This is a genomic window from Mesorhizobium sp. B4-1-1, assembly GCF_006439375.1.
Taxonomy (GTDB): Bacteria; Pseudomonadota; Alphaproteobacteria; order Rhizobiales; family Rhizobiaceae; genus Mesorhizobium.
On sequence record NZ_VFTH01000003.1, the window covers coordinates 283,157 to 398,499 of the forward strand.

General features: G+C 63.0%; 95 protein-coding genes, 1 tRNA gene and 3 pseudogenes (2 of these 99 running past the window's edge). 52 read left to right on the plus strand and 47 right to left on the minus strand.

All coding sequences use genetic code 11. The features are described 5' to 3' along the window. Positions 1-1,201, plus strand: the 3' portion of a protein-coding gene (locus tag FJW10_RS06085) for an acyl-[ACP]--phospholipid O-acyltransferase (RefSeq protein WP_140899132.1). Its footprint begins 2,204 nt before the window's first position; only the last 1,201 of its 3,405 coding nucleotides appear in the window; its start codon lies off the left edge, out of view; its stop codon occupies positions 1,199-1,201. 75 nt (positions 1,202-1,276) lie between these two features. Here the strand turns inward: FJW10_RS06085 and FJW10_RS06090 are convergent, their stop codons facing one another. The 4 genes from FJW10_RS06090 to FJW10_RS06105 form a co-directional block, all read right to left on the minus strand. Further along, positions 1,277-2,236, minus strand: coding sequence for a dihydrodipicolinate synthase family protein (locus tag FJW10_RS06090; protein ID WP_140899134.1), 960 nt, complete (start codon positions 2,234-2,236; stop codon positions 1,277-1,279). A 121-nt stretch (positions 2,237-2,357) separates the two neighbouring features. Continuing rightward, entirely contained in the window at positions 2,358-3,845 is a 1,488-nt protein-coding gene (locus FJW10_RS06095) for an aldehyde dehydrogenase (RefSeq protein WP_140899136.1), read from the minus strand. A 2-nt stretch (positions 3,846-3,847) separates the two neighbouring features. Next, a complete protein-coding gene (locus FJW10_RS06100) occupies positions 3,848-5,035 on the minus strand; it encodes a cytochrome P450 (RefSeq protein ID WP_140899138.1) in 1,188 nt (395 codons plus the stop codon). 70 nt (positions 5,036-5,105) lie between these two features. Continuing rightward, on the minus strand, positions 5,106-6,563 hold the full coding sequence (locus FJW10_RS06105) for an APC family permease (RefSeq protein ID WP_181177426.1): 1,458 nt from the start codon (positions 6,561-6,563) through the stop codon (positions 5,106-5,108). A 166-nt stretch (positions 6,564-6,729) separates the two neighbouring features. Here FJW10_RS06105 and FJW10_RS06110 point away from each other — a divergent pair, with 166 nt between their 5' ends. The 4 genes from FJW10_RS06110 to FJW10_RS06125 are packed head-to-tail and all read left to right on the plus strand — an operon-like array spanning position 6,730 to position 10,824. Then, complete coding sequence (locus FJW10_RS06110) at positions 6,730-7,494, plus strand: IclR family transcriptional regulator (protein WP_140899141.1); 765 nt, start codon at positions 6,730-6,732, stop codon at positions 7,492-7,494. Positions 7,495-7,523: 29 nt separating this feature from the next. After that, the gene (locus FJW10_RS06115; RefSeq protein WP_140899143.1) at positions 7,524-8,783 is read left to right on the plus strand and encodes a Tm-1-like ATP-binding domain-containing protein; all 1,260 of its coding nucleotides are present in this window, start codon (positions 7,524-7,526) and stop codon (positions 8,781-8,783) included. Next, a complete protein-coding gene (locus tag FJW10_RS06120; RefSeq protein WP_140899145.1) occupies positions 8,780-9,445 on the plus strand; it encodes an HAD-IA family hydrolase in 666 nt (221 codons plus the stop codon). Before FJW10_RS06115 ends, FJW10_RS06120 begins: the two co-directional genes overlap by 4 nt. Before the next feature lie 23 nt (positions 9,446-9,468). Further along, entirely contained in the window at positions 9,469-10,824 is a 1,356-nt protein-coding gene (locus FJW10_RS06125; protein ID WP_140899147.1) for an aminotransferase class III-fold pyridoxal phosphate-dependent enzyme, read from the plus strand. A 58-nt stretch (positions 10,825-10,882) separates the two neighbouring features. Here FJW10_RS06125 and FJW10_RS06130 read toward each other — a convergent pair whose 3' ends face one another. Beyond that, on the minus strand, positions 10,883-11,761 hold the full coding sequence (locus FJW10_RS06130; protein WP_140899149.1) for a helix-turn-helix domain-containing protein: 879 nt from the start codon (positions 11,759-11,761) through the stop codon (positions 10,883-10,885). A 95-nt stretch (positions 11,762-11,856) separates the two neighbouring features. Here FJW10_RS06130 and FJW10_RS06135 point away from each other — a divergent pair, with 95 nt between their 5' ends. Beyond that, a complete protein-coding gene (locus FJW10_RS06135; protein WP_140899332.1) occupies positions 11,857-13,401 on the plus strand; it encodes a 4-hydroxyphenylacetate 3-hydroxylase N-terminal domain-containing protein in 1,545 nt (514 codons plus the stop codon). A 24-nt stretch (positions 13,402-13,425) separates the two neighbouring features. Continuing rightward, positions 13,426-13,935, plus strand: a complete 510-nt coding sequence (locus FJW10_RS06140; RefSeq protein WP_140899151.1) for a flavin reductase — start codon at positions 13,426-13,428, stop codon at positions 13,933-13,935. A gap of 5 nt (positions 13,936-13,940) precedes the next feature. Here FJW10_RS06140 and hpaR read toward each other — a convergent pair whose 3' ends face one another. Next, positions 13,941-14,345, minus strand: a complete 405-nt coding sequence (hpaR, locus tag FJW10_RS06145) for a homoprotocatechuate degradation operon regulator HpaR (RefSeq protein ID WP_246672492.1) — start codon at positions 14,343-14,345, stop codon at positions 13,941-13,943. 221 nt (positions 14,346-14,566) lie between these two features. Between hpaR and FJW10_RS06150 the strand changes: the two genes are divergently transcribed. The 5 genes from FJW10_RS06150 to hpaH are packed head-to-tail and all read left to right on the plus strand — an operon-like array spanning position 14,567 to position 19,172. After that, positions 14,567-14,953, plus strand: a complete 387-nt coding sequence (locus FJW10_RS06150) for a 5-carboxymethyl-2-hydroxymuconate Delta-isomerase (protein WP_140899153.1) — start codon at positions 14,567-14,569, stop codon at positions 14,951-14,953. 20 nt (positions 14,954-14,973) lie between these two features. Further along, positions 14,974-16,491 (plus strand): 5-carboxymethyl-2-hydroxymuconate semialdehyde dehydrogenase, encoded by a 1,518-nt coding sequence (gene hpaE, locus FJW10_RS06155; RefSeq protein WP_140899155.1) that lies wholly within the window; start codon positions 14,974-14,976, stop codon positions 16,489-16,491. A gap of 12 nt (positions 16,492-16,503) precedes the next feature. Beyond that, a complete protein-coding gene (hpaD, locus tag FJW10_RS06160; protein ID WP_140834993.1) occupies positions 16,504-17,484 on the plus strand; it encodes a 3,4-dihydroxyphenylacetate 2,3-dioxygenase in 981 nt (326 codons plus the stop codon). A 12-nt stretch (positions 17,485-17,496) separates the two neighbouring features. Then, a complete protein-coding gene (locus FJW10_RS06165; protein ID WP_140899156.1) occupies positions 17,497-18,372 on the plus strand; it encodes a fumarylacetoacetate hydrolase family protein in 876 nt (291 codons plus the stop codon). Further along, positions 18,369-19,172 (plus strand): 2-oxo-hept-4-ene-1,7-dioate hydratase, encoded by an 804-nt coding sequence (hpaH, locus tag FJW10_RS06170; RefSeq protein WP_181177427.1) that lies wholly within the window; start codon positions 18,369-18,371, stop codon positions 19,170-19,172. The genes FJW10_RS06165 and hpaH overlap by 4 nt, the downstream gene beginning before the upstream one ends. A gap of 220 nt (positions 19,173-19,392) precedes the next feature. Here the strand turns inward: hpaH and FJW10_RS06175 are convergent, their stop codons facing one another. The 5 genes from FJW10_RS06175 to FJW10_RS06195 all read right to left on the minus strand — a co-directional run bounded on the left by FJW10_RS06175 (position 19,393) and on the right by FJW10_RS06195 (position 24,547). Continuing rightward, positions 19,393-20,412: an isopenicillin N synthase family oxygenase gene (locus FJW10_RS06175; RefSeq protein ID WP_140899158.1), complete on the minus strand. Its 1,020-nt coding sequence runs from the start codon at positions 20,410-20,412 to the stop codon at positions 19,393-19,395. A gap of 253 nt (positions 20,413-20,665) precedes the next feature. Continuing rightward, positions 20,666-21,460: an amino acid racemase gene (locus FJW10_RS06180; RefSeq protein ID WP_140899160.1), complete on the minus strand. Its 795-nt coding sequence runs from the start codon at positions 21,458-21,460 to the stop codon at positions 20,666-20,668. Continuing rightward, positions 21,457-22,818: a cation:dicarboxylase symporter family transporter gene (locus FJW10_RS06185; protein WP_140899162.1), complete on the minus strand. Its 1,362-nt coding sequence runs from the start codon at positions 22,816-22,818 to the stop codon at positions 21,457-21,459. Before FJW10_RS06185 ends, FJW10_RS06180 begins: the two co-directional genes overlap by 4 nt. Positions 22,819-22,820: 2 nt before the next feature. After that, positions 22,821-23,657, minus strand: coding sequence for a transporter substrate-binding domain-containing protein (locus tag FJW10_RS06190; protein WP_181177428.1), 837 nt, complete (start codon positions 23,655-23,657; stop codon positions 22,821-22,823). A gap of 200 nt (positions 23,658-23,857) precedes the next feature. After that, positions 23,858-24,547, minus strand: coding sequence for an SDR family NAD(P)-dependent oxidoreductase (locus FJW10_RS06195; RefSeq protein WP_140899164.1), 690 nt, complete (start codon positions 24,545-24,547; stop codon positions 23,858-23,860). Positions 24,548-24,738: 191 nt separating this feature from the next. On the opposite strand from FJW10_RS06195, the gene FJW10_RS06200 reads away from it, so the two are divergent. Next, positions 24,739-25,854, plus strand: a complete 1,116-nt coding sequence (locus FJW10_RS06200) for an anhydro-N-acetylmuramic acid kinase (protein WP_140899166.1) — start codon at positions 24,739-24,741, stop codon at positions 25,852-25,854. Here FJW10_RS06200 and FJW10_RS06205 read toward each other — a convergent pair whose 3' ends face one another. Continuing rightward, a complete protein-coding gene (locus FJW10_RS06205; RefSeq protein WP_140899168.1) occupies positions 25,855-26,280 on the minus strand; it encodes a GNAT family N-acetyltransferase in 426 nt (141 codons plus the stop codon). It lies immediately after the preceding gene. Positions 26,281-26,375: 95 nt separating this feature from the next. Beyond that, positions 26,376-27,560 (minus strand): MFS transporter, encoded by a 1,185-nt coding sequence (locus FJW10_RS06210; RefSeq protein WP_140899170.1) that lies wholly within the window; start codon positions 27,558-27,560, stop codon positions 26,376-26,378. Positions 27,561-27,608: 48 nt separating this feature from the next. On the opposite strand from FJW10_RS06210, the gene FJW10_RS06215 reads away from it, so the two are divergent. Continuing rightward, complete coding sequence (locus FJW10_RS06215) at positions 27,609-28,148, plus strand: Lrp/AsnC family transcriptional regulator (RefSeq protein WP_140834984.1); 540 nt, start codon at positions 27,609-27,611, stop codon at positions 28,146-28,148. On the opposite strand, the gene FJW10_RS06220 is transcribed toward FJW10_RS06215, so the two are convergent. Together FJW10_RS06220 and FJW10_RS06225 are read right to left on the minus strand one after the other, a co-directional pair. Continuing rightward, positions 28,145-28,648: a hypothetical protein gene (locus FJW10_RS06220; protein WP_140899171.1), complete on the minus strand. Its 504-nt coding sequence runs from the start codon at positions 28,646-28,648 to the stop codon at positions 28,145-28,147. The two genes, FJW10_RS06215 and FJW10_RS06220, sit on opposite strands and share 4 nt — an antisense overlap. 94 nt (positions 28,649-28,742) lie before the next feature. After that, positions 28,743-29,570 carry a class I SAM-dependent methyltransferase gene (locus FJW10_RS06225; RefSeq protein ID WP_140899173.1) on the minus strand — a complete coding sequence of 276 codons (828 nt, stop codon included), beginning with the start codon at positions 29,568-29,570 and terminating at the stop codon, positions 28,743-28,745. Positions 29,571-29,654: 84 nt separating this feature from the next. Here FJW10_RS06225 and FJW10_RS06230 point away from each other — a divergent pair, with 84 nt between their 5' ends. Continuing rightward, the gene (locus FJW10_RS06230) at positions 29,655-30,635 is read left to right on the plus strand and encodes a LysR family transcriptional regulator (protein WP_140899175.1); all 981 of its coding nucleotides are present in this window, start codon (positions 29,655-29,657) and stop codon (positions 30,633-30,635) included. Positions 30,636-30,683: 48 nt separating this feature from the next. Here the strand turns inward: FJW10_RS06230 and FJW10_RS06235 are convergent, their stop codons facing one another. Further along, entirely contained in the window at positions 30,684-31,520 is an 837-nt protein-coding gene (locus tag FJW10_RS06235; RefSeq protein ID WP_140899177.1) for a helix-turn-helix transcriptional regulator, read from the minus strand. A 98-nt stretch (positions 31,521-31,618) separates the two neighbouring features. On the opposite strand from FJW10_RS06235, the gene FJW10_RS06240 reads away from it, so the two are divergent. Next, the gene (locus FJW10_RS06240; protein ID WP_140899178.1) at positions 31,619-32,521 is read left to right on the plus strand and encodes an SDR family oxidoreductase; all 903 of its coding nucleotides are present in this window, start codon (positions 31,619-31,621) and stop codon (positions 32,519-32,521) included. Positions 32,522-32,671: 150 nt separating this feature from the next. Here FJW10_RS06240 and FJW10_RS06245 read toward each other — a convergent pair whose 3' ends face one another. After that, the gene (locus FJW10_RS06245) at positions 32,672-32,941 is read right to left on the minus strand and encodes a hypothetical protein (protein ID WP_246674127.1); all 270 of its coding nucleotides are present in this window, start codon (positions 32,939-32,941) and stop codon (positions 32,672-32,674) included. Between the two features lie 262 nt (positions 32,942-33,203). On the opposite strand from FJW10_RS06245, the gene hutH reads away from it, so the two are divergent. Next, entirely contained in the window at positions 33,204-34,700 is a 1,497-nt protein-coding gene (gene hutH, locus FJW10_RS06250) for a histidine ammonia-lyase (RefSeq protein WP_140899180.1), read from the plus strand. 133 nt (positions 34,701-34,833) lie between these two features. Here hutH and FJW10_RS06255 read toward each other — a convergent pair whose 3' ends face one another. Then, positions 34,834-35,730, minus strand: a complete 897-nt coding sequence (locus FJW10_RS06255) for a LysR family transcriptional regulator (RefSeq protein WP_140899182.1) — start codon at positions 35,728-35,730, stop codon at positions 34,834-34,836. 259 nt (positions 35,731-35,989) lie between these two features. Between FJW10_RS06255 and FJW10_RS06260 the strand changes: the two genes are divergently transcribed. After that, positions 35,990-36,724 (plus strand): SDR family oxidoreductase, encoded by a 735-nt coding sequence (locus FJW10_RS06260; RefSeq protein WP_140899184.1) that lies wholly within the window; start codon positions 35,990-35,992, stop codon positions 36,722-36,724. A 171-nt stretch (positions 36,725-36,895) separates the two neighbouring features. After that, the gene (locus FJW10_RS06265) at positions 36,896-37,498 is read left to right on the plus strand and encodes an NADPH-dependent F420 reductase (RefSeq protein WP_281405114.1); all 603 of its coding nucleotides are present in this window, start codon (positions 36,896-36,898) and stop codon (positions 37,496-37,498) included. A gap of 312 nt (positions 37,499-37,810) precedes the next feature. Here the strand turns inward: FJW10_RS06265 and FJW10_RS06270 are convergent, their stop codons facing one another. The 6 genes from FJW10_RS06270 to FJW10_RS06295 form a co-directional block, all read right to left on the minus strand. After that, positions 37,811-39,352 carry a proline/glycine betaine ABC transporter permease gene (locus FJW10_RS06270; protein WP_210239783.1) on the minus strand — a complete coding sequence of 514 codons (1,542 nt, stop codon included), beginning with the start codon at positions 39,350-39,352 and terminating at the stop codon, positions 37,811-37,813. Further along, a complete protein-coding gene (locus tag FJW10_RS06275; RefSeq protein WP_348639750.1) occupies positions 39,349-40,437 on the minus strand; it encodes a betaine/proline/choline family ABC transporter ATP-binding protein in 1,089 nt (362 codons plus the stop codon). The genes FJW10_RS06270 and FJW10_RS06275 overlap by 4 nt, the downstream gene beginning before the upstream one ends. Positions 40,438-40,516: 79 nt before the next feature. Further along, on the minus strand, positions 40,517-41,479 hold the full coding sequence (locus tag FJW10_RS06280) for a glycine betaine ABC transporter substrate-binding protein (protein ID WP_140834975.1): 963 nt from the start codon (positions 41,477-41,479) through the stop codon (positions 40,517-40,519). A gap of 140 nt (positions 41,480-41,619) precedes the next feature. Beyond that, complete coding sequence (locus FJW10_RS06285; protein WP_140899187.1) at positions 41,620-43,179, minus strand: trimethylamine methyltransferase family protein; 1,560 nt, start codon at positions 43,177-43,179, stop codon at positions 41,620-41,622. A gap of 17 nt (positions 43,180-43,196) precedes the next feature. Continuing rightward, positions 43,197-45,656, minus strand: a complete 2,460-nt coding sequence (locus FJW10_RS06290) for an FAD-dependent oxidoreductase (RefSeq protein WP_140899189.1) — start codon at positions 45,654-45,656, stop codon at positions 43,197-43,199. After that, positions 45,653-48,106 carry an FAD-dependent oxidoreductase gene (locus FJW10_RS06295; RefSeq protein ID WP_140899191.1) on the minus strand — a complete coding sequence of 818 codons (2,454 nt, stop codon included), beginning with the start codon at positions 48,104-48,106 and terminating at the stop codon, positions 45,653-45,655. Before FJW10_RS06295 ends, FJW10_RS06290 begins: the two co-directional genes overlap by 4 nt. A 116-nt stretch (positions 48,107-48,222) precedes the next feature. On the opposite strand from FJW10_RS06295, the gene FJW10_RS06300 reads away from it, so the two are divergent. Together FJW10_RS06300 and FJW10_RS06305 are read left to right on the plus strand one after the other, a co-directional pair. Then, entirely contained in the window at positions 48,223-49,200 is a 978-nt protein-coding gene (locus FJW10_RS06300; RefSeq protein WP_181177429.1) for a LysR family transcriptional regulator, read from the plus strand. A 137-nt stretch (positions 49,201-49,337) separates the two neighbouring features. Next, positions 49,338-50,666 carry an aspartate aminotransferase family protein gene (locus FJW10_RS06305; protein WP_140899194.1) on the plus strand — a complete coding sequence of 443 codons (1,329 nt, stop codon included), beginning with the start codon at positions 49,338-49,340 and terminating at the stop codon, positions 50,664-50,666. 60 nt (positions 50,667-50,726) lie between these two features. On the opposite strand, the pseudogene FJW10_RS30720 reads toward FJW10_RS06305, so the two are convergent. Then, positions 50,727-50,988: pseudogene (locus tag FJW10_RS30720) on the minus strand (ATP-binding protein); the annotation flags it as partial. Positions 50,989-51,552: 564 nt separating this feature from the next. Between FJW10_RS30720 and FJW10_RS06320 the strand changes: the two are divergent. From FJW10_RS06320 to FJW10_RS06330, 3 genes are all read left to right on the plus strand, one after another. After that, entirely contained in the window at positions 51,553-51,777 is a 225-nt protein-coding gene (locus tag FJW10_RS06320) for a hypothetical protein (protein WP_140834968.1), read from the plus strand. A 489-nt stretch (positions 51,778-52,266) separates the two neighbouring features. After that, positions 52,267-52,971 (plus strand): Crp/Fnr family transcriptional regulator, encoded by a 705-nt coding sequence (locus FJW10_RS06325; RefSeq protein ID WP_140899198.1) that lies wholly within the window; start codon positions 52,267-52,269, stop codon positions 52,969-52,971. 331 nt (positions 52,972-53,302) lie between these two features. Then, a complete protein-coding gene (locus tag FJW10_RS06330; RefSeq protein ID WP_246674129.1) occupies positions 53,303-54,043 on the plus strand; it encodes a response regulator transcription factor in 741 nt (246 codons plus the stop codon). Positions 54,044-54,391: 348 nt separating this feature from the next. Here FJW10_RS06330 and FJW10_RS06335 read toward each other — a convergent pair whose 3' ends face one another. Both FJW10_RS06335 and FJW10_RS06340 read right to left on the minus strand, forming a co-directional pair. Then, positions 54,392-54,661 (minus strand): hypothetical protein, encoded by a 270-nt coding sequence (locus FJW10_RS06335; RefSeq protein ID WP_181177430.1) that lies wholly within the window; start codon positions 54,659-54,661, stop codon positions 54,392-54,394. A gap of 354 nt (positions 54,662-55,015) precedes the next feature. Next, on the minus strand, positions 55,016-55,843 hold the full coding sequence (locus tag FJW10_RS06340; RefSeq protein ID WP_140899200.1) for a response regulator transcription factor: 828 nt from the start codon (positions 55,841-55,843) through the stop codon (positions 55,016-55,018). A gap of 653 nt (positions 55,844-56,496) precedes the next feature. Between FJW10_RS06340 and FJW10_RS06345 the strand changes: the two genes are divergently transcribed. The 3 genes from FJW10_RS06345 (at position 56,497) to FJW10_RS06355 (ending at position 60,107) form a co-directional block, all read left to right on the plus strand. Further along, a complete protein-coding gene (locus FJW10_RS06345; protein ID WP_181177431.1) occupies positions 56,497-58,452 on the plus strand; it encodes a polysaccharide biosynthesis/export family protein in 1,956 nt (651 codons plus the stop codon). 243 nt (positions 58,453-58,695) lie between these two features. Further along, complete coding sequence (locus tag FJW10_RS06350) at positions 58,696-59,907, plus strand: GNAT family N-acetyltransferase (RefSeq protein ID WP_140899204.1); 1,212 nt, start codon at positions 58,696-58,698, stop codon at positions 59,905-59,907. Positions 59,908-60,021: 114 nt separating this feature from the next. Beyond that, positions 60,022-60,107 (plus strand) — tRNA-Asn (locus tag FJW10_RS06355). Between the two features lie 160 nt (positions 60,108-60,267). Here FJW10_RS06355 and FJW10_RS30350 read toward each other — a convergent pair. After that, positions 60,268-60,489 (minus strand): hypothetical protein, encoded by a 222-nt coding sequence (locus FJW10_RS30350; RefSeq protein WP_181177442.1) that lies wholly within the window; start codon positions 60,487-60,489, stop codon positions 60,268-60,270. Between the two features lie 145 nt (positions 60,490-60,634). Here FJW10_RS30350 and FJW10_RS06360 point away from each other — a divergent pair, with 145 nt between their 5' ends. The 4 genes from FJW10_RS06360 to FJW10_RS06375 all read left to right on the plus strand — a co-directional run bounded on the left by FJW10_RS06360 (position 60,635) and on the right by FJW10_RS06375 (position 65,669). After that, positions 60,635-61,246, plus strand: a complete 612-nt coding sequence (locus tag FJW10_RS06360; protein ID WP_246674130.1) for a 4'-phosphopantetheinyl transferase superfamily protein — start codon at positions 60,635-60,637, stop codon at positions 61,244-61,246. Positions 61,247-61,353: 107 nt separating this feature from the next. Continuing rightward, positions 61,354-62,361 (plus strand): thioesterase domain-containing protein, encoded by a 1,008-nt coding sequence (locus tag FJW10_RS06365; protein WP_246674131.1) that lies wholly within the window; start codon positions 61,354-61,356, stop codon positions 62,359-62,361. 40 nt (positions 62,362-62,401) lie between these two features. Then, entirely contained in the window at positions 62,402-64,420 is a 2,019-nt protein-coding gene (locus FJW10_RS06370; RefSeq protein WP_140899209.1) for a non-ribosomal peptide synthetase, read from the plus strand. Positions 64,421-64,490: 70 nt separating this feature from the next. Next, positions 64,491-65,669 (plus strand): acyl-CoA dehydrogenase family protein, encoded by a 1,179-nt coding sequence (locus FJW10_RS06375; protein ID WP_140899210.1) that lies wholly within the window; start codon positions 64,491-64,493, stop codon positions 65,667-65,669. A gap of 414 nt (positions 65,670-66,083) precedes the next feature. Here the strand turns inward: FJW10_RS06375 and FJW10_RS06380 are convergent, their stop codons facing one another. Both FJW10_RS06380 and FJW10_RS31030 read right to left on the minus strand, forming a co-directional pair. Next, a complete protein-coding gene (locus tag FJW10_RS06380; protein ID WP_140899212.1) occupies positions 66,084-66,929 on the minus strand; it encodes a glycoside hydrolase family 16 protein in 846 nt (281 codons plus the stop codon). Between the two features lie 491 nt (positions 66,930-67,420). After that, entirely contained in the window at positions 67,421-67,744 is a 324-nt protein-coding gene (locus FJW10_RS31030) for a hypothetical protein (RefSeq protein ID WP_140899214.1), read from the minus strand. Between the two features lie 14 nt (positions 67,745-67,758). Between FJW10_RS31030 and FJW10_RS06390 the strand changes: the two genes are divergently transcribed. Beyond that, complete coding sequence (locus FJW10_RS06390) at positions 67,759-68,583, plus strand: FkbM family methyltransferase (RefSeq protein ID WP_140899216.1); 825 nt, start codon at positions 67,759-67,761, stop codon at positions 68,581-68,583. Between the two features lie 422 nt (positions 68,584-69,005). On the opposite strand, the gene FJW10_RS06395 is transcribed toward FJW10_RS06390, so the two are convergent. The 7 genes from FJW10_RS06395 to FJW10_RS06425 all read right to left on the minus strand — a co-directional run bounded on the left by FJW10_RS06395 (position 69,006) and on the right by FJW10_RS06425 (position 78,578). Next, a complete protein-coding gene (locus tag FJW10_RS06395) occupies positions 69,006-70,343 on the minus strand; it encodes an oligosaccharide flippase family protein (protein ID WP_140899218.1) in 1,338 nt (445 codons plus the stop codon). A gap of 2 nt (positions 70,344-70,345) precedes the next feature. Further along, positions 70,346-71,608 (minus strand): glycosyltransferase family 4 protein, encoded by a 1,263-nt coding sequence (locus FJW10_RS06400; RefSeq protein ID WP_140899220.1) that lies wholly within the window; start codon positions 71,606-71,608, stop codon positions 70,346-70,348. A gap of 15 nt (positions 71,609-71,623) precedes the next feature. Continuing rightward, on the minus strand, positions 71,624-72,382 hold the full coding sequence (locus FJW10_RS06405) for a DUF1616 domain-containing protein (RefSeq protein ID WP_140899222.1): 759 nt from the start codon (positions 72,380-72,382) through the stop codon (positions 71,624-71,626). Continuing rightward, the gene (locus FJW10_RS06410) at positions 72,369-74,345 is read right to left on the minus strand and encodes a hypothetical protein (protein ID WP_140834952.1); all 1,977 of its coding nucleotides are present in this window, start codon (positions 74,343-74,345) and stop codon (positions 72,369-72,371) included. The genes FJW10_RS06405 and FJW10_RS06410 overlap by 14 nt, the downstream gene beginning before the upstream one ends. Continuing rightward, a complete protein-coding gene (locus FJW10_RS06415) occupies positions 74,345-75,490 on the minus strand; it encodes a glycosyltransferase family 4 protein (RefSeq protein WP_140899224.1) in 1,146 nt (381 codons plus the stop codon). The genes FJW10_RS06410 and FJW10_RS06415 overlap by 1 nt, the downstream gene beginning before the upstream one ends. Before the next feature lie 5 nt (positions 75,491-75,495). After that, on the minus strand, positions 75,496-76,302 hold the full coding sequence (locus tag FJW10_RS06420; RefSeq protein ID WP_140899226.1) for a glycosyltransferase family 2 protein: 807 nt from the start codon (positions 76,300-76,302) through the stop codon (positions 75,496-75,498). Positions 76,303-76,958: 656 nt separating this feature from the next. Beyond that, on the minus strand, positions 76,959-78,578 hold the full coding sequence (locus FJW10_RS06425; RefSeq protein WP_140899228.1) for a hypothetical protein: 1,620 nt from the start codon (positions 78,576-78,578) through the stop codon (positions 76,959-76,961). Between the two features lie 132 nt (positions 78,579-78,710). Between FJW10_RS06425 and FJW10_RS31035 the strand changes: the two genes are divergently transcribed. The 13 genes and pseudogenes from FJW10_RS31035 to FJW10_RS06490 all read left to right on the plus strand — a co-directional run bounded on the left by FJW10_RS31035 (position 78,711) and on the right by FJW10_RS06490 (position 98,488). Continuing rightward, the gene (locus FJW10_RS31035) at positions 78,711-79,196 is read left to right on the plus strand and encodes a hypothetical protein (protein ID WP_348639751.1); all 486 of its coding nucleotides are present in this window, start codon (positions 78,711-78,713) and stop codon (positions 79,194-79,196) included. Beyond that, complete coding sequence (locus tag FJW10_RS06435; RefSeq protein ID WP_140899230.1) at positions 79,197-80,354, plus strand: glycosyltransferase family 2 protein; 1,158 nt, start codon at positions 79,197-79,199, stop codon at positions 80,352-80,354. Further along, entirely contained in the window at positions 80,355-81,974 is a 1,620-nt protein-coding gene (locus FJW10_RS06440; protein ID WP_140834947.1) for a GMC family oxidoreductase, read from the plus strand. 7 nt (positions 81,975-81,981) lie between these two features. Then, positions 81,982-82,881 carry an NAD(P)-dependent oxidoreductase gene (locus FJW10_RS06445; protein ID WP_140899232.1) on the plus strand — a complete coding sequence of 300 codons (900 nt, stop codon included), beginning with the start codon at positions 81,982-81,984 and terminating at the stop codon, positions 82,879-82,881. A 332-nt stretch (positions 82,882-83,213) separates the two neighbouring features. Further along, complete coding sequence (locus tag FJW10_RS06450; protein ID WP_181177432.1) at positions 83,214-84,191, plus strand: NAD-dependent epimerase/dehydratase family protein; 978 nt, start codon at positions 83,214-83,216, stop codon at positions 84,189-84,191. Continuing rightward, positions 84,191-86,113, plus strand: coding sequence for an HAD-IIIA family hydrolase (locus FJW10_RS06455; protein WP_246674137.1), 1,923 nt, complete (start codon positions 84,191-84,193; stop codon positions 86,111-86,113). Before FJW10_RS06450 ends, FJW10_RS06455 begins: the two co-directional genes overlap by 1 nt. Beyond that, positions 86,110-87,111 carry a GHMP kinase gene (locus FJW10_RS06460; RefSeq protein WP_140899238.1) on the plus strand — a complete coding sequence of 334 codons (1,002 nt, stop codon included), beginning with the start codon at positions 86,110-86,112 and terminating at the stop codon, positions 87,109-87,111. Before FJW10_RS06455 ends, FJW10_RS06460 begins: the two co-directional genes overlap by 4 nt. Next, on the plus strand, positions 87,108-87,815 hold the full coding sequence (locus tag FJW10_RS06465) for an SIS domain-containing protein (RefSeq protein ID WP_140899240.1): 708 nt from the start codon (positions 87,108-87,110) through the stop codon (positions 87,813-87,815). The genes FJW10_RS06460 and FJW10_RS06465 overlap by 4 nt, the downstream gene beginning before the upstream one ends. Before the next feature lie 1,379 nt (positions 87,816-89,194). Beyond that, a complete protein-coding gene (locus FJW10_RS06470; RefSeq protein ID WP_140899242.1) occupies positions 89,195-91,552 on the plus strand; it encodes a glycoside hydrolase family 16 protein in 2,358 nt (785 codons plus the stop codon). 105 nt (positions 91,553-91,657) lie between these two features. Beyond that, the gene (locus FJW10_RS06475; RefSeq protein WP_181177433.1) at positions 91,658-94,300 is read left to right on the plus strand and encodes a type I secretion system permease/ATPase; all 2,643 of its coding nucleotides are present in this window, start codon (positions 91,658-91,660) and stop codon (positions 94,298-94,300) included. After that, positions 94,287-95,711 (plus strand): HlyD family type I secretion periplasmic adaptor subunit, encoded by a 1,425-nt coding sequence (locus FJW10_RS06480; protein WP_140899244.1) that lies wholly within the window; start codon positions 94,287-94,289, stop codon positions 95,709-95,711. The genes FJW10_RS06475 and FJW10_RS06480 overlap by 14 nt, the downstream gene beginning before the upstream one ends. Positions 95,712-95,865: 154 nt before the next feature. After that, positions 95,866-96,084, plus strand: a pseudogene (locus FJW10_RS06485) (phosphomannomutase/phosphoglucomutase); the annotation flags it as partial. Positions 96,085-96,187: 103 nt separating this feature from the next. Beyond that, a complete protein-coding gene (locus FJW10_RS06490) occupies positions 96,188-98,488 on the plus strand; it encodes a mannose-1-phosphate guanylyltransferase/mannose-6-phosphate isomerase (RefSeq protein ID WP_140899245.1) in 2,301 nt (766 codons plus the stop codon). Between the two features lie 607 nt (positions 98,489-99,095). Here the strand turns inward: FJW10_RS06490 and FJW10_RS06495 are convergent. Further along, positions 99,096-99,487: pseudogene (locus FJW10_RS06495) on the minus strand (amidohydrolase family protein); the annotation flags it as partial. Then, positions 99,484-100,458, minus strand: coding sequence for a LysR family transcriptional regulator (locus tag FJW10_RS06500; protein WP_140899247.1), 975 nt, complete (start codon positions 100,456-100,458; stop codon positions 99,484-99,486). The gene FJW10_RS06500 and the pseudogene FJW10_RS06495, both read right to left, overlap by 4 nt. Positions 100,459-100,619: 161 nt before the next feature. Between FJW10_RS06500 and FJW10_RS06505 the strand changes: the two genes are divergently transcribed. The 5 genes from FJW10_RS06505 to FJW10_RS06525 are packed head-to-tail and all read left to right on the plus strand — an operon-like array spanning position 100,620 to position 106,993. Further along, positions 100,620-102,389, plus strand: a complete 1,770-nt coding sequence (locus FJW10_RS06505) for an adenine deaminase (protein WP_140899248.1) — start codon at positions 100,620-100,622, stop codon at positions 102,387-102,389. 29 nt (positions 102,390-102,418) lie between these two features. Beyond that, on the plus strand, positions 102,419-103,432 hold the full coding sequence (locus tag FJW10_RS06510; RefSeq protein WP_140899250.1) for a BMP family ABC transporter substrate-binding protein: 1,014 nt from the start codon (positions 102,419-102,421) through the stop codon (positions 103,430-103,432). A gap of 33 nt (positions 103,433-103,465) precedes the next feature. After that, the gene (locus FJW10_RS06515) at positions 103,466-104,983 is read left to right on the plus strand and encodes an ABC transporter ATP-binding protein (RefSeq protein ID WP_140899252.1); all 1,518 of its coding nucleotides are present in this window, start codon (positions 103,466-103,468) and stop codon (positions 104,981-104,983) included. Then, the gene (locus FJW10_RS06520) at positions 104,980-106,062 is read left to right on the plus strand and encodes an ABC transporter permease (protein WP_140899254.1); all 1,083 of its coding nucleotides are present in this window, start codon (positions 104,980-104,982) and stop codon (positions 106,060-106,062) included. The genes FJW10_RS06515 and FJW10_RS06520 overlap by 4 nt, the downstream gene beginning before the upstream one ends. Continuing rightward, positions 106,055-106,993 (plus strand): ABC transporter permease, encoded by a 939-nt coding sequence (locus tag FJW10_RS06525; protein WP_246674133.1) that lies wholly within the window; start codon positions 106,055-106,057, stop codon positions 106,991-106,993. Before FJW10_RS06520 ends, FJW10_RS06525 begins: the two co-directional genes overlap by 8 nt. Before the next feature lie 120 nt (positions 106,994-107,113). Here FJW10_RS06525 and FJW10_RS06530 read toward each other — a convergent pair whose 3' ends face one another. Genes FJW10_RS06530 through FJW10_RS06565 form a run of 8 tightly spaced genes read right to left on the minus strand, consistent with a single transcriptional unit; the run spans position 107,114 to position 113,848 of the window. Beyond that, the gene (locus tag FJW10_RS06530; RefSeq protein WP_140899258.1) at positions 107,114-108,283 is read right to left on the minus strand and encodes a pyridoxal phosphate-dependent aminotransferase; all 1,170 of its coding nucleotides are present in this window, start codon (positions 108,281-108,283) and stop codon (positions 107,114-107,116) included. A gap of 50 nt (positions 108,284-108,333) precedes the next feature. Then, positions 108,334-109,446 carry a proline racemase family protein gene (locus FJW10_RS06535; RefSeq protein ID WP_140899260.1) on the minus strand — a complete coding sequence of 371 codons (1,113 nt, stop codon included), beginning with the start codon at positions 109,444-109,446 and terminating at the stop codon, positions 108,334-108,336. A 55-nt stretch (positions 109,447-109,501) separates the two neighbouring features. Then, positions 109,502-110,764, minus strand: coding sequence for an ABC transporter substrate-binding protein (locus tag FJW10_RS06540; RefSeq protein ID WP_140834929.1), 1,263 nt, complete (start codon positions 110,762-110,764; stop codon positions 109,502-109,504). Between the two features lie 45 nt (positions 110,765-110,809). Next, positions 110,810-111,229 carry a DUF4440 domain-containing protein gene (locus tag FJW10_RS06545; RefSeq protein WP_140899262.1) on the minus strand — a complete coding sequence of 140 codons (420 nt, stop codon included), beginning with the start codon at positions 111,227-111,229 and terminating at the stop codon, positions 110,810-110,812. Continuing rightward, positions 111,226-112,278 (minus strand): aldo/keto reductase, encoded by a 1,053-nt coding sequence (locus FJW10_RS06550; protein ID WP_140899263.1) that lies wholly within the window; start codon positions 112,276-112,278, stop codon positions 111,226-111,228. Before FJW10_RS06550 ends, FJW10_RS06545 begins: the two co-directional genes overlap by 4 nt. A 1-nt stretch (position 112,279) precedes the next feature. After that, the gene (locus FJW10_RS06555; RefSeq protein ID WP_140834926.1) at positions 112,280-112,627 is read right to left on the minus strand and encodes a TIGR04076 family protein; all 348 of its coding nucleotides are present in this window, start codon (positions 112,625-112,627) and stop codon (positions 112,280-112,282) included. Between the two features lies 1 nt (position 112,628). Continuing rightward, entirely contained in the window at positions 112,629-113,117 is a 489-nt protein-coding gene (locus tag FJW10_RS06560; RefSeq protein ID WP_181177435.1) for a DUF3830 family protein, read from the minus strand. Next, on the minus strand, positions 113,114-113,848 hold the full coding sequence (locus FJW10_RS06565) for a GntR family transcriptional regulator (RefSeq protein ID WP_140834925.1): 735 nt from the start codon (positions 113,846-113,848) through the stop codon (positions 113,114-113,116). The genes FJW10_RS06560 and FJW10_RS06565 overlap by 4 nt, the downstream gene beginning before the upstream one ends. Positions 113,849-113,968: 120 nt before the next feature. On the opposite strand from FJW10_RS06565, the gene FJW10_RS06570 reads away from it, so the two are divergent. Together FJW10_RS06570 and FJW10_RS06575 are read left to right on the plus strand one after the other, a co-directional pair. Further along, positions 113,969-114,778, plus strand: a complete 810-nt coding sequence (locus FJW10_RS06570; RefSeq protein ID WP_140899265.1) for an ABC transporter ATP-binding protein — start codon at positions 113,969-113,971, stop codon at positions 114,776-114,778. Beyond that, positions 114,775-115,343 carry the 5' portion of an ABC transporter ATP-binding protein gene (locus FJW10_RS06575; RefSeq protein ID WP_140834923.1) on the plus strand. It continues 178 nt past the right edge of the window, so 569 of the gene's 747 nt are visible here — the first part of the coding sequence; the start codon lies at positions 114,775-114,777; its stop codon lies off the right edge, out of view. The genes FJW10_RS06570 and FJW10_RS06575 overlap by 4 nt, the downstream gene beginning before the upstream one ends.

Genomic DNA, 115,343 nt, shown 5'->3' on the forward strand with positions numbered 1-115,343 from the left:
CGTCGAACAGGCAAAGCTCGGGCCGATGGTCGAGGAGATCGGCCGCTCGGTCGACATCGTCTGGCTCGACGATCTGCGGGCCACGATCGGTCTCAAGGACAAACTGCTCGGCCTGTTGCGCAAGGCGACGCCGCGGGTGGCGCGCAAGGCGGACGATCCGGCGGCGATCCTGTTCACCTCGGGCTCCGAAGGCACCCCCAAGGGCGTGGTGCTCACCCATCGCAACATCCTTGCCAACGCCGCCCAGGCCGCCGCGCGCATCGACTTCCATTCGGGCGACAAGGTGTTCAACGTGCTGCCGATCTTCCACTCCTTCGGCATGACGGCGGGCACGGTGCTGCCGCTGATCTCCGGCGTGCCGGTCTATTTCTACCCCTCGCCGCTGCACTACCGCATCGTGCCGGAGCTGATCTATGCCTCGAACGCGACGATCATCTTCGGCACCGATACGTTCCTCGCCGGTTATGCCCGCACGGCGCATCCTTACGACTTCCGTTCGGTGCGCTACTGCTTCGCCGGCGCCGAGCCGGTCAAGGCCGCCACGCGCACGACCTATATGGAGAAGTTCGGCCTGCGCATCCTGGAAGGCTACGGCGTGACAGAAACCGCGCCGGTGATCGCCATCAACACGCCGATGTACAACAAGTCGGGCAGCGTCGGCAAAATCATGCCCGGCATGGAACATCGCCTCGAGCCGGTGCCCGGCGTCGATGAGGGCGGCCGGCTGTTCGTGCGCGGTCCGAACGTCATGGCCGGCTATCTGCGCGCCGAGAACCCAGGCGTGATCGAACCGCTGGCCGACGGCTGGCATGACACCGGCGACGTCGTCACCGTCGACGATGCGGGCTTCATCTCGATCCGCGGCCGCGCCAAGCGCTTCGCCAAGATCGCCGGCGAAATGGTGTCTCTTGCCGCGATCGAAGCGCTGGCCGGCGATCTGTGGAAAGGCTCGCTGTCGGCCGTCGCCACGGTGCCGGACGCGCGCAAGGGCGAGAAGCTGATCCTGATCACGGAAGCTGCGGGTGCCACCCGCGCGGACTTCCTTGCCTTCGCCAAGGCAAACGGCGCCATGGACCTGATGGTGCCGGCCGAAGTGCGCGTCGTGCCGAAAGTGCCGGTGCTCGGCTCCGGCAAGCTCGACTTCGCCGGGGTGACCAGGATGGTGCGCGGTGCGGAAGAGCTGAAGGTCAAGGCGGCCTGAGCTGAATGGACGAACAGGCCGGCGACAAGCGCGGGCCTGTTCATCCCGGCCGGCAGGTCCGGCCGAGATGTCTGCTCAGGCCGCGTATCTTGCCATGACGGGCTGCCTCGACCACTGCGCGTACCAGGTGTCGAACAGCTTGAGCTGCTGTTCGGCATAGCCGCGCTGGCTGTCGCTCAGCGCATCCGTCTCGTTGAAGTGCAGGCTGTATTCGGGGCCACCCTTCAGCACCATCATGTGCTTGAAATAGAGCACGAGGTCCGGTCCCTCGTCGAAAGAGGACAGCACGGCCAACGCCGCGTCCAGTTCCTGCGCCAGCCGGCGCGCTTCGGCATCGCCCTTGGCTGCCGCCTGGCTGAGGCCGACGAGATGCAGCACTTCCTTGGGCAGGACATTGCCGATGCCGGTGATGGCGCCGGACGCGCCGCAATTGACGAAACCGTGGAAGACGGCGGTGTCGACGCCGATCATCAGCGCAACCTCATCGTCCCGGCTGGTGATGTTTTCCGCCGCGTAGCGCAGATCCGACGGCCCGCCGAACTCCTTGAAGCCGACAAGGTTCGAATGCTCGGCGCGCAACGCGAAGAAGAGATCGGCGCGCGTGGCAAAGCCGTAATAGGGGCTGTTGTAGATGACGGCCGGCAGGTCGGGGGCGGCGGCAAGGATCGCCTTGAAGTGGTGACGCTGCGCCGTCACCGACGGCCCGCGCGACAGAACGCGCGGGATCACCATCAGGCCCCGCGCGCCGACCTTTTGCGCATGGGCGGCATGCGCCACGGCGCTGGCGGTGTTGACCGCGCCTGTGCCGACGATCACCGGAACGCCCGCCTTGACCAGGCGCTCGACGCCTTCCATGCGCTGCGCGTCGGTCAAGAGCGGCCAGTCGCCCATGGAGCCGCAATAGACGACCGCCGACATGCCGGCGGCGATCAGCTCGCGCCCCTTGCGCACCAGCGCGTCGAAGTCTGGAAGGCGGTCATCGGTGCAGGGCGTCATCAACGCCGGCATGCAGCCGGAAAAAACATTGGCGGTCATTTCGAAGTCTCCTTGAGGCAGGCATGCAGATTGACCAGTTTGGCCCGACGCGGCACCGCTTGCCAAGTGGATAGTCGAGGTTCATGCGCGCTCAGCATGGGTACGTTCTCAGGCACTCCGCTCAGAGCGCTACCCACGCCGTCTTGAGGTCGGTGTATTTCTCAATGGCGTGGAGCGACTTGTCGCGACCGAAGCCGGACTGCTTGAAGCCGCCGAGCGGCACGGTGATGTCGGCGCCGCCATAGGTGTTGACATGGACGACGCCGGCATTGATGGCGCGCACCATGCGGTGCGCGGTCGACAGGTTCGAGGTCCACACCGCCGACGCAAGACCATAGACGGTCGCGTTGGCGAGGCGTACCGCTTCTTCCTCGGTCTCGAAGCGCGTGACGGCGAGCACCGGCCCGAACACTTCCTCGCGGGCGAGCTGCATCTTCTCGGTCACGTTCTCGAAGATCGTCGGCGCCATATAGCTGCCGCCGGTTTCCGCCAGGATGCGTTCGCCGCCGGTGACGAGACGGGCGCCCTCCTCCGAAGCCTTCGCGACGAAGCCGAGATTCTTGGTCAGTTGCTCGGCGCTCGACACCGCGCCGACATCGGAGCCGAGATCGAGCGGATCGCCGACCTTCAGCTTCGTGGTCGCCTTGAGAAGCTCGTCCATGAAGCGGTCGTAGACCGAGGCCTGGACCAGCAGGCGCGAACCGGCGACGCAGACCTGTCCGGAATTGCGGAAGATGCCGTTGGCCGAGACGATCGCCGCCTGCTTCAGGTCCGGCGCATCGGCAAAGACGATGTTGGGCGACTTGCCGCCAAGCTCGAGGAAAACGCGCTTGAGGTTCGAGCGCGCGGAATATTCGAGCAGGCGGCGGCCGACAGGTCCGGAGCCGGTGAAGGCGATGGCGTCGACATCCATATGCAGGCCGAGCGCCTCGCCGGCGACCGAGCCGCGGCCGGTGACGACGTTGAAGACGCCCTCGGGCAAGCCGGCCTCGGCGGCAAGCTCTGCCAGGCGCAGCAAGGTCAGCGAGGCGATCTCCGGCGGCTTGACGACGATGGCGTTGCCGGCGGCCAAGGCCGGCGCGATCTTCCAGGCGCCGATCATCAGCGGGAAGTTCCACGGCACGATGACGCCGACGACGCCGAGCGGCTCCTTGTGGATCAGACCCAGCACATTGTCGGCGGTCGGCGCGATCTCGCCATAGACCTTGTCGATCGCTTCGGCATAGTAGCGGATGGTTCCGGCGGCCGACAGCGGCTCGGCCTTGTAGGCCATGCCGATCTCGGTGCCATTGTCACGCACGCCGAGCACGGCCAGCTCCAGCGCGTGCTTTTCGACCAGCTCGGCGAATTTCGTCAGCACCTTCTTGCGAAACGCCGGCGCCGCGCGTGACCAGGAGCCCTTGGCAAACGCCTTGCGCGCCGAAGCGACGGCGCGGTCGACATCGGCGGCGGCACCGTCGGCAATGCTTGCGAAGGGGCGGCCGTCGATCGGCGAAATCACCTGCAGGCTTGCGCCGCTCTCTGCATCCGCATGGGCGCCATCGATGAACAGACGCCGCGCGCCGACCTCCGTCTTGCGCAGCGTGTCGATAGTGTCCTGGCTGATCATTCTCAATTTGCTCCAAATTCTACATGAAGTGTCGCCGGCGCGCGGAACTCCCAGCCGCGGAACATCGGCTCTTTGCCCGGCACCAGCCTGAGATCCGGAAAACGCTCCAGCAGCAACCTTAGCGCAAGGCACATCTGCTCGCGCGCGAAGAAGCGGCCCGAGCAGAAATGATGGCCGAAGCCGAAGGCAGCGTGGTTGCCCTCGTTGCGATGGATATCGAAGCTGTCGGGATCGGTGAAGCGACTTTCGTCGCGGCTGGCCGAGGAGACGAGCGCCGCAACGGGAGCTCCGGCGGGAATCGTCGCCCCGCCGATCTCCACGGCACGGGTCGTTTCACGCGTCTGCGTGCCGATCGGCGCCACCCAGCGCAGGCCCTCGTCCACTGCTCTGGGCACGAAGGTTTCAGGATCGTCGAGCACCTGCCGCAACTGCTCAGGGTTCGTCAGCAGACCGACGAGGATAGAGCCGGCGCCGTGGCCAGGCTCCTGCATGCCTCCGAGCAAGATGACCTTGATGGTCGGCATCAGGAAATCGATCGAGCGGGTCGAGCCGTCAGGCATGCCGTCATGCAGCATATGCGAGAGCGCCGAGTCGTCCGGCTCGCCGGCCAGGCGTTCCAACGTCGGCCGGACGGCGGCGCCGACCTCGGCGCTGATCGCGTCGGCGGTTTCCTGCCGCTTCGGATCGTTCTCGAAATTGATGGCGCCCTGGGCAAGGCCATAGAACCAGCGCCGCAAGGTCGGCATATCGACGTCGGCAAGCCCGAGCGAGCGCGCCAGGCTCAGCGTCGACACCGGCTCGAAATAGTCGGCCATCAGCTCGGCCGAGCCGTGCGCGGCAATTCTGTCGAGATAGGGTTCGGCGATCGCGCGCACGAGATCGCCGGCATAGGAGGCGACGGTGCGGGGCCGGTATTTCGGATCGACGCCCTGGCGCAGTTGCTTATGCGTCTCACCTTCGGTGGTCAGGATGGTCGGCTTGCCGAAAGAGCGCTCGACCGGCGAGGTGCCGACAACCGCCGAGAAGATGTCGGGCGACTTGGCGACGGTCTCGACGTCCTTCCAGCGGGTGACGAACCAGAGATTGACCGCCGGCACGAAAGCGACCGGCGCGTTGCGCCTGAGCTCGGCGTAGATCGGATAGGGGTCGGCTTCCAGCGCCTCGACCGTGATACCATCGGTAAAGCTCATTGCCGCTGCTCCCGCTCCGTTAAGACGGGGCGGCGCGGACGCCGCCCCTTGTCCATCAGTCACCTGCCCATCAATCGCCGAGCGGCTGGCCGAGCCGTTCGAAGGCAGCCGGGTCCCGGCCCCGCAAAGCGCCTGCCAGCAACAGGCCGACCACGGCCGCGATCAGCACCAGCGCCGGCAGGAACACGCCGAGGAAGCCGCCGGCGCCCGACAGGCTACCGAAATTGATGACAATCAGGTAGATGATGATGGCAAAGGCGATGAAGGTCAGCGCCGGCAGGATCGTGGTCTTCAGCCCGTTCTCCTGATTGGACGGGTTGGCGCGAAAGTACATCACGACGGCGAGCGAGGCCACCGCCATCATGACGATGACGCCGAGCGTGGCGACGTTGGTGAGCCACGAAAACAGCGCCAGCACCGGGTCGAGGCCGAGCACCGCGAACAGCCCGATAACGACGGCCGCGAGCACGGTCTGGATCACCGAGGCGACATGCGGGCTCTGATGCGCCGAATGCGTCACGCCGATCGACTGCGGCAGGAGCTTTTCGCGGCCGGCGACGTAGATGTAGCGGGCGACCGCGTTGTGGAAGGCCAGCACGCCGGCGAACAGGCTGGAGACAAAGAGGATGCTCATGGCGTGGGTGAGCAGCGTTCCGGCGTAGCGGTCGGAGAGGCCGAACAGGAAGGTGGTCGGATCCTGCAAAGCCTGCAGCGACGGCAACAGCTTGTCGACGCCGGCGCCGACCGCCATCAGCCAGGCGGTGATCATGTAGAACAGGCCGATCAGGATGACGGAGAAATAGGTCGCGCGCGGAATGGTGACCTTCGGGTCGCGCGCCTCCTCAGCATAGATCGTGGTCGCCTCGAAGCCGATGAAGGCGGCAAAGCAGAACAGGACGGCGATGGCCGGCGCACCGCTGGCGATCTGGCTCCAGCTGAAAGGCGCCGCCGACAGGCCGCTGTCGCCGCCGGTCTTGAGGATGGTGAGGTCGAGGATCAGCACGACGACGTATTCGGCAAGCACCAGCACCGTCAGGATCTTGGCCGACAGGTCGACCTGCCGGTAGCCGAGCACGGCGACGATGGCGATGGCAATGAAGCTCCACACCCACCAGGGCAGATTGATGCCCCAGCCGGCGAACAGGCCGGCGGTGGCCGCGCCCAGCAGGCCCATGACGCCGATCTGCATGGCGTTGTAGGAGAGGATCGCGATGAGCGCGACGGCGCCGCCGGCCAGGCCGCCCAGCCCACGCGCGGCATAGGCGTAGAAAGCGCCGGCATTGCCGATGTGGCGCGACATGGCGACATAGCCAACCGCAAACAGGAGCAGCAACAGCGTCACGATCAGATAGGTGCCGGCAAAGCCCGCGCCGTTGCCCATCAGCATGCCGAGCGGCGTGCCGCCGGCAACAGCCGTGAGCGGTGCGGCGGCCGAAATCACCATGAAGGTGATGGCGCCGACGCCAAGGCTGTTCTTCCTCAGCCGGTTCACTTCTCCGGCTTCAACTGTGGTCATTTTTCCCTCCATTCCGCGCCGCGGAAACCAAGTGTCCCTGAGATGCCGAGGGCCTTCTGAAAGGGCCAATGTGCATTTCATTATTTGCAACGGCATTTCGATATTAGACTTGCAAAGGAATCGACTTGCTGTCAAGTTAATTCGCACGTTAAGTATCTGACGGAGGATCGGACACGCGATGAGCACGGTGGCCAAAGCCATTTCGCTGCTGGAGGTGCTGGGCGGCGGCGCGCCCGAGGCGGCGCTTGCCGACCTTGCCAGGGGGGCTGGCTTCGACAAGGCGACGACGCGCCGGCTGCTGGTTTCGCTCATTGCGCAAGGGCTGGTCGAGCAGGACGAGGCGACGCGCCTCTACCGGCTCGGAGCCGGCCTGACGCGGCTGGCGCTGATGCGCGAGGCGCAGTTTCCGTTCCTGCGCATGGCCGTGCCGGTGGTCGAGATGCTGGCCGCCGAGACCGGCGAGACGGTGCATCTCTCGGAATATTCGAAGCGCGGCCTGATCACCGTCCAGGTCATCGAATCGGCCAAGGCCAATCGTGTCAGCGTGCAACGCGGCGACGTGCTGCCGATGCATGCGACGGCGTCCGGCATCGCATTCCTGGCTTTCACCGAGCAGCGCATCCGCGAGGCCATCCTTGCCGGACCGATGCCGGCTTTCACGCCCTTCACCATCGGCGATGCAAACACTTTGGCCGAACAAGTCGCCGCCGCTCGCGCGCGCGGCCATTCCATCGGCGCGCAGGGTTTCGAGGAGGGCGTGATGAGCGTCGCCGCCCCGGTTCTCGGCATCGACGGCTACGCCATCGGCGCCATCGCGGTGGCAGCGCCGAGAGTGCGCACCCAAAAGGCCGACATCGAGCGGCTTGGCGTCAGCGTGACCGCCGCGGGTCGCGAGATCGGCGAGCGGCTGTTCGGCCGGCTGGCCGGCCAGAAGCGGGCCTAACAACCAACGAGACTGGCAGGGAGAATGACGTGGAGGAGAAACGCCGAATCCTGGTTATCGGCACCGGCGACACCAAGGCCGACGAGCTTCTGTTCATGCGCGAGCGCATCGAGGCCGTCGGCGGCGTTGCCGTGATGATGGACGTCAGCGTGCTTGGCGACCCGCCCTACAAGCCAGAGCATGACAAGCATGCGGTGGCGCGCGCGGCGGACACCACCGTCGAGGCAATCATCGCCAGCGGCGACGAGAATACCGCGATGACGCTGATGGCGCTTGGCGCCTCGCGGCTTGCGCGCTCGCTGCACGAGAGGGGCGAGATAGACGGCTTCATCGCGCTGGGCGGCTCGATGGGCACCGACCTTGCGCTCGACGTGGCACTGGCGCTGCCGCTCGGCGTGCCGAAATTCGTCGTCTCGACGATCGCCTATTCGCACCTCGTGCCGCCGGAGCGCATCGCCACCGACCTGATGATGATCCTATGGGCCGGCGGCCTCTACGGGCTCAACAGCGCCTGCAAGGCGGTGCTGTCGCAGGCCAGTGGCGCCGTGGTCGGCGCCGCGCGGGCCGTGGTCAAACCCGATATGTCGCGGCCGAAGGTCGGCATGAGCTCGCTGGGCAAAAGCTGCCTGCAATATATGGTGACGCTGAAGCCTGAGCTGGAAAAGCGCGGCTATGAGGTCATCGTCTTCCACACCACCGGCATGGGCGGGCGGGCGCTGGAGTCGATCGCCGCGCAGAAGGGCTTCGTCGCGGTGCTCGATTTCAGCCTGCAGGAGCTTGCCAACCAGCTTACCGGCTCGGTCGTGAATTCGGGCACCGACCGGCTGGAGAATGCCGGACGGCAAGGCATCCCGCAGATCGTCGCGCCCGGCGCCATCGACATGGTCGATTTCCCGACCTGGCAGGCGGTGCCGTCGCGCTTCACGGAGCGGCCGTACCACGCGCATAACCGCCTGCTTGCCTCGGTCACCTCCGACGGCGCGACACGCCGGGAGATCGCGCGCGCCATCGGCGACAAGCTCGCCGCGGCGACCGGTCCGACCGCCTTCATCCTGCCCGCCGGCGGCATCCAGCAATGGGACCAGGAAGGCGAGCCGCTCTACGAGCCGGAAGCGCTGTCGGCCTTTGTCGAAGAGATGAGGGCGCGCGTGCCGGACAATGCCGAGCTGCATGAGATCGTCGGGCATATCAACGACGCCGCCTTCAGCGCCAAGGCGCTGGAAATCTTCGACCGGTGGGTGGCGGAAGGCATCGTTCCGCCCGGCGTGACCGGCAGGCGCGCGGCATGAGCCAGGTGAAGCCGCAAGCGCTGGTGTTAGACTTCGGCGGCGTGGTCACCCGCACTTTGTTCGAGACGCATGCGCTGACCGAGCAGGCGCTCGGGCTCAAGCCCGGCACGCTCGGTTGGCGCGGACCGTTCGACCCGGTTTCCGATGCGCTGTGGCGCTCGATGCAGGCTGACGAGATCAGCGAACGCGACTACTGGAAAACGCGTACGCGCGAAGTCGGCCAATTGGTCGGAGAAGACTGGCAGGACATGCAGACCTTCGTGCAGCGGGCGCGCGGAGCGGAGCCGGAAAAAGTGGTGCGGCCGGAGGCCGACCAAGCCATCCGCATGGCGCATGCCGCCGGTATCCGCCTCGCCATCCTGTCGAACGAGCTCGACCTGTTCTATGGCGCTGATTTTCGCCAGCGCCTGCCGCTGCTTTCGCTTTTCGCGACGATCGTCGATGCGACCTATACGAAAATCCTCAAGCCCGATGCCCGCGCCTATGCGATGGTCGGCGAGGCACTGCGGTTGCCGCTTGCGGCCTGCGTCTTCGTCGACGACCAGAAGCGCAATGTCGACGGTGCGATTGCCGCCGGCATGCCGACCGTTCATTTCGACGTCGCCCGACCGGCGCAAAGCTATGCCGAGGCGCTCAGCCATTTCGGCCTGACGCTCTCCTGATTGCAAAACCGGAGTTCCTCCCGATGCGTGACATCAACTTCCTCACCGAAAACAACGCCAAGCCGATCTGGCATCCGATGGCGCATCCGGCCGAAATGCGGGCGAGCCCGCCGAAGATCATCATGAAGGGCGAAGGCGTTTTGGTGACCGATGCCGAAGGCCGCACGGTGCTCGACGCCGTCGGCGGCCTCTGGAACGTCAACCTCGGCTACAGCTGCGATCCGATCAAGAAAGCGATGACGGGACAGCTCGACGCGCTCCCCTATTACTCAGGCTTTCGCGGCACCTCGACCGGGCCATCGATCGAACTCGCTTACGAGCTGACCCAGTGGTTCGCGCCGGAGGGCATGGCGCGCGCCTTCTTCACCTCGGGCGGTTCGGACTCGGTCGAGACGGCGCTAAGGCTCGCCAGGCAGTATTGGAAGATCCGCGGCCAGGGCGACCGCACGAAATTCCTGGCGCTGAAGAAGGGCTATCACGGCACGCATTTCGGCGGCGCCTCGGTCAACGGCAATGCCAATTTCCGCCGCAACTACGAGCCGCTGCTGCCCGGCGTCTTCCACACGCCGGCGCCGTGGACATACCGCAACCCGTTCGACGAGACCGACCCGGCAAAGCTTGCGAAACTCTGCGCTCGGGCGATCGAGGACGAGATCGCCTTCCAGGGCGCGGACACGATCGCCGCCTTCATCATGGAGCCGGTGCTCGGCGCCGGCGGCGTGATAGTCTCGCATGAGAGCTTCATGCCGATGGTGCGGGCTATCTGCGACCGCCACGACATCCTGTTGATCGCCGACGAGGTGGTGACGGGCTTCGGCCGCACCGGCGCCTGGTCAGGCTCGCGGCTCTCCAGCACGAAACCGGATTTCATGACCATCGCCAAGGCGATCACATCGGGCTATTTCCCGCTCGGCGCGACATTGATCGGCGCCAAGGTCGCCGACGTGTTCGAGGCCGACAAGACGAGCTTCGGCGCGATCGGCCATGGCTATACCTATTCCGGTCATCCGGTCGGCTGCGCGGCCGGTCTGGCGGCTCTGGCCGAGACGAAGCGGCTGGCCGTCAACGAAAATGCCGCCGCGCGCGGCGTCGAGCTCGGCAAGGCGCTGGAAGCACTGAAGGCGAAGCACCAACTGGTCGGCGATGTCCGCTATCAGGGCCTGATGGCGGCCCTCGAGCTTGTCTCGGACCGCGCCGCCAAGAAGCCGGTCGACAAGAAGACGATGGCCGCCGTCGCGGACGGCGCCTACGAGGCCGGCGTCATGCTGCGCGTCTCCGGCAACAACATCATCCTGTCGCCGCCGCTGATCATAACCGCCGCCGACGTGGCGAAGATTGCCGAGGGGCTGGATGCGGGGTTGGCCGCTGCCGCGGCCTAGGGATTAGGCAGTAGGCAATAGGGGTAAGAAGAAGGCCCTACTGCCTACTGCCTACTGCCTACTGCCTACTGCCTACTGCCAGCCGCTCTTTCCGCCACGCCGCAGGCGCCATTCCAACCGCCTGCCGAAAGAAGCGCGAGAAATAGGCGGGATCGTTGAAGCCGGTTTCGTAGGCGATGTACTCGACCGTTCGGATGGTGAAGAGCAGCAGGCGCTTGGCCTCGACCAGGCGTCTTTCGCCGATCGCCTGACGCACGCCCGAGCCCAGCACCTGACGCGCCGCCTTGTCGAGCAGATGGCGCGTGGTGCCGAGTTCCCCGACATAGCGCTCGACCGGCCAGTCATCGCGAAAATGCCGGTCGATCAGCCGCCTGAGCCGGCCGCCCAGCGCCACCGCGGCCGGCACAGTCACTGCATGCGACTGGGCGTCGAGACGGGCGATGTGCGACAATGCCACCGCGATCAGCGGCGGCAGGATCTTTTCCGCGCCGGCTTGAGCCTCGACATATTCGGCCTGGATCATTTTGATGGTGTCGGCAAGCCGCTCCCACAGCGCAGCGTCACCTCGCCCGGTCACGAAGACGGGCTGATCAAGTTGCAGGGCCGAGTGCTCGGCGATGGCCGCGAGCGCAGCGTCCGCGACCGAGACGACGATGGCGTCGGTGCCCGGCTCGATGTCGAAGCCATGCACCACGCCGCTCGGCATGAAGCTGACCGTCTGTGCCGAAAAACTCCAGGTCTTGTCCTCGATCCGATAGACGCCCTGCCCGCTCGTCCAGAAGGTGATCTGCGCCATTTGCGGATGTTTGTGCGCCAGAACCTGGCCGCGATGCATGGAAGCGCGGGCCTGCACGGTCTCGACATGCAGGAAGCCGACATCGAGCGCCCGCGCCGGCTCGCCGTAGACGAAGAATTCCGGGATGGCGGTCTGGCTCATGGGACGCCCGAAAAAGTCCAATCGGTTTTACGCTTTCGTCCATAAACCATCCAGCGGCTTGCGGCTACTCTCCAACAATCCAAGGGAGGATCATGATGAGATCGGAAGAATTCCGGGCCGACAATTCGCGGCCGTTCACTGGCGCCGAATATCTGGCGAGCCTGCGCGACGGGCGCGAGGTCTACATCAATGGCGAACGGGTGGCCGATGTCACCAGCCATCCGGCGATGCGCAATTCGGTGCGCTCGCTGGCCCGCCTCTACGACGCGCTGCACGATCCGAACCAGCAGCCTGTGCTGACCTCGCCGACCGACACCGGCTCGGGCGGCTACACCCACAAATATTTCCGCGTGGCGCGCTCGCCCGCCGATCTTGCCGCGCAGCAAAGCGCGATCGCGCATTGGGCGCGCATGACCTATGGCTGGATGGGCCGCACCGCCGACTACAAGGCAGCGCTGATGAATACGCTCGGCGCCAATGCCGAATGGTACGGCCCGTTCAAGGACAATGCGCGCGCCTGGCACAAGCGGGCCCAGGAGGCGGTCCTGTTCATGAACCACGCCATCGTCAACCCGCCGATCGATCGCCACAAGCCGGCCGAGCAGGTGAAGGACGTGTTCGTGCACATCACCAAGGAGAACGACGCCGGCATTTGGGTGTCCGGCGCCAAGGTGGTGGCGACGTCGTCGGCGCTCACCCACTACAATTTCCTGGCGCAGAGCTCGGCGACAGTAACGGAAGATCCATCGCTGTCGGTGATGTTCATCGTGCCGATGAATGCGCCTGGCATAAAGATGTTCTGCCGCGTCTCCTATGAGCAGACGACCAACACAGTCGGCCATCCCTTCGACTATCCGCTGTCGTCGCGCTTCGACGAGAACGACGCGATCCTGGTGCTCGACAACGTCTTCATCCCCTGGGAGGACGTGCTGGTGCTGCGCGATGCGCAGAAGATCCTGTCCTTCCACCCGGCGTCGGGCTTCATGCATGGCTATTGCTTCCAGGGCTGCACGCGCTTCGCCGTCAAGCTCGACTTCCTCGCCGGATTGCTCGCCAAGGCACTTCGGGCGACAGGCGGCGATGCCTTTCGCGGCAACCAGGCGGCGCTCGGCGAGGTGATTGCGCTGCGCCACATGTTCTGGAGCTTTTCCAATGCGATGGCGCACAATCCGATACCGTGGGCGAACGGCGCGGTGCTGCCCAATCTCGAGGCCGCGCTCGCCTACCGGACGTTCATGTCGGAAGCCTATCCGCGCGTCATCGACACGGTGCGCCGGGTGATCGCCTCTGGCCTGATCTATCTGCCCTCCTCGGTGCGCGATTTCGACAATCCCGAGATCGACCGCTATCTCGCGCAATATGTGCGCGGCTCCAACGACATGGGCCATGTCGAGCGCATCAAGATCATGAAGCTGTTGTGGGACGCGACCGGCACCGAATTCGGCGGCCGCCACGCGCTCTACGAGCTCAACTATGCCGGCGCGCCGGAAGAGGTGCGGCTGCAGGTGCTGAAGGGCGCCGAGCGCGGCGGCCGGCTGAAGCAGATGGAGGAACTGGTCGACCAATGCATGGCCGACTACGACGAGAAGGGCTGGACCGGCGATATCTGGCTGCCGCCGATTGCCGCGCAGCCCAACTGACGGGGGGCGGCGATGGAAGCGGTCATGACAACACAAGTAGCGAGGCTGGAATTCCGCGAGGCCATGGCGCGGGTCTGCGCGCCGGTCAACATCGTCACCACGGACGGTCCGGCCGGGCGCGGCGGCTTCACCGCGACCGCCATGTGCAGCGTCTCCGACGACCCGCCGACGCTGCTGATCTGCATGAACGAGCGTTCGGCGCAAACCGGCATGTTCCTCGCCAACCAACGCTTCTGCGTCAACGTGCTCACTCAGTCGCATATGCATCTGGCGGCAAAATTCGCCGGCGCGATCCGCGACATGGCCGAGCGCTATCAAGCCGCGCGCTGGCAGACCATGCCGTCCGGCATGCCGGCGCTGCTCGACGCCATCGTCAGCTTCGATTGCGAGATCGGCGCGGTGAACAAGGTCGGCACGCACAATGTGATGTTCGGCCGCGTCGTCGACATTCGCCACGGCAGCGACGAGGCGGCGCTGCTCTATGTCGGGCGCAACTTCATGCAGCCGAGCGCGGTGGGGAGTTTTGGAGGGTAGGCTCCTCAGCCGTCCACCGACTCCGACTGGATCAGGCTCTCCAGCATGTCCAGCAAGCGCTCGTGCTCTTCGGCGCCGTAGCGCTTCTCGATGGCGTCGTAGATGGCGACCCGCTCGGGCGCCAGTTCCTCGATCAGCGCCACGCCGGACGGGCTGATGGCGAGCAGCGCACGGCGGCCATCGTCCTTGACCTTGTTGCGGGAGATGAACTCGCGCTCCTCCATCGCCTTGATGATGCGGGTGAGGCTCGGCGGCAGGATCGAGGCGCGGTTGGCGAGTTCGGTCGCTTCCAGCGGCCCGGTTTCGGCGAGAACGCGCAGCACGCGCCATTGCTGCTCGGTGATGTCGTGGCGTGCGAGCATCGGCCGGAAATGCGCCATGATCACTTCGCGGGCGCGAAGCAGAGCCATGGGCAAGGAGCGGCGGGTGCTGGGCGGTAGCAAAATCAGGTCTCCGAAAAATTCCAGTCCAGTACGACTCGCAACAAAGATTAGGGCCCGGATCGCAGCTATATCCGCGATTTTGCCGAGAGCGGCAATCCCACCCGGAGGCTGCATCCGCGCAGAGAACGACGCTTGACATTCGGTCGTCAAGATGTAATTCACATGTTAACTACAAGGTGGAGGAAACCTTGCCCCATATGGCGATCGAATATTCGGCCAATCTCGACGCGAAGATCGACATGAACGAGCTTTGCGCGCTGGTCTCGCGAACCATTCTCGAAACCGGGCTGTTCGAACCGGGCGCGGTCAGGGTCCGCGCGTTCCGCGCCGAAGCCTACGCGATTGCCGACCGGCTGCCGGAGAACGGCTTCATCGACATGAATTTCCGCATCGGCAAGGGCCGCAGCGCGGCGGAAAAGAAAAGCGCCGGCGAGGCGATCTTCGCAGCTGTCACTGATCATCTTTCGTCACTGTTCGCCACGCCGCATTTCGCGCTGTCGCTGGAGATCCGCGAGATCGACGCCGAACTGAGCTGGAAGAAGAACGCCATCCATCCGCGCCTGCGTGGCAAGTGATCTAGAACGGGAAAGAAATCATGGCGGCACTGGACGACAATCTGAGAAAGGCCGAGGCCTATCTGGAACGCTTCCGGAAGGACGGCGTGCTCAACCAGATCGGCGGCGAAGCGGTGCCTGCCGCGGACGGCTCGACCTTCGAGACGCTTTCGCCCGTCGACCTCAAGCCGATTGCCACTGTGGCACGAGGCAAGGCCGCCGACGTCGACGGCGCGGCAAGAGCGGCCAAGGCTGCCTTCAAGGACTGGGCGGCGATCCCCGGCGACGCACGCAAGAAGCTGCTGCATAGAATAGCCGACGCCATCGTCGCGCGTGCCGAAGAGATCGCCTTCGTCGAATGCATGGACACCGGGCAGTCGCTGAAATTCATGGCCAAGGCAGCACTGCGCGGCGCCGAGAACTTCCGCTTCTATGCCGACCGCGCGCCGGAAGCGCGTGACGGGTGCTCGCTGAGAGCGCCGAACCAACTCAATCTGACGACGCGCGTGCCGATCGGCCCGGTCGGCGTGATCACGCCGTGGAACACGCCCTTCATGCTGTCGACCTGGAAGATCGCGCCGGCGCTGGCCGCCGGCTGCACCATCGTGCACAAGCCGGCGGAGCTGTCGCCGCTGACGGCACGGCTGCTGGTCGAGATCGCGGAGGAAGCCGGCCTGCCCAAGGGCGTGTGGAATCTCGTCAACGGCTTCGGCGAGGACGCAGGCCGGGCGCTGACCGAGCACCCCGACATCAAGGCGATCGGCTTCGTGGGCGAAAGCCGCACCGGCTCGATGATCATGAAGCAGGGCGCCGAGACGCTGAAGCGCGTGCATTTCGAGCTCGGCGGCAAGAACCCGGTCATCGTCTTTGCAGATGCCGACCTGGAACGCGCGGCGGACGCCGCCGTCTTCATGATCTACTCGCTGAACGGCGAGCGCTGCACCTCGTCCTCGCGCCTCTTGGTCGAGGCTTCGGTGCACGACAGGTTCACCGAGTTGGTGGCGGAGAAGGCAAAGCGCATCAGGATCGGTCATCCGCTCGATCCCGAGACGGTGGTAGGCCCGCTGATCCATCCGGTGCATGAGGAAAAAGTGCTCTCCTATATCGAGATCGGCAAATCGGAGGGCGCGGTGGTCGCCGCCGGCGGCGGCAAGGTCGCCGGCCCGGGCGGCGGCTGCTATGTCAGCCCGACGCTGTTCATCGGCGCCACCAACAAGATGCGCATTTCCCAGGAGGAAATCTTCGGTCCGGTGCTGACGGCGATCCCGTTCAAGGACGAGGCCGATGCGCTGGCTCTCGCCAACGACACGCAATATGGGCTCACCGGCTACCTATGGACCTCCGACGTCACCCGCGCGCTGCGCTTCACCGATGCGCTCGACGCCGGCATGATCTGGGTGAATTCGGAGAATGTGCGGCATCTGCCGACGCCGTTCGGCGGCGTCAAGAGTTCCGGCATCGGCCGCGACGGCGGCGACTGGTCGTTCGACTTCTACATGGAAACCAAGAACATTGCGTTCGCCACGGCGCCGCATTCGATCCAGAAGCTCGGCGGCTGACCGGAGACTATGATGGCCCTGCCCCAACCCAATCTCTACCCTGCCTTCAACATCGTGCGGCTCTCTCATGTCGAGCTCGCCGTCACCGACCTTGCGAAATCCCGCGCCTTCTATGTAGACACGCTCGGCCTGCAGGTGACGGACGAGACCAGCGGCGCCATCTATCTGCGCGCCATGGAAGAGCGCGGCCATCACTGCATCGTGCTGCGCAAGGCGACGGCGCCGGAAGCGCGCGAGCTCGGCTTCAAGGTCTTCTCCGAAGAGGACCTCGACAAGGCCGAGCATTTCTTCAAGGGAAAAGGCCTGCCGGTGGAGTGGGTCGAGCGGCCCTACCAGTCGCGCACCTTCCGCACCCGCGACCCGCACGGCATGCCGCTCGAATTCTATTCGAAGATGGAACGGCTGCCGCCGATCCACCAGAAATACGCGCTTTACAAGGGCGTGAAGCCGCTGCGCATCGACCACTTCAACTGCTTCTCGCCGAATGTCGATGAATCGGTCGCCTTCTACAACGAGCTCGGCTTCCGCGTGACCGAATACACCGAGGATGCCGAGAGCGGAAAGCTGTGGGCCGCCTGGACGCACCGCAAGGGCGGCGTGCACGACATCGCCTTCACCAACGGCCTTGGCCCGCGGCTGCACCATGTCGCCTTCTGGGTGCCGACGCCGCTCAACATCATCGACCTGCTCGACCTGATGGCGACCACGGGCTATATCGGCAACATCGAGCGCGGGCCTGGACGGCACGGCATCTCCAACGCCTTCTTCCTCTACATCCGCGACCCGGATAACCATCGCATCGAGATCTATTGCTCGGACTACCAGACGGTCGATCCCGATCTCGAGCCGATCAGATGGGACCTCAAGGACCCGCAGCGCCAGACGCTGTGGGGCGCGCCGGCGCCACGAAGCTGGTTCGAGGAAGGCAGCGTTTTCACGGGTGTCGAGCCGCGCAAGTCCGATCTGGCGGCCTCGCCGATCGTGGCACCTTAACGGAGCATCAGCATGAGCGCGGGACGCCTCGCCACCTTCACCGCCGGCGGCAAGACGCGCTACGGCGCCATCACCGACAAGGGTGTCGTCGACCTCTCGGCGCGTCATAGTCAGTGGCCGACATTGCGCGAAGTGATCGAGGCCGGCGCGCTCGGCAAACTCGCCGAAGAGGCCGAGGGTCTACCAGCCGATTTCAGCGTCAAGGACATTGCCTACGAAATCCCGATCCCCTCACCTGAAAAGATCATCTGCGTCGGCGTCAACTATCCGGACCGCAACGAGGAGTACAAGGACGGGCAGGCGCCGCCTTCGAACCCGTCGCTGTTCATCCGCTTCCCGCGTTCCTTCGTCGGCCATGGCGCGCCGTTGGTGCGGCCACCGGAATCACCGCAGCTCGACTATGAGGGCGAGGTCGTCATCGTCATCGGCAAGGGCGGGCGGCGCATCGCCGAAGCCGATGCGCTCGGCCATATCGCGGCACTTTCGCTGTGCAACGAAGGCACGATCCGCGACTGGGTGCGTCACGCCAAGTTCAACGTCACCCAAGGCAAGAATTTCGACCGGACCGGCTCGATCGGTCCCTGGCTGGTGCCGTTCACCGATGAGGCGCAGATCGCCGACATTTCGCTGACCACCCGCGTCAACGGCGAGTTGCGCCAGCAGGACCGCACCGGGCGCATGATCTTTTCGTTCGCCAAGATCATCAACTACATCTCGATCTTCACCACGCTGGTGCCGGGCGATATCATCGTCACCGGCACGCCAACGGGCGCCGGCGCCCGCTTCGACCCGCCGGTCTGGCTGAAGCCGGGCGATGTTGTCGAGGTCGAGGCTGACGGCATCGGCCTGCTTCGCAACGGCGTCGTCGACGAGGGAACCGGCCGATGATGACGGAGATGGAAGTCGAGGACGCCGCACAGCGGCTGTTCGAAGCCGAGCGCGAGCGCCGGCAGATCAGGCTGCTCAGCCTCGATTTTCCTCAGGCGACGATGGACGACGCCTATCGCGTGCAGGCGGCGCTGGTGAAGCGGAAGGCCACATCGGGACTGACGATCAAGGGCTGGAAGATCGGCCTGACCTCGAAGGCGATGCAGTCGGCGCTCAGCATCGACATTCCCGATTCCGGCATCCTGTTCGACGACATGTTCTTCGCGGACGGCGGCACGGTGCCGGCCGATCGTTTCATCCAGCCGCGTATCGAGGCCGAGATCGCCTTCGTCATGAAGGCGCCTTTGGCCGGTCCGGATATTTCGATCGACGATGTGCTCGACGCCACCGATCACATCACGCCTGCGCTTGAAATCCTCGACACCCGCATCGAGCGGATGAACAAGGAGACCGGCAAGATCAGGACCTTCTTCGATACGATCTCGGACAATGCCGCCAATGCCGGCATCGTCGTCGGCGGCCGTTCGGCCGGGCCGCGCGAGGCGGATCTGCGCTGGATCGGCGCCATCGTGTCGTGCAACGGCGAGGTGGAGGAAACGGGGCTCGGCGCCGGCGTGCTCGACCATCCGGCGAAAGGCATCGTCTGGCTCGCCAACCGGCTGCATCAATACGGCATGCGCATCGAAGCCGGCCAGATCGTGCTGTCGGGCTCCTTCATCCGACCGGTCGAATGCCGGCATGGCGACGAGATCGTCTCGGATTTCGGGCCATACGGAACCATCCGCGTAGGCTTCGCCTGATCGGCTTATTCCCGGCACAGGAAAGAAAAAGGCCGGGCGCGAGAGCGGCCCGGCCAAGTATGAAGGTCATAACCTTCAGAGGGGAACATCGCCCGGCGCAATGGGAGGAAAACACCGAGCGATGGTTCTTATTTGGGGCCTGAACGGTGTATTTTCCACGAACGGAATTCCAAAAAAGATCGAAATTGCGAAAAAATCTCGCTCGAACGGCGCGAAATCTTCAGCCCGTGGCCGATGCTTTTTCCAACAGATCGGAATAGTGACGCCGCGCCACGTCGGGGTGCGACCTCAGCCGGCTTTTCAGCACATTGGTCCCGACGTTGCGGAAGAGCGGATTGTCAGGGTCGCTAGCCGGGCCGCGCGCTTCGGCCGCCAATTCCTCGGGCAGATCGAGCAGCGGGATCGTCGCGTCGAGCCGGGCGCTGAAGAAGAACGGAACCGAAATGCGCTCGACGCCGGCCGGCGGCGTGACGACGCGATGCACGGTAGCCCTGAGATAGCCGTTCGAGGCGAGCTCGAGCAGTTCGCCGATGTTGACGACAAGCGTCCGCGGGATCGGGTCGACATCGACCCAGCTGCCGTCATATTCGACCTGCAGGCCCTTGTTCTCGTCCTGCAGCAGGAGGGTCAGGAAACCGCCATCCTTGTGCGCGCCGACGCCCTGATCGTCGCCGGTGGCGTCGCGGCCGGGATAGCGCACGATCTTCATGCGATGGTTCGGTTCGCCGCGATAGATCGGATCGAAAGCGTCCTCCGGCTGATCGAGCGACGCCGCGAAAGCCTTGAGCAGCCGGATCGCCACCTCGGTCGCCTTTGCCTGCCAGGCAAGCAGCGCCGGCTTGAGATCGGGAAATGCGGCCGGCCATTGGTTCGGACCCTGCAGCCGCGTCCAGGCCGGCACTCCCGGACCCTGCGCAATGGTCGTGCGCTCGACGCCGATGTCGAGCTGCTCGCGCCAGTCGGCCTTGCCTCCGGTCAGCTCACCGCCGGCGCGCGTATAGCCACGGAACTGCGGCGACTTCACCATTTCGATGCCGAGCTTGTCGGCCTCCGGCAGGGCGAAGAAGCGGCGGGCGGCGCCCAGCACCGCATCGATCTCCGGTTGGGTGATGCCGTGGCCGCTGAGATAGAAGAAGCCGACGTCGCGGGCGGCTGTGCGCAAGTCAAACAGAAAAGTTCGATGCTCCGACGGACCCTGCTCCAAGCGATCGAGATCGAGCACCGGAATTATTCTGGGCATGGACAGGCTCCTCCTACGGTAACTCTTGTTTTCGCAATTCCGGACGGAAAACCGCTGCACACTTTCCTTGGAATTGCTCTAGCGACCCCCGCGGCACGATGACATGTGCGCCATTGCGGGTGAAGAAACGCACCAACCAATCTCACTGCAAACGGAGCAAGCCGGCGCTCAATTCCCGGGTTCTGCGGCAAATCGCGTTCAAATGGGCTTCGGCCGACGCAAATCAGGCATTTCTACCGGGCGGCAGCGCGCATCAGACGCGTTGCGCGGCGCGCCAGGGCAACCGGTCATGCGCTGTTGGTCGCAGCACCGTCGGCAGGCCTCGCGCTTCCTGAATGCCGAAGCCCAATCGCGTCAGACTGGCCCGCGCCAGGGCGGCGTTGCTGTCGATGACGATCAATCCGTTCGTGTCGCCGAGGCTGGCCGCCACCACCGACAGTTCGGTGCAGCCGAGAAGTGCTGCATCGGCGCCAGCCAGTTGCGCGAGATGAAGCGCCCGCTCGGTCTCGGCCGCGGCCTGCGCGATCGAGCCGGCCTTGACGAGGCCGATGGCGCTGTCGACGCGCTCCTGGAACTCCATGCCGTGCGGAAGGCAAGGCTCGAAACCCGCCGCCGATACCCTGCCCTGGTAGAAGCCGGAGGCCAGCGTGCCCCGGGTGGCGAGATTCGCGACCTTGCCGCGATCCAGGCCGCGACGGATTTCCGCCATCACCGCGTCGCCGATATGGATGATCTCGGCCTGCGAGTTCATCGCCAGCTTGTCGTACCAATGATGGGCGGTGTTGCAGGGCATGGCGATACAGGCAACGCCGAGCTCGTTGAGCGTCGAGACCACGGCCTGCAGCGGCGCCAGCGGTCCGTCATGACCGCCAAGGATCGCTTCGGTCCTGTCAGGCAGTTGCGGCACGCTGAGGATGACGGAAGGCACATGCTCGTTGTCGCCGAGCGCTTCGGTCATCCGGGTCAGCTTGAAGTAGAAGTCCGCCGATGCCAATGGCCCCAGACCGCCGATGATCCCTAGCCGGGGGCGGATGCTGTCGTCGATCATCGGGCAGGCTCGGCTTCGAACTCGTTCGCGATGGGTTCCTCAGATTGTGTCGCCTCCCTATGGCTGGGCGCGATCATCGCCGTGCTTGCCGCGACGGTGCAGACGCTGGACAGCGTCATGAACGTATCGACAGCCGCATCGACCGCGACGAACAGGGCGAACGCCGCCTCGAAGGGAAGCTTCAGATAGCCGCAGACGATGGACATCTGGGACAGGATGAGCAGGCTGCCCATGCCGCCGGTCGTCAGCGCCAGAAGCGCGGAGACGATGCCGACAAGCAAGAGATCCGGGATCGCCAGCGGATGGCCGTAGAGCTGAGCGATGAACAGGGCGCCCGAGGTGTAGACCAGCGCCGGGCCTGTCCGCAGCAATGCCGCCTGCAACGGCACGAGCAGCTCGACGACCACCAGGTTGAAGCGCAGCCGCTCGCTCAACAGGTTGATGACCCATGGCAACGAGGCGACCGAGGAGCGCGTGGTGATGGCCACCATCAGGAGCGGCTGGCAGGTCTTGATCGTGGCCCAGTAGCTCCGCCGCGAGCGCACGGCGATAATTGAAAACGCGCCGGCGAGGAAGGTCAGGCAGGAAAGACCCATCACCAGCAGATAGCCGCCCATCAGCATCAGCGGCTTGGTGCCGGTCGACGCGGTCTGGTCGGCGATCAGGATGAAGGTGGCGAAGGGCAATCCCCAGACGAACCAGTTGGTGAGAACCGTGCAGGCCCGGTACACCGCGTTGAGCGCCTGCGACAGGCTGAGCGACGAGGGCTGCGGAATTTTGCCCATCGCCAGACCGAAAAGCAGGCAGAACAACAGGACCTGGATGGTCTGGCCCGAGGCCAGCGCGTTGAAGACGTTGTTCGGCACCAGATCCATGAAGATCGAATGACCGCTGTTCGGGTCCCCGGTCGACGGCGGCTGGAACGGGAATGCAAGATCAGTGGAGACGCTGCCTTGGGAATTGATGAACTCGCCGAGCTCGATGCGCGACTGCGGGTTCTCGATCTGGCCGGGCTTGAGGATCAGCGAATAGGTGCCGCTCACCAGAACGGCGAGGAACGACACGACCAGCACGGCTATGCCCACCTTGCCGAGGTAGCGGACCGATTTCGGGTCCTGGACCATCGCGGCGATGGAGAAGATGACGGACGAGACCAGATAGGGCAGGACGACCATCTTGAGGAAATTCAGATAGATCTGCGCGACGGGGCTGATCGCGTGGGCGAAGGCCGGGATATAGAGGCCGCACAGGATTCCGGCCAGGATCATGATGATCGTCGTCGCCGGCGAGCGCAGGATGCGCTTCGCCGCCAGGCGCCAATCGAAGGGCATGGGTGCGGCTACATCCGAGACGGCCATTGTCAGGCTTTGCTCCCCTGGCGATAGCGCGCGATGATCTCGTCGGTGTTGAGGACCTGCTGGCCTCTTGCCAGGTCGAGATAGAGATCGACAAAGGCCGCGAGATGCGGATTGTCCGGACTGATGCCGACCGCGATCGTATCGACCTTGTCGGTCAGCGTGATCGAGCGCGCGACGACCGTCATCGACGGATCGTCGACCATCAGCTTCTTGATCTCGAAATCGTCGCGATAGGCGAGGTCGATCGCGCCGTTGCGGATCGCATCGACAACCGTATTCCAGCCCGCGAAGCGTCGGATTTGCGCGTGCGGGAACGTGGTGGCCGCATAGGTGGCGAAGGACGAGCCTTCGATGACACCGAGATCGCCTGAGAAATCGCGGATGATCTGCTCAGGCGACTCGCCTTGCGCGATGCGTGCCAGGTTCACGCGGTTAGCGAGCAACCCCTGGTGCAGCACGGCGTAGGGCTGCGAATAGAGGATCGAGCGACCGCGCTGAAGCGTGCGGCTGAGCTTGCCGATCGCAAGGTCCGCCTGACCGAAGGTCAGCTTTTGCACCATGGCGTCGAAGGTCACGGCGGATCGGTCGAACACCGGTTCGACGCCGAGCTCCGCGGCTATCCCGCGGGCCAGGTCCATGTCGATGCCCTTGTCCCCCGAGCCGTCTGCCGGAAAGAAGGGATCGGACGCGAAGGCCGGCATGGCGATGCGCAGCTTGTTGTCGCTGACGATGGGTTTTGGAGCGTCTTGCGCCTGGGCCGGCGTGGCCGCGGCTTGCGCCTGCGCAACGAGCAGCCCTCCGCCTCCGGCTGCAAACAGCGTGCGACGTGTAAGCGGCATGCCCATTCTCAATTCGTGCAGGAGAGCCGGACAACAGATCTGACAATGCGCAGTATGCATGCCGAAGTTAAGTAAAGGTATATTTTATTTTGTGCTTTTTTACATTGCAGATCGCTAAAACGGCATCAGGAAATATGCATACTTCCTAAAATAATGAGCCGCACCAGGGCGTGTTACTGTACGTTTCGTACAATGGGCCGTCAGAACGTCTCGACCCACGGCCTCAACTCGACCTCGAAGCTCCAGGCGCTGCGATGCTGGCGATGGACGGCGAGATAGGTCTCGGCGATCGCGTCGGGCGAGAGGCGGCGCTCCGGACGGTCGGGTTCGGGCGCCTGTCCGGCCGGCTCGATCTGGCCGTCGATGATGAAATGCGCGACGTGGATGTTCTTCGGCGAAAGCTCGCGCGCCATCGATTGCGCCAGCCCGCGCAGGCCGAATTTCGGCATAGCGAAACCGGCAGAACCGGGAAACCCCTTGAGGCTTGCCGTGGCGCCGGTGAACAGGATCGAGCCGGAGCCGCGCGCAAGAAGTCGGCGCACCGCCTGCTGGCCGACCAGGAAGCCGCCATAGGCGCCGACGAGCAGGGCTTGCTTGACCGCGTCGGGATCGAGCTCGGCGATCGGGCCGCGCGTGCGGCCGCTGGCGTTGAAGACGGCAATTTCGAGCGGGCCTTCCTTGTCGGCCGCCTCGAACAGGCGCTCGACGGAAGCCGCGTCCGACACGTCGGTTTCCACGGCTTGCGCGCCGGTTTCCTTGACCAGCGCCGCTAACTTGTCGACGTTACGCGCGGCAAGGACGATGCGGAACCCCTCCTTGGCTAGAAGCCGCGCCAGCGAGGCGCTTAGCCCGGAGCCGGCGCCCGCGATCACCGCAACATTGGCTGCCATGACGTTTCCTCCTTGAGGTACCTCGAGATATCGAACCCGCAGGCTCGCCCCTTTGGCGACAAGAGGCAAGAACGTGGCTGCTCGATTTTCGCCATTTGGCGCAAAAGGCGACCTGGAAGGGCGCGGCGAAAGACTTGCCTGCGGGGCTGATCCATCCGACACGTGGATGAAGGACGATTCGAGGAACGACCATGGAACCAATCTGGGCCGTCGGCCTGATGACCGGCACGGTGCTCGACGGCAATATCGACGTGGCGCTGATCAAGACCGATGGCGAGCGCATCGCCGATACCGGCACGTACACGCTGGCCCCCTACCCGCAGTCGATCCGCACCTTGCTCGAAGAGACGTTGCGCCAGGCGCGCGCCTGGAATTTCGAGGGACCGGAGCCGGCGATCTTTCGCGAAGCCGAGGAGGCGCTGACGCGCGCGCAGTCCGCTGCGGTCAGTGACCTGGTCGAGAGCCAGGGGATGAGCATGGCCGATATCGGCATCGTCGGCTTCCACGGCCAGACCGTGCTGCATCGCGCGCCGCAGCCGGGACGGATCGGCTGCACGCGGCAGCTTGGCGACGGCGAGCTGATGGCCTCGCTGCTTGGCACCAGGGTCGCCTATGATTTCCGCTCGGCCGATGTCGCGGCCGGCGGGCAAGGCGCGCCTTTGGCCGCAGCCTATCATGCCGCGTTGCTCAAAGAGGCGGACGCCAGCGGCGACACCGCCGTGCTCAATCTCGGCGGTGTCGGCAACATCACCTGGTGGGACGGCAAGGACGATATCGCCGCCTTCGACACCGGCCCGGCCAATGCGCCGGTCAACGATTTCATCAAGTCGAAAGGCCTCGGCGAGATGGACCGAGACGGCAAGCTGGCGGCTGCCGGCAAGGTCGATGAGGAACGGCTCGCCCGGCTGCTGCAGCATCCGTATTTCACCAAACCCTATCCAAAATCGCTCGACCGCTTCGACTTCACCGCGGCGATGGCCGAGGGGCTCGGCGCGGAGGATGGCGCGGCGACACTGACGGCCTTCACCGTGTCGGCCGTCGGCAAGGCGCTCGACCTATTGCCGCGCCGGCCGAAGCGGCTGGTGGTCAGCGGCGGCGGCCGCCACAATCCGACGATGATGGCAATGCTCGAGAGCCGCGCCGGCGTCGAGGTCGTGCAGGCCGAGACGTTGGGCTGGAAGGGCGACGCGGTGGAGGCGGAGTGTTTTGCTTTCCTCGCCGTGCGCGTGCTGCGCGGCCTGCCGATCAGCTTTCCAAGCACCACCGGCGCGCCCGCACCGATGCGCGGCGGAAAGCTGGCTGGCTGATCAGGACGGCAGCTTCTTCTGCAGGAAGATGCGGCTGCGGCCGATGGGGAAGTCAGGCAGCGTGCCGAACGGCTGGTAGCCCTGACGCCGATAGACCTTTTCGGCGACCGGGTTGAAGGTGTCGATCCAGGCACGGTGACAACCGCGTGCGATGGCTTCCCGTTCGGCGGCGTCGAGCATGCCGGCGGCTGTGCGCCGGCCGCGCAATCTTTCGTCGACCCACAGCCATTGCACGTAGAGCCATCCCCAGGCGGTGTAGCCGGAAATGCCGGCGACGATGACACCATGGTCGTCGCGCACGATAACCGCCAGCGGCTTTCGACCTGACGCGCCGACATCGGCATCGTTGAAGGCGGTGAGGCTCCCGCTCAGGAAAGCGAGGTCCTGCGGCAAGGGCTCGGCAGTGATCTCGAGGCTCGTCTTCATCGGCTGCGACTCCGGTTCGCAAGCCAGCCTTAGAGCAATCCCAGGAAAAGTGCGAAACGGATTTCCGGCCGGAAGCGAAGAGTGAGGCAGGCCTGTTATCGAGGACCAGCCGGCCGCCACGCCGCGGCGCCCGCCGCAACCAGCATCAGTCCCGCGGCGATCAGGGCGCAGTTGGCGAAGCCGAGGATCGTGTAGAGCGGGCCGAAGCCGGCGGTGCCGACGGTGACGGCAAGATAGGTGACCGCGCTGTTCAGGCCCATGATGGTGCCGCGCCGCGACGGGTCGAGCGCGGTGAGGCGCATGACCAGCACGTTCAGCCCGAAATGGTTGGCGAGACCCCAGACGGCGATCGACGCAAGCAGCAGGCCGAAGCCGGTGCTTGCCAAGGCGATCGCGACATAGACGGCGGCGACCAGCAGATAGGCGAACGGCATGACACGGCGCGCGCCGAGCCGGTCGATGACGCCATCGAGCAAAGCGGCCGCGCCGAAGCCGAGACCGTAGGCGACGGCGGCCAGGCCGTTGGCGCTGACCGGCTCGCCGAGGGCTTCATGAAGATGGTCGCCGAGATAGCCGTAGACGCCGTAGAAGGCGGTCATGAAGGCGCCGCAAGCAATGAGCAGCGGCAGGATGCCGGGAACGGCGAGCGCGCCGAGCGGCGACGGCGCGGGGCCGCTTTTCCTGATGTCGTGCAGCGAACTCAACGCCAGACCGGCAACGGCCGCTCCCGCGAGAAGCGCGACGGCCGCGAAGACGGCACGCCAATGGATGAGATCGGCAATCACGGCCGACAGCGACACACCGGCGACCATCGAAAGCGTCCAGCCGGTCAGCACCACCCCGATGGTACCGCTCTCGCGGCCGGGCGGCGCGATCGCGGCCGAGCTGGCATAGATCGCCGGCATGGCGATACCGGCGGCAATGCCGGCAACGAGTTGGGCGGCCACCAACATCGTCACAGTCGGCGCCAACGCGCTGGCAACCAGCGCGATGGCCAGCAAGAGCAATGCGCCCTGCAGCATGCGGCGCGCGCCGATCCGGTCGATGTAGCGGGCAAGGAAGAGCGCGCTGGCCGACGTGCCGAGGCCGAAGGCGGCGGCGGCCGTCATAACCGCCGGCACGCTGGCGCCGAACGATGCCGCAACGGCCGGCGCGATCGGTCCCAGAACCAGCGAATTGGAGCCGATGACGGCGATGCAGCCCGTCAGCAGATAGGCGGCGGCCGGGATCGGCGCGCGCGGCGCCGCCGTCAAAATTGCTGATTGATCACTGTTCGACATATTATCATAATGGCCGAATTTAATTCCGCATCAATGGAGAATTTCCATATGGACACAGAAACAGATGACATTCAGCGGAACAAGCATCCGGCCCGTGATCTCGACCCGATCGACCGAAAGATATTAGGCGTTCTCGTCGAGGACGCGACCATCAGCTATGCCGATCTCGGCGAGCGCGTCGGCCTGTCGCCGCCGGCGGCGCATGAGCGGGTCAAGCGGCTGAAGCGCAGCGGCGCCATCCGCGCCACATCGGCGATCATCGATCCGAGGGCGGTGAAGAAGCCGCTGCTGGCCTTCGTGCATATCGACACAAGGGGCTGGGGCAAGACGCCGGAGCTGATGGCGGTCTCCAAATATCCGGAGGTCGAGGAGATCCACACGGTCGCCGGCGACACCTGCATGCTGCTCAAGGTGCGCACCGAGGACACGCGCGCGCTCGAAGGCCTGCTGGCCCGCCTCTACGATACGCCCGGCGTCACCTCGACGCGCAGCTATGTCGTGCTGTCGACCTATCTCGAGCGTCCGGTGCAACCGGAGATCACGAGCGAATGGCCGGCGCCTAAGCATATGGCAACGCCTATGTATTAGGCCGGTGCACGCTGATGGCGCCTGGAACGCGCCAGCAGGTAGAAAGCCGCGACATGCGTGATCATCAAAAGCGGCACGTAGAGGATCGGGATCGCGTAGGTAGCGCCCAACTGGCCCGCATGGCCGGGAAGGTCGAGCATAACGCCGTGATAGTAGTCGCCGACAAGGTCGACCACGCCCACGACATTGTAGGCGACGACGAGTGGCCAGAAGATCGCGGGCCTCGCGACCGCGAACAGCGCCAGCATGGCGAGCAGGCCGGTCGCGAAGTCGCCATAGGCGGCAAAACCGGTAAAGCCACCGGGCAAGTCCGGTCCGGTGACGCCCGGAACGAGGAAGACGAGGCCGAAGAAGCGGAAGCTGTGCAGCGTTGCGATGGCGCGCTGCGCCTCAATCGGCTCCATCGACCTCAGCCTTGGCCAGATATAGGCGGCGAAGCAAAGCAGCCACGGCACGTAGCCGAGCCCGAGATGGATGTTGAAGATCATCGCTGGTGTCATTTTCGCCTCCCCTCAATATTGGTTTTCGCAATTCCGGACGGAAGGCTGCGGCGAAGCCCCGAGCCTGACCGCTGACCACTTTTCCGGGAATTGCTCAGTTGACCGGAACGGCCTCGAATACCGCCGTGAGGATGCCCAGCCGTCCCTCCATGAGGTTGCGTCCGAGATTGGTGGCGAGTTCCGCGAAACCCTGGCCCATGACGACCCCTAGATTGAGCGAAGGCGGCGGGCCGGAGGCGCGGAGTTCGGCGAACCAGGCCTTGGCGGCAGCCGTGTCGTCACGGCGGACAAGCGTGCCGAAGCCGGCGGCTTCAATCGCCTCGCAGGTCGCTTCGGCCTCCAGCAGGAAGCTTTCGCCGGGCGTCTTCGCCCATGGAACCGGATAAAGCGGATCGCCGCCGTTCAGCACGACATCGAAGGTGGCCAATTTGCCGCCCGGCTTCAGCACCCGCCTGATCTCGCGGTAGAGCCGCGGCCGGTCGGCGATGTTCATCGCCACATGCTGCAAGAGCGCGGCGTCGAAGCGGCCATCCTCGAAGGGAAGCGACAAAGCGCTGCCGGCTTCGAACGACACGTTGCCGGCCTGCCCGGTTCGCGCTGTCAGATAGCGCGCGGCCTCGACGAAGGGTTCGCTGAGATCGATACCGGTCACCGCGCAGCCATATGTCGCCTCCAGCAAGCGAGCCGGCCCGCCGACGCCAGACCCGACGTCGAGCACCGACATGTCGGCGGTGATGACGGCAAGATTGGCGAGCTCCGCTGTCGCGGCCAGCCCGCGGGTGTGGAACTGGTCGAGGGTCGCCAGCTGTTCGGGCTTCAGCCGCTGTTGCTCAGGCCCAAACACCGCCAGCGCGGTCTTCAACCGATCGGTCAGGCCGGTCGCGCGATAGTGATCGCGCACGCGATCGAATTCATCGGTCATTGCCACTTCCTTTCAGGCTCCCAGGTCACGCAAGAAATACGGCCGCTTTCTGCCGGCAACTATCCGCGATAATGTCGATGGGTCATGAAGCAGAACTTCACAGTCAGGCATGGCGCGCTCGATGGTGTCGAGGTGTTTTTGAGTGTGGCCAAGCACCGCAATTTCCGCAAGGCGGCGGCCGAGCTCGCCGTCACTCCGTCGGCGATCAGCCAGGCGATACGAACGCTCGAGGCGCGCATCGGCGCCGCGCTCTTCATCCGCACCACGCGCAGCGTCGGCCTGACGGAAGCAGGCGAGCGCTTTTTCGCGCGTGCCCGGCCCGCTTTCGAGGAACTGATCGCGGCAAGCGAGATCGCGCGCGGGATGGGTCAGCGGCCGGCCGGGCTCCTGCGTCTTTCGGTGCCGCCGGCCGTGGTGCCGGTGCTGCTGGAGCCTCTGATCGCCTCTTTCTGCCAGGCCTATCCCGAGATCGAGCTGGAGATCGTCGCCAGCGGTGAGCTGGCCGATCTCGCCGCCGAAGGATTCGATGCCGGCATCCGCATGGGCGATCTGATCGCGCCCGACATGGTCGCGGTCCGGCTGACGCCCCCCTTCCCGATGGTGGTCGCCGGCAGTCCCGATTATTTGCGCCGGCGCGCGATGCCGGAGCGCATCGAGGATTTGCGCGACCATGCCTGCCTGCGCCTGCGCCGCTCGAACGGCTCGGTCGCGCCCTGGTCCTTTGTCGACGGCAACAAGGCAGTCGAGGCAATCGTCTCGGGACCGCTCATCGCGCATGACTATCCGTCGCTGCTCGGCGCGGCCATCCAGGGTGTCGGGCTGGCGCAGGTGCCAGGCCCGATCGCCGAAGCGCCGATCGCCGACGGGCGCTTGCAGGCGCTGCTTAGCCGCTTCGCGGTGACCACGCCGGGCATCTTTCTCTATTATCCGGAAAGGCACCAGGTGCTGCCCAAGCTGCGCGCCTTCATCGACCATATCCGGCAGCCGGGCGCCGCTGACGTCCCCCGAAGCGATCGGGCAGGCGGCGGCAAAGCTGACGCTTCGAAGGTCCGTGAAGGCGGTTGAGCCAGGCAATAAGCCGCTCGACCGCGGCGCCGAGGGGAGCGGCCTCCATCATTCTGCGGCGCGAGATGCGATCAGTGATCTAATACGTTCTGCATCCGCCTGCGTGGCCGGATTGTAGACGATCATGCCGAGTTCCGGGCGGCCATCGATCGCAAAGACGGAGAACTCCAGCTCGATCAGCCCGATCTCGGGATGCCGCAGGCGTTTCACGCCCTCGCCGTGGGCCGGCACGATGTCGTTGTCGCGCCACAGCGCCTCGAATTCCGGACTGATCCGGCAAAGCTCTTCGACGAGTTGGGTGATTTCCGCGCCTGCGCCCGCCCTCGTGGCATCGGCCCTGAACGACCCGACCACGAAGCGCGCCACACTCTCCCAATCGTCCTGCGCGTCGCGCACGCGCGAGTTGCCGAACATCAGGCGAAGGATGTTGCGCTGCTCGCGCGCCAGCTTGGAATAGTCGGTAAGCATCGCGGCCGCGGCACGGTTCCAGGCAACCACGTCCCATGTCGCGGTCTTGATGATCGCCGGGCTGGGGTCCAAAGCGTCAAGGACGCGCTGCAGGCGCGGCGTCACGCTGTCGATGTTTCTGTAGCGGACCTCCGGCGGCCGGCCGAGACCCAGCATGAACAGATGCTCGCGTTCGGGCTCGGTCAGCATCAGCCCGGTCGCGATGCGGTTGAGCACGTCCGCCGAGGGCGCGCCGCCCCGCCCCTGCTCCAGCCAGGTGTACCAGGTCGGGCTGATATTCGCGCGCTGTGCCACTTCTTCGCGGCGCAGCCCCTGCGTGCGCCGCCGCCCCGTGGCGAAGCCGAAGGCGGCGGGATCGAGGCGCATGCGGCGGTCCCGGAGAAAGGTGCCCAGCTTGTTGGCCGTCTCGGCTGGCATTGCGATCCTGTTGGCTATTATACCATGATAAAGTCACTACTTTAACAGAATGAGTTATAGCGCAAATAAGGCCTCCGAACAACAAGCGGAGATCTCCCATGCGTGTATTCCTCACCGGCGCTACCGGCTTCATCGGTTCCAGAATCGTGCCTGAGCTCCTCGCCGCGGGCCATCAAGTGCTCGGCCTGACCCGCTCCGATGCCGGCGCGCAGTCGCTTGTCGCCGCAGGCGCCGAGCCCCATCGCGGCGACATCGAAGACCTCGACAGCCTGCGCGACGGCGCAGCGAAGTCGGATGCGGTGATCCACACCGCCTTCGACCACAATTTCTCGAATTTCGTCGCGAATTGCGAGAAGGACAAGCGCGTGATCGAAGCGCTGGGCGGGGCGCTCGCCGGGTCGGACCGGCTGCTCATCATCACGTCGGGTGTTGGCATGGGCTCCGCCGAACACGGACAGCCGGCGAGAGAAGACATCTTCAACACTGACCATCCCAATCCGCGTATTCTGTCCGAGCTTACCGGTGCGGCGATGGCCGAGAAGGGCGTCAAGGTATCGGTGGTGCGGCTGCCGCAGGTGCATGACAGGGTGAAGCAGGGCCTGATCACCCCGCTGATCGCACAGACGCGCGCCAAGGGCGCCTCGGCCTATCTTGGCGAGGGCCGCAACCGGTGGTCGGCGGCGCATGTGCTCGACGTCGCGAAACTTTACCGTCTGGCGCTGGACAAGCAGCAAGCCGGCGTGCGCTACAACGCCGTCGCCGAGGAAGGCATCGCCATGCGCGAGATCGCGGAAGTGATCGGCGCCGGCCTCGACGTGCCGGTGGTCTCGCTCTCGCAGGAAGAAGCGGCCGACCATTTCGGATGGCTTTCCATCTTCGCCGGTCTCGATATGCCGGCCTCGAGTGAATGGACGCGCGCGCAGCTCGGCTGGCAGCCGACCGGCCCCGGCCTGATCGCCGATCTCGAACGGATGGATTATTCGCAGGCGGCCGCGGCCTAGTTCAGCGAGCCGGCTGGACCGCCGTCTGCAGGAAGGCCATATCTCGTCAAGGACAGCCACCCAGCGACTCCGATAGGTTCGCGGCCACCACAAACGCAAAGGTAGCCGAGGCTTATCGAAAGCCGGCGCCGGAGGAACCGTCGGGGAACCCTACTTCCCGCAATAATGGTCGTTGATGTCGTTCACCGCATTCGCGTCCGGTCCGACGCGGTGATACGCGCAGGCGCCCGCCGCCGTGTTGGTCATCTGCTGATCGTAGTAGCGCGGCCCGCCGAACAGCGTCTCGATGATATCGTCGCTGGCCGGGATATAACGTTCCTGTTCGGTGACGCGGTGGCGATGTTCGCCAGCGGCAACCGGACCGGCCATCGCGGCTGCCGCGGCAAGCGTGAGCGCGGCGATTGCAAAATGTTTCGTCATGGCAGCGACCTTCTGGCAATTGGATCTGCAGCATATCCAAAATCGCCAGCAGAGCAAAAGTTCCCCGTTTGCCCGCCGCCGACTTCAAGGCGAGCGAGGCTCGGCCTGTTGTGACATCGGCGTCCGATTTTTCCCTGCCGTATCGCCAATCGAAGAAAGATAACGGCAGACGCGACGGCGGATTCCCGACAATGGCCGGCTCCGATGCCGGATATCGTGCATTCGTTCGGCCACTGCTCCCGAAGGCCAAGGAAATAGCCAGATGACAGCCAGAGTGATCGTCCTCGACGCCAAGCCGCTCGGCACGGAAGACGTCGCCGAGATCGCGCGACGCAATGCCCGGCTCGTGCTCGGCGAGGAAGCCATGCGCCGCATCCGCGCAAGCCGTGCCCTCATCGAGCATCTCACCCAGCTCGGCAAACCGCTTTACGGCGTCACAACCGGGCTCGGCGCCTGTGTCGACACGCCCCTCGCCCAGGCCGACCTGATCGCCTTCCAGCACAGCGTGCCGCTCAGCCACTCGATGGGCGCCGGGCCGTCGCTGCCGACCGAGGCGGTGCGGGCGCTGATGGTCGCGCGCATCTGCGGCATGGCCGCGGGCGGCACGGGCACGTCGGAGGGCGTCGTCATGGGCCTGGTCGCGGCGCTCAACGCAGGCGTTCATCCGGTCATTCCGAGCTGGGGATCGGTGGGTGCCGCGGACCTTGCGCCGCTCGGTCATCTGGCCAGAGCGCTGCGCGGCGACGGCGAGAGCGAATATCAGGGCAGGATTATGCCATCGACCGAGGCGCTCAAGCTCGCCGGGCTCGAACCGCTCGACCTGCGCGAGAAGGACGGCCACGCCATCATCGTCGCCAACAGCCTTTCAACCGGAACGACCTGTCTCGCCCTCGAGGAGATCGCATGCCTGATCGACTGGTCGCTGGCGGCGGTGGCGCTGAATTACGAGGCATTCCGCTCGTCCCTCAAGGCCATCGACGAGGATGCGCTGGCAGCGCGGCCGGCCTTCGGCCAAGTCGAGATCGGCACGCGGCTGCGGACGGAGCTTTCGGGCAGTGGGCTGTGGCAGGAGAACGCCGCGCGACGCTTGCAGGATCCGCTCAGCTTCCGTTGCGTGCCGCAGGTGTGGGGCGGCCTGCTGCACGCCTATGAGCAGGCGAAGCTGGCGACGGAGATCGAGCTTGGCCATTCGGGCGACAATCCGGTCATCCTGCCGGAGGCTGAGCGGGTCGTCTCCAACGGCAATTTCGACCTGACCGCTTTCACGCTGACCTGGGAAAATCTCGGCCAGGCGCTGGCGCATTGCGCCGTCGGCACCGCCAACCGCTCGATGAAGCTGATGTCGCCGACGGTGGCGGAGCTGCCCCGGTTCCTGTCGGCCAAAGGCGGCAGCCGCCAGGGATATGCGGAACTGCAGAAGCCGGTCGCGGCGCTCGAAGCCGAGATCCGGCACCTTGCCAATCCGATGTCGCTCAGCCCCTTGGCCATCTCGGATGGCGTCGAGGACCAGTCGTCGATGGCGCCACGCGTGGTAGTCAAGACCGCCGCTATCATAGAACGCCTGCGCTATCTGGTGGCGATGGAACTGATCTTCGCCGCCACCGGCGTCGAGCTGCGCGGCGTGCTGGACAGCATGGGCGAAGGACCGCGGCGCAGCTATGAAGCCGTACGGGCGCTGGTCGCCCCGCTCGGCGACGACCGCGAAATGAGCGCCGACATGGCGCGGGTGGCGCGCATGGTGGCGGGGCCTCGGCTGTAGAGCTGGCCGACAGGCCCGCTAACAGCGCCGCGTCAGTCGGCCCGGACGTTTCGTCCGTTCGTAGACACCCTCGTTCGACGCAGCTCGGCTTCCGGCCGGATTGCGGCAAGCGTCGCCGGCTACCTGTCGCGCGTCAGTCCGGCGATAAGGACAGTCCCGCGAGAAGCGGCGCGTAGGCGGCGAGCCTGCGGGATACGAACTCGGTGAAGAGCCGCACGCGCTTCGTCTTGCGTGTCTCCCCCTGCGTGAGAAGCCAGAGCGTTCCGTACATGTGCAGGTCGGTACCCGGCACCCTTGCCAGCAGAGGGTCGGCATCTCCCACGAAGCACGGCAGCGTCGTCATCCCGAGCCCCTGCCGCACCGCGACGACCTGCGCCTCGGCATCCGTGACCCTGAACGGAACCTCGGCGGCGCGAACCTCACCCGAGTGGGCCCAGTCCGGGATTCCATGAATGCTTATGACGATCCATCGGATGGGATCAGGCGCGCCGGCATGCCACGCGGCCAGTCGATCGCGGGACATGTAGATACCGCCGAATACATCCGATCCCTTGAGGCCGTGAAGATTGAGCGGCAGGGTTTTGCGGTCGTAGACGACGCGGATCGCAACGTCGGCCTCTCGGTTGGTCAGATTTGCCAGCTCGCCGGACGACAAGATTTCCATCTCGATGTCCGGATACAGACGCGCGAAATCGGAGAAGTCCGGCATGAGCAGGTGTGTCGCCAGCGGCGGCGCCAGTGTCACCCGCAGTAAGCCGCGCACGCTCTGGTCGCGGCCAAGGACGCGCGTCTCCAGCTGGTGCGACAACACTTCCATCTGGTCGGCAAGCTCGAGGACCTCCTCCCCTGCAGCCGTCAGGCGATAACCCGAAGGCAGCTTCTCGAACATGTGCGCCCCAAGCCGCCCCTCGAGCTGAGCGACGCGTCGCAGCACGGTCGAGTGGTTCACTCCGAGGCGCTCGGCGGCAGCCCGCACCGAGCCTGCGCGCGCGACGGCGAGAAAGTAGCGAACGTCATCCCAGTCGATCATGGTGCAATCCAGCACCGCCGAGGTGCGCCTTCCAAAGCCCGCATCTAACAGCAGAACGGGCGGTCGTCATAGCCTAAGCGGAAAAGCACGGCCCAATTCCGAATGGCGGACAACCGATCGTCGTGGCTGGCGTCGGTCGACCAACCGGATCGATTTCGCACCACCGATGTGCGCGCTTCCGCACTCAACGCCAGACTGCGGCCGCCCCATCTTGAGGTTCTCGGGGCCTCCCCGAACGACCAAAAATGGAGCTTGGAAGGTGGGAAAGTTAGACGGTAAGGTTGCAGTCATCACGGGTGGATCGAGCGGCATGGCATTGGCGAGCGCCAAGCGGTTCGTTGAAGAAGGCGCCTACGTTTTCATCACGGGCCGGAAACAGGAGGCGCTCGACGAGGCCGCCAGGCTGATCGGCCGGAACGTGACCGGTGTGCGTGGCGACGCGGCCAATCTCGACGACCTCGACCGTCTGTTCGATACGGTCAAGCGGGAAAAGGGCAAGATCGACGTCCTGTACGCGAGCGCCGGCACGGGCGAAGCCGTCCCTCTGGGCGAGATCACCGAGCAGCACTTCGATGCGGCCTTCGGCCTGAATGCGCGCGGCACGCTGTTTGCGGTTCAGAAAGCGTTGCCGCTGTTCAACGATGGCGGATCGATCTTCATGACCGGGTCAGTTGCCTCGGTGAAAGGTTTTCCTGGTTACGGCGTGTATGCAGCGAGCAAGGCGGCGTTGCGCTCATTCGCACGCACTTGGCTCAACGAACTGAAGGGCAGGAATATCCGGGTGAACGTGCTGAGCCCGGGGCCGATCGCCACACCGATGCAGGACCAGGTTCTCACCGAGGAGGCGAAGCTGATGTTCGAATCCCTGATCCCGCGGGGAAAGATGGGGCGTCCCGAGGAAATTGCGGCGGTCGCGCTGTTTCTTGCTTCGGACGATTCCAGCTTCGTGAATGGGGTGGAGCTGTCTGTCGACGGCGGCTTTTCGGCCATCTGAATTCGCGGCTGATCGCGGGAATAGCGCGCCCATGGCGAAACGACTTCCGCGCTGAGCGATCGGCCCGGTCGTTCACGACGGGACGTCTCCGCGAAGGTCGCCACACAGCGGGACGGATAACCCAGCGCCTTTGAAGGCCTGGGAATCAACATCAACACGGATCGGAGAAGCATTATGAGCTATGCAATCGTAGGATTCGGTAAGGTAGGCCAGGCCCTCGCCCACGCCTTCGCCCGTAAAAACATCGACGTGACCGTCGCGAGCCGCCGGCCGCCCGAGGCGTTGGCGCCGCAGGCCCGGGCAATTGGGCCCACGGTCGTCGCCAAGTCGCTGCGGGAAGCGCTCGAGGCCGACACAATCATCCTGGCGGTCCCGTTCGGGGAGCATGGCGAGGTTGCGAAAGCCCTGCCGAGCTGGAAAGGCAAGACGGTCATCGACGCGATGAACGCGTTTCCCGTACCTGAAGAGCTGGACGGCCTGCCGTCCTCCGCCTTCGTCGCGAAGTCGTTCACCGGCGCCAAGTTCGTGAAAGGCTTCAATCACCTGATTGCGGCCACCCTGGCTGCCGATCCGGTCGTCGAGGGCGGCCACCGGGTCGTCTTTCTGTCGAGCGACGACGAGGAAGCGACCGCTCCCGTGGCGGCCTTGGCCAGACAGCTCGGGTTCGCACCCGTCAAGCTGGGAAGGCTCAACGAGGGTGGCGCGCTGGTGCACGCACGCGGCCGCGTCTGGGGCCAGCTCATCTTCCAGGATTTGTTCAAGAAGGAGCAGTAACCGATCTACGACCCGTCACTCGAGTTCGGCAGACTTCGCGCCAACGGGCTCACCGCCTGCGTCGCCTTCGGAACGATCGGTCATCGTGTCGTCATTGGTGAGCTGTCGGCACGCTGATGGGCTGAAACGTCGACAGCCATGCGGCTGAGCATCACAAAGTTCCGGATCTCAACCGGACTCGCCAGCAGTTGATCGAGCCGATCAAACAGCGGCTTCAGATGAGGCATCGCCGGATGCCGGTCGAGATCGTCCTTCGAGCGCCAGTTCTTGGCTTCGTTCCGAGAGTCCCGTCGTTACCCGGTCTTGTCGAAACTACTTGCCCGACTGCGACGCGTTGCCCTGGACGATGCGGTCGATCACCATCGCGCATAGCAGGATCGCAAAGCCTGCCAGAAGCCCCTGCCCCACGGCGGCGTATTGCAGCGCGTTCAGCACATCCTCGCCGAGGCCCTTGGCTCCGATCAGAGAGGCAATGACGACCATGGAAAGGCACATCAGGATGGTCTGGTTGATGCCGGCCATGATCGAGGGCTTGGCCAGCGGCAGGTCTACCCGTGTGAGGAGAAACCATCGCGTCGCGCCATAGGCCTGCGCGGCCTCGCGAATACTGGAGGGAACGCCCTGCAGGCCAAGCGCTGTCAGGCGCACGACGGGCGGCGTGCCGAAGATCAGCGTGGCAATGATGCCCGGCGGCTTGCCGATGCCGAAAAGCGCGATGACGGGGATCAGGTAAACGAAGGCCGGCATGGTCTGCATGAAATCCAGGACCGGACGGATGGCGGCATCGACGCGCGGCCGGCGTCCGCACCAGATGCCGAGCGGAATGCCGATCGCCAGACACAGGATCGCCGCCGTGCCGAGCAGCGCGACCGTGTCGAGGCTTTTTTCCCAGAAACCTAGCAGTGAAAGATAGGCAAGTGCCGCGCCGGTGAAGATGGCGACGCGGGGACCGGCGAGTTGCCAGGCAAGCAGCAAGATCAGCGCCATCGTCACCGGCCACGGCATGGCGGTGAGCGCATAGGCCAAGGCATCGAGGAAGCCGGACAGGCCGCGCGTGACGAGACTGAAGAACGTGTCACCCGACTGCGCGATCTGGTGCATCACGGTATCGAGCCCGGACGACAGCGCCGCCTGCCAACCCCTGTTCGATGGCGCCGCCGCCAGCCACGGCGCGGGCGCGGCCGTGGCAAAACGATAGGCCGTGAGCGCAAAAATCGCGACGCAGAAAAGCGTGGCAAATGACGCGAGCACGTGGTTGCGACCGCGATGAATGGTTCGATCCGAACGCCATCGGGTAAAACGGCGTTCAAGCATGCCGTTGGCAAGCAGCCCGCTGAGTGCGGCGCTCAGCAGCAGCGTGGCCAGGCCTGTTGCAAGGAAGCGTGGACCTTGCGCGCGCGCCGCCGTCGCGGCGGCCACGGCCTGGGTCGCGGCGCGCTCAAGAGCCTTTGCCGATTTATCCAGGCCATCGGCGTTGGCGGCGCCCGAATCCTTGGCGGCCTGCGCCTGCTTGGCTCGCCCCTCGGCCTGTTGCGTCAGACGCTCGGCCCGACTCTGCTCCGCGGCCCCCTGATTGCCGGAGGCGCCGATGCTGATCTGCGCGACGGCCGCGATGTGGAGCAGGAGCGTTATCCAGAACAGGAGCAGCAGGTTGCGCGAAGCCGCCCAGACGGGCCCCAAAAGTGCGGCGGCCGGGTTGAACGACCAGGCTCTTCCGGTTGCGTTCCTGATCCTTGCAAACGCGCGGACATAGTAGTCGGCAGCCTGGACCGCGAATTCGCGGGCGAGCGCGTCCTCCGACCCGACCCGAGGCTGGATCATCCCATCGGGACTTGGGGGCAGATGCGTGTTCACGCCGTGTCCGCCTTTCTCAAGCCGTTGAGGATCGACTGTCGGTCGACGATGCCGACAATGTTGCCTTTTGCGTCCTCGACGGCCAGCGGATCCGGCGAGGCCGCGGCGATGTCCACGAGGGTGGACAGAAGATCCTGCTCGGCGACCCTGCGCAATTTGTGCTCCTGCGGGCCAGCCTCGGCGACAGGCCGCATGATGCGCCGGGCGGTGATGACGTTGAGGCGCGGTATATCGGCGATAAACCTGGCGACATAGTCGTGCTTCGGCGCCGTGACCATCTCCTCCGGCGTGTCGGTCTGAATGATCACGCCGTCCTTCATGATGGCGATCCGGTCACCGATGCGGATCGCCTCGTCGAGGTCGTGGGTGATGAAGATCACCGTTTTGCCCATCGACTTGGAAAGCGCCACGAACTCGTCCTGAAGTTGCCGCCTGATCAGCGGATCGAGCGCGCTGAACGGCTCGTCCATCAGAAGGATCGCGGGATCGGCCGCGAGCGCGCGCGCCAGTCCGACACGCTGCTGCATGCCGCCGGAAAGCTCCTGGCAGTAGCGGTCCCCCCAACCCGACAGATTGACCTTCGCCAGTGCCGCTTCGGCGACGTCGAAGCGACGCTGCTTGGTCGCACCCTGGATTTCGAGCGGCAGCGCGACATTGTCGCGGACCGTGCGGTGAGGCAGAAGTCCGAAGCTCTGGAACACCATGCCGATCTTGCGCGAACGCAACGCCCGAAGCTCGGCCGGCGTCTTCGCCAGGATGTTCTCGCCATCGATGAAGATTTCGCCCGACGAAGGTTCAAGCAGGCGATTGATGTGGCGGATCAGCGTCGATTTTCCGCTGCCCGAAAGACCCATCACGCAAAAGATCTCGCCGCGGGCAACCGAAATGTCGATGCCGGCGACACCGACCACGCAGCCGAAGCGCTCGGCGACCTGCTGCTTGTCGAGCCCCTGGCTGCGGATGGCCGAGATGGCCTCGCGCTCGCGGGCGCCAAAAACCTTCCACACCGCCTTCATGACGATGGCGGCGTCCGAACCCTTCGCGGCGTCGCGCGAAAAGGAGGCCGGCGTATGCGCTTGCATCATCGCCCCCAACCTCCATGCGAAACGGCTTCGCGCATGGTCACCGCGAAGCCGTCACGACCAGGAGGTTTTGCCCTGTCGTTCAGTGGCCGAACCACTTCGAAACCGTTTCGGGATTCGCCTTGATCCAATCCTTCGCCACCTCGTCGGCAGGCTTCTTGTCCACGATGATGGAGTATGCCCATTTGCTCACATCGTCAGGATTGAACTGCATGCGTTCGAGCGCGGCGACGAGGTCCGGCTGGCGATCGGCCAAGGACGAGGCGTAGGCGATGTGAACGGTCGTCTTGGCATATGCCGACGATATCTTGGATTTTTCGAACCATTGCGGGTCTTCGTTTGCCTGGACCACGACGAACTTGGCCGCATCATACGCCGGCTCTTCGAGGAATTTCAGCTTGTAGCGGGCGAAATTTTGGTGCGGTCCGTAGCAATATCCAACCCAGGGCTTGTCCTGCTTGGCCGCGGTGTCGAGCGTGGCGTTCGAAATCGCCTCGTCGGTCGCCTCCAGGTTGAAGAAATCGGCAAAGCCGTAGTCCCGGGCGCGAACCTTCTCGATGTTGGTCGACTGCCAGCCCGGCGCTCCGATCCAAATGTTGCCCTTGCCGTCGCCGTCACGGTCGAAGATCTTGGCGTTGTCGGGATTGGCCAGATCCGAAACATTCTTGATGCCGAATTTGTCGTAGGTGACTTCTGTGACGCAATAGCCCTGCTGGGCTTCGTAGCTGTTCTCCGCCAGCTTAACCGATTTCTTGTCCTTGACGTATTTATCGACGAGACCCTGCTGGTTGGGAAGCCAGGTGTCCGGCCATATGTCGACCTCACCCTTGTTGCGGTCCATCGCTTCCCAGATCACCGGCACGGCGGTGGTGGTGACCGTCGATATCTGCAGGCCGAATTCCTGCTCCGCAGCAGCTTTGATGACATTCATCACCGCGGTAGCGGTCGCGTAGTTTGGATCGGGCATCGTGACGTCGGCCGAAAAAGCCGATGTCATCGAGCCCGCGAGCGCTATGGCCGATAGTCCGAGAAGATAAGGTTTCATGACGGATTCCCCAATCCTGATGTCTTTGTTGATCTTGGCATCAGGTTAGCGAAACGGGCAGGCAATCCATCCCTTATTCTTCTGCATTAGGAAAAACGATGACTCGCATAAGGTCTTGACGCGCAAAGTGCTTTTAACGCTCAGAAATAATCCTGGTCGGGCATGCTCTCCTTGCGCCTGGCGATGAAGGCCCGCAGTTCTTCATCGATCGCGGGGTCGAGGCCGGGGTCCGCATAGTCGCTCAGAAGCTTCTTCCACTGGCGATTGGCGCGCTGGGCGGCATCCAGTCCGCCCTCGGAATTCCACTGCTCGAACGAATTGTTGTCGCTGATCGTCGAGCGGTAGAAGGCCGACAGGAAATTCGACTGCGTATGGGCGCTGCCGAGGAAATGAGACCCCGGCCCGACTTCCTCGATGGCTTCCATAGCTTGCGCATTCACCGACAGATCGATGCCTTCGAACAGGCTCATCACCTTGCCGCAAAGATCGGCATCGATGATGGTCTTCTCGAAGCCGGTGACGAGCCCTCCTTCCAGCCATCCCGTCGCGTGGTTGATGACGTTGGCGCCGGCGAGAAGCGACATCAGCAGACCCCACGTCCCCTCCTGCTCCGCCTGCGCGTCGGGCAGCTTGGATGCGGAGAGCGTGCCGACGGTGTGGAACGGAACCCCGAGCCTTCGCGCCAGCTGGCCCGCCGCCAGAACCATCTTTGCCGCTTCCGGCGTGCCGAAAGTCGGCGCGCCGCTTTGCATGGAGATGGTGCTGGCGAAGCTCCCCATCAGACAGGGTGCTCCCGGATTGATGAGCTGGACGAGCGAAAGACACGCGAGCGCCTCGGCCAGCACCTGCGCCAGCGTGCCGGCGACGGTGCAGGGGCTCATCGCGCCGGCGAGCGTCCATGGCGTGCAGGCGACCGGCTGGTTGTTGCGCGCGTAGACCTTGAGCGAGCCCGACATATTGGCGTCGAGCACCAGCGGCGCGTTGGTGTTGCTGACGTTGTAGAGCACGGCGTTCTCCGCAACGAACGCCTCGCCGAAGACGATCTTGGCGATATCGACCGCGTCTTGCGCCCGCATGGAGCCGATGAACGCTCCCATGAAAGGGCGGTCCGAGTAGCGCACATGCGTGTAGAGCATGTCCAGATGGCGCTTGTTCGCCGGGAGGTCGACCGGTTCGCACACCACACCTCCGGAATGGTGCAGGTACGGGATCATCTGGTGGATCCGCACCAAGTCGCGGAAGTCGTTCAGCGTCGCATAGCGACGGCCCCGGTCGAGATCGTGCACGAAGGGCGGGCCCCAGGATGGGCAAAGCACCGTGTTGTCGCCGCCGATCACGACGGTGTTGGCCGGATTGCGGGCATGCTGCTTGAACTGTTGCGGCGCGGTCGCGCGAATGAGCTTGCGGCACATGCCGGGCTCGAAGCGGACGCGCGTTCCCTTCACATCGGCTCCGGCGGCGCGGAAGAGATCGAGGATTTCCGAATCGTCATGGAATTCCATGCCGACCTCCTTGAGCAGGCGGTCGGCATTGGCCTCGATCAGGCTCAGCCCCTCCTCGTCGAGAATGTTGAACGTCCCGATCCGGCGGCTGAGGTAGGGACGACGCGGTTCTTGCGCGCCGCGTTGCACGAGACGCGCGGCGCGGCCACGAGTGCGGGCTGGGGGTGCTGCCTCGCCAGGTGTGACGACATCTTCCATAGTGCCTCTCCAGAGGTTCAAAGCGACGTCGCGGGTTGCAAGCGATCCATCCCGCGCAGCCGCAGATTTCGCGGATCGTACGGAGCTTCTTCCAGCTCTCGGGCCGCGAGTTCGTTGCCGAGGATCGATACGCCGAACGCACGTTCGGATATTCCCGGCCTGAGATAGGCGAGCGCCAGCACCTTGCTCGTGCGAAAGCCATAGCCCCCGCTGGTGATGACGCCGACGGGCCAGCCATCGCTCAGGACGGCGTGGCCGTGGAACGGAAGCCGTTCGCCATCGTCCTCGATCTCCAGGAGCGCCATCCGCCAAGGATGCGCCTTCTGGCGCTCGAGCATGGCATCGCGGCCGACGAAGGAACGTCCGTCCGCCTTGACCAAGGCGCTCAGGCCGGCCTCGAGCGGCGTACGCTCGGTCGTGAGGTCCGCGCCCCAGCCGCGATAACCCTTCTCCAGCCGCATGAAGTTCAAGGCATAGACGCCGAAGGGACGCAGGCCGTGTTTCGCCCCCGCCATGGCGATCGTCTCGTAGAGCCGCCGGAACTGCGCTAACTGGACATGCAGTTCCCATCCCGGCTCGCCGGCGTAGGACACCCGAAGCGCCGTCACCTTGATGCCTGCGATCCTGATCGTCTGCGCCGACAGCCACGGGAAGGCCGCGTTCGAGAAATCGACCTCGCTGACCGCCTGCAGGATCTCGGCCGCGTTCGGCCCCATGACGCCCAGCACACCCCGCCTCTCGGTGATGTTCTCGATGACGACGCCCGGAAACGATGCCGACCGGGCGCGAAGCAGGTCCTCGTCATGCCGTTCAGCCAGCGCGGCGCTGGTCAGGTAGAAACGGTGCTGCTCGAGCCGCGTGACCGTGAACTCGGACGCGACACCGCCTCTCTCGGTCAGAACGTGAATGAGGCCGAGGCGGCCGAGGCGCGACGGCGGCGTGTTGGCGCCCAGGGAAGCCATGAAGGCTTCGGCGTCCGGCCCGCTCACCTCGAACTTCGAGAACGCCGAAAGGTCGATGACGCCCGCGCTGTCGCGCACGGCAAGGCATTCCCCTTTTACCGCGCCAAGCCAGCCCGGGCGTTTGAACGTCAGCGGCGGGTCGCGGTCGATGCTCGCTGTCGCGAACCAGTTGGGCCGCTCCCAGCCATAGGCGGCGCCCAGCACCGCGCCTTGCGACAATTGGATATCGAGCGCCGGCGTGGTGCGGCGCGGACGCCCCGCCTCACGTTCCTCGTAAGGGTAGTGGACGCCGAACTGCAGGCCGAAGCATTCCACCGCCTTGTCGACGCGATAGTCGCGGTCGGCGTAGTTGCCGAAGCGCCGGGGATCGATGGCCAGCGCATCGCGCGGCGGCTCGCCGTCGACGATCCAGTCGGCGAGGAAGGCGCCGGCTCCGCCACCTTCCATCACACCCATGCTCGACCCCGTCAGAAGCCAGCCGTTCCTGAGGCCGAAAGCCGGGCCTACCAGCGGATTGGCATCCGGCGTGAAGGTGATCGGACCGTTGACCACGGTCTTGATGCCGGCATTGGCGAGCGCCGGCACGCGCTCCATCGCCAGCGCGATGATGTGCTCGACGCGGTCGAGGTCGGGGGGCAGCAGCTCCATTCCGAACTCGGGCGGCACACCGTCGATCGCCCATGGATGAGCCGCCTTCTCGTAAGGCCCGACGATGTAGCCATCCCGCTCCTGCCGCAGATACCAGCTTTCCTCCGGATCGCGGATGATCGGCAGTTCCTTTTCACCGGCCGCGATGCGCGCGGCAATTTCAGGCACGGTATCGGTGACGACGTATTGATGCAGCATCGGCACGACGGGCAAGTCGATGCCCATCATCGTGCCGACCTCGCGGCACCAGGTGCCGGCGGCGTTCACCACATGCTCCGCCCTGATATCGCCTTGCGCGGTGCGGACCAGCCACTCGTCCGAAGCCGTGCGCTCTATCGACAGCACAGGATTGTGCCGGACGATTTCTGCGCCGCGCGAACGCGCGCCCGCAGCCATCGCGTTGGTGGCCAATGTCGGATCGACATGCCCGTCATTCGGCTCATGGAAGGCGCCCAGTATGCCGTCGGTTTCGCAGAGCGGATATATTTTCTTCAGCTCGGCCGGCGTCAGGATGTTGAAGTCATGGCCGACGAAGCGGCCAAGGCCCTGCGCATGACGGAACTCGGCCATTCGCTCCGGCGATCGCGTCACGCGCAGGGCGCCGCTTGCATGGAAGCCGGTCGGCAGGCCGGTTTCGGCCGTCAGCACCTCGCGGTAGAGCCGCACGGAATGAGCGCGCATCTCCATGATCGTGGCGTTGTGGGCGAAGTGCGTGCAAAGCCCGGCGGCGTGCCAGGTCGAGCCCGCGGTCAGCTCCTGCCGCTCGACAAGCATTACGTCGCTCCAGCCCCGCTTGGCGAGGTGATAGAGAAGGGAAACCCCCATGGCGCCGCCGCCGATCACGACGACGCGGGCATGCTGTCTCATAATGTCTCCTGTTGGCCGCGCATTCTGCCGCCGGTTGGATCGTAGGGTGGTCTTTCGAGAAGCTTCAGGCCGAAGCGCTGCCCGGCGACCGCAATCTCGAAATTCGATGCGGCCAATTGCTGCTTGGTCTCGCCCGGGTCGCACGCGACATAACCGAGACAGAGGCTCAGACCCGTGCGAAAACCGAAGCCGCCCGAGGTGGTCAGTCCGCCGAACTCGCCGTCCCGATAGATGGGCTCGTCATGCAGCAGAAGCGGATTGGCACCTTCGACCGCGAAATGCAGCAGTCGTCGTCCAAAGCCCTTCGCCTTGCGCGCTTCGAGGGCTTCACGGCCGATGAAATCGCCCTTCGTCCAGGAGACGGCAAAGCCCAGTCCCGCCTCGATCGGCGTCTCCTTCGGCCCGATATCATGGCCCCAGTGCCGATAACCCTTTTCCAGCCGGCAGCCGTCCAGCGCATAATGGCCGCAAAAGACCACCTCATGCGCCCTGCCGGCTTCCCGGATGGTCGACAGCAGGCTTTCGGCGCATTCGACGGGAGCGTAGAGCTCATAGCCAAGCTCGCCGACGAAGCTGACCCGTGTGGCCCGTACATCGACCATGCCGATGTCGATGCGCCGTGAGGTCGAGAAGGGAAAGGCCGCTTCCGACAAGTCCGCGTCGGTCAGTTGCTGCAGCAATTCGCGGGAGCGTGGCCCCATGACGCCGAGGACCGCTTCGGCCGAGGTGGCGTCGAACACCGAGACGTCGACACCGAGATCGCTGGCATGCCTGGCAATCCAGGCGAAATCCTTCTGCCGGGTGGCCGCGCCGGAGACGATCCTGAAAGCGGTCTCGCCGCAACGCGTGACCGTGACGTCGGCCTCGATCCCACCATGACGGTTGAGCATCTGCGTGTAAACCGCCCTGCCCTCCGCTACGTCGACATTGTTGGCCGCAAGCAGTTGCAGCAATTTCGCCGCATCCCGCCCGGTGACATCGAGCTTCGTGAACGGGGAAAGCTCGAACAGACCGACGCCGCTTGCCATGGCCACCGCCTCGCGTTCAGCCGCCGGCCACCAGTGCTGCCTGCCGAAGGTGTAACGCGGCTCGCGCTCGACTTCATTGTGGGCATACCAGAGCGGTCGTTCCCAGCCGGTCGGCGCGCCGAAGACTGCCCCGACCCCGGCTAGCATGCCGTGCCACGCCGAACGGCGCAGCCCACGTCCGGCACTGGACTGCTTGTAGGGCCAATGCATACGGAAGAGGTCGGCGACCGATTCCTCCATGCGCACCTGCACGAAGGCGCGGGACGCGGCGCTGCGGTCGAACCGCGCGATATCGAGCGGCCACAGATCGAGACCCGGCTCCCCGTCGACGATCCATTCGGCCATCGCCTTGCCGGCGCCGGCAGACGACATCATGCCCGTCGAATTGAATCCGGCGGCGACGAAGAAGCCCCGGAGATAGGGCGACTCGCCCATCAGCGGCTGGGTGTCCGGCGTAAAACTCTCCGGCCCGTTCATGAAGTAGCGGATGCCTGTTTCGGCAAGTGCGGGAAAGAGCCGCAACCCGGCCGACATGAAGGGTTCGAACTGGTCCCAGTCTTCCGGCAATTCAAGGAAGGGCCTGTCGCCAGCCGGGCCGGTGACGTCGAGGACCTTGGCGTTCGGCTCGAAGCCGCCAAGCACCAGCTTGCCGGAATCGCCCTTGACGTAGATGCCCTCGTCCAGGTCGCGCACGATCGGGAAAGGATTGGGCAACCCGGTCACCGGTTCTGTCACCACATACATATGTTCGGCCGCCTGCAGCGGCACCGGCACGCCGGCCATGGCCCCGATCTGCCTTGCCCAGGCGCCGGCGCAGTTCACCGCAACCTCGCAACGGATCGTCCTGCCAGAGGCGAGCTTGACGCCGGCGACGCGGCCTTTCTCGATCACGAAGCCGCTGCAGGCCGTTCCTTCCAGGATGCGGATCCCGGCGGCGCGTGCCCGCCTGGCATAAGCCGCGCAGATATCGACCGGATTGGCCTGCCCGTCTTCCTCGACCCAAAGCGCGCCCGCGAGCCCGTCCAGCGCAATTCCTGGAACTCGCTCGCCGACGACATCCGCTCCAACGATCCCCACCTGGAGACCACAGACATCACCCATATGCGCGATGCGTTTGAGCTCGCTCATCCGCTCTTCCCGACGCGCCAGCCAGACTCCACCGGTTTGCCGGTAGCCTGAGGTTTGGCCGGTCAACGCTTCGAGCTTCGGGAACAGTTCGGTCGCGTATTGCGCCAGGCGCGTCAGGTTGAGCGTTGCCCTGAGCGGCCCCACGATCCCGGCCGCATGCCAGGAGGTGCCGCTCGTCAACTGGTTGCGCTCGATGAGAACGACATCGGTAACGCCAAGCTCGGCAAGGTGATAGGCGACACTCAAGCCGATCACGCCGCCGCCTATGATAACGATCCGAGCGTCTTGCTTCACCGATGCGATACCCTTGCCGTCGAAACGGGGCGATCTTTCCCGCCAAGCAGGCTTGCGCTCAATGGGATTTCTGCAACATTAGCAAAACTTATGTACGGTCCCGCGAAGGAGCCCTGGTGAAGAGCGGCAGTTTCGACTTCAACCTTTTTCGATCGATCGAGGTCTTCGCGGCCGTCGTCGAAACGCGGCATGTGACGCAGGCCGCGCAGATGCTCGGCATGACGCAGTCCGCCGCCTCGCAGCATCTGAAGAACCTGGAAACCGCCCTCGGCGTCAGCCTGATCGACCGCAATCTGAGGCCCATCGAGCTGACCAAGGCCGGGATCGCGCTGCATCGCCGGGCCACCGCGATACTGGCGGAAGTCGAGGGGCTGCGCACCGACGCCCGCCGCATCAACGCTGCGCCGCTGCCGCTGCTGAGGGTGGCGCTGCTGGCGTCGATCGCCACCACGCTGGCGCCGGCGCTTTCCGTGCTGGCGCGCAAGAATTTCGGCATTCCCGAACTCAGCCTCTTTGCCGGGCTTGCCACCGACCACGTCGCATTGCTTCGGGCACGCCGCGCCGATCTTGCGGTAACCTCGGGCGAGCTGTTCGAGATCGAGGGGCTGACGCGCTACCCGGTCATGACGGAAAAATTCCTGCTGGTGACGCCGAAAGGTTTTGCCGGCGATGTCGGCGACATCGCCAAGCTCGCCAGAAAACTCGCATTCGTGCGCTTCTCCAGGGAGACGCCGGTCGGATTGCGGGTCGACCAGCATCTCAGCCGCCTGCGCATAGAATTGCCGCGGGCAATGGAGGGCGACCGCTCCAGCGTCGTGATGGCGCCGGTTGCGGCAGGCATGGGTTTCGCCATCCTGACGCCGACCCTGCTCATCGACGGCCTTGCCGAGGGCATGGAAATCGACATCCATCCGCTGCCGTTCACCAGCCTGTCCCGCAACATCCTTCTGGTTGCGCGAGAACGCGAGCTTGGGGATCTGCCAGAGGCCTTTGCCGCACGTACCGCCGAAGTGCTGAAGCAGACGATAAACGAGCGCCTGCCCGATTTGCCTCCCGACCACTACGCTCTGGACTCAACCGTCGCTTCAACATGAGGCGGACCGCATTGCCCTCGTCAGATCCGCCAGCTGCTAATCGGCTGCATCAGTTATCCTGATGGATGATTTTGCCGGATGCCTTCGGCGCGCGTCCATGTTCTATCCTGCTCCCGTCCAATCCGGGAGGCCAAGATATGAACGCTCCTCATACCCATTCACCGCTCGCGGTCGATTGGTCGACGCAAGGTATCGTCGACCGCAGGAACCGCTTCTACTCCGCCTCCCAGCGCAAATTCGTTCCTTACAAGGATCCGCTGATCATCAAGCGTGGCCGCGGGCAATATGTGTGGGATGAGCAGGACAGGAAATACATCGACCTGCTTGGAATGAACCTTTGCATCTCGGTCGGCCATGCCCATCCACAGGTCGTCAAGGCGGCGAGCGAACAGGTCGCCGAGCTGACCCACTGCACCACCATGTTCTACCATCCGGTGCCGGCCCAATATGCCGAGGAACTGGCAGGCACGATGCCGGCTGGTCATGAGTGGGTCGTCCATTTCACCAATTCCGGCGCCGAAGCGATCGACCTCGCGCTTCTGATGGCGCGTTCGCACACCGGCAACATCGACATGCTGGCGCTCGCCTCCAGCTATCACGGCGCCACCTTCGGCGCGCAGTCGGTAACGGGGATAGCCGGCTTCCGTCACTCCGTTCCACAGCTTGGCGGCGTGACGTTCGTGCCCGAGCCGAACCAGTATCGCGGCATTCACGGCGAAGGCGTGGAGCCTTATCTGAAGGAGATCGACCGGGCGATCGCGACGTCGACGAGCGGCAGGCTGGCGGGCATGATCATCGAACCCGTGCAAGGCTATGGCGGCATCGTCCCCATCCCCGAAGGCTACATCGCCGGAGCGTTCGAGCGCGTGCGCGCCGCAGGCGGCCTTTGCATCGTCGACGAGGTGCAGGGCGGCGTCGGGCGCACGGGCGACGCCTTCTGGTCCTTTGAATCGCATGGCGTGGTGCCCGACATCGTGGTGGTGGCGAAGGGCGTGGGCAACGGCATCCCGCTCGGCGCGGTCATCGCCAAGCGCGACGTTGCCGAAACGATGGCCGACAAGTTCCTGTTCCACACCTACGGAGCGAATCCTGTCGCCTGCGCGGCCGGCAGGGCCGTGCTCAAAGTGATGCGGGAGGAGCGGCTGCAGGAAAACGCGCGGGCCGTCGGTGGTGCGCTCAAGGGGCGGCTCGAGGACCTGAAGGAGCGCTATCCGATCATCGGCGACGTCAGAGGCCGCGGCCTGATGCTTGCGATCGAGCTCGTCAAGAACCGCACGACGAAAGAGCCGGCGCCGGAGGAAACGCTCGCTGTCTTCGAGGAAACGCGCCGCAACGGGCTCGTCGCCAGCCGATCCGGACCCTACCGGAACGTCATCCGGATGTGCCCGCCGCTTTGCCTGGCGATGGCGGATGTCGATGATGTCGTGGATCGGTTCGAAAGAAGCTTCGCTGCAATAGCACGATGACGGACTGTGCAACGCGCGGCACCGGCAGTGATCCTGTCTGGTCGTGTTTCACGCCGACGGTACGTCCCGGACCAGCACCTCGTTGACCGGCGTGCCGTCGAAGTCGAACTCATCGATGTCCTTGGCGATCGGCAACTTGGCGACGGTGAGTATTTGATGGAGCGGGCCTGCTTCTCGGCGATCTCGGCCGACAGCAGATCGCCGACGATCCTCGGCGGCTCCTGCTGGCGCTTGATGCCTGTCGCCATGACCTCGTCATAGGCGCCCCGCATCCCGTAGAGCTTCAGCGTCCCCATTGGCTCCGAACCTGCGTGCGTTCCATCAGCTTGCCCTCCCCGGGCTGTCGTAGCGGGCGCAGTCGGCCTGCGGCTCGTGTTGCAGGCGAGGAGCGTCCGGGATCAGGATGGTGACGGCCGGCGTCGGATCGCGCCGCCGCGTCTGCCGAAGATCAGTTGCGCGCCGCGCAGCTTGTCGACCGCCAGCGTGGCCAGAGCCTCGCCCTCGACATCGGATCAGGGAGCCAAAGGGCGTAGCCGACATCCCGCAGCAGAAGGATGGCAGCGGATACTCCTTCAGAAGGAACCTGTGTACGTCAGGCCCGGCGGTAAGCATTAAAGCTTAGCCAAGGCGGATGCCCGGAGCCTTCGCAACCATGTAAACTCTATTCTCGCTCGGATCGGCCGTCTGGGCGCTGGGCGCGAAAAGATGCTCGCCAAGAGTCGCTAGGGACTGGCTGCCGAGACCGGGCGCGTTGGTTTTGCCGGTGATCTCAGTCCGTTAGCAAGGTTGGCCCGTCTTTTCGCGTTTTCGCGCGCGGCGCGAAGGGCAGCGCTGACAGGCAACGACGTCGATATGCTTGGCGTTCCAATACAGGAGGAGAAACGGTATGGCCAAGCAGATTATGCGTGGGACATTGGGAGCTAAGGAGGTCCGGCAACTCAAAGAAGTTTACGACCGCGCCCGGGCTGTCCAAGCCAGGTACGCAGAATCCCACCTTGCAGGCAGGGCGGCAAAAACCCTGATCGATGCCTTCGAAGCCCCTATCCATCCCGGCGATACGGCTCTCGATCCTCAATGGCTGAGCAAGGCCGCTCCCATGGGAAACGCCTGAAGACCGAAACGTCATATGCATTCGTCGACAACGGCTGCGATAGCCAAAGCGAGCCGCTGAAGAGGACTCAGGGGAACGCGCTTAGGCCTTTGTTTTGATGCATGTCTCCCAGAATCGCTGCACATTTCTGGGAGCACATATATTAGTAGCCGCCCTGCCCGGCCATTCTTGATGCCAGGCGTGCAAATTTCCAACTGGCGACTTTCCGAAACCGGCCAAATCGCGTTTTGGACGCGAATGCGCAAGCCAGGCGGTTGTAAATCACGCCTCGCCTGAGGCCGCACTATCCCCGCCGAAGACATCGGCTCTCGATTTCTCCACCTTAGGAGACTGATACGGAACTTCGAAGTCGTTGGGGCGTTACAGCCGTCGGAGAAGTGTCCATCGGGCGTTGCAACCATAGCCGGTTCATTGTGAAGCCGCTCACATCTGGCGCTCACGAATTAGCTATTGTAGGTTGTGGTAGAGTTGGGGAAACTGCTGGTCTCAATGCAGACATTGACGCAATTCATAGGCCCACGTCCGGTTGGGGGGACGCGGTCGAAGACTGAGTGGGTCAACGACCATGTTCTCGCTGTTACCGCAAGGGCCTACAAACCCGATTCCATCATATGTCGCCAGGATGACGACAACGATACGATATTCATCGTAAAGTCAGGCTGGACCCTGCTCTATCGCGAGCTGCCGGATGGAGAACGGCAGATCGTTGACACTCCCCTTTGGGGAGACATTGTCGGCTTCCGCTCCGTAGACGGACCACGGTTCGCTTCGCTAGCATCCATAACCGACGCGACTGTTTACCCGATACCAAGGAAGGCCTTGGTCGAGGGAATCTTGTCCGAAGCTACTTTCGGCAGCAAGATTGCCCACTCCTTGGCACGGATGAATGCCATTCTAGCCGAGCACCTGGTGAATGTCGGGCGGCGCAACGCAATGAGCCGGACCGCCCATTTCCTGCTCGAATTGGAGGAAAGGCTCTCCAACGTTGGCCTGTCCGCTCGCGGGAAGTATGACTGCCCTCTCACTCAGAATGAACTGGCGGACACCCTCGGAATGACCCCCGTTCACGTGAACCGGACTTTGAGGGAACTCCGCAGTGCCGCTCTTGTCTCGTTCAAGGCCGGTCATGTCGAGATTCTCAACCGCAAGAATCTCGTGAAATTGGCCGGGTTTGAGAAAGAGTACCTCAGCTAGATTTCTCCCGGCGCATCCAGCATGCCTCCGCGATCAGTTTTCAAGCAGCAGGCATAGCGGTGTGGCCGGGAACGTGCGGCGCGGCGTCTTCAAGGCCTGGTCGGCTCCGCTTATTCCCAAATTTACTAAAAATTAATCTAGGTTAGCGACCGCTAATAACACCACCCTAGAGTGACGTTGGCCATTCTTCGCTGGGGTAGGCGGGAACGGCTGTGTGGTCAGGGTGAAGCGATCCAGCCTTAAAACTGGACGGGCAGGATCATTTTTCCAAATTCTAGAACAAGGGATGGTCGGCCGCTGGAGGCGGCTCGTGGGCAATAGGGTGGATAATATGAGTTCCTCAGCCGGACTGGTTACCTCTTTGAATCAGCCTAGGGTTTCGAGTAACGGAACCGAAAGTGCTCATCATGATCAATGCCTGCTCATACTGGATGGAAGGGCGTTGGACCGAGAATGTCTCGCATCGGCCCTCGTAGACCACGAACTCGGCATGGCGGTCGCAGCCATGGGTTCGATCGAAGAATGGCGCATGAAGAAGGGCTCAGCCCCCCCGCTGGTCGCCATACTCTTCAACCTTGGCGGTCGGAAGGTCACCGATCATGTCACGGCAGACGAGATCAGGCGCATATCGTCTGAGTTCAAATCGATCCCTGTAGTTATCCTGGCGGACAACGAGGACCTTGCACAGATATTGGCAGCACTCGAATGTGGCGCACGAGGCTACATTCCGACCTCGGTCGGTATCGATGTGTGTGTCGAAGCAATCAACCTTGCTGCAGCCGGAGGTATCTTTGTTCCGGCAAGCAGCGTTCTCTCCATGCGGCATCTGATCGAGTCAGAAAGCCGCGACGTGCAGCCTTTGTCGAGAATATTCACTCTAAGGCAAGCCGAGGTCGCCCAAGCGCTCCGCCGCGGGAAAGCCAACAAGGTCATCGCCTATGAGCTGAATCTGCGTGAAAGCACCGTGAAGGTGCATATCCGAAACATCATGAAGAAACTGAAGGCGACCAATCGCACGGAAGTCGCCTACAAGGTTAACGCTCTCTTCGCGGAAGGAGCTCTGCGAAAGTGACGATCCCAGGTCGAAGAGCCGCTGGGCTGGCGCAGCGCCGCCCCGGTCTCGTCCATCCGCTTCAACCGCTCAGTCGCTGCACGGTGGCTTGGCGCCAATCGGGCCTCAGCGAAAGCCCCTCAACCTTGACCGTGATTTGAGGTCCATCACCCGACAAAATCCCAACGCGCTCTGGCGTACCAGGGCCGACCGCGCCTTTCGGTGTTGTCCGTTGCTCCGAGCCTCGGGGCACAATCTCGCGCGTGCCGTCCAGCCCATGAGGTCGATATTACGTCGAAAACCGCGCAAGAAGGGAAACGCCGACTTCCGCCCTGCCGGCAGCCCCGCCTGATTGCCGAAATCCGCTTATCAGTCAAGGGAACTAGAGAAGGTATGTCTACCCACCCAGCTCAGGGCTTCCTCGACCGTATCGAAATTCTTATGCTGCCCGCTTAGCAACCCGAAGCCTGTCTCAAGGAACCATTTGCCTTTTGTGGAGTAGGCTTCCTCGTCGATGCGAGTAAGGACTGCAACCAGTTGATCGAACTTCCAGACCAGAAGCCCCGACTCTCCGCCCGCGACCGTTCCAATGCGGGCTTCGTTGAGCGAAAATCCAGGAGCAATTTGTGCGTTGCTCACCTTGATGCATCCTCTCAACTTCAAAAAAGGATGTTGAAAATTTGTTGGCTTTGAATGGGCTGCTGCTGTTCCTCGCCAGACGGTACAGACAAATTTTTGTTAGCACACCGTCGGGCGAGTTCAAGCCTTTTCACTGATGATCCACCGCTAGTTTTTCGCGAAATGTAAACTGCCAAAGAATTTGGCCTGCCTGATCTGAAAGCCGTGGCGAAATAGTCGACTCCGCGCAACCCGTCGAGCCCAGCGAATGTCTCGCGGTCGACCCTGTCCTACGAGCGTGGGGTTGGCTGCAGGCACATTGTGATTTCGCACGAAGCTCGGCCTGCTCCACGACCACCCCGGCGGGACTTCATCTCAAGAAGAGGCGGCGGTCACATCGGATGAGCGCTTGAGAAAGCGGTATCCCTTTTGTGCTCCAATCAGCTCTTGCTGATCGTGGGAGGGCTGAATGGCGATCTTTTCGTTCCCTGACAGGCCATTGCCGGACGAGGGAGTGAGCACGCCGTGATTCATCGCCCAAACTGCAGCCTGAGTACGGTTGCGGACCCGAATTTTTCGAAGGATTGCCTTGACGTGTACTTTCACCGTAGCTTCGGCGATGTCAATTTTGCGCGCGATGGTTTTGTTAGACTCTCCTTCAATCAAGCAACTAAGAATACATTTTTCTCTATTCGACAAAGCTGACAGCTCTCTCTCCTCATTCTCGATTTCAACAGCCGCGCTTGTCAAATCACGCACCGAATCATACTTCGTGGGCCAAATGTCTTGAATAAAAGCCGACGTTTCTGCAGGCAAAACGGTCTGGCCGAGCATAACCAATTCGATTGTCTTGATTAATGTTTCTCGAGCGGCAGTCTTGGTCAAATACGCGTCAGCCCCCGCGCGAAAGGCTGAAACTATATCGTTCGATCGGCACTGATCGGCCAGCGCCACGACATGGCTGGTCGGATACATTGCTTTAAAGTCTGCAATTTGTCCAAATCCGGCATCCTCCCCTGTGCCGTCGACATCCACGATGAGCAAGACGGGCCGGTGCTGAGGTAGCGATTTTTGCAGAAGATCGTGAACACAAGCCGCAGAGGAGAGAATACGAAATTTTTCCGCATCCAGGATACGAATGAGACCCTCTCGAAGTAATTCGTTCGCCCCGACAAGCACTGTTACAAACGATTGCCTTGTCATCACAACTTCCTCTAACCTGTGGCGCTCGACATCCCTAAGACCCGGCGTACGTGCCCGGCACGCAACGCGCCAACCGCCCTAATTTCCTTAGCTTAAATTACCTTACGCCACGAAATCCCATGCCAAGATACCCTCTTTAGGCGCCCAAATACCCTCTTTAGGCGTAGGGCAGCATCGTCGAGGACGATCCGGATTCTCAAACCTCGATCGGGTTTGCGGCCAGGAGGCGTAGATGGGTGATCTCCTCGTTCTCCAAATTTTAGACGATGAAATCGGGAGATGCCCAGCCGGCCTGCGGATGCATGTTGGGCCGCAGGCGGTTCGAGACGCTTCGTCGGCTGACCAATCCCGGCCGTTCGCCATCGCCTTGTTTCGTTTGCCGTCAAAGAGGTTCTTCTGCGGCGCAGTAATCTGCTCATTGAACGAGTCCGCGCAGGCGGTGTTTATCCGGAAGGAGTGCCCACAAAGGATAGTTGTGCCGTTGGGGGTGAAGGGTCACGATAGGGCGGAGCCTTGCTCGGCTCGACCAGTTCGAGACGGGATGGTCACCACTGAAAAAGTGAAGGTCACGCGCCATGGCAATAGAGACAAAATACAATTCGGAACCCGTCTCCGAACCCGTCGCTTCCTCGTCCCATTTGGCCCGGAGCGGCATGAAGGGCGTCCTGCTTGTCATGGGGCTCTCCAGCGTCGCCGTCCTGGGAGCGGGCGCGATCAGAAACTGGGAGGCCATCGAGAATGCCTCCGGACCCGCAATGCAGAAGGTCGAGGACGTCTCCGGAGCCTTGGCACGGAGGGTCGAGGAGGTTTCCGGAACCCTGGCGCAGAGGACCGAGGAGGTCTCCGGAGCCCTGGCGCAGAGGGTCCAGGACGTCTCCGGAACCCTGGCGCAGAGGACCGAAGAGGTCTCCGGAGCCCTGGCGCAGAGGGTCCAGGAGGTTTCCGGAGCCCTGACGCAGAGGACCGAAGAGGTCTCCGGAGCCCTGGCGCAGAGGGTCCAGGAGGTCTCCGGAACCCTGGCGCAGAAGGTCTCTGCTGCCATCGACAACTGGCAAGATCAACCGGCTCAAACCATGGCCGAACCGTCCCGCGCGATCGTGCCTGGAACGGAGGCGTTGGCCGCCGCTTTCACCGAACCGAGTGCCATGCCTACCATCTCTCGTGCTGAGGGCTCCAAAATTCTCAACATGGGACCGGCTTCGCCTCCCGCGGCGTCGATCGAAAGGAGCGCCGCCCCTGCTGTCGCCACCAATTCCGAGCGCTCCAGAACGCTCGGCATTGCGCCAGGCGTGCCAACCGGTAGCCAGTTCGGCGTCGGCGACCGCCTCAAGCTCGCGTTCTACGAGCGAGTCGACGTCGAGGAGGACAAGTGGGGGGCCGCGTCCTCGGCCTCGGCCCTGAGCGGCATCGTGCAGCGTCCGGAACTGAGCGGCGAATATACTGTCCAGGAGGACGGCACGATTTCCGTGCCCTTGCTTGGCGCCATTCCGGTCGCCGACCGGTCGGCGCAGCAAGTACAGGACAACCTGGTGGAAACCTTCAAACTACTGCTGGGCCGCAAGGGGCTGGTCAACATCCTGTCGCTGGAGCGCTCGCCTATTTACGTGCTGGGGCCGGTCAAGAATCCAGGCTCGTTCAAGTACGCGCCCGGCATGACGATCCTACACGCCATCGCGCTGGCCGGCGGACTGAACCAGGGCCAGAGCGAGCCGTGGCAGAAGATCGAAGCCGTGCGTGAAACCCAGAAGCGGAGCGGGGCGATCGATGCCATGGTGAAACTGCTCGCGCGCGGGGCGGTCCTGGAGGCCGAGCGTGACGGTACGGCGCCCAAGATCCCGTCCCAGTTGCTGGAATTGGCCGGCGCGGCCGAAGCCGCCAACCTCGTCAATGAGCAGAGCGACCGTCGTAGTGCCCTCGCCATGGCCCGCAAGTATCGCGAACGCGCGACCCTGAACGCGCTGGAGGCGGCCAAGCAGGATGTCGTCGCGTATGGACACATGGAATCGCTCGACGAACTCGTCAAGCTGCGCCAGGAGCGCGTCAACAGTATGCGCACGCTCGTGGACCGCAAAGTTCTCAACGTGACGATGATGGACCAGGCCCAGAGCGAGTTGTCCGACGCGGAACAGCGTCGGCGGGACGCCCGCAACCAGTACGCGAGCGCCAAGCAGCGCGTCGCTTCGCTGGAGGCTGAGGTGTTGCAAACCCGTGCCGACCTCAGGAACGATCTGGAAGTCGAGCTTGAGGCGACGGAGAGCCAGATCGCGGCCAATGTACGCGATTTGAACGCCAGCGAAGGCATCCTGTACACGTTGCCGGTGACCCGCGCCCAGTTTGCGGCCCAGTTCGCGACGAACGCGAACAGGGTGACCTATCAAATCGTGCGGCAATCGACAGCCGGGCCGGTCAGCATCGAGTCCGCCGGGATGACCCTGTTGCGGCCAGGTGACCTCGTCAACATCATCGTGGGCGAAAGCCAGCCAGGAGAGCCAGCCGGTTCGCCGGTCCCAACCTCGTCGCCGACCGGCGACAGCTTGCCGGCCGCGAGCACTCTCAATGACGTAGGGCCTGGCCGCGTGCTGGCGGATCAGGTGATTAGTCCGAATTGATGCCTGGCAAAGGACTTTGCCCTGGACATGGCAATTCGCCTTCGGCGGCCGGAACGCTAGTAATCCAGGGCGTGTCCCGCTGGAACCATAACGTGGCGTTGGCGAAGTATTTAGCCAATATGGCACGGCGTCGAAGACCGAAGCTGCCTCTCTAGCGACGGCCTTAGTCGTTTGTTTTTTGGCCTTACTTCAATATTTCAGCCTGAAACTATCCTATTGGCAAAGTATTTGAAAGATGGGGGCATGTCAGGATCTGGCGACATCTCGGTTATCGAAGCGAAGCGCTATCGTGTTGCTTCAGACGAACCTGCCATGCCTCAGGATACGGTCATCGACGTTAGCGTGGAGATCTTGCAGAACATCGCGAAACTTGAGACCGATTGGAAGGAGCTCGAAGCGCGAGCAACTCACTCATTCTATCTGTCCTGGCTTTGGATCGGAACTTGGCTGCGGCATCTCCCGGCGGGGGCGCAACCCCACGTTTTAGTCGCTCGGACGTCAAACAAGATCGTTGGCCTAGCGATTATTTGCCGGCGGAGGGCGTGGAGTTTCGGGCCGCATGCGCGAGCGCGTTGGCTGCTCAATGAAACCGGAGACGTTCATTTCGATCGATTGTTCATCGAGTACAACAATATTCTTGCGGATCGATCCTTGGCCGATGCCACCAGGGTGGCATGCCTCGAGGCCTTGGCACATCACTTGCGCTACTCTGACCAGCTGGTGCTCTCCGGAATTGATCCGGACCTCGACTTGGCCGCTTGTCGCACCGCGGATCGGGCTGGGTTCCTTACCGAGGTCAAAGCGGAAGATACGGCACGGTGGATTGATTTCGCCAAAGTCCGGCAGAAAGACGGAAATTACCGCGCCACACTGGGCCGCAATACTCGCCAAGCGGTAAGCCGTGCCATGCGGTTATATGCGGAACGCGGCCCCATTGAGTTCCGGACGCTGGAAGCGACATCGGAGGCGCTCGCCGCGTTTGATTTGCTCGCCGAGCTTCATCAGGCGCGGTGGAGACATAAGGGATCCTTTGCCAATCCGAGCTTCCGCCGGTTTCACGAGGACCTCATTGCGCGCGGAGTTCCCGCGGGGACCGTCCGCATCTCACGGACGCTGGCTGGGGACCAGACAATTGGTGTCTTGTACAATTTCGTGCATGACGGCCGTGTTCTCAACTATCAAAGCGGCTTTCTGTTTGAGCGCGACGGCCGGCTCAAACCCGGGCTTGTCAGCCATGTGCTGGCTATTGAGGACAGCTTCGGACGCGGGGAGCGCGGCTACGATTTTCTGGCAGGCGCCGCCGGGCACAAGTCACACCTGGCCAATGCCGAGCATCCTTTGACGTGGATCGCAATAGGCAGAGACAGTCCAGAGCGCCGCATCGAGGCAAAGCTGCGCGGTGCCAAGCGGGTGCTAGGGACCATTGCCACTCACATGAGACAGGCCGCGGCTTGAAGTATCGAGGCAAAATAGGAGCTGCCACTCTGTATCAAGTTTTTGAGGCAGGCTCTTGGACCAGCAGGTTCGGCAGGCGAGACAAAGGAGGGGTTGGATTTGTCTAATCTATGTTTCAGCGTGGCGGAATTGGGTAGACGCACCGCACTGTTGATGCGACGCCGAAAGGCTTGTAGGTTCGACTCCTACCGCTGGAGCCATAGATTCCAAGTCGCAACGTAGCCACCATAGCCGATCGATAAGTCAGAAGAGGTAATCCGAATTGGATCTTAACTGACGGTGGCATCGCAAGCGAAGCGCGGAGACTGCTTTGATCCGGCGCAATTCCGCATCCAAGTAATTTGGCCAACAGCCTACTCGTCAGAACAGGAGGAGATCAGGGGGCGCGAGTTCATTGCCAAGATTGGTGTCAAGATAAAATTGGCCGTTTTGCCTCCGGCAACCCCTCGCAGCGGCAGCATTTCCAGGGGCTTTATAGCCCCATCCATACATCAAAATATCCACCTGCCGCTCCTTGCTTTCGCCCTTACGTGATTGTTTCATTGGAATGCGCATGAACGGCGCTGCCGTTCTTATGCGCATGAGCTTTCCCAGCGACCGGGACGCACGTATGGCTTCTGACTGCTGCCCTGTGCTTGAGTTCATCCAATTTTCTGGCGCTCCTGTGGAACCGGAACCGCCCCCCTCAAACCCTTTGGATAAAGTCGGGCTGAGACCCGGGATCATAATGCCGGTTCTCGACAAAGATGGTTTGGAGGTCCTGGCATTCATGCTCGATGCTGAGCAGAACGTCATCCGCGAGATAGGCGTTTGCCTCAACAAAGAGGAACGTCGGCGCGCCGAGGGGTTCAGACTGGAGCGGGACCGCCGCCGCTTTGAAGCTACCCGTGGGCTGCTGCGCCGGCTCCTCGCCTCCAAACTGGGAATCTCGCCGTCCGACATCGAACTGGAATATGGACGCTTGGGCAAACCCCACCTCTCGCCCCGCATGCCTGCCCGCGATTTGCGCTTCAGCGTCTCACGATCCGGAGATGTCGCGGTCGTCGCCCTCTCGACCAGGGAGGAGGTCGGGGTGGACATCGAGGCAGTTCTCCCAGTGCCCGAAGCGGACAAGATCGCAGCGCTCTGCTTTTCCGCCTCCGAATACGGGGCCTACACCGCCCTTGCTCCGCAAGACCGGCTGGAAGGCTTCCTCCGGCGCTGGACCCGGCTGGAGGCTATCTCCAAGGCCTTGGGATGCGGTTTAGGACAGCCCCTTTCTTGGGAGGAAAGGGATTGGGCTGTCCATAGGTTCGTACCGAAACCCGGGTACATCGGGACCGTGGCAGTCCGGAATTGAGTGGTAGTCCGGAATTGAAATGTCGGCGATGCCATCATTCACTTACGATGCACTGCGGATAAGCGAGGAGGTCAACCAACTCGAGAGGCCCTATGTCGGCGGACTTAATGCAGATCCCGGAGCTTCTCGCAGACCTCGCGGTCAAGGACATCAAGGTCTGGGCAGAGGGCGACCGGCTGCGCTGCAACGCCCCAGTTGGCGCACTGACTGCCGAGTCTTCCGACCAGTTGCGTAACCGGAAGGGCGAAATCATCGCGTTTCTGAACATGGCCACGGCTGCAGCCCGGCAACAGCCAGCAATCATTCCCCTGCAGTCTCGCGGAACACGCACGCCCATTTATGCCGTGCCCGGGCATATCGGGGCGCCCTTCTCATTCTCGGACCTATCGAAGCACCTGGGTGGCGATCAGCCGTTCTACGCACTCCAACCGTCTGGCTTCGATGGGCAGAGCGAACCGATGGAACGCGTCGAAGATATCGCGGAGTATTTCGCCCGCCAGATCGTCGCATATCAGCCCACCGGTCCGTACATCATCGCCGGTTACTGCTCCGGCGCTGCAACCGCTCTCGAGCTGGCGAAAATCCTGCGTCAACGCGGAGCGGAGGTCCCGTGCATGGCGCTCTTTGGCCCCCTACACCCCATCATCTTTAAGGAATTGCCGCGTCAGCTATATTTCTTTGCCAGTCGCACCGCCGATTCATTTCTGCGAGAGATAGCAAAGCTGCCGACATTCGGCGCTCGTCTCCGGTATTTCGGCAGGCGTCTCGGGAACCTTGGCGGGCGCGTCGGCGCCCTCGTGACCCCCGTTCGCAAAAGCAAAGAGCCTGTCACGGCAGATCCGGTGCTGGCGAGCAGAGCCCGACTCAAATCCACGGCGATCACGGCTTTGCGGCGGTACATCCCCACCCCGTATTCGGGTCGAGTATGCATATTCCTTCCGAACAAGGCTTGGATGCGATCGGGTGCGGCGCCGCGCCAATGGCTTCGAGTGATGCCCCAAGCCGAGTTTTATTACGGGCCCGAGGACTGCAACGATAGCCGTATGCTGGAGGAGCCGGACGCACCTGCCATCGCAGAGCTCTATCGCCAGGCAACTCGAAGGCTGAGCGATTGACGTGATTGATTTTTGATTTCTGCAATGGAGAGCGTATCTCATGAATGAAGTCCTACCTATCGCGGCGCAGGGCGTTGCGCGCCCCCTGCTGAGAGATGCCGATCATCGGTTGCTGGTTGTCGAGTACAACGCCACGGCAGCGCCCTACCCGTCGGACAGGACGATTATCGATCTCTTCCGCGATCAGGCGAGGCGTAGTCCCAACGCCGAAGCGATCCGTTTCGGTGACGCAATGCTGACGTACCGGCAGCTCGACGAACGCTCCAACCAGATGGCCACGCATCTGAGCTCGACCGGCGCTGGGCCGGGCCGGATTGTCGTTGTGTTCATGGAGCATTCCATTGAGGTCGTCGTCGCGATCCTGGGGGTCCTGAAGTCCGGCGCGGCCTATGTGCCGTTGGATGCGGCAACGCCCAAGGGGCGTCTCGCAACGATCCTGAAGGACATTGCCAACGGGACGGACGGGCGGGCGCCGGTGGCGATCACACAGGCGCGCCTTCAATCCGTCATTTCCCCGAGCCTTGCAGACATTTTCGTGCTCAACGCCGATTTCGGGCCGATTTTGAATCAGCCGGACTCGGCCCGATCCGCTGCCACTCCGGACAGCGCCGCCTATATCATCTTCACCTCCGGCTCGACCGGCACGCCCAAGGGCGTCGTGATCGAGCACCGGAGCCTGGTGAACTACATCTGGTGGGCCGCTCGGGTGTACGGTTCCAGCGAAGGTGACGCATGGCCCCTTTTCTCATCCCTCGCCTTCGACCTGACCGTTACCACGCTCTTTACGCCACTCGTCACCGGCGGCCGCATCGTGGTCTATCTCGGTGATCCCGGAGTCCAGAGCATGGTCGTGCTCAAGGTCATCGACGACAATGCCGTCGATATCATGAAGCTGACGCCGGCGCATCTCGCGATGATCCGCGACCGCAATCTCGAGACCACAAGGCTGCGCAAGTTCATCGTGGGCGGCGAGGACTTCAAAACTGAATTGGCTCGCGATATCACGAACGCCATCCCCCACCCCATCGAAATCTACAACGAGTACGGACCAACCGAAGCCACGGTTGGCTGCATGATTCACCGTTTCGACATCGACAGGGATCAATCCGCATCGGTGCCGATCGGCGTTCCGGCCGCCAATGCGGGGATCTACGTCCTCGACAAGGCACATCAGCCCACCGCCTCGGGCACCATCGGTGAGATGTTCATTGCCGGCGACGGTCTCGCGAGAGGCTATTTCAATCGCCTTGACCTGACAGACGAGCGTTTCCTTACGGTCTCCGATCCTCGAGATGGGTTTTCGAAGCTGCGGCTGTACAAGACGGGGGATCTCGCCCGCTGGAACTCGGAAGGGCGCCTGGACTTTCTCGGCCGCGCCGATCATCAGGTGAAGATCGGTGGCGCACGTGTCGAGCTGGGCGAGATCGAAGCGCGGCTTCTCAAGCATCCACACGTTCAGGAATGCGCTGTCATCGCCATCGCCAACTCGACGACGACACCAGCGACATCAACGGTGGTCCAAATGGGCGATGTCGAACCTCCAGCGGCCGAAGACGGCATCGCGCGACTTGTGGCTTACTATGTCTCGTCGAAACCCCTGACCGTCGCGGACCTGCGCGCGCACCTCGCCGAAGAACTCTTAGGATCCATGATTCCGACGCACTATGTCTGCCTCGAACGGATGCCGCTCACGTCCAACGGCAAGATCGACCGCTCGTTGCTTCCCGAGCCAATGGCGGAAAACTTCCAGCCTGCGCAAGAATTCGCCGCCCCGTTGACGGAGACCGAGAAGACGCTGGCCGCGCTGTGGTGCGATCTCCTTAAGGTCGAGGCAATTGGCCGTCGCGACAACTTCTTCGACCTGGGCGGGGAGTCGCTCCTGGTGATGCGGGCGGTGTCGCGCATGCGGAAGATCTTCGGCGTCGACGTGCAGCTTCGCAACCTCTTTGAACGCCCGACGCTCGCTGAACTGGCGGAAGTGATCGACGGAATGCGTTGGATGGCAAATTCCAAAGGCTCCCCACTCTCGGAGGGACCGAGAGAGGAGGTCGAACTCTAGCTTGCCGGAATGCCTCCGACCTTGGGCACCAATCCAGGCGGTGCCTTTGCATTGGACGCATGCAGAGCGGATGAAGATGATGGACAAAGCTTGGGTATCGGTACGAGAACCCGGACTGCCTTGGGTGGCGGCGGAATATGAGCTCTTGCGCGACCAAGTGCGCCGGTTCGTGGATGAGGAAATCAAGCCGTGTGCGGATCTCTGGGAAGAGAACGGATTCATTCCTCGTCCGATCCTGCGCCGCATGGGCGAGCTCGGCTTCTTCGGCATCCGCTACCCTGCCGAGTACGGTGGTGCCGAGATGGACGCGGTCGCATCAACGGTCTTCGCCGAGGAGCTCGGGCGCTCGACCTATGGCGGCGTCGCCGATGCAATGCTGGTCCATGCCGACATGGCTTCCTTGTATGTCTTTCACGACGGCACCAAAGCCCAGCGGGCGCGCTGGATGCCGGGCATTATCAGCGGCGAGGTGATCACCGCGGTCGCCATAACGGAGCCGGATGCGGGCTCGGACGTGAAGGCCATCCGCACGCGTGCGCTGCGAGATGGCGACTCCTATGTGCTCGACGGTACGAAGCTCTACATCACGAATGGCGTCCACGCGGATCTCTACTGCGTCGCAGCCAAGACTGATCCCTCGGCAGGAAGCCACGGGATCACGATGTTCCTCGTCGAAAAGGGGACGCCAGGCTTCAGTGTCGCCCGCGAACTGGACAAGCTCGGCTGGCGCTCCTCCGATACGGCGGAGCTCGTCTTCGACGGTTGCCGCATCCCCGCCGAGAACGTACTCGGCGCGGAGGGACAGGGCTTCTACTCCATAATGCGCAACTTCCAGAATGAGCGCCTTGTTCTCGCAGGCATGGCGATAGGGATGGCCGAAGCCGCGATCGATATGACCCTCTCCTGGGTAAAAACTCGCCGCGCATTCGGGGGCGTCCTGTGGGACATGCAGGCGATCCGACAACGTCTTGCGATGCTCTCCGCGAAAGTGGAGGCAAGCCGTGAGTTTCTCTATGCCACCGCTTGGCGCATGTCGGCGGACGACGACTGCCTGCGCGAAATCTCGATGTTGAAGGCCATCTGCGGCGAACTTGTCAACGAGGTGTTGTATGCATGCGTACAGTTCCACGGCGCTATGGGCGTTATGCGAGAGAGTCCGATCGAGCGCATAGCGCGGGATGCACGTGTCCTATCCATCGCCGGCGGCGCGACGGAGGTGATGCTGGAGGTGGTCGCGTCGTTGTCGTGAGCCCAATGGGGACATTGCTCCCTGGCGTTGATTGTAGGAGGGCTGCGTTAAGGGCTCTTCGGACGGCGGGTAGGTTGGCTGATGGGGTCTTTCGGCTGTTTTTCCCCACCCGCTCTCAGGCGCCGCTGAGCGGTCATGGTCATGAGCGACTGTCGATGCAGGCCCCGCCAGGAGCGGACTACGTCACGTCTGGGGCGCCGATCCGGCGCCCACCGACGGCTTGCAGCCGCTGCGCCGGCCCGTCCCGCCGCTCAAAGCGTGTCGCGCTGAAGCGGAGTCAGGCGACACGCTTTAAGCCTTTGTTTTCATGCATGTCGTTATCGCAAAACCGCTGCACACTTTTGCGCGACATGCATTAGTTCCTGCTCCGGTCTGTCGAGCGGTGCGTAACGCTCACCTTCGTGTCGTCACGCCTCAATGCTGTCGGTCCATGCTCAGGTGGTAGACCTGAACGTCGGTCACCTCCAGTACGAGCGTTGCCGGGGTCGAACTGTCGTAGGCCGTGTGCCAGCCAGACGCGCTGCTGTTGGCGATACTCAGACTAATGAGCAGGGTCATGGCACCGGTCGGCACGTTCTTAGTGACGGTTCGCTTGAGCACACCATCGAAATAGAACTTGATTGACACGCCCGGAATGTACTCCATGCCCCAGACGTGATAGCCGGCCGACAGGTCCACACCAGCATCGAAGAACCGCTGCTCGTTGGTGGCAGCCAACAAAGCGTTTGCCAGCACTGCGTTGGCCGACACGGAGCTGCTGAGGAACCCGCCCTCCTGCGTGTCGATCTCGGCCCCGCCCTCGAGATGCCAGAAGCCTGGCCATCCGCCAGTGCTGACGTCCGGTTGCTTCATGCGTATCTGGGCGTAGCCACCGGCAAACGTGAACTTGCCGTGCGTGCAGATGGCGCCCGACTTCCACGTGTACCCCGCGAACCGGTTGCTTCTCGTCGCAACGATCTTCAAGCCTGATGGACCAGTGCTGATCTGAGCCGGGTCGAAGTACTCGGCGTCGAATCCGCCAGCGTTCATCGCGGAGTACGGCGACGGCACGCTCTGCCGCCAGATACCGTTCTGGTCCGCGATCGCAGGTATCCACTTCGTGGAATCGAGCGAGTGCCCGGTGAAGGTGTCCTCGAATATCAGCTGACTGACAGCGTACCCAGCTGGCGGTGGCAGCGACGACCCACCGCCTCCACCGCTCGTGTCGCACGAGACGATCATGAGCGTTATCAAAGAAATGTACTTCGAGATACTTTTCATATGCCCCCCTCGTAACGAGGGCTTGACCAGGATGCGGTTGCAATGGTCACCGCCGCTCACCAATCTTAAAGCGAAACGACGAGGGCCGGATAGTCGACCGTGACCAAGAGAGGATACCTCGACTATATTGCGGCGCGGCAGATGGGCCTCGATGCGACCATGGGGCACGAGGTCGTAGAAGTATTAGTCGGGTTAACACTGCTGCCCTACCCTCTTCGTCCTCGCCGCCGCGCATTATCCGACCACTGCAACGCCTCATCCCATGTCGCACGGCACATCCAAACGTCGCGCTCCTCATCCGGTGTGACCACGGCATGACCTTGGGATGAATCGGCTCGTTCGGCGCCGTCGTGAGGAAGCCGTAAACGTAGCTCGGTCCGGGCAAGGGCTTGACCTTCGTCCGTCGGTCGCCGTTGAATGTCGTCCACATGCCTCATTGAGGGCGAGCCAGACCACTTTTTTTGGTCACCGGGCTCAGCTCGGAAGCGTACTCAGCGAAGCTGTTCGCCGGGACCAAGCAATGGCTTTCCGAGCTGTGCCACGCCAGCCGGCGATGCGAGGAAGTGCTCCTGATGTTCGTAGTTGGGAAACCTCCGGCTTGTGGCGGTGGCGGCATTATCCAGCCAAGTGGTCTTGGGGCGGCGTGTCGATGCTGATCTTCGGGGTGATACCTCTTTAATTCCCGCGATCAGACCTTGGTCGAGTGATAAGGTCTGCAAACGAACGAAGATCGTTGTGATGCCGCCGTCCGAGCGGCGCCCCTCCGAGCGGGCCCCTCGACAAGCCACTGACAATAAATCCTGCATCGGTGTCATTGGATGGTTCCTCAATGCTCAAAGTTTTCCTAAGAGATTCGGCTATCAGGCTATACGTGCTGACTGCCAAGCTCGGCCTGCAGCGTCTTCCGCTTTTCCACCGCGCCTATCTTGCGTTTTATCCCCTCTACAAAAGGCATTTTGAAGCAGGCCCGATCGATCAGCTCAGGGAATTCGTGCCAGGCGGATCGCTGGTCATCGACGTCGGCGCCAATGTCGGCTTCTTCACGCTCCGCTTTGCTGAATGGGTCGGCGACAGCGGAAAGGTGATCGCCATCGAGCCGGAGGATCAGAATTACAGCGGCCTGATTTCCGCGCTCGAGCGCGCGGGTCTCCTTGGCCGCGTCGAGGCGCTGAGGGTGGTCGCCGCCGCCGAGCCCGGCACGGCCTTTCTCGAAATCAACCCACTTTACCCTTCCGACCACAAGCTTTCCCGGAACGGCACCGGCGTGCCGGTAACCGCCGTGACGCTCGATGGACTGATCGCGGACAAGGGACACCGGCGCCCGGGGCTCGTGAAAATCGATGTGCAGGGCGCTGAACTGCTGACGCTTCAGGGCATGATCGATATCCTGAGGTTCGCCCGGCCGGCCCTGTTCGTCGAACTTTCCGACCAGGGATTGAACAAGTTCGGGGCGTCGGTTTTGGTAGTCCTGCGCCTCTTGTCGGATAACGGATACGAGGCATACTGGCTGACCCGGACCGGGCGCCGAAAGGCAAGCCAATCCGAGATTGAGGCCAGAACAACCGGCACCGAATCTGCCGATGTGCTGTTTCTTCCTGACAGGCCGGCGACCAGCGCTTCGCATAGCGCCTTTGACCTGAACGCCGTTCGTTAGCCTCTTTCGGAAAACCGGCTTCCCCGCTGCGAAGCTGCGTCGTACTTCTGAGCGACGGAGGAATCGTCCGAGAATTTCATCGCGACTTCCATGGCGGCCTTGGCGGCGCCTTGGTGAGGTAGCGCTGGATGTTGGTTTCCCGGTCGCGCTTGCTCGCTCACACTTGCTGGCTCAGGGATCCTTGCTGGCTCAGGGATCGCCTCGAATTGCGCCCTCTGCTGGTTATTCAGCGTGGCATAGAATCCTCAAGCGCGGCGCGCACCGATTTGACGCCATTCAGCATCACATCGAACCGCTTGCGCACCCCAGCCCTTCGCGCCGGCGACGTCATCACATCACTTCGGCAATTGAAGCTTCGACCGCGTCGCTCAGGCTTGCGCGTTCGAGCATCTCAAGCGGGTCCGCACAACGCGATCCGTCTTTCAAGTCTGGAGCGGCGACGGGGGCGATTCTTCGTGCACGAGGCCGGCGGCAGAATCAGATTTTATTGCGAAGGCCAAAGTCAAGGCCGCGCACACGCCCTCGATGCTGGTGGCGAGCGTCCAGCCCAGAACCAAGCCTTCAAGTCCACCGAGCCTCGCTCCAGCTATCACCAAGCCCAGCTCCAGCAATCCGCCAAGCGCGAACCAGGGAGATGCCTTGCGCATCCTGTCGCCCAACCGCGCCAGCGTACAGGCATGAAATTTAAGCGCTGTTCCCAGCAGGCTGAAGCCAAGGAAGCGCAGGCTCGAACCGGCGATTTCAGCATAGGCCGGATTGAAGACCGCGAGGATCCTCTGCGAATAGGTGAAGATGAAAACGGCGCAGACCAGCGAGAAAAGCAATGACGCCATAACCGATACAAGGATGTCGTGTCTGGATTGTTTCGGGCTCGCTCTCACCACGGGGAACAGGACTGTGGCCATGGCCGCGGGAATCAACGAGGCGATGGTGACCAGCATCCAGAGGGATACGAAAGCGGCATTGATGGCCGGAGACAGGAGAACGAGCACAACGTAGGGCATGATGATGCCGGGAGCCTGCAAGGCCACGTCGAGCACGTAGTGGTCGAAGACCTTGCCCCGCAGCGTACGGAGCAGTTGAAAATCGGGAGGCCCAACGAGGCGACGCGCACCGCCCCGGGTCAACAGGTCCACGCCGATGATGGACGCCAGAAGACCGGCCACCCAGCTCAGAAGAAGCGCGGTATGGGAGGTGTAGCCGCCAACCGCGGCGGTGGCGATCAGCATCAGCTTCAACGTGCAGAACAGCACTTGCCGGATCATCCTGCTGGTGGCGCGCAGGGTGCCCAGGAACGCCTGGTCGACCAAGATGGAGAAAACGGTCAGACCGCAGCCGAGGACGAACACAACACCCACGAACCAGCCGCCGATCAGCTCGGTAGAGCTGCTGAAATACGCATGCCCGAAGACGAACAACACGGCCAGCCCGACCCCCAGTGTCACCCCAACGCACGCTGCCGCGGCCACCAGGCCGCGTTCCTTGCCGGGATTCCGGACGATCTCGCCCACCAGCATGGTCCCGATTCCTGCCTCGCCGAGCGTGCCGATAAGCCCCATCACGGACAGGAGGGCAGATGTGTAGCCGATCACCTCCGGCGGGAACAGCCGCGCTGCAAGCCACCAATAGACAAACCCGAGACCGGCCGCTGCAACCGTTCCGGTTGCCATGGCGCCGGAATTCATCACGAACGCGGCGCTCTTTCGAAGCTCTCGGCGCACGCGAGCAATGGCCGTCCAGGAGTGGTCTATCGACGTCATTGCTATCCCGAACCTTGCTGTGCCGGCACCGCGGACCTTCCGGGGGCTGGGCGCAGGACGTCCCGGTACACCTGCTCGATCCGGGTCACGACCACTCCGGCCTTGAGGCGCTCGATCCTGGCAAGGCCTGTCGCCTCCAGGCGGGCGAGCAAGGCGCGGTCCTCGAGAAGTGTCTGCATTGCGCTGGCGAGGGCGCGCGCGTCACCGCTCGGCACGAGAAGGCCTGTTTCGCCATGATCGACGATATCCGGCATGCCGCCGATGTCGGTTGCAACAACTGCCTTTCCGGATGCCATCGCTTCCATGATCACTGTCGCGCAGGCTTCTGGCCCCACCGACGGCAGCACGCCGAACAGTGAGCGCCGCCACGCATGCATGATGGCGGAATGCGGCCACATGCTGAAGACTCGAACGTTCGGCGGAAATTTGGTTGGCGTATCGGCGACCCGGCGCCCGATCAGGACCAGTTGTGGCGCCCGCTCCAGACTGGCATAGGCTTGCAGGAGAACGTCAATGCCCTTGAGGCGCGTCAAGTCACCGACGAACAGGATGAATCCATCCCCGGGGAGCTCCCGCAGGCAGGCGTCTTCTGGGCCAACCACCTCGACATCGTCGGGCACGAAGTTGGGGATGACGTCATAAGGGGCGCGGCCTTGGGTGAGTCCGTTGTGACGGGCCACCGCGTGGCTCACCGCGATGAAGCGATCCACCACGCGCCGAGCGGCGAAGCTCGACGCCCAATTACCCAAGGTGGTCACAGCTGCCTTCACCGCTCCGTAGTGCCCGGTGGCGCAAGGCAGGCACTTGGCCGCCGCGGGGCCACTGCAGAGCTGGGCGCCCAAGTGCATGAAGTTCTTCTTAGCGCAGACAAGGCCGTAGTCATGGAACGTAACCACGAGGCGTGCCCCACTCCGACCTTTGAGCGGCAGGAAGGACGCGTAAATCCAGTTGTGGGCGTGAACGATGTCCGGCTGCTCCTGGGCCACCAGCCGCTTCAGGGCAAGCACCAGTTCGGGATCCGGGAAGGGCGGCGCATGGCGGCGCTCGGGATCGGCGTGAAGGCCCGACAGACGCTGGAGCGTGCCGCGCAGGCGATGCACGCGGACCGCGCCGTCCAGCTCAGTTTCGGGCAATCTGGGATGCCACAATGTCCCGACGCTGACATGATGGCCCCGCCGCGCCAGCGCCGCGCCCAGATTGCGGACGTGCCGCTCCTCTCCCCCGATTACCGGAGGATAGAACTGCGATAGCAGCAGGATGCGCATGATCGGGCCTTCATTTCAGAAGCGCGGCACTAGCGTCGAAACGCTGCGATAGAGCCGGTTGTCTTGCGGTCGATAGAGCCGGGCTTCGGCCCTCTGGCGGATTGCTACGGCGGGCACCGGGATTTCTCGCGCCCAGGTATCGCCCGGCGCGACGGCGACCGACCGGAAAACGGCGAACGGTTGCCCATCAAGGGTGATTTCCACGTCGAACCGCTGAGTTTGGGTCTCGGCGCTCCTGATGCCAACCGTGATCCGGTCGCGCTCGCCACCGGCTGACGGCAACAACCAGAACTCGGTGTATTTGAATTCCCGGTGGGCCGCTTCATCTCTGACGGCAAACGCATAGGCCCCGGTCGCCACAAGCACCGCCAGCATGAGCACGGCTCCCTGCCAAACCCGGACCCGCGCCAGAGCCGGCCAAGCTGGCAGATCGGGAGTGTCGCGGCGGACGGCGGCCACCAGTGCAGCGGCCGCCGTCACGGTCCAAAACCACAGCGCCCAGCCGAGCGGCGTCAGGAAGCCTGCGGCGTTCAGTGCAAAGCCCCCAACGATGCCGACGGCGAGGCTTGCTCCGACCGCGTAGACGATGTGTTGCAACGCGGAGGTCGTACTGACGCCAATGGCCCGCAACACCGTGTGACCCGGGACGAGGAACACCACGGGTGCGCCCAGGACAACTCGGAGGAGCGCGCTGTCGCTGAAAGCAACGGCCGCCACCGCGGCCCCCGCCCAAAGGTATGCGGCCAGAAGGTCCCGCTTGCTAATGGTTCTCATGCAATTCCCTCACGTCGTAGATGACGATCCAGCCGTTGTCGTAGATGCGGGTGACGCCCTTGACGTCATTGAACTTAAGGAGCGCTGCACCCGAGAGCGGCGTTCCCTGCCGCCGTTGCCACGGCTGAAAGTAAAAGCCGAGCACCGGCGGAGCCGTGCTCAGGCGCCGGTCGACCAGCAGGAAATCGATGTTGCTTCCCGCCAAAGCCCAAAACTCCCCTGGCCCCAATGTCTCGCCTTCGAATATGCTCGCGGAATCGATGCCTTCTCTGATTTTGACCCTGACGTCCTGCCGGCCGTAGCTGGCAAGCAGAATGCTGTTGATGCGGTCGGAGATGAAGCGGTTGCCGGCACCGAGCCATTCCTTGGCCCAGCGTGCCGTTTCGATCCCCATGGGCTCGATTGATTCCTGATCGGCCGCCACTCTATAGCGCCCATCGATCGGATTGATCGTGGAGCTCGCTACGCCGCCCAGGACGATGACCGCCAGAGCACCGGCGGGCGCGATGCGGCGCCACCCGCGCGGCGCGTGGCCCTGCCAGAAGTGGACGATGCTCACTGCGACGACCAGCCCAACGCCGATGAACACGAACGTTCCCATGCGGTTGCCGATTTCCCATCCGGTGACGGTCAGTCGGAAGGCCACAGAGATCGGGAGCCCGAAGGCCAGCAAGGTGAGGAGCAGGAGGCGGCTGTCACGCCAGCGGCATTTGAGAATGTCCCGGATCGGAAGCCAACCCGGCCGCGCACCACCGAGCGCTGCGATGGCGAGTGACCGAAAGAATCCCGTTGACAGTCCGAGTGCCAGCAGCAGGAGCGCCAGCAAGGTGGTCAGTTGCAGGTAGAAGGCCTTGGCCGGCGCTTGAAGATGTTCCGACGCCGGGGTGGCGGTGCCAAGGATCATGCCAAGCAATGAGTGGAAGCCGGCCCCGATCACCGGGCCGAGATAGCCTGCGAGAGGGATGCCACGGAACTGCATCCACAGGAGCGGCAGGGCTATGGCCAGGATCGCCGTGAGACCCACGCCGATCCTGGCCTCAATCCGCATGGGATCGTGACGGCGCAAAGCTTCGAGACCCGCCAGCGCTCCGAAATAGATGGCGGCGAAGGCGGCCGAGACGTGATGTGTGACCGCGAGGCTTGCCAGCAGCAAGGCTATCAGCCCGAGCGACTTGAGCCTCAGTCTCCCGACGAGATCCTTGGACGCCGCTTCGACCGCGAAAGCCAGCACACACAGCACGATGCCGAGACTCTGGTAGGAGAAACTTGAGTCGAACAGGAAGAAGGTTGAGCAGCCCATATAGGCCAGACAGGCTATAGCCGCGATACGCGGCGATCCGACGATGCTTTCGAGGAACAGAAACAGGGCACCGATGAACGTGCCCTTGAGGATGGCCAATAGGAGCGTTCCCGCCACTAACAAGGGCAGTCCCGTCAGATCGACGATCGCCGTCGTCACGATTTCCAGGGCGGGATACGTTGGCCCGATCGGGAAAAGCGGGTTGGGCAGAAACAGCCGGCGAGCAGTGATGAGATCGTCGGCTGCGATCCAATGCAAGAACTCGTCGTAACCGCTGAAGCTCGTCGGGGAATAGACCTTCTTGCAATAGAACAGAGCTTCGACAAGCAGGAACAGGAGGAACAGGCGCTCACCTCGGGCTGTCGTCGGCCAAGCGATGCGGAGGCTGGTCGGAACGATCAGGAGGACCATACCGGACCAAAAGAGCGCGGGCGCCACGTCATAGCCCCGGCGCCCGGCTGCGTGCCCGGCCACGACCAGGAGCAGAGCCGTGGCGGCGGTCAGGCACAGTATCGCGATCCAACCGTATTTGGCCCGTTGCGGCGGGACATCGGCGCTGCCGCCGTGAATATCGGGACCGATAACGGCCGATAAGAGCCGTATCCCAGCCTGGAGTGGTTTGATCCTGGTTCTCGCGGTGAAATCAGCCTGCGTCATCAGCATCATACCCTCGTCGCGGGAGGCCAGGATGTCACGCCGCCGGGGGCCGAGCGGACCGTGGATCGGCTGCCCAGGACGTTACAATAGACGTCACTCAGCGCTTGCGCGCAGGCATCCCAGTCGGGCAGCGCCAAATCCGGGACCTCCCGATGGGCCTCCAGTTCCTCGGCCATAGCGGTGGCCAGCTCTCCCGCATCGGCGTTGCACGAAATCGCCCGGCACAGGCCATTGGCAGCCAGCTCCCGCAGACCGGACGTGTCGCTGACGAGGACCGGACGGCGCAGCGACAGGGCTTCCATCACGGCGACCGGATGGGCTTCGTATTCGCTGAACAGCACGAACAGCGCGGCACTCGCCAATAGATCTGCCATTTGCTGCCGCTCCGAGGCGCGGATACCAGCGATTGTGACCCGCCTCTCGAGGCCGAGCGTCGCGACGAGGCGCCGCAATTCTCCCTCGTACGGGCCAGTACCGACGATGTGAAGTCGTACATCCGGTACCCGGCGGATCAGGGCGGGCAAGGCTGCGATCGCCCGGTGATGGCCCTTGTAGCGCTCCAGCCTGCCACCCGAGACGATCAGGTGAGGATCGACCTTGACGCCGGGGCTCGGAGCCGGCATCGCGGCGCCGTTCGGGATGACGACAAACCGCTCCCGCGGCACGCCCATCCTCCGGCTGAAGAAGTCGGCTTCGAATTCGGAGACGCCGATCAGCCGCGCGGCCCGGGCTACCAGCGGCCGGAGCAGCATATGCTGGGTGCTGCGTATGGCGTTGCGCAGCCGGGAGGAATGCCCGCCGCTGTGGAAGGTCAGGACGAACGGCAGTTGCCCGCGCACAGCCGCGAGCAGTCCGATCGGCACCACGAAAGTGCTGTAACCCTGGAAGTGAAGCAAATCCCAGGCCCCGCGCCGGATCGCGGTATAAATGCCGGGTGCCACATAGAGGTCCAGTTCCCTTGGCCAGGCCGGGACACGCCGCACACGCATGCCGCCAAACTCCTCCTCAACTGGCAACTCCCCGGAGGGATCGGTAGTGAGCACGTCGACCGCATGGCCACGCGCCACCAAGCGGGGTCCGACTTCCTGGATGTGAGTTTCAGTGCCGCCCATAAAGGGGTAACAGCGAGCGGCAACCATCAGGATTCGCATCAGGCCTACCCGCCGTCATCACAGGCTGTCGCGCCCCGCCCGTGTTGTTGGTACACCCACTCACGCAAGATGGTCTTGAGGACGCGCCAACCGTCCGGGATGGCACGCAGATGGCTCACACCGCTGATGCGCGGAGCTTCGAAACTCGGCACCTCGACGATATTGAGGTGGTTCTTCAAAGCCCGCACGTTGATGAGGGTCTCGATCTCGAACCCATCGCAGTCGCAATTGAGCGTGCTGACGTGCCTGGTCCAGAAGGCAATGTATCCGTAACATAGGTCGGAGAACCAACCGCCATAGAGGAGTCGCACGAACAGGGTCAGCCCTCTGTTGCCGACCATCCGGAAAAGCGACATGTCGTCGGTGCCGGCGCCCTGGATAAAGCGTGAACCTTTGACGAGATCCGCGCCGGCCATCAGCGCACTGACAAAGACGATCGCCTCCTCAGGGACCATGGAGCCATCAGCGTCCAGCATGACGATGATGTCGCCTGTGGCGGCGCGGAATCCCGCTTGCAGTGCGGCACCCTTGCCCCGGCGGGGCTCCATGACAACCTTTACGTCCCCGCGTAGGCGGCGCGCGACCGCGACCGTGTCGTCGGTCGAACGGCCATCCACGATGATGATCTCGTGCGCCCAGCTGGGGATGCGCGGCAGAAGCCAAGGGAGGTTCTCGGCTTCGTTGAGCGTCGGCACGATGAAGCTTACTCGGGGTAGGGCCAACGATTGCCGCAGCCCGAACTTGATTGGGTCAGGCGGCGACACGGCACTGACAGGGGTGAGAACACTAGCACTAGAGAGACCGGCATTCATGGTAGCGCTGCACGATCGAGCGATGGGACCCAGGGGGCGGGTTGGAAACGCACCAAGACTGCCGACAGGTGTCCGGTGCGATGATGGGAGGAATGATAGGTCCCGGAAAGGACCTGCCCCAGAATGGCGGCCATATCCCCGGGTTCAGCTATGTTGATCATATGGAGACTCCCGGACGTGACGAAAGATGAGATGAAACAAGACTGAGAGATTGAATGATTGAACCTTCCTTGGCCTGGATTAAGCAAGGATTGCTGATGCGACGCCGCAATGGAAGCTTCAATAGATGGTTAGAAGACACCATAGGTGATTAGCTCTTTGTGGTTATCCCTTCAGGTTAGCTCGCGCCAACCGCCATGACAGATGGCACGACAGTGGCACGATCACCTTCAGCGGGTGCGGCAGCAGCGCTGCCGCCGATAGACCTGAGGAGCCGCCAGCAGTGCGATGCGTCACGCCCGCGAGGACAATCATCGAGCTGCGACCGGGATCCAAATCCCCGGACGACAGGCTCTCGGAGCAAGCAGGGTAGAAGGCAGCGAACATCGCCGGCGCGATGAATCTCGCTGAAACGTCGACATTGCCACTGGCCAGAAGCCGCGGGGCCCCGGATATGGGCTCGCTTCTTCATCCGCCCGTAATTTCCGAGCTACCCCTTAATCTTGCGCGCCAGAAGGATCGAGGGCCCGACCGCCTGGCCATGCTAACTGTTGGGGACGAGAAAGGGGCCGCCCATGTGACGCTGAGGGCGGAACATCGGGCGCAAACAGCCGATACGAAGTCGTGACCTGGCGCAAGCCACGGACGTGACCGAATAGGTCGATCACCTCCAGGCCAGACCGGCGGTTATAGGTGTGACACCCGAACGCTCCGGACGAAATGCCACCGATCGGGGTCTGGGCAAACTCCGACTCGCCGAGCGCATCGATCCGGCAGAACGTCACCGCGCCGCCGTAGCTGCGAGCGCAATTCTGGACTGGGCGTAGCATGCGTCCGCCGTGTCGGATAACGGCGCCTGCGGGGCGGCTGAGCGCAGCATCGAGCAGAATGGGGTTTGCTGCATGCGGCGTCCAAGGTTCGGTCAGGCTCGCGGCATGGTAGAGGCTAAGAACATCCCAGGACGTGGACCTCCACAGCCTTGGGCTGACGAAAAACCAAAAGCGGCCCTTATGGCGCAGCGGCGTGGTGTCGTAGCCCTCAATGCCTTCCAGGAGGCATGCCTCCCGCTTCCACCGGTACGGGAATTCGACCGCCCTGTAGAGACTGACATTCCTTGCCGCACCCGATTCGGGGATCATCCAGACCTGCCCGTCCTGCTCGAACACGAACGGGTAGGAGAGGTGGTGCGGCTCCTCCAAGACGATCTGAGGTGCGCCGGCAGCCCCGCTCCGATCCGCTGTCACGACCGCAATGCACCCCCGGTTCTTTGAGTAGAGGTACTGTTCGACGAAGATGAAATCCTGCCCCTGATGCCGGAACGGGAACGGGTCGGCAAGGAAGCTGCCGGTGTCTCCGGTGAGCACGCTGAAAGCTGCTTCGCCTTTGTCGAGCAGACTCGCCGCCTGGTCGAAGCGCCAGCCGATCCCCCACGATCTGCCGCCTCTCGCCAATCCGTCCAAGAACGCGATTGCCTTCGATGCCGCCGTGCCGGTCTCCCATGCAATGGCCGAAAGCGCGCCGAGCGAAGGCGCGGCCGTCGGCGGACCGGGAACACCGGACGGAGCTGAACTGGTTTCCTCGCGCAAGGCTTTTAGAATCAGCGCCACAGCGCAGGAGAGGACGCTGTCGAGACCCGCTGCGAACACTTTACGGTCCACACTGGCCGGACGCGCCATCCACGGCTGCGACGGGCGCGCCGTATCGTAGAGGTCGACGACAAGGTCCTGATCATTCGCCAAGGCCGTCATGACTCCGATCTCGCTCGGTAGCCCGTTGAAGAGTGGAGTAAGCACGCGTCGTCCCGACGGGAGCGGCTCTTCGCCGCTCAAATTGATCACCACATCCACTTGGTTGGCCGTTGGCGGCGGCAGGGATCGCAGCTCGGCCTCGACGGAGCCGGTGACACCGTTGACACGGTAACCATAGAGTAGTCGCTCGAGTTCGATCAACAGGCGGAAGATCAACGGCAGCGGGCGGCAGCCAGCCGCGAAAGCGCAGGAGACATCGTTGCCGGGCACTTCAGCAAGCGCCTCTGCCAGCCACAGATGCCAGCGCAGCAGCCGCGACGGATCGAGACTCAAGCAAATGCGCATTGTTGTTCTCACGGCGAATTTCAAGCAGACGACAGCTTTGACGAGCACCCGCAGCCAGGCACCACTATGCCCGATCGATGCGGGGCTGTGCGAGGCCAGAGGAGGTAATCCTTAGGGGCCGTTGCACTCGGCGCCCGGCGAGAGCCATATGCAGGGATGATGGCTGGCTGGCAACGGGCGAAATACTGGCTGCGCAATGCCGGATCAGGCGCGCTCGTATTCGTGTCCGTTCTGGCAGTCGCGAGCACCGCGCACGATCCATCGGTAACGTCCTTCATCAAGACTTCCGGAACGACCTTCACGTTGGACGGCAAGCCGTTCTTCGTGACTGGCGTAAACAGCCACCATCTGACCTACGGATCGCAGGACGAGGTCACCCGCGTTCTCGATGATGCGGTAGCGATGGGCGCCAATGTGGTCCGCAACTTCCTCCAGCCGGTGATCGGGTCGCTCGATGGAAGCGTCGCTACGATCTGGGATTGGCGGCTTGAAGGCGATGCCAGCGTCGTGATCTGTGCCGACCACACTCGATCGCTCGGACGGTTTGAACGACCACGACGCGGCGGTGCGCCGCCGGACCATCGCCCGGTTTATCGAAGAGTTTGGGAACACATTGGCAGCTCAAGTCGGGAGAATTCCTAAATGCATATTGCGCAATCGGGTCCACCGATCGGCGTTGGCCAGGAAAGCCACGTCCGCAACCCAAGTATCGGTCTCGCCCGCCGCAAACCTGACGCTGCCGCTGCCACAACCGGTCAGCCTGGATCGCGAACCGAGCAGACCGAGGATGGCGTCGGCAGCGAGCGCCGGCAGATTCCCCCCACGATCTCGGTGATTATCTGTGCCTACACTGAGGAAAGATGGGAGCTGATGCTCCAGTCGGTGGCCTCGGCACAGGGGCAGACCTTGCAACCCTGCGAGATCATCGTATGCGTCGATCAGCCGTTGTTTCGCCGTTGTGCCGCCCACTGGGCTGACTTCGCCGCATCCACCCCCCCGGTACGGGTGATCCAGAACAAATGGGATGGGCATCTCGGGTCGGCTCGAAACACGGCAGCCGAGACGGCTGCCGGAGAGATCCTGGCGTTCCTGGATGACGATGCGGCGGCCGACAAGGACTGGCTCGAGATTCTCACCGCCCCGTACCAGGACGAGCGCATCGGCGCCGTCGGCGGGCGCCCCATACCGGTTTTCGAGACCGGCCGCCCGGCCTGGTTCCCTGTGCAGTTCGACTGGGTGTTCGGATGTGCTTATGATGGCCTTCCGACCAGCCGAGGCCCTTTGGCCCGCCTCATTGGAGCCAATATGTCGGTGCGGCGGATCTTCCTCGAGCAGGTGGGAGGGTTCCATTCCGACAGGCACGACGACATGGACATGTGCCACCGCGTGGCGCACATCAAGGGCAGTGAGGCGGTCATCTATGAACCGGCGGCGACCGTCCGCCACTTTGTACCCGCCTCACGTGCGGCCTGGAAGTACTTCTGGCGTCGCTGTTTCTTCGTCAACAAGGGGAAGGTCGAGGCCTTTGCCCAGATGGGCGACGCCGCCACGCTGAGTGCAGAGGCCCGTTTCGTCTGGCATGCGCTGACCAAGGGTGTGCCGAGGGAGATTTTGCAAGCGGCCAAGGGTGACGCCGCCGGACTGGCCCGGTCCGCAGCAATAGTCGCTGGCGTGGGGCTGGCCGCGGCAGGCCACATCGCCGGCCGGATCGAGCTGGTACGGCGCTTTCGCCGGCGGCGCCCACAGGCAACCAAGCAGATACTGGACACAGCCGCGCAAGGCGGTGGCCGCGGGAAGTAGATGCCGTCTTCGATAATCATTGGTTCGGGTCCGGCTGCAGCCGCCGCCGTGTTGGCGCTGTCCGAAAAACCGGACGAGAAGATAACCGTGTTCGATCCGGGCACCGTGCTGGAGGCGGACACCCAGCAGGTCATAGCCAGGCTGTCCAGGCTGCGTGTCGACGATTGGGATGAGGAGGATGTCCGCCGGGTCAGCCAGCAGCCCAAGCGGGTCCAATCCGACTCGCTGCCTGAAAAGAGAAGCTACGGATCCGATTTCCCGTTTGCCAACAAGGGCCAACTCGACGGCGTCCATTCCGTGAGCAGAGTGAACCCGGCGGTCATATCGAGCGCCTACGGGGGGTTCAGCAATGTCTGGGGGGCCCAGATCATGCCCTTCAGCGCCGCCACGTTCAAGGGATGGCCGTTCGGCTTCTCGGATATCGAAGAGCACTATCGAACGATCCTGGGTCACATACCTTTTGCCGGAGAGTCCGACGATCTCGAGGAGTGGTTTCCCCTCATCGGATCCCCGGACCCGCTTCCGCCGCTGGCGCCGCGAACACAAATGGTCCTGGCCAACTACGACCGGCACCGCGAGCGAGTGCGCTCCACCGGAATAACGATGGGCCGCGCCCGACTCGCCTTCGCTGCCCCTCAATGCCAGCCTTGCAGCCTGTGCATGACCGGGTGCCCACGGTCGCTAATCTTCTCGGCCTCGCACAGCTTCGATCGCTTCCGGCGCAACGGGAGGATCGACTACCGCAGCGGGTTGCTCGCGGTGCGAGTCGAACAGGAGGGCGACACGGCCGTCGTGCACGCCCGGGAGCTGTCGAGCGGCCGGATCCAGCGATTCACGGCCGACCGGGTCTTCGTGGGCTGCGGAGCAATCGGGACCACAAGGCTGATGCTAGGCTCGCTCGGATCGAACCAGCCGGTGCATCTTTCGGAATCTGCTCAGTTCGTTCTTCCAATGATTTCCATGAAGCCAACCCCCGACCCACGTGCAAGGCGCGAGTTCACACTCAACCAGTTCACCATGGTCGTCGCTAGGGACGACGAAGGCTTGGATATTTCACAGATTCACCTCTATCCGTTCAATCAGGCATATTACGATGCGCTTCCCGGTTTCCTCAAACACCGCGCCGCCGCCTTCGCAACCGATCGGCTGCTCAGCCGCTTGACGGTAGGCCTGGGCTACTTGCCGTCCTGGGCATCACCCAAGATCCGAGTGAGCGCCCAGCTGTCCGCGGCAGCTCCTGATGAGCTACCCCAGATCACCCTCACTTCGGAGGGCTTCAGCGAGGCCAAGGTCAGGGGCAAGAACGTGCCTCCGATGCTGCCTGACGTGATAAGCCGGATCCGCAGGGCGGCACCTTACCTTGACTTGTGGCCAGTCACGCCGCGGATGTTGTGGTCGGGCGGAGCCAAAAGCTACCATTTTGGCGGCAGCTTTCCTCACGCCAATGAGCCGGATTCCGGGATTGAGACGACAGACCGCCTCGGGCGGCTGGCGCGCTGGGACCGGATCCATCTCATCGACGGGTCGGTTTTCCCGAATGTTCCGGCTACCACCTTCACGCTGACGGTGATGGCCAATTCTCATCGCATCGCCCGCGAAGCGATGCAACTGACGGCTTGACCGTTCGATGCGGGTCGGTATCACCGGAGCGAACGGATATGTCGGGACCGTCCTGCGCGCCGCCTTCGCCGAAGAAGGGCATGAGGTCATCGGCTTCGCCCGTTCGAGCCGGGTGACCTCCGAATCTGCCGCCGGCGTCGCCGAATGGCGCCCATACGAGATCAAGCGCCCGCCATCGGGGGCTGCATTCAGCGACCTGGATGTGCTCATCCACGGTGCATGGGACCTGACCCTCGTCAGCGCCGGCGATGTGTGGGGCACCAATGTATCAGGCTCGCAGCACCTGCTCCGCAATGCCGCCGACGCAGGGGTTCGCCGGGTCATTTTTATCTCTTCGATGTCCGCCTATAAGGGAACCCGGCAGTTGTACGGTCAGGCGAAACTGGCCTGCGAGCGCACGGCCAGCGGCCTGGGAGGTGTCTCCACCCGCCTCGGACTGGTGTACGGCCCCGGTTGGGGCGGGATGGCAGGCGCGCTCCGTAAGCTCACCACGCTGCCGGTTACACCTCTCATCGGGGAGCAATCTCATCAGTTCATGGTGCATGAGGCGGACATGGCAGCCGCTATGGTGCGTATTGCCGAGTCGGACATGCCCCTGCCGGAACCGGTGGGGCTGGCCAACCCCGAACCGGTGCCTTTCCGGCGGCTCATGAACGAGATCGCCGCATCCCAAGGCAGAACACTGCGCGCCGTCCCCGTGCCCTGGCAGCTTGTCAGTGGCGCCCTCAAGGCAGCTGAGGCCCTGCATGTCCCCCTGCCCTTCCGATCCGACTCCATCCTCGGGCTCGTGCGCCCGGCGCGAGAGGTTCCCGGCGTAGAGCGGCTCAAGCAGTTCGGTATCGAGTTTCGGAGCTTCTCGCTGGATGGCGAGCGCCCCTCATCCGGGGCATTGCGTCGGTATTCTTAGTCGAAGGCCGGTTCGATCCGCCAGAGACGCAAACGGCGAGATTGTGCGGCTGGCACGATCGCCAGGATCCGCAGCCGCCGCCCCAGGCGGGCGCGATGCGATTCAGTCCGGATCAGCAAAATGGGGCTACCCCCGAGGAATAATCGCGGATCGAAGAAAACCATGCAATGATTCACAAAGACGCAAGAGACGCATGACCTCAAAGACGGGCGCAGAGAGCCCCCGTCGAACTCCCGGCTGTCCAGCGGTGAAGGCTTGCAAACGGAAGTCATTGCAGAATCCGGAAGGCTTTGGCGCGAAAGCTTGCGCACAAAAGGCAAGGGGCGATCCGATTGGTTGAACCGCGCGCCATCTTCATATCGGGAGTGGCCGGCTTTGTAGGAAGCAGGCTTGCAAGGATCTTTATTGATCGTGGATATTCGGTCTTTGGCTTTGACAACCTGTCGCGAGGTTCTCGGAAAAACCTCAACGAGCTTCTTACGCATGAGAGGTTCATTTTCGAGAAAGTGGACCTCTCGGACGCGGCTGCGGTGAGAAGCCGCTTTATGAACTGTCACAGTCGCATTCCGATTTCCGAAGTCTGGCACATGGCTGCCAATTCGGACATTCCCGCAGGAATCTCCGATGCCTCTGTCGATCTGCGCGATACCTTTCTAACGACGTTCAACGTGTTGGACGCAATGAGGGAGGCGGGAGTTCCGTTCCTTGCTTTTGCATCCAGTTCAGCCGTGTACGGCGATTTGGGGGAGGTTCCGATCAGAGAGGATGTCGGGCCGCTGCTGCCGATTTCCAACTACGGCGCCATGAAGCTCGCATCGGAAGCGCTAATCAGCGCAGCCGTCGAGAACTGGTTGGGGCGGGCCTTGATCTTTCGCTTTCCGAACGTGATCGGCGTTCCGGCAACACATGGCGTCATTCTGGATTTCATCAGAAAGCTGAAGGTCACACCAAACAAGCTGAACGTTTTGGGATCGGGCCGGCAACGGAAGGTATATCTTCACGTCAATGATCTGATCGATGCGATCGTCTACCTGCGTGCAAACTCATCCGAGCGGCTTGGCTGCTACAATATCGGCCCCGAGGACAAAGGGGTAACCGTCAGCTTCATAGCGGAAACCACTGTCGAGGCTGTCGCACCGGGCGCGGGGATCGAATACGGGTTTGAAGATCGCGGTTGGACGGGGGATGTTCCCCGGTTTTCCTATGACGTAGCAAAGCTCCGTGCACTTGGTTGGCGGCCCCAGCTTGGATCGGCCGACGCTGTCCGAAAAGCCGTCGTGGAAATCGTGCGGCAGGAAGGACACCCGTGATGCAGGCCGTTGTACTTGCCGGTGGTCTGGGGACACGGCTCAGGGGCCGGATCGGTGATCTGCCCAAGTCGCTGGCCAACATTGGTGGCAAGCCACTTCTCGAGCATCAAATCCTCCTCGCCAAGCAACACGGGATCGAGAGGATCTTGATCCTGGTGAACCACGCAGCCGAGCAAATCGTGGAATTTTGCAATCATCGCGGGAATTGGGGGATTGAAGTTCGTTGCGTAGATGACGGCGCGCCTCGCGGGACTGCCGGAGCGGTTCTGTCCGTTTTGGATCTGCTCGACGAGGACTTCCTCACGATCTACGGCGACACGATGCTCGACGTCGATCTCACCCGCTTCAAGCGCTTCCATGAAAAACACGAGGCAGCAGCCGCAACTGTTTTCACCCATCCGAATGATCACCCGCATGATTCCGATCTGATCGAAACGTCGGAAGATGGCGTGGTTACCGCGTTCCATCCATATCCACACGATCCCGGTTGCTTTTATCCCAACAAAGTCAGCGCAGCTCTTTACTACATTCGAAGACAAGCCTTGTACCCATGGCGCGCCACGGCAACTCCGCTCGATTTTGGCAAGGATCTCTTTCCTGAAATGCTTCGGGCGGGCGCGGAGATCAGAAGCTATAGCAGCCCTGAGTACATAAAAGACGCGGGAACCCCGGCGAGACTTGACAAGGTTTGCGCCGACCTTGCCTCCGGCCGCATAGCCCGAGCTTCACTCGCTTCTCCGCAGAAAGCAGTATTTTTGGACAGGGACGGCTGCATCAATGTCGACGATGGGCACATCGATCGTCCCGAACGCTTCGAACTGATCGAGGGGGCCGCGGCCGCGATCGCTTGTTTCAACCAGGCCGAATACCGGACAATCGTCGTCACAAACCAACCCGTTGTGGCGAGAGGGGATTGCTCTGTACGAGACTTGCGGATGATCCATAACAAGATGGAGACCGAGCTTGGCCGCCGCGGGGCTTTTGTCGATGCCATCTATTACTGCCCGCACCATCCAGATCGCGGCTTTGCCGGTGAGGTGGCAGCGCTGAAGGTCCACTGTGAATGCCGCAAGCCCGCCACCGGGTTGATCGACCAGGCGATCGAGGCGCTCTATATCGATCGCAGACAATCCTGGGTCATCGGCGATTCCTCTACCGACATCGCACTCGCAAAACGGTCCGGCATCAGATCGATCCTGGTCGAGACTGGCGCGGGCGGGCTGGACAGCAAGTATCATGTCATGCCCGACTATACCGTTCCGGACTTGTTCGAGGCTGCCAAGTTCATTCTCACCGTTCATCCGACCTTGGTGGACACGGCATCCGATCTGATCGCGCATGTGAATCCGGGTGACGTGTGTTTCGTGGCAGGGCTTTCCAGGAGCGGAAAGAGCGTCCTTTCCAGCGCTATCGCCGAGGTACTTCGCGGCCGCGGCTTTGATGCGCAAGTCGTTGCCCTTGATCGTTGGATACGGCCCGCCACCGATCGCGAAGCAACGGTGATGGGTCGCTACGACATGAAAGAAATCAGGAAGATTCTAAGCCGCCTAGTGAGCGTTCGTTCTCGCGAGACGCTCGATCTGCCCTATTACGAAAAGCTGAGCCGCGTATCGCATCCAGGATCGGAAAAGATAAGCATTTCTCCGGAAACCATCCTGGTCGTGGAAGGAGCCGTCGCTCTTTCGCTGTCCGATGTGGTTTTGCCCGGTCGTGCACACACATTCTTCGTTGATATCGATGAGGAGCTGAGGAGGTATCGAGTAACGCGGGAATACTCGCGTCGAGGTGTGGATCGGGAGGCTGCAGCGCGTATCTATAGTTCCCGCCAGGAGGACGAGACACCAATCGTCTTGGCATCGCGGGCGAGCGCCAACCAGTGTGTCCGATTGCGGGCGATCGAACTGATTGAGGCCGTCGGATGATCATCAGCCAGACGCCGCTTCGAGTGAGCTTCGTGGGGGGTGGCAGCGATCTGCCTGCCTTTTATCGGGAGGAAGGCGGCGCCGTCCTAAGCGTTGCTATCGACAAGTACGTATACGTGAATGTGAACCGCAAGTTCGATAACGGCACTCGAATCGCTTATTCAAAAACCGAAGAGGTCGATAGCGTTGAGGATATCCAGCATCCGATTGTCAAGGCGACGATGGGATATCTTGGGATATGCGGGGGCATTGAGATAACGACTATTGCCGATATTCCATCCAAGGGAACCGGACTTGGATCATCGAGCGCTTTTACGGTTGGCCTTCTCCACGCGCTGAACGCGTTTCGGGGGCAATATGTCTCCAAGGCAAAGCTCGGTGCCGATAGTTGTTGCATCGAGATCGAACTTTGTGACGCGCCCATTGGAAGGCAGGATCAATACGCCGCCGCCTTCGGCGGATTGAATCTCATCGAGTTTCACTCCGATGACAGCGTTTCGGTGTCACCGCTCATATGCCCGCGTGATTTCATCGCTTCGATCGAGAAGCAAGTACTCATGTTCTACACCGGCATTACGCGCAGTGCTTCGGACATCCTCGTGCGACAGTCGGAGTGCATCGCAAGAGCTCCGGACAAGCGCAAAGCGCTCAGGCGGATGGTCGGGCTCACCTATCAGCTTCGTGATGAACTGCATCGATGCAACCTCGATGCCTTCGGCGAAATCCTCCACGAGAACTGGCTCTTGAAAAAGAGCCTCTCTGAGGAAATCACGAACGATGCAATCGATCACTGGTACCAGACCGCGATACGGGCGGGTGCCACGGGCGGCAAGCTGCTGGGTGCAGGTGCAGGAGGTTTTCTCATGTTCTTCGCACCTCTCGATCGCCACGATGCAATCAAAGCGGCCCTCGGGGACCTAAAGCACTTCCCTGTCAAGTTCGACTTCGCCGGGAGCCGCATCGTTCACTATCAACCGACATCGGAGTCCACCCAATGAAGCATTTTGGCGGCAGTACTCAATCAACCGACATCGGAGCCCGCCCAATAAAAAATCTTGGCGGCAGTGCTCAAGCCTATTTCAAGAAACTCGAGATCGTCCTGGCTTCGTTGGACCACGAAAGCATCGACAATGCAGTGGCCTTGGTCGCCCAGGCACAGGAGGATGGCAAGCAGATAATCACGCTTGGAAATGGTGGCAGTTCGCTCACGGCGCTGCATTTCATCACCGACTGGAACAAGAGCATCTATCTCTCCACGAAGCGCCCGTTTCGTGGCCGGACGCTGATCGACAATGTGGGCCTTACGTTTGCATACGCGAACGATGTTTCTTTCCAGGATGTGTTCGTCGAGCAGCTAAAGAACATCCTGAACGAGGGCGACTTGGTCATCGCGATTTCGGGAAGCGGAAACTCGGAAAACGTTCTGCGCGCCGTTCGATACGCCAATGATCATGCCGCAGTTACGTTAGGCCTTTGCGGATATGGCGGAGGAACGCTCAGGCAGATCGCCCAACATGTGGTTTGGGTCAATGTGAATGACATGCAAATTGCGGAAGACATACATTCCATGTTCGGGCATGTCGTCATGCAGCGTCTTTGTCTTGCGGGTAATCAACAGTGGAGCGATCGGCCGCAGCGGCGCAGCGCTGCTGGACGCTTCGATGCAAATCCAGTTGGCGCCGAGACGAGCTGGCAATCCTGATCGAGAACAAGCGATGCAGCATTATCGGCTCTACGTTCTGGACGACCGCGGCCAGTTCAAGGGCAGCATCAACCTTACCTGCATAGACGACGTTGCGGCGAAAGAGCAGGCCAGGCTGTTGGCAGATGGCCACGAAGTGGAGCTTTGGCGCCTCGTTGCGCGGTTCAAATTTGACAATCCGCGGAGCCGACCCGCGGGGACGAAGCGCACGCGCGTCCTGGCGCCACGTTCCAGCCATTTCAACAAGCCACCCAAGCGATCGCACTCTCCCCTTGGATGCGGTTGCGCGTCTGGGCACCGTTCAGATCTTGAAAAATATGATGCCGATGAGGCACCGTTGGCGTTGCGATTGAGCGGCTGTCCAGCGCTATAGAGATCGCGCCCGGTAACCGTGCCAGGCCTTCCGCCTTCGATCATTGAAAGCGGATGACGCGGGCTTCGCCGCTGTGTGTTGGCGACGTCGCTCAGCAACACGTGTAGAGACTGGAGCGTGATCAACCGCGCAACGGCTGACCTCGGCCAAGCGCATCGGCGCGCCAACGGTGGTCGAACATCCGGGTCGGCAGCTCCAGCAATAGGCTCGACGGCTCGTCCGCCATGCAGCATCGGAAGACAATCCCGCCCACTCCTCTCGACGACCTCAAATGCGAGCGGCCCGCTCGAACCAACGGGGGCCCAGCGAGCGCAACATCTCAGCGGACGGGCATGGTTTTGGTAGGGCGTCCGGAAGGCCGTCTCGGTGCGGCCGTACGATCACTTTCTATATTAGGACGTGTTTATAAGTTACATTAGGAATGTGTTAATAATACCGCACCGGGCCTCATTCTCGCCGTAAATGGTAGTATGGTCGCTCATGTCACGTACATCGTCCTCAAGTGATCAATTCACGCAGGTACAGATGGTGCGCGTGCGTAAATTAGAATGCGGAAATGCCTGTGTTTTCTTAGGGGCGCGGGTGGAATGAAAACAAAAAAAGACGCAATGAACTAAGGAACTGCTGTGCTTATACTAGATAGCACGCTCGGTGGCACGTCCACCGGGAGGGATGCGCTCAACTTTTATCCGGCTGCGGCTCAAACCGTTGAACTCCTTTCGCGCGTTGGTAGCGACACCGTTTATGGGCTCAAAGGCGAGCGCATGATGAGCATTTCCGTCGACAAAACTCGCCTTCGATGGTGGGTTCAACGTTGAGCTCGCTCGACCAGGATGTCTGGGGCGAGGACATCCAAATCTCCGCTACTTTGTAATCAGTCCGCGTTGTCTAGCTGCGAGTTTGAAATCAGTTCGCGTCGCCTAGCTGCGGACATGCGACATGTCGCGCACTTGGCGATGCGCGGCAGTGGAATTTTCTGTTTTCAACGCCAAAGAAGGATCACGGAATGGCTCTCTCCGCACCCGTAGGCTTTGCCTCTAGCGACCTCGTCTATCAGGAAAACTTCTCCGGTACGGCGCTCGGCAGCGATTGGCACACCTACATCACAAGCAAAGCCGCCAACGGCTGGCCATGGAATACCAACGGGTCGGGAGGAAGTACGCCGGGCGGCCCGTATAATGCCGACTACGATGTGCCGAGCCAGGTGTCCGTGAGCAACGGGACCTTGGATCTCACGGCGGTCCGACAACCCATCAGCGGTGTCAATCAGGGGGGAACGGCACAGACATTCCCGGTCACGTCCGGCGCCGTCAGCAGCTACGGCAACTTCGAATTCAACGGTGGCTACCTTCAGATCAGTATGAAGGCGCCGAGCGGCGACGGCGCATGGCCGGGCCTTTGGCTGATGCCCGGCAATGGCGCGGGCAGCGGCGACAATTTCGAGCTCGATATACAGGAGGGCGGATTTACCGGTTCGGGACCGGCGGACCAGAATTTCTCCTGGCATCTCCACGGGCCGTCAGGGTGGGTCGGCAACACCATCGACAGCGGCATCGACCTCACGGCCGGCTTCCACACCTACGGCATCTATTGGGATCCTGGCAAATCGATCACCTGGTATCTCGACGGGAAGCAGATGGCGCAAGTGACCAGCGCACAGGCCGCGATCCCGGATGAACCGATGCAATTGATGATGAACAATGGGGTCGCGAATTCGAACGCGTCCGGATGGCATACGGCGCTGGATAGCTCGACCCCTTCGTCGATGCGGATGCAGATCGACCAGGTCCAGCTCTATCAAAAAGCGGGCAGCGGAGACACCGTCACGGGTGCCAACGTCAGTCCCCAGACGATATCGTCAACCTCCACGACGCCGTCAACGACCCAGCCGGCAGTGACGCAGCCGGCAGTGACTCAGCCGGCGGTGACGCAGGTCGCCGCCTCACCGACAACGGGGATCGAGCATACCGGCGATGCCATCACGTTGACGGTCGGCTTTAACAAGGCGGTGACCGTCACGGGTACGCCTGCACTGTCGCTCAATGACGGCGGAACGGCCAGGTATGTCGGTGGCTCGGGCACGAACGCGCTCACCTTCCGCACCACCGTCGCGCCGACGGACGCGAATACCTCGGCGCTCGCCATTACCGGAGTCAATCTTCCGAGCGGCGCGAGCATCAAGGATGCATCTGGTATTGCGGCGAACCTCTCGGGCGCAGTGAAGACGTTCTCCGGTCTCCAGATCGATCCGGTTTTGCCGGCGGTGACGCAGGCCACAGCCTCGCCGGGAACCGGTACCGAGCACGTTGGAGACGCGGTCACGCTGACACTCGGCTTCAACGAGGCAGTGGCGGTATCGGGCACGCCGACGCTATCTCTCAACAATGGCGCGACCGCCACCTATGTGGGCGGCTCCGGAACGGGCGCGCTCAACTTTCGCACAACTGTCGCGTCGACGGACACCAATACCTCGGCGCTCGCCATCACCGGGGTCAATCTACCGAACGGTGCGAGCATCAAGGACGCGAGCGGTGTCGCTGCTAATCTTGCGCGCGCGGTGAAGACGTTCTCCGGTCTCCATGTCGTGACGTCATCGACAGCCCCATCGACCCCAACCACAACGCCAACTACGCCAACGACCCCAGCCACTCCAACCACACCGCCATCGATCGCGCCGGTCCTCACCATCGCGGATCCGACGCTCAACGTGAGCGGGCTGGGCGGTACGGTCGACCTAGGGGTCAAGGTGACAACGACCGACCCCAACGATGTCGTGACCGTGAAGGTGACGGGCTTGCCGAGGTACGAGAGGATCACCGACAAACTCGACGGCAAGACGTTTGCCGGCAAGAACATCACCTTGACGGCCGCGCAGGTCGACAGCGGATTGACGCTGCAATCGAACTATAAGGGCGCGGCTCATCCGGTGGCGACACTCACGCTGACTGCAACGGCGAAGGATCCGGTCACCGGCGCCGTCGCGACAGCCTCGCCGCGGACCATCGCCGTAACGGATCCTCGGCCTGCGGCCACCACGACTTCGCCGCGGGTGATCGCCCAGACGGATCATCAGCATGCTCCCGCTACGTCGCTAGGGTCCTCGGCAACCCGGGGCCTTGCTTGGCTGCACGAGCATAGGAACCTGGTCGCCGGCCCCACTACGACCTTTGCGCCGCGAAACAGTGCCATGGCGGATCATCCGACCGGCACAGCCACGACGTCCCTGGCAAGCCAGAGTTTTGCGGTACTGAACCAGTATCTGGCCGGCCACTCGGGCCATGTCGACTCTGGTCAGATCGTCGCGTCCTTGTCGAATGGAGCCAACTGGAATCACGACTCGTACCTGACCAGACCGCAACATTGATCGCCTCCGCACCCAGGGGCTTCAGCGCCTGGGTGCGGCACCGTCAGGTTTGTGCTGAGAAGGAACATCGAACGCGGACGCGTATCCGCGAAGGGTTAAGCCGGAATGGCGATGCAGAACGAGAATGCCCACGCCGCAGACTTTGGATTTCGAGCCCTGGCTCTGTTCCTTCGCTTTCATGGCGTAAACGCTAAGCCCGACCAGATCCGCGACCGCTGTGGCGGCGGCGGTGCAATCGGCATCCGCGCGATGCTTCGTTGCGCCCGCGAGTTCGGGCTTAAGGTCGGTTCGCGCAAGACACGGTGGAAACAACTTGCGGGTATCCGGTTGCCCGGCATCGCTTCACTGCATGATGGCGGATTTCTGCTTCTCGGAAAGGTCAGCGACAAAGGCGCGGTTGTGCTGCATCCGCCCTCGTCAAATGCGAAGCTGATCACACGCGCGGAATTCGAAGCAATCTGGGACGGCCGTTTGATCTTGGCTGGATCACAGAACATTGCGCAGCGGGCGCTTCATGCCCTTATTGGCCGCGGGCGTGATCTGGCACGGCGCGCCTGCGATATCTTGATGCGTGCTCGTTTCGCCGATCGAGGCGATAGGGCCGCCCAGGCGGCGAGCACTGCGTCTGAGAGCGGCGATGACTCAGGGCTCATCGCCTTGGCGATATTGCTGCGTTGCCATGGCATCGCGGCCGAGCCGGACCAAATCCGGCATCGCATGGGCGCGGCGCGAGTGGGTGTTACCGAAGTCCTGCGCTGTGCAAAGGATTTCGGACTCAAGGCTCGGGCACAGAGGACGAGCTGGAATCGGCTTGCGGTTACTCCGCTGCCGGGAATCGCCGTGCTTCGGGACGGTGGATTCCTGATCCTCGGCAAAGTCGTCGACGACAAGCTCCTCGTTCAGCGCCCATCGTCGCCGCAACCCATTACAATGACCCGGGCCGAACTTGAGTCCATCTGGGACGGCGACATCATCCTGATGACCCGGCGCGCGGCCCTGACGGACCTGTCCCGTCGGTTTGACATCGGCTGGTTTCTCGGCGCGGTCCACAAGTACCGCCATCTTCTCAGCGAAGTGCTGATCGCGTCGTTCTTCCTTCAGATCTTTGCCCTCATCTCGCCGCTGTTCTTCCAGGTGGTCATCGACAAGGTTCTCGTGCATCGAAGCATGAGCACGCTCGACGTCCTGGTCGCGGGCCTTATCGCGCTGACCGTTTTCGAAACTGTTCTCGGCACGCTGCGCGTCTATCTGTTCGCGCACACGACGAACCGCATCGACGTCGAGCTCGGCGCCCGGCTGTTTCGTCACCTGATGGCGTTGCCGATCGCATATTTCCAGACACGCCGCGTCGGGGATTCAGTCGCACGCGTCCGCGAGCTCGAGAATATCCGGCAGTTCCTGACGAGCTCGGCGCTCACGCTTGTCATCGATCTCGTCTTCACCGTCGTTTTCATTGCGGTGATGTTCTATTACACGGCTCCGTTGACGCTGATCGTCCTGTCGTCGTTCCCATTCTACATCGGCATTTCTGCGGGAGCTGCGCCGCTGTTTCGCCGGCGCCTTGATGAGAAGTTCGATCGCGGCTCGGAGAATCAGGCTTTCCTGGTCGAGACCGTCACGGGCGTCGAGACGCTGAAGGCCATGGCGGTCGAGCCGCAGATGCAGCGCCGCTGGGAGGAGCAACTCGCCGCCTATGTGACCGCAAGCTTCCGCGTGCTCAGCCTGAACAATACGGCGAGCCAGGCGGTGCAGATGATCAACAAGCTGGTCGTCGCCGCGACCCTTTACTTCGGCGCCAAGCTCGTGATCGGCGGCGACCTGACCGTCGGCGAACTCGTCGCATTCAATATGCTGGCCGCGCGCGTGAGCATGCCTGTGCTGCGGCTCGCGCAGATCTGGCAGGATTTCCATCAGGCCCGCCTGTCGATCGATCGCCTTGGCGATATCCTCAACACCATTCCCGAGCCAGGCTTCAATCCTGGCCGCGCCGCACTGCCGGCGATCCGCGGTCAGGTGACATTCGAGCACGCGACTTTCCGCTACCGGGTCGACGGCCCCGAGGTGCTGCACGATGTATCGTTCAGCGTCGAGCCCGGTCAGGTCATCGGCATCGTGGGCTCCTCGGGCTCCGGCAAGAGCACCATCGCCAAGCTGATACAGCGGCTCTATGTGCCGGAGAGTGGACGCGTGCTGGTCGATGGCGTCGATCTGGCGATGGTCGACCTAACCTGGCTTCGACGCCAGATCGGCGTAGTCTTGCAAGAGAACGTGCTCTTCAACCGATCCATTCGCGAGAACATCGCGCTCGCTGATCCGGCTATGCCCATGGAGCGCGTCATTGCAGCGGCCTCGCTTGCCGGCGCTCACGATTTCATCCTGGAGCTGCCCGAGGGCTATGACACCATCGTGGGCGAACGCGGCAGCAGTCTTTCCGGCGGGCAACGCCAGCGTGTCGCAATCGCCCGGGCACTCATTACCGATCCGCGCATCCTCATCCTCGATGAGGCGACCAGCGCCCTGGATTACGAAAGCGAGCGCGCCATTCAGCAGAACATGAAACGAATTTCTGCCGGCCGAACCGTCTTCGTCATCGCTCATCGGCTCTCGACCGTGCGCCACGCGAACCGGATCATCACGATCGAGCATGGACGCATCGTCGAGGATGGCACCCATGATGACCTGATCCGCTCGAACGGGCGCTACGCAAACCTCCACTATCTGCAAGCTGGCATCCATGACGTCCGCTAGCCGAAACATCGTCCCATTTCCGAGAGCCCAAGTTCGCCGCCGGGAGCACGAAGTTGCGTTCCTGCCGGCAGCGCTCGAAATCACCGAAACGCCGCCGTCACCGATCGGCCGCGCGATCGCGGCGAGTATCGTCGCGGTCTTCTGCGTCGCGCTGGTGTGGGCATCGTTGGGCAGCATCGATATCGTCGCAACCGCGACGGGCAAGATCGTGCCAGACGGGCGCAGCAAGCTGATTCAGCCATTCGAGACGGGCGTTGTCCGCGCCATCAATGTACGCGATGGACAGAGCGTGAAGGCCGGCGACGTGCTGATCGAGCTAGACCCGACCATGACGGAAGCCGACCAGGAGCGCCAGAAAAGCGATCTTCTTTCGGCCGAACTCGACGTCGCCCGGCTGCGCGCGGCGCTCGCGGAGGATCCGCTCGCGGCCTTCCGGCCGCCGCAGGGCGCGGGCGACGGGGAGATCGAGATGCATCGTCAATTTCTGGTCAGTCAGGTCGCCGAACAGAACGCCAAGCTCGCGGAGATCGAGCGCCAGCAGAATCAGCGGGAAGCAGAACGATCGACGACTTTGGCAAGCGTCGCGAAGCTCCAGGCGACGACGCCGGTGCTGCAGGAGCGAGTCGACATTCGCAAGAAGCTCGTCGACAACGCGCTTGCTTCGAAGGTCGACTATCTCTCGGAGTATCAGGAGTTGGTCGGCCTTCAGCAGGATCTCAACCTGCAGCAGAGCCGGCTGCGCGAAGCCGATGCAGCCATCGCGGTGCTAAGGGAGACGAAGGAAAAGACCGCCGCGGAGTATCGGCGCGCGACCTATGACGCACTCGCGAAAGCCGACCAAAGGGTTGAGAGTGCCGAGCAGGAGGAGATCAAGGCAGAGCAGCGCACGAAGCTCCAACGATTGACCGCGCCGGTCGACGGCGTCGTGCAACAACTCGCCGTTCACACGGTAGGAGGCGTGGTTACGCCTGCTCAGCCATTGGCCGTGGTGGTTCCGAGCGAGAGCCATCTCGAAATCGAGGCCATGCTCTCCAACCGAGATATCGGATTCGTCCACCCGGGACAGAAGACGGAAATCAAGGTCGACACATTCAACTTCACCCGCTACGGGCTTCTTCATGGAGAAGTGCTCAGCGTGTCACCGGACGCCATACCTCGCGAGAGGCAGAGCGATTCGAACGACCGCGTATCGGGCGCAGAGCAGAGCGACAGTGAGCCGAGGGGCCAGGAACTGGAATATGCCGCGCGCGTTTCGCTTGACCGTGCGTACATGCAGGTGGACGACAAGCTCGTCAAGCTCGGTCCGGGCATGGCGGTGACGATCGAGATCAAGACCGGCGCGCGCAGTATCATCGGCTACTTTCTCTCGCCGCTGGCGAAATACAAGCAGGAAGCGCTGCGAGACCGTTAAAAAGCGCACGAGACATCCTTGCGGCCGTCGGCAGGCATGCTCCAATTGTATGGGGGTGCGAACCGGGGCATTTGGGCTACCCCCAATTCATGAAGAGAGCCCGGGCCCGGCTGCATGTTAGGATCGTCCCGCACGCAATTGCGGATCAGAAACCGTGACGCTCAACATAGCCGGCCAGGCCAAGTCGAACACAGTCGCTTTCGAAACCAATGCTCTCATCAGGGCCACTGGCTTCCGCGAATACGACGCGCGTTGGTGGTTCGGGCATCCGGGCTCCGAGGAAGAGCCCGAGCGCAACTTGATGGAGGTACAGGCGCTCGGCATGGGGCCCGGCACCATGATCCATCGAATGGGCGTAGGCCCTGACATCGTCCATAACTTCCTCGGTCATTCCGTGGCGTCCCAGGCTCTCGATTCTGTCCTGTGCCGCAATCCAGAAATCGGCGCCTACAATCAGACATGAGAGGAACTGGACCATGCCGGGCCGGATCGTATGTTTTGTCATGAGCGGGGGCGTTGGTTCACGGCTTTGGCCGCTCTCGCGCGAAGACAATCCCAAGCAATTCCACGACCTTTCCGGCGACGGATCCATGCTTGCGAAGACCGTCCGGCGTCTCAAGGCCCGGCCCGAAGGTGAGACCCCAATCTACCTGATAGCGTCCGAGCGGCATGCCGATCGCGTTATTTCCGACATCGGTCCACTCGGCCTGGACGGCGGAAGACCGATTTTCGAGCCAGTTGGCCGCAATACCGCCGCGGCAGTCGCCATAGCCACCCTGCAAACGATCTTCGAGCATGGCGGCGACGCGCTTGTGCTCGTGGTCCCCTCCGATCATGAGATATCAACCGAGGCGCAATTCTGGGAAACGGTCGAGGTGGGCCGGCCTGTGGCCGAGTCAGGACGCCTTGTCATATTCGGCATCAGGCCGACACATCCGGAAACCGGGTACGGTTACATCGAGGTTGCGGCAAATGCCGACGGCGTGGCCGCCGTTGCGCGCTTTGTCGAGAAGCCCAATGCCGAGACAGCTTGCCAATATGCGTCGTCGGGAAGGTTCTATTGGAACGCCGGCATCTTCCTGTTTCGCGCAGACACGATGCGGCGAGCATTTCTCGAGTTCCGGCCAGACATCTGGGACAGCGCCGAACGGGCCCATAAGACCGCACGGGACGACGTTTCGGGCATCTACCTGCCACAGAGTTTCTACTCGGCTGTCCCGTCGACCTCGATCGACTACGCCGTCATGGAGCATGCCCACGATACCGCGATGGTTACGGCCTCCTTCCGCTGGAATGATCTTGGATCGTGGCAGTCGCTGCTCGAAGCCAGCCCGACCGACAGCGACGGCAACGTCGTGATGGGGGACGTCGTCGCGATGGACTGCAGCAGCTCCTACCTTCGAAGCCAGGGCAGACTGCTGACCGTCATTGGAATGAAGGATGTAGCCGTGGTGGCAACGCCAGACGCGGTATTCGTCGCCCCCGTCAGCCACAGCCAGAACGTCAAGAAGGTTGTCGAACAGTTGGAGAAGAGCGGACGACTCGAGACCAAGTTAACAGCGTCGGAAGACCGGGTCATCGTCAGCGGGTCATGGCGCAAGCGCGTCGAGCACTGGCTTTTCAACGAAACCCTGCCGGTGTGGTCCACTGCAGGCGTTGACGACGTGTATGGCGGATTCCATGAGTCGCTCGGTTTTGATGCGAGGCCGCTACGCAAGCCCAAGCGCACGAGGACGATGGCTCGTCAGATCTACGCTTTCGCGGTGGCCAAGGAGCGCGGTTGGCCTGGACCCGCCGAAAAACTTATCAACCACGGGATCGACTTCATCGCGAAATACGGTCGCACCGACCGCGGCGGCTGGGTACGCACCCTAAATTGCAACGGCAGCGTGGCTGACCCTGCGGAGGATACCTACGACCAAGCCTGCATGTTGCTGGCGCTGGCCCACGCTCATCGATGCGGCCACCAGGACGCCCTACGGCTTGCACAAGAGACATTTCATTTCATCGACACGCATCTCGAGGACGCCAGCCTGAACGGCTTCCTCGAAAGCCCCGTCTGGAGCGGGGTGCGGCTCTCGAACCCACACATGCACATGCTGGAATCCTTCCTTGCCTGGCATGGCGTCACGGGCGACCGCGCATACCTGCGTCGCGCGGCACGCGTCATCGATCTCTTTCGATGCCATTTCTTCGACCAGGAGAGCTGGACACTTGGAGAACGCTTCGACGTCGATTGGCTGCCGTTGCCGGGAGACGAGGGACAGTGGACCGAACCAGGGCACCATTTCGAATGGGCCTCCCTCCTCGTCGATTTCGCGCGGGCGAGCGGCCAGAAGGACCTAGTTGCGTATGCGAGAAAGCTCTATTCGTCGGCGGTTGCCAGCGGTTTGAACCGGGCCACGGGTCTTGCCTATGCAGCCGTCTCGCGCCACGGACTGCCCCTCGACCGGCTTTCGCGAAGCTGGCCGCAATGCGAGGCGATCAAGGCGGCAGTTGCCCTTGATGGTATTGGCGGGCCTGATTTGAAACCCGAGATCGAAGCGCGCGTCGCCCGGCTCTTCAGATGGCATATCGATCCCGCACCGCTTGGCTTATGGGTCGACAGGATTGATGAGCGCGGAAGGTCAGTGGCGACGGAGGTCCCCGCGAGCATCTTCTACCACCTGGTCACAGCGTTGATGCAGTACCTGGACAAGACCGGGGGACAGGTCGAGGCTTTCCCGCTGCCAGTTTCGGAAACAGCTAAGTCCTCTCTTAGGCAGGTCTACGCCTGACTTGGCGGTCGGTCCCTCGTCAGGCGGAACGCAGTGCAAGCTCGCTGGATTGCCGAGGGGCTTCACGCTGCTCGGACTGAAAGTCGCTTGGCGCCTATCTCGTCGAAGCCGAGCCTTCGACCAGCGGCTCATGTATGTGATTGGCAGGCGTAGGCTTCTGCCTCCGGCGCTCGAGCTTTTCGTGCCGGGTCGCCCCCGCACTGAGATCCTTCGGGCGTTCATTTTCGGGCGTCATCCCGACGCCATGCGTTGTAAACATTAGCAAATACTGATATATGGCTTACGGAGCCGGCTGGCTCACAACGGCGGGCTCTAGGCCCGGCAGTCATACCCGCACACCCAAACGGCAAGATTGTCGGGCCGCTTTATGGACAAGTCATCCAACATCGAGTTCTTGCCCGTCGGGCAAAGGTGAGGGTGTTCGCCTCCTCGATCCTCAGGCTTGAGTGCCCAGCCCCCGTCTGCTGGCCGATCCTGACAATGTCATCCAATACCGAACGGATCTGCGGCCATGGAAACTCAGGGGCGTCCTCTGAAGGCTGCCCTTCGCTCAGGACCGCGTCGAACTTGGCCGCCACTCCCGCAAGGAACGTGTCGGGGGTCCGGCCGCCTCGTCGTGCATCAGCTTGACGCCCGCCATGCCGAGGACGTTGGCGATCTCATGCGGGTCGATCACCATCGAGGTGGTGCCGTGCGGGATGACCGCGCGCGAACTCGGTAACGGTCACCATGCCGCTCTCGACATGCATATGCGCGTCGCAAAGGCCAGGCAGCGCGTAGCGGCCCTCGCCATCGATAAGCTGCGTCGCGGACCGACGGCATGGTCGGCATTCGGGCCGACGAAGGCGAAGCGGCCGGCGGCAATCGCAATATCCGTTCCGGGATCTCCCCCGAATGGACATTCACCCAGCGCACGTTGCAGATCACCATGTCGGCCGGCGTGCGCCCCATGGCGACATCCACCAGCCGCGGCGCACATTCGAACCGGCTTTTGGTCATCTGTAGTTTTCTGTTCCGGAACGCGCGCCCGCAAAGGGGCGCACGACCTCGACGCAATACCTCGGCGAACTGTAAGCGGCGCGCTGGCGGTAATAGTCCAGGCAAAAATCCAGGAAGGCGGCGAACTTGCGCGACACATAACGGCGTCGCATGTAGAGAAGGTTGATCGCAACCAGTGGCGAACGCCATTGCGGCAGTACCGGCACCAGATCGCCGTTCATGCACTCGATCTCGGTGAAGAAGGCTGGCAGATAGACGATGCCCTCGCCGGCCACGGCGAAGTATTTCAGCATCCAATAGTCGTTCGCCATGCACTGCGCGGCGGGCGTGAAATCGACCGTTTCGCCGCCGCTCTCGAGATGCCAGGATTGCACGCCGCTCGGCCGGCGGAAGGCGACGGCTCCGTGGCCCGCCAGATCCGCAGGCGCCGACGGTGCCCCGAATTGCTCGATGTAGCGCGGGCTGGCGTAGAGGCAGAACGACGCTTCTCCGAGCTTGCGCGCGATATAATCCGAATTCGCCGGCTCGCCCCAATGGAATATGCCGTCAAAGGGCTGGTGCTTCTCCGGTGCCAGGAAATAGCCCAGCGAAAGGAAGATCACGTCGACATGCACCTGCGGAAACTTTTGGCGGAAGGCGAACAGCAGTTCCGAGGTGAAGGAAGTGCCGAACTCGCCGGTCGAGCCGATCGTCAGCGTGCCGGCGATATCGTGACCCGCCTCTGCGATCGCCGCCTTGGCTCCTTCGCAGCTTTCCTTGATGCGTTGCGCATGGTCGAGGAATTCGGCCCCGGCATCGCTCAGATGCAGTTCCCGGCCGTCGCGCACAAAGAGTGCGACGCCCAGTGAATCCTCCAACGCGCGCACTTTGTGGCTGAGGCTGGACTTGGGCAGCCCATACAGTTTCGCGGCGTGCGAAAGCGACTGCGCCTCCGCCACCTTGATAAAATAGTCGATCGCTTCAAAATCCATCGATCGTCCAAGAATTTGAACGGTATGTTCAAAATTGGCAGAGAACTGCCGTTTGCATGGACGACCCTAATACGACAGGATCAGAGCGTGCAAGGCGGGATTTTTTGGCGCAGACAAGCTTGGTCCCGAGCTCGAGTAAGACGACACGAGCGGAGATGAAGTTGTCCGACATACGCGAATTCATCCGCGCCGGCCGCGCTGAGCATAAATCGACACTCATCGTCAGCGGCGGCACGCTGGTCAACGTCGCTTCGGGTGAGATCTACCCGGCCGACGTCGCCGTCTACAAGGATCGCATCGTCGCTGTCGGAGACGTCTCGGAATATCGCGGCCCCGAGACCGAGATGATCGACGCTACCGGTCATTTCCTCTGCCCTGGCCTGATCGACGGCCACCTCCACGTTGAATGTTCCAAGATGTCGGTCACCAGCTTCGCCAAGGCGGTGGTGCCGCTCGGCACCACTTCGATCGTGTCAGGATTGGACCAGATCCTTGTGGTGTCCGGCCTGGAAGGCGCCCGCGAATTCCTCGACGAAGCCAAGGGAACCCCTCTCAAGATCTTCTGGGGCGCACCATGCAAGACACCCTACACGCTGCCGCGCTCCAACGTCGGCTATTATTTCGGACCGGACGATCACCGCGCCACCCATTCCTGGCCGGAATGCGTCGGCATATGGGAGACGGTGCGCGAATTCGTCGACACGATGGATGAGCACGTCCTGCAGGCGGTCGAGATCGCCGAAAAGAGCCGTCTGCCGATCCTCGGCTGCTCGCCGATGTGCCGCGGCAATCGGTTGAACAGCTACCTGCAGGCCGGAGTACGCTCCGACCACGAGAGCTACACGGCGGACGAGATGCTGGAGAAGCTGCGCAAGGGCATGCACGTCGTCATTCGCGAATCCTCCATCTCGCATTTTCTCGAAGAGAACCTGCGCATCGTCACGGAGATGGGAATAGCCGCGACGAGCCGGATCAGCTTCTGCACCGATGACGTGGTCGCCTCGGATATCCTGGCCCGTGGCCACCTCGACAACATGATCCGCATGGCGGTCGCAATGGGAGTTCCGCCGCTCACCGCCATCCAGATGGCGACCATCAACGGCGCCGAGGCGTTGCGCATCGGCCAGAAAGTCGGCTCGATCTCGCCGGGGCTCGCCGCCGATATCCTGCTGGTCAAGGATATTGCGGATTTCCGTGTCTCGGCCGTGATTGCGAAGGGGAGGCTCGCCGCTCGCGGCGGCAAGCTCGTGGACGATCTTGCGCCGCCTGCCCGCAGCGCCCTTGTCACCGACACATTCAAGGTGGCGCCCGTTTCGCGGGAAGACCTTTTGGTGCGCGCGCCCGGAGCGGGCGACAAGGCAGCCGTGCTGACGATCGCCGTTACCCCCGAGAAGATTTTCGTGCGCACGCGGCGCGATGTCCTGCTGCCGGTCCGCGACGGCTATATAGAGGCCGATCCATCACAGGACGTGCAGTATCTCACCGTCGTCGAGCGCTATGGCCGCACGTCCAACCGGCCGGTCGCGTTCGCTTCCGGCTTCGGACTGCGCTCAGGCGCACTCGCCACTTCGACGGCGCCCGATGACAACAACATCGTTTGCGTGGGCACCAATCCCGACGACATGTCGTTGGCGATCAACCACATCATCGAGAACAATGGCGGCCAGGCGGTGGCGGACAGCGGTCGGATCGTGTCGTTCCTGCCGCTGCCGATCGGCGGTATCGTCTCGGACGTCGACCCTGCGGAGATGGCGAAGAAAGAGCAGGAGCTCGACGACGCCGCGCGCGAACTTGGCTGTAAGCTGCCATGGCCTTTCATGTACATGTTCGTGCTACAGATCACCGCGATTCCCGATTTCGCGATAACCGATCTCGGCCTGATCGATTGCATAAACCTGACGGTGGTCGATCCGTTGAGCCAAGCTTCATAACTGGGAACGCTAGAAAAAGGGAGGGAACCATGCTGAAGACCTTTGTCGTGGCTGTTTCGCTCGTGGCCGCGACGTGGTTGGCGGGCGGCCGCGCACAGGCCGAAGAGCCTACCAAGCTCAGGATCGCCGGCATTCTATCGGCCGGCAAGGAAGCGCCGTGGGAATCTTCCTTCGTGAGTTCCATGGACCGGATCATCGCCGCCAAGCCGCACGGCGTCGACATAGAGGTGAATTATACAGAGAACGTCTCCGATAATGCCGAGCAGGTGTTCCGCACTTATGCGGAGACCGGCGACTACGACATCCTGTTCGGCGACACCGCCTACGTCGATGCGATCGAGAAGCTGAAGGACGAATTTCCCAACACGATGTTCGTCATGAGCGGTTCGGGCAATCGCGGCCTTGGCGGCAATGCCTATTGGATGTTCGTCCACGCGCACGAGCCCGCCTATGTCATGGGGCAGTTGGCCGGCAAACTCACGAAGTCGAATGTCGTCGGTGCCATCTCCACATTCCCGGCCGAAGACACCAACGATCAGATCAATGCCTTCTTCGCCGGCGCCAAGGACGCGAATCCCAAGGTGAAGCAGAAGATCACCTTCATCCAGTCCTGGTTCGATCCGGCCAAATCGAACGAGGCAACCTCGGCGCAGATTGCCGCCGGCGCGGACATGGTCTACCAGATGTCGGGCGCCTTCGAGGTTTGCGAGGAGCGCGGCATAGGCTGCTTCGGCAATTATGTGGACATGTCGAAAGTGGCGCCGAAGTCGATCGTCGCCTCCACCATCGTCAAATGGGATCCGCACATCAACTGGATCATCGACGAATGGTGGAAGGCAAAGACCACGAACGCCAAGTTCGACGCGCCGAAGGAACCAAGGTGGTTCACCTGGCAGCAGGGCTCGGGCGACCTCGTTCTCAATCCCGCCTGGGAAGCCAAGATGCCCGACGACGTGAAGGCGCTTGCGGCTGAAACGGCCAAGGCCATCCAGGGCGGCGGGAAGAAAATCGAGCTCAATCTGAACGAGCCGAAATCGGACTGACGCGGGAGAGGAGTCAAGCCGGGCCGACCCGAGATGAGCAAAATACCGCGCCTGTCGGTGCGGCACCTGACGAAGCGTTTCGCTGCGCTTGTCGCCAATGACGACGTCTCGCTCGACGTCATGCCCGGCGAATTGCATTGCCTGCTGGGGGAGAATGGCGCCGGCAAGTCGACGCTGTCGTCCTGCCTTTACGGGCTCTACCAACCCGACGCGGGCGAAATTCGCGTGGACGGCAAGACCGTCCAGCTACGCTCGCCGGGCGAAGCCATCCGCGCCGGCATCGGCATGGTGCACCAGCATTTCGTCCTCGTTCCCGGCTTCACCGTGCTGGAGAATGTGGCGGTCGGCACGGGCTCCGGCTGGCGGCTAGGCCGGGCCGAGGCTCTCTCCAGGATCGAGGCGATCTGCTCCACCTACGGCATCTCGCTCGATCCGCACCAGCTTGTCGGCGACCTTTCGGTGGGCGAACAGCAATGGGTCGAGATCGTCAAGGCGCTCTACACCGGCGCCAGACTGCTTATCCTCGACGAACCGACGGCGGTGCTGACGCCTGAGGAATCGCGCCGCCTGTTTGCGATCGTGCGTCGGCTCACCAGCGAAGATCTGTCGGTCGTGCTGATCAGCCACAAGATGGCGGAAGTGATGCAATCCGACCAGGTCAGTGTGCTGCGCAAGGGCAGGTTGGTCGGAACGGTCGTAACCTCGGACGTCAGCCGCGGCGAACTCACCACCATGATGGTCGGTCGCTCCGTTGCGGCGCCGGCGCGCGCCGGAGATGCGAAAGCGCCCGGCAGGACGGTGCTTTCGGTGCGTGGGCTCACGCGGCTGCGCGATCGGAGGCCCGTGCTGGACAACGCGTCTGTCGACATCGCAGCCGGCGAGATCGTCGGCATTGCCGGCGTTTCCGGAAATGGCCAGGACGAGCTGTTCGAGTGCCTCGCCGGCCTCAGCCCGCTCGATGGCGGTACCATCTTGCTCGACGGCGAAAAGCTGCAAGCGTACTCGCCGGCGACGATGGCGGCCAAAGGCGTTGGCTACGTGCCTAGCGACCGCTTCCGCGACGGCCTCGTTGCCGATCTCGATATCGGCGAGAATCTCGTCCTCGGCCAGCAATGGCAAGCGCGCTGGCGCAACGGGCCGTTCATCGACGCCGCGGCGCTCGACGCGAACGCGCGCATGGCGATCAGCGCCTATTCGATTGCCGCAACCGGGCCGTCTGCACCCTCTCGTAAATTGTCTGGCGGCAACGCCCAGAAGATTATCCTCGCCCGCGAGTTCGCCAAGGCGAACCGGCTTCTGCTGTGCAACCAGCCAACGCGTGGACTCGACGTCGGCGCCATCGAGTTCGTCCACCGACAACTCCTGCGCAAGCGCGACGAAGGCTGTGCCATCCTGCTCGCGAGCGAGGAACTGGAGGATCTTTTCGCGCTCAGCCGTCGTATTTGTGTGATGTTTCGCGGCCGCATCCTTGCGGTGCTCGATACGGAAAAAACCACCTATGACGAAATCGGCAGCCTGATGGCGGGCCACGGGAGCGAGGCTGCGGCATGACCGATTTCAACCTCGCGGAGTGGCGCCTCGAGCGCCGGCTGGAACCGCGTCCGACCGCGCGCATCGTTGCGCTTGCCTTGGCGGCGGCAGCGGCGGTTCTGGTGTGCAGTCTGCTTTTCACCGCCGCGGGCGCCAGCCCAGGGGCGGCCTTCGCGGCTCTCCTGCAAGGCAGCTTTGGCTCGTTGCGCGCTGCCGGCGAAACGCTGGTCAAGGCCACGCCTCTGATCTTCACCGGCCTTGCCGCGTGTGTCGCCTTCCGCGCGCGCATCTGGAACATTGGCGCCGAAGGCCAGGTTTTTGCCGGCGCCATGTTCGCCTATTGGTTGCAGAACAACCTCGCCGGCTTCTCGCCTTTCGTCCAGATTCCCGTGGTCATAGCCGGTGGCATTGTCGGCGGCGCACTCTATGCCGGCCTTGCGGGCGTGCTGAAGACCCGCTTCTCGGTCGATGAGGTCATCTCGACCGTCATGCTCAACTACATCATCGTCTACGTCCTTTCGCTGCTGCTGCTGCGCGGCCCGTGGAGCGAGGCGGGCGCCTTCTTCGAACAGACGCCGAAGGTCGATCCGGGCGCGGCGCTTCCGCTGCTGTTTTCCGGTTCGCGGCTGCATTCCGGCTTCCTGCTGGCAATCGTGACGGCTGGGCTGGTTCATGTGTTGTTGACGCGCACGCCGCTGGGCTATGAGATCAAGGCGGCCGGTTCCAACATGCGCGCGCTCGATGTGCAGGGCACCAACACCCGGAGACTGATCCTGACGGTGCTTCTTGTTTCCGGCGCGCTTGCGGGGCTCGCGGGGATCACGGAAGTCTACGGCGTGCACTACCGCCTGAAGGCGGGCATCGTAGCAGGCTACGGCTACAGCGGTATCATCGTCGCCATCCTCGGCCAGTTGCATCCGCTTGGTGTCGTCGTCGCCTCGGTGCTGTTCGGGGCGTTGCTAAACGGCGCTACGCTCATGCAGATCAAGACCGGCGTACCCTCGGCGCTGATCTATGCCATCCAGGCGATCCTGCTTCTGTTCTTCCTCGCCGGCTGGGCGGCGTGCAATTTCCGCCTGCGGAGGGTCGGCCGTGCTTGACGCTCTCCTTCAAACCTCAATCCTGATCAGCGTGGCGGCGGCCACCATCCGCATCAGCACCCCACTCCTGCTCGCCGCACTTGGCGAACTCGTCGCAGAGCGCAGCGGCGTCTACAATATGGGCCTCGAAGGCATGATGCTGATGGGAGCCTTCACCGGCTATCTCGCCGCCTATGAAAGCGGGTCGCTGTGGCTGGGCGTCCTCGCAGCCGGACTAACCGGCGCACTGATGGCCCTCGTCTTTGCCGTGCTGGTGATCACGCTGAAAGTAGAGCAGATCGTTACCGGTCTTGCCGTCAACCTGCTCGGCGCCGGCCTTTCCACCTACTGGTTGCGTTCCGCTTTCGCCGGCGACGGCAAGACGCCGACCATCCCCTTCTTCGCCGATGCGCCGATACCGGGCCTGAGCGATATCCCGGTGCTCGGCCCCATTCTGTTCGACCAGCGGGTGCTGACCTATATCGCCTTTCTGATGGTGCCGGCGGTTTGGCTCTTCCTGTTCAGGACGCGCTATGGGCTGATCGTCCGTTGCGCCGGCGACAATCCCAAGGCCCTCGATGTAAAGGGGGTGAAGGTGGCGCCGGTGCAATATGCAGCCGTGGTCTTCGGCGGCCTGATGGCGGGCCTTGCCGGCGCGTTTCTCTCCGTCGGCCAGGCGGCGCGTTTCGTGCCGGACATGACCAACGGGCGCGGCTGGCTGGCCATCATCATCGTCATCGCCGGCCTGTGGCGGCCCTACCCGATTTTGGTGGCGGCGCTGGTGTTCTCCTTCCTCGACGCGCTGCAATTGCAAATCCAGGGCGTCGGCATTGCCATTCCGTACCAATATATGTTGATGATGCCTTATGTTGCGGCGATCGTCGCACTGATGATCCGTCGCTCGCGGACCAGCGCCCCAGCCATGCTGGGCGTGCCGTACACACGGGAATAGTGGCGGTGGATTTATTCTACTGTTGCTTACACGACTTGACCCCGCAATGGGTGCAATCCTGTAGGTTCGTTTCTATACTGAAGCCGACGGCAGGCTTCAGAATATCCGTGAGTACAAAGATCAAAGCGAGCCAAAGAACCTCTGCAGGCGATCCATTGCCTCGGAGATACGCTCGATCGACTGCGATCCGAAGCACACCCGCAAATGGCCCTCGCCGGCGGAACCGTAGAAACTGCCGGCCTCGACGACTACGCCGGTCTTTTCCAGGATCAGCTCGGCCAGTTCCTGCGACGGCAGGCCGAGTTCCGCGGTCCTGGGGAAAGCATAGATGGTGCCTTCCGGCCATTCGCAGGTGACGCCCGCCATTTGGTTGAGACGCGACACCACTAGGTCGCGCTTCGTCTTGTCCTCATGAACCAGCTTGGCCAAGATGCCGTCTGGTCCCGTCACCGCCGCGAGGGCCCCCTCCTGAATGAAGGTGTTGACGTGGGTAACGTCATTGGTGGTGATCGTGAGGATACCCTCGATCATCGCCTTCGGTGCCGCCAGATAGCCGATGCGCCAGCCGTCCATGGCGAAGCTCTTGGTGAAGGCGAACATGGACACGGTGCGTTCGCGCATCCCCGGCAAGGAGGCGATCGAAATGTGGCTCGCGCCATCGAACAGGATCTCCTCGTAGACCTCGTCCGAAATTACCACCAGGTCGTGGCGGATGGCGATTTCGGCCAGCGCCTCCAGCTCGGCGCGGCTGTAGACGCGGCCGGTGGGATTGCATGGGTTGACGAGGCACAGCATCTTGCTGGTGGGAGTGATCTTTGCCTCGATCCGTTTCGGATCGATGGAGAAGTTGTTGGCGGCGTCCAGCTCGGCGAACACTGCCTTGCCGCCAGCGAGGTCTATCTTGCCGAGATGCTGCGGATAATAAGGTTCGAGCAGGATCACCTCGTCGCCCGGATCGACGAGCGCCATGATGGATGCATACGAGGCGTGGGTGAGGCCATTGGTCACCACGATTTCCGAAACGTCGACATCGAGGCCGTTCTTGACGCGCAACTTGTCGGCAAGCGCCGCGCGCAGCCTTGGCAATCCCTGGAAGTGCGAATAGTGCACATTGCCGGCAAGCAGGGCGTCGATCGTCGCCTGCTTGACCGGAAGGGGCGTGTCGGCATGCGGGCTGCCAAGTTCCATATGGATGAGATCGCGGCCGGGCTCAGTGATGGCGGCCGCCTTGGCGAACATGCCATAGGACTTCTTGCGCCCCTGAGTGATGCGTCGGGCGAGATACGACATGGGGCGGGTCTCCTGTTTGACGACGCGGTTTCGGCCGCCGGATCGAGGTGTTATGCAAAGTAGCCGGCGCCGAGCGGGTCGGCGGGGTCGACCAGCAGCGTGCCGCAGGCCGTAATCCACGCGCTGCCCTCGACCTCGGCGACGATGGCCTGGTGTCCCTCCCATGCCGTTCCACGCAGCGGGACGCCGCGGTAGATGGTGCCGAGCAGGCCCTCGTTGACGAAAGTTTCGCCGACCTCCAGCTCGCCCTTGGCGACGAGCGTGGCCATGCGCGCGCAGGTCGCGGTGCCGCAGGGCGAGCGATCGAACGATCCCGACGACGAGATCGGCACATTCCTGTGCCGGGCGGACGGGTGGCTGGGCAGGCCGGTCCATACGATGTTGCCGATGGTCGGCGCGGGCATCTCGGCCGAGCTCGACAGCGCCATTCGCGCCGCCAGCGCCTCCCGCACGGGAACGGCGGCGGCGACGAGGCAGCCGATATTGGCGGCCTCGATGGCGGAGCGGGCAGCCGAAACCGGAATGAAGGCATACCACTGGCCGGCATAGGCGACGTCGACGGCGAGCGGTGCGTCGCCGTACGGAGCGATGTCGAAGCTTCCGAGGAAATAGGCGCCGTCGAACGCGAAGGCCACCGCCTTGCAGCGGCCGTCCTCCAGGCTTGCGCGCAGGGCGACGCGGCCGGCTGGTGTCTTCAGGCCGAACTCGAGCGGACCGCAGAAGCGGTCATGCGGCGGCACCATGAGACCCAGTTCCAGGAGCGTGGTCGCCGTGCCGATCGTGGCGTGGCCGCACATATCCGGATAGGTCGAGGCATCCATGAAGACCACGCCGAAGTCCTCGCCCTCGCGCGCGGGCTGGATCAGCGCGACGGAGAACATGGAGCGATGCCCGCGCGGCTCCATCACCGACACGGTTCGCACCCAGTCGCGCTCGCCGCGAAGGATTTCGCGCGCAACTGTGGGGTCGGTGCCGGGCACCAGGCCGTGCCCCGAAAGGATGACCCGCGTCGGCTGGCCGCATGTGTGCGAATCGACCACTTCGAGCGAGCGGAAGGCCGGGTTTCGGGAGCGCAGCAGATCGAGGGCGGGTTGCATCGGCACGGGATGGCTCAGGTTGTTGTAGGTACCGGCGCGTGAGTTCGCCGCGCCGGCTTGTGGCATCTTGCAGCCGGGCGCGCGGCGCCCGGTGCTGCGTCTGGCTGGATCAGACCGCTTGCTACTTGATCTTCGCCTTGAGCGCCGCGACGTCCTCCATGGACATCTCGCCCGTCGTCGTCACCTTGCCGTCGGTGACCTTCCACAGCCGAAACGGCCCGGTGATGTCGCCGTACTGGTCGAAATTGACAGGCCCGATGACGCCCTCATAGCGGATAGGCTTGCCTTCCTTGATCAGCTTGAGCGCCTTGGCGAATTCCTCCTTGCCCGCGAAGATCGGTTCGCCCTTGGGATCGACCACCTTGTAGATGGCGTCCTTGATCTTGGCCGGGTCCGGCCCGCCGGCAACCGCGATCGCCAGGCCGACGATGGCTCCGGCGTCGTAGGCGCGGTCGGCGGCCGGGTTGGTCGGCTCGATGCCGCCGGAGAAGGCCTTGTAGTTAGCGTTGAAGTACTCCGTCGATTTGGTCGGGCTGGTGCCGGACGAGGTGCCGTAGGCATTGTTGAGATATTCGGCGCCGACCGATTCGATGAAATCGGGATTGTTCATGCCGTCATTGAGCAAGAATTTCTGCACACCGCCCTGCGAGATCCAGGTGCGAGCGATGGTCGCTCCATCCACCGGCGTGCTGACGAGGTAGAGCGCATCCGGGCTGCCGGCCATCGCGGCGGTGACTTCCGATGCATAGGTCGACTGCTTCTCGTTGTAGGGCGTGTCGGAGATGATGGTGCCGCCCAGTGCCTTGTAGGCGCTGGTGAACTCGGCCGACATGTTGACGCCGAAGTCGTTGTTGACATGGATGATGGAGAGCTTCTTGAAGCCGCTGTCGACGGCGTATTTGGCCGCCGCGACGCCCTGCAGCGCATCGGACGTGATGGTGCGGAAGAAGATGCCGTTGGTCTTGCCGTCGCGGCCGAGCTTGGTCAGCGTCGGCGAGGAGGCGGCGGGCGAGACCTGGACGATCTTGGCCGGCGCGGTGACGGAGGTGAGGATCGGGATCGTCACCGAGGAGATGATGCCGCCGATGATGGCCGGCACCTTCTTCACCTGGACGAGCTGCGTGGCGGCGTCGACCGCGACGTTGCCCGTGCTCTGGCTGTCGCGCGTGTCGGTCACCAGGCTGCAGCCGTCGACACCGCCGGCGTCGTTGATATCCTTGAAGGCCATTTCGACTGACTTGGCGCCGGCCTGGCCGTATTCGCCGGCCGGGCCGGTCAGTTCCATAACCACACCGACGGCGATCTTGCAGTCGGCAGCGTGGGCGACGCCCGCCGTGCCGGCAAGCAGCAGGGCGGCGGTGAGCTTAAGCATGGTTCTCTTCATCTTGGTTCCCCTTCTAGACGTGATCATTATCGAGATTGAACCCAGTCATTCGCTGCCAACCACCTGCATCCAGGTCTCATGCAGGTGGCGCCATTCGACGCCGTTCGGCGCCGATGGATTTTCGGTGAAGAACGCCGAGGCCAGGCGCGCCGTTCTCGCACCGGCACGCCGCTGCCACTCGACATAGGTAACAAGGACGGCGTGGCGGTCTTCCCAGACGAGGTGGATATCGGTGATCTCGATGTCGAAATCGCCGTCGAAGGCGCCTCGGTTGGCGCGCACGTAGCCGACGACCGCCTCTCGGTCGAGAACGGCGCCGGAGGGTGGGATCATCCGCATCCCAGGCCCCATGGCACGTTCGAAAAGACCGAAATCGGCGCCCTCCGCCGTCGCTCCATCGTACCATTCGACGAAGAAGCGATGGAGCGCTAGGATTTCCGCGCTGGCCTTGCCGAACAGGCTCATGTCCTACCCGCGTTCAGATTGTAGTGCATGATCGAGCCGTGCCGGCCGGTGCGGTCCCGCTCCAGCGTGTAGACGTCGCCGGCGAGCCCGCCGCTCTTGTCGATCACGGCCTGGATGGAGGCGAGATCGTCCTTGTCCAGCTCGAGGTCCATGATCGCCGCGTTGGCTAGCGCATGATGCTGGTTGCGGGCGCCGACGATGACTGCGGCGACCAATGGCTGCCCCAGCACCCAGGCGCTGGCGACGCTGGCGATGTCAGCGCCGTGCTTGTCGCCGATCGCCTTCAGGGCGCGCAACATCTCCTGGAACAGGATCCAGCCGCCGAAATCGTCGATGACCAGTTTGTATTTGACAAGCGAGCGGTTCTCGAGCCGCATGTCGGGCTCCGCCGCGCCCAGCCATCTTTCGCTAAGGAACCCGCCGGCCACCGTGCCGTAGCACAGGAACTTGATGTCGTTCGCCCGGGCAAGATCGGTGAGGCCGCCGGCCGGCCGCTGGTCGAGCACCGAGTACTGCAACTGCTCGCTGACCAGCGGAACGCCGGCGTCGAGGATGTTGGTGAGGCGCGGCACGTCGAAATTGGTGACGCCGACATTGCGGATCCTGCCTTCCAGGTGCATCTCGTTCAGCCAGCCCATGGCATCGACATAGGCCGGCTGCGAATAGTCCCACCAGTGGAACTGCACGAGGTCGAGCCGTTCGGCTCCCAGCCGCCTCAGCGAGGTTTCGACGATGCCCCTGATGTATTGCCGGCTGATCTTCGGCAGCACTTCCAGGTCGGGCACCAGTTTGGTGTGTACCTTCATCCGCGCCGCCGCATCGGCCCCGCGCTCCTTCGCGAGTCTGAGCCGTGCCGCGCCGATCAGTTCCTCGACGCCCGTGTATATATCGGCGCAGTCGTAAGTCGTAATGCCGGCATCGAAGGCAGCGACAAGATCGCTCACGGCTTGCCGCGGGTCGATGGCACCGTGCCCTCCGGCCAACTGCCAGCCGCCCCGGATGACGCGGGAAATGGCATAGCCCGGCGTGAGTTCGAAAGTTCGGCTCATGCTACGCGCCCTCTTTTGGCAATGGCACCGCCGTTGTTTGCGCGTGGCTGAAGCGACGCTTGCCGAGCCTCACGATCCTTAGCCGGCTGGCGCAATTCGGGTCCGGACAGGCGATCTCGGCGTCGGACGTCATCCAGTCGTTCTTGTGCGTGGGTCGCTGCTTGGCAGCCAGCAGCGGCAGCACGGCGGACAGGGAATAGACGGAAAAGCCCTGCCCCGGCGGCAATGTCAGCATCTCGCCGCGCAGTTCGAAATAGTCGCCCTCCTTGGCGCCGCAATAGATCGGCTTGCCTTCGGGGATGACGGCCTCGACGCGCAGGTCGTAGAGTTCGAAGCTGTCGTCGTCCATCTCAGACCTCGGTCCGCGCGAAGGTAACGTCGCAGGCGCCGCTCCTGCGGATGATCGCGCAGGCGGCGGCCAGCGCGTCGCGCTCGTGCGCCTGGACCTGCGCCACGATGCTGCCTGCGAGCCAGCCGATCGGGAAGAGCAGGCGCGCGCCCGCGCCGTAGAACAGGCCGATGTCGAAGATGGCGTCGGGGTTACCACCCCACATGCGCGGCGGCACGTAGGAAAGCACGATGTCACCCGGCTGCGGCGTAAGCGTGGCGTTCTCGGGCGGCAGCGGCTTGGCATAGGGCGCGTGCCTGAGCTGCTCGGCCGGTATCGGGCAGGAAATCTCCGGCCCGGTCCACATGGCGTGGATGCCGCCGACGATGCGCGGCTCGTGGAGATAATTCCACAGGAAAGCCGCGTTTTCAGGGGCCTTGCTGTCAAGAAGGGGAGCCGAGACCGCAAGGCCCGATCTGGTTTCGGTGATGCGTATCGCGCGAATCTTCATTCGGCGGGCTCCCAAGTGGTGGCGTTGGCGTTCAGCTTGTCGCGCAAATGAGCGAAGGGCCGGCTGATGTCGGCGACAAGCGCCTCGCGCGCTGCTTGCGCATCTTTTGCAGCGAGCGCCGCGACGATGCGCCGGTGATAGTGCGCCGTGTCGACCTGGCGGGCTTCCGAGAAAGCATAGATCGCCACGCGTATGCATGGGCCCGACTGAAGCCAGAGGCTTTCGATCATCGGCATCAGCACCGACGATCCGCAGGCGCGGTATATCTCGAAGTGGAAACGCTGATTGAGGACCAGTTCCTGGTCCACGTCCTTCTCGTCGACCAGTTCGCGGATCTCGTCCCATTCGGCCAGCATCGCGTCGACGGTGGCGACCTGGCTGGGCGTCATGCGGGTTGCGGCGAGCGTAATGGCCTCGCCCTCGATCAGGATCCGCGCCCGCAGCAGGTCGTCCATGCGCTCGGGTGTGATCGGCGGGACACGCGCCGACCGGTTGGGCATGGCCTCCAGAGCCTTCTCGGTGACAAGCCGGCTAAGCGCCTCGCGAACCGGCATGGTGCTGGTAGCCAGCGCATCGGCGAGCATGCGGATGGTCAGCACCTGGCTCGGCGCGAACAGGCCGCTGATGAGCGCACGCCGCAACTCGCTGTAGACGCGGTCCTGCACCGTTTCACGGCCCACCGGCGCGAGTTGGGCAAAGCCTTCGTTCTTCTCGGCGGTCGACTTCAGCATGCCGGTCCCATTTTCAGCTTGCGAAATATCCTAAGCCCAATATTGTGATCATCGCAAGTGTGATCACTGATCAAAATTCAAGAGGGCGGATGCACGCCCCTGGCCGGAGGGATTGAAGACTTGGTTTCAATCGACGAGGTGGCTGTCGGCGCCCCCGTGCTCACGGCGAAGCACGTCGTGCGCCGTTTCGGCGGGCTGCTTGCGGTCAACGACGTGTCCTTCGATGTGCGTCGCGGGGAGATCCTCGGGCTGATCGGTCCCAATGGCGCTGGCAAGACCACCATGTTCGACCTGCTGGCCGGCAGCCTGCCGCCGAGCGGCGGCGACATCGTGTTGAACGGCATCAACGTTTCGGGCGAGTCCGCGCATCGCCGCCTCGGTCGCGGCCTTGGCCGCACCTTCCAGATACCTAGGCCGCTGGCCAATCTCAGCCTGATCGAGAACGTCATGCTGGCGCGGCAAGGGCAGACGGGTGAAAGCCTGCTTGCCAATTTCCTGCGTCCGTTCCGCGTCGCGGCCGAGGAGAAGGCCGCCGAGGACAAGGCCATGGACCTGCTCGATCTGGTTTCCCTGTCGCGGCTGGCGCAGGAGCCCGCGCGGGTTCTTTCCGGCGGTCAGCGCAAGCTCCTCGAACTTGCGCGCGTGATGATGGCCGATCCCGCCATCATCCTGCTCGACGAACCGGCGGCCGGCGTCAACGCGACGCTGCTGGAGGTCATCATGGATCGCATTCGCGGCATCAACGATCGCGGCGTGACCTTTCTGCTCATCGAGCACAACATCGACATGGTGACCCGACTCTGCCACCGCGTGCTGGTCATGGCGAGCGGTCAGCTCATCTGCGAGGGAACCGCCGGCGAAGTCGCGCGCGACCCGCGCGTCATCGAAGCCTATCTCGGAGGCACGGCCGATCCTGGAGGCGCGGCATGAACGAACCCGTGCTGGAGGTGCGCGATCTCGTGGCCGGCTACGAACCCGGCGTGCCGATCGTTCGCGGCGCCTCGATCCGTGTCGACCGGGGCGAGATCGTCGTCGTCCTGGGCCCCAACGGGGCCGGCAAGTCAAGCTTCATCAAGGCTATCGCCGGCCTTGTGCCCGTCTCGGCGGGTCAGGTCCTGCTCGAGGGGCGCGACATCACCGCCGTTCCCGCCCACAAGATGGTCGGCATGGGCCTGGCCTTCGTGCCGCAGACCGAGAACATCTTTCCGCTGATGAGCGTCGAGGACAATCTCAAGACGGCGGGCGGCGCCCTGAGGTCCAGGGAAGCCGCCGAGCGCATCGCCCGCATGTACGACACCTTTCCAGACCTTAAGGCGTTTCGCCGCGTCAGCGCGGGCAACCTCTCGGGGGGCCAGCGCCAGATGCTCGCGGTCGCCCGCGCCCTCATCGTCGATCCGAAACTGCTGGTGCTGGACGAGCCGTCGGCGGGGCTGTCGCCGAAATTCGTCTCGATGGTGTTCTCGATGCTGAGCGACATTCGCAAGTCGGGCGTCAC

Bases quoted from the DNA above. Each gene is read 5' to 3' on its own strand.
- FJW10_RS06090 (WP_140899134.1), bottom strand. From the start codon at position 2,236: ATGACCGCCAATGTTTTTTCCGGCTGCATGCCGGCGTTGATGACGCCC.
- FJW10_RS06095 (WP_140899136.1), bottom strand. From the start codon at position 3,845: ATGATCAGCCAGGACACTATCGACACGCTGCGCAAGACGGAGGTCGGC.
- FJW10_RS06100 (WP_140899138.1), bottom strand. From the start codon at position 5,035: ATGAGCTTTACCGATGGTATCACGGTCGAGGCGCTGGAAGCCGACCCC.
- FJW10_RS06105 (WP_181177426.1), bottom strand. From the start codon at position 6,563: ATGGAGGGAAAAATGACCACAGTTGAAGCCGGAGAAGTGAACCGGCTG.
- FJW10_RS06110 (WP_140899141.1), top strand. From the start codon at position 6,730: ATGAGCACGGTGGCCAAAGCCATTTCGCTGCTGGAGGTGCTGGGCGGC.
- FJW10_RS06120 (WP_140899145.1), top strand. From the start codon at position 8,780: ATGAGCCAGGTGAAGCCGCAAGCGCTGGTGTTAGACTTCGGCGGCGTG.
- FJW10_RS06125 (WP_140899147.1), top strand. From the start codon at position 9,469: ATGCGTGACATCAACTTCCTCACCGAAAACAACGCCAAGCCGATCTGG.
- FJW10_RS06130 (WP_140899149.1), bottom strand. From the start codon at position 11,761: ATGAGCCAGACCGCCATCCCGGAATTCTTCGTCTACGGCGAGCCGGCG.
- FJW10_RS06135 (WP_140899332.1), top strand. From the start codon at position 11,857: ATGAGATCGGAAGAATTCCGGGCCGACAATTCGCGGCCGTTCACTGGC.
- FJW10_RS06140 (WP_140899151.1), top strand. From the start codon at position 13,426: ATGACAACACAAGTAGCGAGGCTGGAATTCCGCGAGGCCATGGCGCGG.
- hpaR (WP_246672492.1), bottom strand. From the start codon at position 14,345: ATGGCTCTGCTTCGCGCCCGCGAAGTGATCATGGCGCATTTCCGGCCG.
- hpaE (WP_140899155.1), top strand. From the start codon at position 14,974: ATGGCGGCACTGGACGACAATCTGAGAAAGGCCGAGGCCTATCTGGAA.
- hpaD (WP_140834993.1), top strand. From the start codon at position 16,504: ATGGCCCTGCCCCAACCCAATCTCTACCCTGCCTTCAACATCGTGCGG.
- FJW10_RS06165 (WP_140899156.1), top strand. From the start codon at position 17,497: ATGAGCGCGGGACGCCTCGCCACCTTCACCGCCGGCGGCAAGACGCGC.
- hpaH (WP_181177427.1), top strand. From the start codon at position 18,369: ATGATGACGGAGATGGAAGTCGAGGACGCCGCACAGCGGCTGTTCGAA.
- FJW10_RS06175 (WP_140899158.1), bottom strand. From the start codon at position 20,412: ATGCCCAGAATAATTCCGGTGCTCGATCTCGATCGCTTGGAGCAGGGT.
- FJW10_RS06180 (WP_140899160.1), bottom strand. From the start codon at position 21,460: ATGATCGACGACAGCATCCGCCCCCGGCTAGGGATCATCGGCGGTCTG.
- FJW10_RS06185 (WP_140899162.1), bottom strand. From the start codon at position 22,818: ATGGCCGTCTCGGATGTAGCCGCACCCATGCCCTTCGATTGGCGCCTG.
- FJW10_RS06190 (WP_181177428.1), bottom strand. From the start codon at position 23,657: ATGCCGCTTACACGTCGCACGCTGTTTGCAGCCGGAGGCGGAGGGCTG.
- FJW10_RS06195 (WP_140899164.1), bottom strand. From the start codon at position 24,547: ATGGCAGCCAATGTTGCGGTGATCGCGGGCGCCGGCTCCGGGCTAAGC.
- FJW10_RS06200 (WP_140899166.1), top strand. From the start codon at position 24,739: ATGGAACCAATCTGGGCCGTCGGCCTGATGACCGGCACGGTGCTCGAC.
- FJW10_RS06205 (WP_140899168.1), bottom strand. From the start codon at position 26,280: ATGAAGACGAGCCTCGAGATCACTGCCGAGCCCTTGCCGCAGGACCTC.
- FJW10_RS06210 (WP_140899170.1), bottom strand. From the start codon at position 27,560: ATGTCGAACAGTGATCAATCAGCAATTTTGACGGCGGCGCCGCGCGCG.
- FJW10_RS06215 (WP_140834984.1), top strand. From the start codon at position 27,609: ATGGACACAGAAACAGATGACATTCAGCGGAACAAGCATCCGGCCCGT.
- FJW10_RS06220 (WP_140899171.1), bottom strand. From the start codon at position 28,648: ATGACACCAGCGATGATCTTCAACATCCATCTCGGGCTCGGCTACGTG.
- FJW10_RS06225 (WP_140899173.1), bottom strand. From the start codon at position 29,570: ATGACCGATGAATTCGATCGCGTGCGCGATCACTATCGCGCGACCGGC.
- FJW10_RS06230 (WP_140899175.1), top strand. From the start codon at position 29,655: ATGAAGCAGAACTTCACAGTCAGGCATGGCGCGCTCGATGGTGTCGAG.
- FJW10_RS06235 (WP_140899177.1), bottom strand. From the start codon at position 31,520: ATGCCAGCCGAGACGGCCAACAAGCTGGGCACCTTTCTCCGGGACCGC.
- FJW10_RS06240 (WP_140899178.1), top strand. From the start codon at position 31,619: ATGCGTGTATTCCTCACCGGCGCTACCGGCTTCATCGGTTCCAGAATC.
- FJW10_RS06245 (WP_246674127.1), bottom strand. From the start codon at position 32,941: ATGACGAAACATTTTGCAATCGCCGCGCTCACGCTTGCCGCGGCAGCC.
- hutH (WP_140899180.1), top strand. From the start codon at position 33,204: ATGACAGCCAGAGTGATCGTCCTCGACGCCAAGCCGCTCGGCACGGAA.
- FJW10_RS06255 (WP_140899182.1), bottom strand. From the start codon at position 35,730: ATGATCGACTGGGATGACGTTCGCTACTTTCTCGCCGTCGCGCGCGCA.
- FJW10_RS06275 (WP_348639750.1), bottom strand. From the start codon at position 40,437: ATGATGCAAGCGCATACGCCGGCCTCCTTTTCGCGCGACGCCGCGAAG.
- FJW10_RS06280 (WP_140834975.1), bottom strand. From the start codon at position 41,479: ATGAAACCTTATCTTCTCGGACTATCGGCCATAGCGCTCGCGGGCTCG.
- FJW10_RS06285 (WP_140899187.1), bottom strand. From the start codon at position 43,179: ATGGAAGATGTCGTCACACCTGGCGAGGCAGCACCCCCAGCCCGCACT.
- FJW10_RS06290 (WP_140899189.1), bottom strand. From the start codon at position 45,656: ATGAGACAGCATGCCCGCGTCGTCGTGATCGGCGGCGGCGCCATGGGG.
- FJW10_RS06305 (WP_140899194.1), top strand. From the start codon at position 49,338: ATGAACGCTCCTCATACCCATTCACCGCTCGCGGTCGATTGGTCGACG.
- FJW10_RS06320 (WP_140834968.1), top strand. From the start codon at position 51,553: ATGGCCAAGCAGATTATGCGTGGGACATTGGGAGCTAAGGAGGTCCGG.
- FJW10_RS06325 (WP_140899198.1), top strand. From the start codon at position 52,267: ATGCAGACATTGACGCAATTCATAGGCCCACGTCCGGTTGGGGGGACG.
- FJW10_RS06330 (WP_246674129.1), top strand. From the start codon at position 53,303: ATGAGTTCCTCAGCCGGACTGGTTACCTCTTTGAATCAGCCTAGGGTT.
- FJW10_RS06340 (WP_140899200.1), bottom strand. From the start codon at position 55,843: ATGACAAGGCAATCGTTTGTAACAGTGCTTGTCGGGGCGAACGAATTA.
- FJW10_RS06345 (WP_181177431.1), top strand. From the start codon at position 56,497: ATGAAGGGCGTCCTGCTTGTCATGGGGCTCTCCAGCGTCGCCGTCCTG.
- FJW10_RS06350 (WP_140899204.1), top strand. From the start codon at position 58,696: ATGTCAGGATCTGGCGACATCTCGGTTATCGAAGCGAAGCGCTATCGT.
- FJW10_RS30350 (WP_181177442.1), bottom strand. From the start codon at position 60,489: ATGCGCATAAGAACGGCAGCGCCGTTCATGCGCATTCCAATGAAACAA.
- FJW10_RS06360 (WP_246674130.1), top strand. From the start codon at position 60,635: ATGCCGGTTCTCGACAAAGATGGTTTGGAGGTCCTGGCATTCATGCTC.
- FJW10_RS06365 (WP_246674131.1), top strand. From the start codon at position 61,354: ATGCAGATCCCGGAGCTTCTCGCAGACCTCGCGGTCAAGGACATCAAG.
- FJW10_RS06370 (WP_140899209.1), top strand. From the start codon at position 62,402: ATGAATGAAGTCCTACCTATCGCGGCGCAGGGCGTTGCGCGCCCCCTG.
- FJW10_RS06375 (WP_140899210.1), top strand. From the start codon at position 64,491: ATGAAGATGATGGACAAAGCTTGGGTATCGGTACGAGAACCCGGACTG.
- FJW10_RS06380 (WP_140899212.1), bottom strand. From the start codon at position 66,929: ATGAAAAGTATCTCGAAGTACATTTCTTTGATAACGCTCATGATCGTC.
- FJW10_RS31030 (WP_140899214.1), bottom strand. From the start codon at position 67,744: ATGACACCGATGCAGGATTTATTGTCAGTGGCTTGTCGAGGGGCCCGC.
- FJW10_RS06390 (WP_140899216.1), top strand. From the start codon at position 67,759: ATGCTCAAAGTTTTCCTAAGAGATTCGGCTATCAGGCTATACGTGCTG.
- FJW10_RS06395 (WP_140899218.1), bottom strand. From the start codon at position 70,343: ATGACGTCGATAGACCACTCCTGGACGGCCATTGCTCGCGTGCGCCGA.
- FJW10_RS06400 (WP_140899220.1), bottom strand. From the start codon at position 71,608: ATGCGCATCCTGCTGCTATCGCAGTTCTATCCTCCGGTAATCGGGGGA.
- FJW10_RS06405 (WP_140899222.1), bottom strand. From the start codon at position 72,382: ATGAGAACCATTAGCAAGCGGGACCTTCTGGCCGCATACCTTTGGGCG.
- FJW10_RS06410 (WP_140834952.1), bottom strand. From the start codon at position 74,345: ATGCTGATGACGCAGGCTGATTTCACCGCGAGAACCAGGATCAAACCA.
- FJW10_RS06415 (WP_140899224.1), bottom strand. From the start codon at position 75,490: ATGCGAATCCTGATGGTTGCCGCTCGCTGTTACCCCTTTATGGGCGGC.
- FJW10_RS06420 (WP_140899226.1), bottom strand. From the start codon at position 76,302: ATGAATGCCGGTCTCTCTAGTGCTAGTGTTCTCACCCCTGTCAGTGCC.
- FJW10_RS31035 (WP_348639751.1), top strand. From the start codon at position 78,711: ATGATGGCTGGCTGGCAACGGGCGAAATACTGGCTGCGCAATGCCGGA.
- FJW10_RS06435 (WP_140899230.1), top strand. From the start codon at position 79,197: ATGCATATTGCGCAATCGGGTCCACCGATCGGCGTTGGCCAGGAAAGC.
- FJW10_RS06440 (WP_140834947.1), top strand. From the start codon at position 80,355: ATGCCGTCTTCGATAATCATTGGTTCGGGTCCGGCTGCAGCCGCCGCC.
- FJW10_RS06445 (WP_140899232.1), top strand. From the start codon at position 81,982: ATGCGGGTCGGTATCACCGGAGCGAACGGATATGTCGGGACCGTCCTG.
- FJW10_RS06455 (WP_246674137.1), top strand. From the start codon at position 84,191: ATGCAGGCCGTTGTACTTGCCGGTGGTCTGGGGACACGGCTCAGGGGC.
- FJW10_RS06460 (WP_140899238.1), top strand. From the start codon at position 86,110: ATGATCATCAGCCAGACGCCGCTTCGAGTGAGCTTCGTGGGGGGTGGC.
- FJW10_RS06465 (WP_140899240.1), top strand. From the start codon at position 87,108: ATGAAGCATTTTGGCGGCAGTACTCAATCAACCGACATCGGAGCCCGC.
- FJW10_RS06470 (WP_140899242.1), top strand. From the start codon at position 89,195: ATGGCTCTCTCCGCACCCGTAGGCTTTGCCTCTAGCGACCTCGTCTAT.
- FJW10_RS06475 (WP_181177433.1), top strand. From the start codon at position 91,658: ATGGCGATGCAGAACGAGAATGCCCACGCCGCAGACTTTGGATTTCGA.
- FJW10_RS06480 (WP_140899244.1), top strand. From the start codon at position 94,287: ATGACGTCCGCTAGCCGAAACATCGTCCCATTTCCGAGAGCCCAAGTT.
- FJW10_RS06490 (WP_140899245.1), top strand. From the start codon at position 96,188: ATGCCGGGCCGGATCGTATGTTTTGTCATGAGCGGGGGCGTTGGTTCA.
- FJW10_RS06500 (WP_140899247.1), bottom strand. From the start codon at position 100,458: ATGGATTTTGAAGCGATCGACTATTTTATCAAGGTGGCGGAGGCGCAG.
- FJW10_RS06510 (WP_140899250.1), top strand. From the start codon at position 102,419: ATGCTGAAGACCTTTGTCGTGGCTGTTTCGCTCGTGGCCGCGACGTGG.
- FJW10_RS06515 (WP_140899252.1), top strand. From the start codon at position 103,466: ATGAGCAAAATACCGCGCCTGTCGGTGCGGCACCTGACGAAGCGTTTC.
- FJW10_RS06520 (WP_140899254.1), top strand. From the start codon at position 104,980: ATGACCGATTTCAACCTCGCGGAGTGGCGCCTCGAGCGCCGGCTGGAA.
- FJW10_RS06530 (WP_140899258.1), bottom strand. From the start codon at position 108,283: ATGTCGTATCTCGCCCGACGCATCACTCAGGGGCGCAAGAAGTCCTAT.
- FJW10_RS06535 (WP_140899260.1), bottom strand. From the start codon at position 109,446: ATGCCACAAGCCGGCGCGGCGAACTCACGCGCCGGTACCTACAACAAC.
- FJW10_RS06540 (WP_140834929.1), bottom strand. From the start codon at position 110,764: ATGAAGAGAACCATGCTTAAGCTCACCGCCGCCCTGCTGCTTGCCGGC.
- FJW10_RS06545 (WP_140899262.1), bottom strand. From the start codon at position 111,229: ATGAGCCTGTTCGGCAAGGCCAGCGCGGAAATCCTAGCGCTCCATCGC.
- FJW10_RS06550 (WP_140899263.1), bottom strand. From the start codon at position 112,278: ATGAGCCGAACTTTCGAACTCACGCCGGGCTATGCCATTTCCCGCGTC.
- FJW10_RS06555 (WP_140834926.1), bottom strand. From the start codon at position 112,627: ATGGACGACGACAGCTTCGAACTCTACGACCTGCGCGTCGAGGCCGTC.
- FJW10_RS06560 (WP_181177435.1), bottom strand. From the start codon at position 113,117: ATGAAGATTCGCGCGATACGCATCACCGAAACCAGATCGGGCCTTGCG.
- FJW10_RS06565 (WP_140834925.1), bottom strand. From the start codon at position 113,848: ATGCTGAAGTCGACCGCCGAGAAGAACGAAGGCTTTGCCCAACTCGCG.